The organism is Pseudomonas sp. SJZ079 (genome assembly GCF_007993865.1).
In the GTDB taxonomy this organism is placed as follows: domain Bacteria; phylum Pseudomonadota; class Gammaproteobacteria; order Pseudomonadales; family Pseudomonadaceae; genus Aquipseudomonas.
In genome coordinates this window covers 1-100,163 of sequence record NZ_VIUH01000020.1, presented here as the reverse complement: position 1 = coordinate 100,163, position 100,163 = coordinate 1, and the positions used below count along the sequence as shown (strand labels likewise).

The following is a 100,163-nucleotide window of genomic DNA, read 5'->3' as shown; positions in this document are numbered from 1 at the left end:
AAAACTGCAAACCTTTCCGGTGGACCGCCACCGCCGATTCAATCCTCGAAAAGTTGCATCGACTTTGTTCGCGTATTAGCGGGACAGAACACTAGCTGATTACAATTTTTCCCGACCCGGGCAACTGCTCCACACAGCGCTCGCCGAGCAGTTGCGAGGGGGCGAAGTAGCCGCCCCGGCCGCTGTAATCGAGTAGATGACGCACCGCCATCAGCGTGCCGTGTACGGTCACGTCGTAGCCGTTGGCGGTCTGCAAACGCGCGGTCTTGAGTTCGCCGGCGGCATTGCGCGCCTCGCCCCACAGCCAGGTGCGCTGCCGTTCGCGACTGGCCTGATCGGGACCCTGCACGCGCCTGCCGAGCAGGCGCTTGAGGCCCTGCTGCACGCGGGTCCCGCTCAGCAACGGACGTAGCGGGTCGAGCAGGCGCATGCCGATGGCCAGCGCAGCGGGCGCAGGAATATAGACCTCGATGTTGCCGATACCGGTGGAGTAGTAAGCCGTCGCGACGTCGCCCCAGGGAATGCTCACCGCGGACTTCTCGCCGCGGCCGAAATTGATCGAGCGGCGCAGGTAGCCCAGCGGCACGTCGGTGATGATCCCGGCGCGGCGTACCTTGCCGCCGAACTTGAGACCTTCCAGCGTGGTTTTCGCGGTGCCCGGCGACAAGCCGCTGGCGCTGTCGAAACCCAGTGCCAGGTGGCTGGCATCCGGCAGCGCTTGGTGCAGGCAGGCGGCCAGGCAATCGCTGGGGATCACGTCGAAGCCGACGCCGGGGCAGACCACCAGGCCCTGTAGGCGGGCCTGCGCGTCACGGGCATGCGCGGCCTCGAACACGGCGATCTCGCCGGTAATGTCGAGGTAGTGGCAGGCACTGGCCAGGCAGGCGTCGAGCATCGGCGCGCTGGTGCTGGAGAAGGGCCCCGCGCAGTGGGCGACCACCGCGACATCGGCCAGCGCCTCGCACGCGCGCTCGTGCTGCTGAATGTCGAAGACCCGGCACTCCAGGCCCAGCAGGCTACCCAACGCATGCACCGCCGCCGGATTGCGCCCGGCCAGTATCGGTGTCAGGCCCTGGCGCTGCGCCTCGGCGGCCAGCAGGTGGCCGGTGTAACCGTTGGCGCCGTAGATCATCCAGTTGTGCGTGGCCATGGTGGACTCCTGTCAGGGCGAGATCGCGCTGGCTAACAGCGTAGTCGCTATCAGCATGGGGAATTTGGTCCATCGGGGGGCTGGCCAAGTGGATTGCCCGGTCGCTGTTCTGGCGTGCAACGACACAGCGACCCATTGCCGGCACTGCTAGAGTGCGCTAACGGCTGAAGCCAACTGGGGGTGGCAATGAAGATTCTGGTAACCGGTGCAAGTGGTTTCATCGGCGGACGGTTCGCCCGCTTTGCCCTGGAACAGGGCCTGGACGTGCGGGTCAACGGCCGGCGTGCCGAGGGGGTGGAGCACCTGGTCAAGCGCGGCGCCGAGTTCGTCCAGGGCGACCTGTCCGACCCGGAACTGGCGCAACGACTCTGTCAGGGCGTCGAGACGGTGGTGCATTGCGCCGGCGCGGTGGGCGTCTGGGGGCGCTACGCGGATTTCCACCAGGCCAACGTGCAGGTCACCGAGAACGTCATCGAGGCTTGTCTCAAGCAGCATGTGCGGCGCTTGCTGCACCTGTCGTCGCCGTCGATCTATTTCGACGGGCACGCACATGTGGCGATCCGCGAAGAGCAGGTACCCAAGCGCTTTTCCGACCATTACGGCAAGACCAAGTACCTGGCCGAGCAGCAGGTGTTCGGCGCCCAGGAGTTCGGTCTGGAGGTCATGGCCTTTCGTCCGCGCTTCGTCACCGGCGCCGGCGATACCAGTATCTTTCCCCGCTTGATCAACATGCAGCGCAAGGGCCGCCTGTCGATCATCGGCAACGGTCTGAACAAGGTCGACTTCACCAGCGTGCAGAATCTCAACGACGCGCTGTTCAGTGGCCTGATGGCGGCCGGACCGGCGCTGGGCAAGGTCTACAACATCAGCAACGGCGCGCCGGTGCCGTTGTGGGATGCGGTCAACTACGTGCTGCGGCAGTTGGACCTGCCGCCGGTGACCCGGCATCTGCCCTATGCCGTGGCTTACAGCGCCGCAGCGCTCAACGAGGGGTTGTGCAAACTGCTGCCGGGCCGTCCCGAACCGACCCTGTTCCGCCTGGGCGTGGCGGTGATGGCCAAGGACTTCTCACTGGATATCAGCCGGGCCCGGCAACTGCTGGATTATGATCCGGCGGTCAGCCTGTGGACGGCACTGGATGAGTTCTGCCAATGGTGGAAAGCTCATCACCCGAGCTGATCGTAGTCAAATGTAGACCCGTTGCCCGCGGTAGATGCGCACCGAACCAGACACCGGTGCGGTTTTTGCCGGATCTGCCAGCAGCGCGACCGATTGCACCACAGGCGCAGGTGCATCGACTGCGAGGCTGAACGGGCTGTCACTGAGTTGGGCGAGGCGCTGTCCCAGCTGCCGGGTTTCCTCGTCGGACGAAGTGAGGCAGGCGCTGAGCATCGCGTTGATCGCGTCGTGCTGGCTCAGGCGGATGTCCACTGCCAACTCGGCGCGCAGGCGGCGGCGCAGGGCCTGCATGCAATCCAAGAGTGCTTTGTTCAGTTCCATGGGCCTTCCCTCGTGGTTGACGTGAGGCCCCGGGAGGGCACCTGGGTGAGGGTTTGCAAAGCCTGTACCAGCTTGCCGAGGCTGGAACTGTGCGGTTCGGCGCGGGTCGATGAGTCCAGGTCGCGCCCTTCATCGGTGCGTATCGCACTGGCTTGGCGCGGCGCTGAAGCACGGCGCGCGAACCGTTATACTGCGCGACATTTAGCTCCCTCGACGTTTTCTTGAAGGTTTATCCATGCGTAACGATGCCCACGACGAACTCGATCATGTGCCCAGCCTGACCACAGACGCGCGTGATCGCGACGATCTCGATGCGGATCACCGCGAGCCGGCGGTGCGTACCCCAGCCTATGGTCGCGGCGCTGCGGTGGCACCGGTCAAAACCGCCAGCAGCGGACCCCTCTGGGCGTTGGTCGGCGCGCTGACCTTTGCCTTAGGCGGTCTGGGCTGGTGGAGCTTTCAGCAAATCAACCTGATGCAGCTGCAGCTGGTCGCGACCCAGGAAAGTTTCGGGCGTATCAGCGAGGAGGCTGCCGGGCGTATCCAGGATATATCCGGCAAGGTGGTCGCCACCGAATCCACCGTCACCAGCGGCAGCGAAGCGCTCAAGCTGCAGGTCAAGCAGTTGGAGAACAAGCTGGCCGAGCTGAGCAAGCAGCAGCAGAACGTCGCCAGCCAGCAGACTGCTCAGGGTAAGTCGATCGAACAAGTGGCGGCCGAACTGAAGACCCAGCAAGGCGCGACCAGCCAGTTCGACGGCCAGCTGAAAAGTCTGAGCAGCGCGCAGGCGGCGTTGAAAAGCGAGCAGGCCTCGCTGAAATCCGCGCAAGCCGACGTGAGCAAGCTCGAAGGGCAACTCAAGAGCCTGAGTGGCGAGGTGGAGGCATTGAAGAAAATCGGCAACCCGAACCAGGCCATCGGGCGCTTGGAACAGGACCTGCTGGTACTCAAGAGCGACCTGGAAAACCGCCCGGCGGCGAAGAGCAATACCGCCGAGTTCGATGCCTTCCGCGCCCAGATGACGCGCAACATCAGCACCCTGCAAGGCCAGGTGCAGAACCTGCAGCAGCAGATCGACGCCCGCTGAGGCTGGCACGTATGAAGAAGCCCGCTCTCAGTGAGCGGGCTTTTTTCTGCGCGTTAGAACAGTGGCGTCTGCGCTTACAGTCGTGGGTAGTCGATATAACCCACGGGGCCGGCGCCATAGAAGGTCTCCGGCTGCGGCTCGTTCAGTGGCGCATCCTCGGCCAGTCGCGCCGGCAGGTCGGGGTTGGCGATGAAGGGGATGCCGAAGGCCACGGCATCGGCTTTGCCGTCTGCCAGCCAGGCGTTGGCCTGGTCCTTGGTGAAGCGCTCGTTGGCGATGAACACGCCGCCGAAGGCTTGCTTGAGGCTGGGCGACAGGCTGTCGTCGGCTTCCTTCTCGCGGGCGCAGATGAAGGCGATGCCGCGCTTGCCCAGTTCACTGGCGACATAGGTGAAGGTTTCGGCGCGGTTGGAGTCGCCCATGTCGTGGGAGTCGGCGCGCGGTGCCAGGTGCACACCGACCCGGCCGGCGCCCCATACGGAGATTGCCGCATCGGTGACTTCCAGCAGCAGGCGCGCACGGTTTTCCAGGGAGCCGCCGTAGCGGTCGGTGCGCTGGTTGGTGCTGTCCTGGAGGAACTGGTCGAGCAGGTAGCCATTGGCACCGTGGATTTCCACGCCGTCGAAACCGGCGGCTTTGGCATTCTCCGCGCCGAGGCGATAGGCCTCGACGATATCGGCGATTTCCTCGGTCTCCAGGGCGCGCGGCACAGAGTGCTCGCGCAGCGGCCGCAATAGGCTGACGTGGCCCTTGGCGGCGATGGCGCTGGGCGCCACCGGCGCTTCGCCGTTCAGGTAGACGGGGTCGGAGATACGCCCGACGTGCCACAGTTGCAGGACGATCTTGCCGCCGTGGCCGTGCACCGCCTTGGTGATATTGCTCCAGCCGCGTACCTGATCGGCGGACCAGATGCCGGGGGTGTCCGGGTAGCCGACGCCCATCGGCGTGACCGCGGTGGCTTCGCTGATGATCAGCCCGGCGGAGGCGCGCTGCACGTAGTACTCGGCCATCAAGGCGTTGGGTACGCGGCCTGCGTCGGCGCGGGTGCGGGTCAGCGGCGCCATGATGATGCGGTTGGCGAGTTGCAGTTCGCCGATGGTGATGGGGTCGAAGAGCGTAGGCATCGGATGATCCTCAGTCGGGGTATGGGGTGCGTGCGAGTTCGGGGTTGGGTTGGCGGTTGCTAGATCCGCTTCGCGTTACAGTTCCTGGCTGATGTGACGCAGGAAGTCCTGGATGCAGTCTTCGTTGCGTTTGAAGAAGTGCCACTGGCCGACTTTCTTGCTGCTCACAAGCCCGGCGCGTTGCAGGGTGGCCAGGTGGGCGGACACCGTCGATTGCGACAGGCCGGTGCGCTGGTCGATCTTGCCGGCACACACGCCAATCTCCAGCGGGTGCTCCTGGTCGGCGAAATAGGCCTGCGGATCTTTCAGCCAGTGCAGGATGTCGCGACGCACCGGGTGGGCCAGGGCTTTGATTACTTCATCGATATCGATGGGCATCTTCAGGGGTTCCAAGGATTGCTGTAGCGCTATATCGCGATGCGGCGAACTCTATATCGGGCCTTGGCGATATACAGTTCGTTTGCGCCGATAGTGCTCATCGACGGCGCTGATAAAAGCCGCTGCCCAATCCGTGCCGACGGGGTAAGCTCCTGCAGATGAACTACCTCGCGCACTTACACCTCGGCGGCAACGCGCCGGCGCAACTGCTCGGCAGCCTGTACGGCGACTTCGTCAAAGGGCCGCTGGCCGGGCTGTGGCCGGCGGATATCGAGGCGGCGATTCGCCTGCACCGACGCATCGATGTCTTTACCGACAGCCATCCGCTGCAGGCCCAGGCCCGGGCGCGCTTTCCCGCCGAGCGGCGGCGCTGCTCGGGGATTCTCCTGGACCTGTTTTTCGACCATTGCCTGGCGCTGCACTGGGCGGACTACGCGGCCGAGCCATTGCCGCAGTTCACCGGGCGGGTCTATCGCGTGCTGGCCGCCGAGCCGAGTCTGCCTGAACGCCTGGCGCTGATCGCGCCACGCATGGCCGCCCAGGACTGGCTGGGCAGCTACCACGATTTCGCCGTGCTGGAACAGGTGATCAATGGCATGGGCCGGCGCCTGTCGCGCCCCGGCCTGCTGGAGGGCAGCCTGATCGAGCTGGAACGCCTGTATGAGCCACTGAGCGCAGACTTTCGCGCCTTCTATCCCGAGCTGCAGCGCTTCGTCGCCCTGCAGCTGGATCAGCAGCGCGGCCTGTCGGGGACAGGCGCCTAGGGTCTGTTGCCGTTTCATTGCGAACCGCGTTGCCGCGAGAAATGGCCCCCGATTAGGCGCGGGACGCAGGTAATGGTCATTCCCTTGCCAAGTCCTGCAACAACAGCGGGGGCCATTTCCCGCGCAACCCGAAGGGCCGGGCCTGTTTTTGCGCGATGCGGAGTTTCTCGTCGCTCATTTGGAACAACCAAACCGCGCTCCTCGTGCCTTGCCTCGCGCAAAAACAAGCTACGGCGCGGCCGCGAATGAAACGGCAACAGACCCTAGGCCGCCTCGACTGCGCTAGCGTCCGCCGCTGTGGTTTCACGGGTGCCAAACAGGGCGGCAGACACGGCTTGCTGCGCCTGTCGCGCCAGCGCGTTGCGATTCAGTGCGGCGCTGGCGATCGGCGGCAGCAGCTGGATCTGCACCTCGGCCACCTCGCTGGCGAGCAGGCGCAGCAGGTGCGAGAGCATGTCGTCATCGCCGATGAAGGGCGCGACCTTGCACGGCTCACCGTCACGCAGGTAACGAATCGCCACCGGCTGCACGGCCACCCCGCTGTCGATTGCGCAGCTTAGCAAGCGGCCGTGGAAGGTACGCAGGACCAGACCATCGGTAGTGGTGCCTTCGGGGAAGATCAACAGGTGCCGGCCTTGCTGCAAGTGACGGCCCAGTTGCTGGTTGAGCAGACCGCTGTCGCCCGCGCCGCGCTGGATGAACAGGGTGCCGGCCTGTTGCGCCAGCCAGCCGGCCACGGGCCAACGGCGCACCTCGGCTTTCGACAGAAACGACAGCGGGGTGAGCATGCCGAGCAGCGGAATATCGGTCCAGGACACATGGTTGCTGAGCCACAGCATCGGCGCCTGTGGCAGCTCGCCGCGTACCCTGAGGCGAAACGGCAGGACGGCGGCGAGGCGGGCGAGAAACCAGCGGCTGATGCGTTGGCGCTGGGCCGGCAACTCATGCCGCAAGAGTTTTTCCAGCAGGCTCACCGTGCCGGCCAGCAGGGTGCCCAGGCCGATCACGGCCAACAAGCGCAGCAGGCGCAGGTACAGGCGTAGGGTTTTCATCGAGCACTCCTCGGCACAAATGCCGGCACTGTCTACACAGTGCCGGCGCTGCATGCAACCAGGATCAGACTGCCGCCTTGAAGTGGCGGGCGTAGCGCGGGCAGAGTTCATCGCGCTTGAGCAGAATGAACACGTCGGCGACCTGGAAGTCCGGGTCCCAGCACGGCTCGCCGCAGATCTTCGCGCCCAGGCGCATGTAAGCCTTGAGCAGGGGCGGCATCTCGGCGATCACGTTACCCGGCACGTCCAGCGCCGGGAGTGGCAGCTTTGGTTCGGCGCGCAGGTGTTCGGTGCACAGGTAGCGCTCCCGCAGGCGCTGCATGATCGCCTGGGCCTGGATGCCGCCATCCTGCATGGGGATGCTGGCGCAGCCCATCAGGTAGCGGTAGCTACCCTGGTTGAGCACTTCGGCCAGCTCGGCCCAGAGCACGGCGATGGTGGCGCCGTTGCGGTAGGCGGGATCGACGCAGGTACGGCCAATCTCCAGCACCGGGCCTTCGAGGTGCGCCAGGCCATGCAGGCTGAACTCTTCTTCGCTGTAGAAGCGACCCAGGCCGGCCGCGGCCTGATGGTCGAGCAAACGGGTGGTGGCGACCAGTTCACCGCTGTTCAGGTCGCGTACGCCGATGTGTTCGCAATGAATGTCGTAGTCATCCACATCCAGGCCCTGCTCGGCACCCTTGAGCTTGGCGTCGAATTCGGCGCTGAACACGCGGTAACGCAGCGCCTGGGCTTCACGCAAGGCCTCGGGGCCGAGCAACCGCTCGGCTTGCAGGCGACGTGGAGCGACGTTGCTGGCGCGGGTGAGGGTGATCTGGGTCATACCTTAATCTCCGTTTGCCGGCGTTTTGCCTTGCGGCCGGTCGATCTTGTTGGGCAAGCTCAGGCTAGGTAGACCCGGTGTCACGACTGTGAACCTTTGGTGATACTTGTATGACAGCGGCTCACTATAAAAACAGCAGAGGAACCTGACATGCCCTGGCAACGCCTGATGCAAACCCGCGACCGCCTGCCCGTCGCCGCCAGCCTGGATGAGTGGTACGCGACCTTGCTCGAGCGTCTGGGCAACCCGCCACCGTTCGAACTGGCCTTGCTCGGCGGGCGCCTGGCGGCGACCCCGGGGCTGGCTTTTCTCGCCGGGTATCAGGGCGCCTTGCGCGTACTCTGGCCATCGGCGCCCTGGTCGCTGGGCGCGCTGTGCGTGACCGAAAACAAGAGCGTGCGCCCGGCGGACATGGGCACCCGCCTGAGTGGCCTGACGCTGAGCGGGCGCAAGGACTACGTCACCGCCGCCGAGGCCGCCGACTGGTTGCTGGTGGCGGCCCGCGAAGAGGCCGCCGAGCAGGCGCCGCGTTTGGCCCTGGGCGTGGTGCGCGCCGGCGCGCCGGGCGTGCGTATCGAGGCGTTGCCGACCTTACCCATGATGCCGGACATCGGTCATGCCCGTCTGCACCTGGCCGATGCCCACTGCCAGCGTCTGGCCGGCGATGGCTGGGATGACTACGTGAAACCGTTTCGCAGCATCGAAGACCTGCACGTGCTGACGGCGCTCAGCGCCTGGTTATCGGCGCTGGGCCAGGAGTCGGCCTGGCCCCAGACCCTGCAGTTGCGCCTGCTGGGCCTGCTGGCGGGCTGCGCGGAGGTCAGCCGGCTGAGCGCTAACAGCCCGGCGACCCATGTGCTGCTGGCCGGACTGTTCGCCCAGTTCGCGGCGCTGAGCGGCGAGCTGGATGCGGCGCTCGACAGCGGACCAGAGGCGTGGGCGGCGCTCTGGCGGCGGGATAAGGGATTGCTCTCGATTGCCGGGCTGGCGCGCAACAAACGCCTGGCCAAGGCCGCGGCGACGCTGGGACTGATGTCCTAGCGGGTCTGCGTCTAGCTGTAGCCTCTGTGCGGGGTTGATCCAGATCAGTAGGCGCCCTGCCCACGTGATGCCAACCCGAGGCTATCCGCACACGCTGACCCAGCTGACGCGTGCGCCGCTGTTTAACGTCATGGGCGGCGTGCTAGGGTGCGGCACTTTTCACGGCTAGAGGCGTTTTTATGTCCATTCCCGTTATGCGTCGGCTGAGTCTGGCGCTTGGTTTGGCGCTGGGTTGCGCCATGGCCCAGGCGGAAAACTGGCCCGCGCAGCAGTGGTCGCAGGCACCTGCCGCGCCCAGCGAGGCGCTCGCCACGCTGGAAGCCTATGCCTTCCCCGCGCGTGACGATGCCAGCCGCACGGGCGTGCGCACCGATGCCTTGCTGGTTATCCGCGACGGTCAGGTGATCTACGAACGCTATGCCGGGCCGACTACGGCCGAGACGGCCCACCTGACCTGGTCGGTGAGCAAGAGCCTGCTCGCCACCATCCTCGGCGTGGCCTATGGCCAAGGGCGCTTCCGGCTCGATGCGCCGGCGGCCCAGTATTACCCGGCATTCGCCGCGCACCCGGGGGTCAAGGTCGGCCACCTGCTCAACTGGGCCTCGGGCCTGGACTGGCAGGAAGATTACGAATACGCACCGCTGCAGTCGTCGGTGGTGGCCATGCTCTACACCCGCGGCCGTAGCGATATGGCCGCCTTCACCGCGCAACACGCGGCCGATGCCGAGCCGGGCGCGCGGTTTCGCTATTCCAGCGGCGACAGCAATGTGCTGTCCGCCGCGTTGAAGGGCATGGTCGGCGCCGAGGCCTACCCGAATTATCCCTGGAGTGCGCTGTTCGAGCCGCTCGGCATCACCTCGGCCGTATGGGAAACCGATGCCAGCGGCACCTTCGTCGGCTCCTCCTATGCCTATATGACTGCCCGCGATCTGGCGCGTGTCGGCTTGCTGATGCAGCGCGATGGCCGGTGGGGCGAGCGGCAATTGCTGCCCCAGGCCTGGGTCGAATTCAACCGCACGGCGTTCGCCAATTACCTGCCGCAGGCGGACAAACCGGGCGATGCGGTACCGGGCGGGCACTGGTGGCTGAACGTCGCCGTGCCAGGCCAGGCCAAGCCCTGGGCGGATGCGCCGGCCGACACCTTCGCCGCCCTCGGTCATTGGGGCCAAGCCCTGTATGTGCTGCCCAGCGAGAAGCTGGTGGTGGTGCGCTACGCCGATGATCGCGACGGCAGCTACCAACACAACCAGTTGCTCAAGCTGGTCCAAGCCGCCTTTGCCCCGCAGGTGCAGCCATGATCCGTCGTCGTCCGTTCACCTCTCTCGTGCTGCTGGGCATGCTCGTGCTGGCCGCTCTGGCCTGGCAGAACCGCAGCCACCTACAAGCGTTTCCGGGGATCATCGGTGCCTACTCGGCCAAGGAGTACTGCTCCTGCCGCTATGTGACGAACAACCCGGCCGAGTACTGCGCGACTTACGTCGAGCAGTACCTGCCGCTCAGTGGCTTTTTCGATGACCCGGCGCATAAGCGGGTCACCGCGCGCGGCCTGGGCAGCAGCCAGACCGCGCAATGGCTGAGCCCGCGTCAGGGCTGTCGGTTGCTGCCGCAGGCCGAGCCGTTGCCGGCGTCTTGATCAGGCTGACAGGCGTCTGAGCGGTGTCGGGCAAGCGCATGATCGCGCCGTGCGCCGATTAGCGCGGGGCAGGGTGGGCAAGGGCCGTCCAGGCGGCTATCGTGGCGGCTGAATGGATATCGACCCCCGAGGACTTATGCATCGGCCCTATACCCTGTTTCCGGCTACTCGCGCGGCGTTGCCGGTCGGCGCCTCTCCTGCGTTCGTCGCGCGTTGATGTCGAAGGCGATCTTTCCTTGGCGTAGCGGCAATCACTTTGCCTTGTTGCGCAGCGGCTCGAGGTTCTTCCCGCGCATGATCGCGGCGATCGCTGCCGCGCAGCAGCAGGTCGAGCTGGAACTCTATCTGGTCGAAAGCGGCGTCTGTGCCGACGCCTTGTTGCAGGCGCTCTGCGCCGCGGCGCAACGCGGTGTCGTGGTGCGCTGCCTGTTCGACGACTACGGCTGTCAGGCGCTGCACGCGCGTGATCGGCAGCGCCTGATCGCCGCCGGTGTACAGCTGCGCTGGTACAACCCGCTGCGCTGGCGCCGTGGCCTGCGCAACCTGTACCGCGACCATCGCAAGCTGTTGATGGTCGACGGCCGAGTGGCGTTCGTCGGCGGCACCGGTGCCACCGATGGCTTCTGGGTCCCGGGTCAGGCCGACAGCGCCTGGCATGAGGTCATGGTGGAAATCAGCGGCCCCCTGGTGACCGACTGGCAGCAGTTGTTCGAGCGCCAATGGCAGGCCTGTCAGGCGCGCTTTGCCTGGCGTCCGGAGCCTGCGCCGGGGCTCCAGCACCTGCCGGTGCCGCCACCCGTGGGGCAGGGGCTGGGCCGGGTGGCCTATGCCAATGCCCAGCAGCACCGCGACATTCTGCAATCCCTGATCCGCGCCCTGCGCGGGGCCAAGCTGCGCATCTGGTTGGCGACGCCGTATTTCCTGCCGACCTGGAAGGTGCGCCGGGCCCTGCGCAAAGCCGCGGCACGCGGGGTCGAAGTGCGTCTGCTGTTGAGCGGCCGGCACACCGACAATTTACCGGTGCGCTTCGCCGGCGAGCGCTATTACCCGAAGCTGCTCAAGGCCGGGGTGCAGATCTTCGAATACCGACCACGTTTGCTGCATTTGAAGATGGTGCTGGTAGACGACTGGGTCAGCGTCGGCTCCTGCAATTTCGATCACTGGAACCTGCGCTTCAACCTCGACGCCAACCTGGAGGCGCTCGACCCGGCACTGACCGCGGCGGTGGTGGCCAGTTTTCAGGAGGACTTCGCCGACAGCGATGAAATCAGCCTGGCGCAATGGCGCGCGCGGCCCTGGTGGCGGCGTGCCCAGCAGCGCGTGTGGGGCTGGTTGGATCGCGTGGTGGTGAACCTGCTCGACCGTCGCCGTTGAGCGACAACGCCACGCGCCTGTGCGCATCTGCTGCTCAGCCCGGTCGCCTGCCGCGCTCGCAAGCTTTTCGGCGTCCGTCTGGTGCTAGTTTTTTCCTGACGTAGTTCTAGGCTATTACCTGTCGACTCACTAGGCGGCGGAAACTCATTGCGTCCTTAACCTGTCAGGAGAACGTCATGGCTGCGAAGAATATTTTGATGCTGGTCGGCGACTACGTCGAAGATTACGAAGTGATGGTGCCGTTCCAGGCCCTGCAGATGGTCGGTCACATCGTGCACGCGGTCTGCCCGGACAAAGTCGCCGGGCAAAGCGTGCGCACCGCCATCCATGATTTCGAGGGCGACCAGACCTACAGCGAAAAGCCCGGGCACAACTTCGTGCTCAACTACGACTTTGCCAAGGTCAAGGCCGATCATTACCACGGGCTGCTGATTCCCGGCGGTCGTGCCCCGGAATACCTGCGCTTGAATGAGCAGGTGCTGGAGCTGGTCAGGGCCTTCGCCAAGGCCGACAAGCCGATTGCCGCGGTCTGCCATGGCGCCCAGCTGTTGGCAGCGGCCGGTGTGCTCGAAGGCCGTGCCTGCAGCGCGTACCCGGCCTGCGCCCCGGAAGTGCGGCTGGCCGGCGGCGAGTACATGGACATCGCCGTGGATCACGCGCATATCCAGGGCAATCTGGTTACCGCCCCGGCCTGGCCGGCGCACCCGATCTGGTTGGCCGGATTCCTCACGTTGCTGGGCACCAAGATCAGCCTGTAAGGCTGATGTTTAACTGTGGCAGCGGGTGTGAGGCGCTCCAATCAGCGACAATTCAGCACTTTTTAGCGGCCGAGGTCGCTGCCACAGAGTCCCATTCGAGAGGCCATGGTTCATGTGCGAACTCTACGTCAAAGCCGACCCGATCCTCTACGAGTCGCGCTCGCGCTCGTTGCGGATTCGCGGCGTGGTCACCACCCTGCGTCTGGAAAACCAGTTCTGGGACATCCTGCGCGAGATCGCCGAAGTCGATGGCATGACCACCAATCAGCTGATCACCAAGCTGTACGAAGAGGTCATCGATTACCGCGGCGAGGTGGTCAACTTCGCCTCCTTCCTGCGCGTCAGCTGCACGCGTTTTCTCGCCCAGCGCCGCGACAAGGTCAGCGAGTTGAGCCTGGTGCCGGGGCGCGCCATGCCCTGAGGGGCAGCCGCTCAAAGGCTATTCAGCACCTTATGCCGCAGTCGGCGTGAGCGGCTGGGCGTAACCAGCAACCCTCGATCTACCACCGCCGATGTCCAGGCAGGCGATGGCCTTTATGGCTGGCCGTTCGCGCGGCTCGCTTTAGCCAGCGTCATCGCTCCGTCCCCATCTGTACCCAGCAAAAAAACACAGGGGAAAACGCCACATGCTTCGCCTGGACTGGCTAAGCAACCATATGCAATGCAGCGACACCCTGGTGGAGTGGCTGCATCGACAGTTCGGCTACGAGTTCGCCGAGCAGCCCCGCCGACTGGCAGCGTGAGTGCGCCGAAGGGCAGGGCAACGGCGACTGGCAGTGCCTGATCGCCCTGGAGAATGGTCAGCTACTCGGCAGCGCCGCACTCGCCAGAAACGACTTGCCCGAGCGCCCGGAGCTGGGCCCCTGGGTTGCCTGCGTCTTCACTACACTGCATGCCAGAGGCCTGGCGGAGCGCCTGATCGAAGGCATCTGCGCCCAGGCAAAGGCCAGCGGCACCGCGCGGTTGTACCTGCACACGCATGATCGCAGCGACTACTACGCGAAGCGCGGATGGCAGGTGCTAGAGAAATTCCAGGCCTGGGGCAAGGAACAGTGGTGATGGTGCGGGAGCTTTGATCCCGCCCGGACTCGCGGGGGAGGGTGCTGCTCGATTACTGAAGCCGATCTGTTGGTCCTGTAATGGCTGATTTTTTGAGGTTTTACCGCCAGCTTTTTAGATGGTTTTCTGCCGTTCGTGAGCGGTAGAAAACGGCTGTGGATTCAACCGGTCGATGCAACATGACAGTCATTATCTCTGAGAGACTGAAAACCTTGCAGCAAGAAAGAGATGGCGGACCAGTGGATTGATCGAACCCAAGACTGAGCTTCACGGCCTCAAAGGGTAGTCCAACAAAGCCTAGAAAGTGTCTAGGCATGTCGGGACGACTCAGGTTGCTGCAAGGCGGTACACGGTCAACCTCCGCCAGCACATGGAGTTTAGGCGAGAGCGAAGTGAACGGTCTGGATCAGCCGTAATACGCCGTTTCGTGACAGCACCGCCTGATCAGGCCTGTCCTTCGTCGATCCTCTCGAAGACCGCCAGGTGCAGGGTGTGCAGCAGCGGCAGGCGGGCGTAATCCTTGACCAGACGATAGCCTGCCAGTTGGAAGTAAATTACAACCTCGGCCAATGACGTCGAATGTTTTTCAGATTTTCGGCCCCCACGCAGCTCACGGATGCGGCGTTTCAGCGAGGTGATGGACAGCGGGCTGAAGTAGGACAGAACGACGTAGCGGTCGGCTACGCGACACAGTTCGCCGATGATCCGTTGGCGGATGCGTGGCTCGGGGAAATGGTGAAACAGGCGGAAGCTGATAAGCGTATCAACGCTGCGGTCGGGCAACGTCAGCTGCTCAAGGTCCTGTTTCTCGACCGAGCAGGGGAATCCCTGAGCAGCCAGGTTGGCCCGGGCAAGCTCCAGCATCGCATCGGACAGGTCGGCGCCGCTGATGGTGTAGCCCTTACCTGCCAAGTGAGCGGTGATGCGCCCGCCGCCGCAGGGGACGTCGAGCACGCGATGGGAGCGCGGGATGTGGGAGAGCGCACGATCAACCAGGCGCATTTCCGCGGCATGTTTGGCTTCCGAACGCTGCTCTTCATAGTTGCGTGCCGTCTGCTGGTTGTACTTGCTGCGTCCGCGGTACAGCTGTTTAACGTGGGTATTCATCGGTTACTGAGTTTCCCTAAGCGAAAAGGTCTCCTTTGCTAGACCGTCCGGCCCCCAACGCTTTGCGCTGGAGGACATGTAGATTTGCGACGGTGGACTCCCTTCCGGCATCCGGCCGGGAGCGCAGGCAATAGTGCGCGACACCTTGGGATAGCTGCAGTATCGGCGGTCATCGATCAAGAACCCGTGAAGAAAGGCGGCGGTGTTTGTTGACGGACCGACTTGGCATCGGGCGTTAAGGTCTAGCCCCTGAAACATAGCCACCGCCCCTTACTACGAGAGATAGAAACACGGCGGTGTTTAGGGCTATGGCTAAGGCAAACCCATCATTGCCGCTGGAATTCCGAGGCAGAGCTACCACGCGCGTGAGCGCCTGGAGTCGCCCCCCAGTACTAGGTGGGGAACTGCAGTGTGAAGCGGCTACCCCCACTGGGGACCGGATCATGACGAACCGTCCAGCCAAGATGCTCGGTCACTCGTTTGACGATAGACAGACCCAGCCCAGACCCATTGCTGCAAGCCTCACTGCCGCGAACGAACCGATCGAACAGAAGGGCGCGAACGGCTTCAGGTAAGCCAGTGCCACTGTCCTCCACCACAATTTGAGCTGCATTCAGATGGACGGTGATGACACCTTGCTCGGTGTGCTGGCAGGCATTGCGTATCAAATTGCTCAGCGCAATGGCGACCAACTCCGGAACGGCCTGGACTGAAACGTCCTCGGCAGCAGCGAATTTGAGCGTCAGGTTTTTTCCGCGAAGCAATGGCTGGCAGCGCTCCAGCTCATGCTCAATCAAGGGACGCAGGGCGACCAGAGTGCGATCCGTGTTCTCCGGCGCCCTGGCCAACTGCAATAGGGCTCCGACCTGTTGTGCGGTATCCGCGGCGTTACGTCTGATGCGCTCGGTCATGACCAGCAGATCAGGGCGATCCCGTAAGCGGCTGGTCAGGACTTCGGCCGCGCCGAGCATGATGGTCAGCGGGGTTCTAAGCTCATGACTGACGTCCGCGGTGAACCAGCGCTCGCGCTGCAGCGCCAGGCTCAACTGATTGGTGCGATCATCGATAGCCCGTGCTAGCACACCAATTTCGTCGGTGGCATCGAGGCCAGGCAGGATTTCTGTCTGGCGTTCGTCTTGAACCGCACTGGCCAAATTAGTGAGAGGCAGGATTACTCGGCTTGCACTGGCTCGCCCAATCAGGACGGCCAAGGCAATGCCCCCTAAAAAAGCGATGCCCAAGGCAATGTAGGACGATGACTCGATGGACTCGAAGTCGCTTTGGTCATCCACAATGGCATAACGTTGGCCACTATCCGCTCCGATCAGTACATGCAAACCACGGCCTTGCAGACGCAGTTCATGCGTGCCTAACGTCAGCTGTTGCATGGCTTGAGGGATGCGCTTGTCCACGAAGAAACTGAGATCGCTAATTGGTGGCTGAACCGAGCGATATGGACTCGCAGCCCATAGTTCAGCTGCGCGAGCAAGGCGTTCGTCGATGAGTTCGTTTTCGATTTGCGCAACAACGAAGAACGCTGAGCCGGCGAACACACCTCCGATAACTACCGCAAGCAACACATAGGCGGCGATCATGCGCCCGCGTAAGGAGTTATTGGGATGCATCGCCGTCGACCAGACGATAGCCAATGCCAGGCACGGTGAGTAGCATCGGAGGGGACGCGGGGAAAGACTTGTCGAGAGCCTGTCTGAGCGTGTGAATGTGGCTGCGAAGAGCATCACTGAGCGGCAGCGCATCCTTCCAGACTTCTTGCTCCAACTCCTCGCGTGTCACCAGCCGTGGCGCCGCCCGCAGCAGGGCGGCCAGTAGTTTATAACCAATCGGGGTGATTTCGAGCCGTTGCCCCGCACGCTTGACTTCGAATATTCCGGTGTCGAATTCTAACTCGCCAAAACGCAACACCTGATCAGCCATGGATGGCGTGGCTCGTCTGACCAGTGCATCCAGCCGGGCTTCCAGTTCGATCAGCGAGTAAGGTTTGACCAAGTAATCATCTGCCCCAGCCCGCAGCCCTGTCACCTTGTCGTTGACGGTATCGCGCGCAGTGAGCATCAGTACCGGAGTTTTGCAGTGCAGCTCTTCGCGCAGGCGCCGGCACACCTCCAAACCATCGAGGCCTGGTAGCATGCCATCCAGCACGATGACATCAAACCGCTGCTCAGCCACCCTGGTCAGCCCCGCATGCCCGGTGCGCGCATTATCGAGTTGATGCCCGAGCGGCTCAAAGTATTCGTAGAGGTTGGCTACGATGTCCGGATTGTCTTCGATGATTAGGATGCGCAAGGTCGTGTTCAACTTAGCTGTTTCCTGACTGTCTCTGCCGAACAGGGTCGTCGGCGAGCGTTTGCGGTATCGATTGGCGGCTGCCGGCGAGAATGATCCCGGTAGCCTTGGATGTCGTTTTTAGGGCAATTTGTGGCATGCCGCATGGGTGGCGCATTCGAGCCTGCGAGGCTAGCTCGACGTCTCATCCAATGATTGCTCTCCGCACAGGTAGGCCGATCATCGGCCCAGGCATTCCAGCAAACCGGCCACTCTCGCCTACAGCTGGCCACCTGTCGTGGGCGATGAAGTCCGAAGCGATCGAGCGCGTTACGGACGAAACGCCAAGGCAGCCCATACTCCCGCCAGTACAGCCAGCCAGACCATTACTATCAGCACTGCCACAATCCTATTAACCGGCCGCGGCGTCTGGCTTTTCTCCCATTCACTTGCGCGTAGTCGAGCCTCTTCAAGGATCTCAATCGGCATCATCCGCATGGCCAGCAGAATGCCGAGCGGCAGAATGATTACGTCATCCAGATAACCCAATATCGGGATGAAGTCTGGAATCAGGTCGATCGGACTCAGGGCATAAGCCACCACGCAGATCGCAATCCACTTGGGCAACCGGGGTGTCTCGGGGTGTCGGTAACTAAACCACAGCACCATGATCTGGCGTTTCAGCTCTCTGGCCCAGACACGCAATTGATTGAGCAGATTTTTCATTCAGTAACCGTCCGAGCCTGAGTCAAGGTGCCTACGAATATCCGCGAGGCTATTACGCCAAAAGCCGAACAGGGGAGAAACCGCTTTTCACTGAACGCCCCCTGCGACACTGGAAATGTGCTTGGACGCAGGGTGCCGGTGCTCATGGCCAGCGTCGCAGTTATGCAAATTTGTGGCTCACTCGCTTTATTCATCGCCATGCACTATTGAGCGGAAGCACTCTTGCCGCACTTGGGCTCCATGGTGAAAGTACGGGAAACATCCACCGCCCCCAGGTTCTCCAGGGTGCGCCGCCCGATGAGTACCGGGTAGAGCATCTTTCCGCGATTTTTCAACGAAAACTGCTCGTTATAGACCTTATCACCAATGCACATCTTCATCAGCACGACCGGTCGGCGCTCGGCGCCGCCGGCACCCCGTACCTTAATGTTGCGCTCTACCCGACGCTCGAATGGGACGCTTTCAAGTTTGCCGGTATCACTGTCCTTTAGTTCGACATTGAAGCGCACCCACTTTTCATTGTTCTTCTCGAACCGCTCCAGGTCTTTAGCGTCCATTGAGGAGGTCAGCGCTCCTGTATCGAGCTTGATTTTCACTGAAATGTTTTCAGGCAGGAGCAAGCCTTCCTCGACCCAGCCAAACACCTTGGGCTGGCTATTGCTCGCGGAAAAAGCAGGTGATGTCACCATGAGAGCGCAAACAGCCGCAGTGAGCCACTGAAGAGTTGAACGTGCCATATCGGGTTCCTCGGAGATGTGATGGCGAGACTGTGCCCGAGCGCTCGTCAAGAACCCGTTAAGGCGATGAACCGGTGATTCACCTGCAGTACCGCACTTGCTTTGCTGAAGGGCGCCAGAGCAGCAGGTATTAGGGTTCATCCTGGGGCTGCTTCCGCAGCGGTGAGCTGTCACTTTGGTTGGCGCTCTGCTCATTTTCTTACCCACCTTGCGCCCGACACGAACCACGTCCTTTATCCAGCTCAGTCGACACGCTGGTGGCTTCAGGTTGAACACGCTAAAGCGTTGGGTACTCCGACACACGCGACAACGCTTTCTTCACGACGCATCAGGCATGGTTTGCGCGAGTGTCACTCGCCATGGAAAAACACCCCCCGATGATTATTTTTAAGTTGCGATGGCGTCCGCTCCTGACTTTGCTCGGAGTTCTAGTGGCCAGTGCTTTGGCTTACCCAGCCTGGCACCATCTGTACCCGGTCACTGCTGCGAAAGGCTGGGACTATAAAGTCTTCCTTCTAGGTATACCCAAGGTCAGTGCCCTAGCGCTTGATGCGCAGGGTGCTCTGTTCGTCAGTCAGGAGTTTCCGGAGCCCTTGGGCAAAATTTTGCTCATGCAGGCTGACGGCAGCAGTACCGAGGTGCTGGAGGGATTGTCCAAGCCGGACGGTCATGTGGTATTCCGGGGCGGGTTGGTGACGGGCCAGGAAGACGGGCTTCAGCCGGTACTCTGGCTGCGCGACGGCCAACGTGAAGTGTTGTTCGAGGCTGACAGCATCGAAGGGATCGCCACCGATGGCCACTCGTTGTTCGCCATCGAAGACAAACCACAAGGGCGGTTGCTGCGTTACGATCCTGAGACCCGGCAACTCAGCGTCCTACGCGATGGTTTGGACGAGGGTGAAGGTGTCAGCGTTTGCCCCGACGGGCGGCTTTTCTATACCGAAAAAGCCAAGGGTTGGGTCAAGCAATGGCAACCCGTAGGCGCAGACAAGCTTGTCGTCGAGGGTCTTAACGCGCCGGGCTACGTGCAATGCACGAGAGATGGCCTATGGATTACGGAAGATGCCACCCATATGGCGCGCTTGCTGTTGCTCGACTCAACAGGTCATCTCCAGGTGATTCTCCAGCACCTGCGTGCGGCGCAAACCATCATCCCCCTCGGCTCTGGTAGCTATTTGCTCGCTGAGCAGGGACGCAGCCGCATTCTTGAAATCAGCCGCCAACCAAATGGATCGTGAACTGCATAACCACCGTGTATGCCCAGGGCCGTAAGCCGTCATCTTGCTGAAACCATCGGTGCCCAGGCTCCGGTGTGCCAGACAGGTACCTTGCAAGCCCACGCCCGCAGGCTGCCAAAAGGGATAGCGAAGCCCTCTGACATTTCTCTTGATAGCTCCAGAACTCATAGCAAATACAGGAAAACTCACAGGTGCAACGCGTTGTTGAAACTCAGGCTATTACCGCCCCAAAGCCTTCCATGAGCCGCAGGACCAAGCTGTGGATTCTGGGTTTGTCTCTCATCGGCAGCATCAGCTTCGCGGTGTCTGAATTCCATCATTGGGACGAAAGACTCTTTTTTGACCTGAAGAGCCAGCTGAATGCCGCCGCGTGGAAAGATAAAAGCATCTGACTGCCGGACTACAAGGTTTATATCGATGCCAAACCAGTCAAGGGCATTGAGCAAAATCTCTCCGCAATCGTCTATGACTATGACCAAGATCGTCTGTTGGGTGTTATCAACGGGGGCCCCACGGAACTCGTTGCCCTGAACAAAACTGGTGATGTCACCGAAAGATATCCTCTGGATGGTTTTGGTGATATCGAAGGGCTCGCCTACATGGGGGGCAGCCGAGTAGTGGTTGTCGACGAGCGCACGCAAGAGCTGAGTTTCTTCAATCTCCCGGAAGCATCACAGACCATCCACCATGCGGATGCGCAGTACCTGTCTCTGGGTATCAACCTGAATGGCAATAAGGGCTTCGAAGGTATCACCTACGATGCTGCTAATGATCGATTGTTCATGGTCAAGGAACGGAATCCAAGGCAGCTTTATGAGATTTCCGGGGTAGGGGCCAGTCTTGGGCAGAGGATGCAAATCAAGATTCTTGATTTGACCTCTTGGATCGACGACAAGGTGTTCGCCACCGATCTTTCGGACATCTACTTTGACCCAAAAACCAAACATCTGGTGATTCTGAGCGATGAGTCGAAATTGCTCGTGGAGATGACTGATGAAGGGGAACTGGTCAGCTTCCGTAATTTCGTCGGCTTGCTGAGTGACCTGAAAGAGTCAGCCCCACAGCCAGAAGGGGTAACCCTGGACAATGAGGGAAATCTCTATGTTGTCAGCGAGCCAAATTTGTTCTACGCCTTCCGCAAGGTGAGTCGGCCCTAGTTTTGTAGGCGCTTCTGAGTGCCCGCAATGGGTCGATTCTGTAGAAAAAGTCGGTGCTGTTCGCTTCGCTTGTCTGGAGCCGCCCCAACGTCCAATCTGGGCGTCGATACGTGAAATTCAGGGCGATCAATGTCCAAAAATTACTCAGCTTTCAATGTCAGGCATGCACTATTGTGGGCTGAAATCGCAGAGGGACTTTTTCAACAGAATCGGTCGACTGCGGCCTGTCGTGGCAGGTCCTTCAGCAATATTGCTTGGCCGCTCTGTTTACCGCGTAACAAGCCAGGGGTTACAGCCCGCAGACGTTATCGTTGTGCGGGTCGATGGCCCCGTTTCTCGACCCCACCCTATCAGGTCAATGTTGTTTGATCGTCCCCGCAACCCCAGTTCTGGCCGGTACCCTGCCAGGCTGGTTGATCAATGGGGCCGAAGGTCCCGCATGCCGTTCTCCAGGCGGCGCGGCAGGCGTACGCATGCCTCCAGTCCGCCCAGCGGCGACTCAGTCAGGTGGATGCTGCCGCGGTGCAGTTCGACCACCCGGCGCACGATCGACAGGCCCAGGCCGGCGCCCTGGCCTTCGCCCTGACGATAGAAGCGTTCGAAGAGTTTCTCGCGCTGACTGGCCGCGACGCCGGGGCCGCTGTCTTGCACGCGCAACAGCAGGGCATCGGCCTGAACCTCCACGATCACTCGAATCTGCCCGCCTGTTGGGGTGTAGTGCACGGCGTTGCCGATCAGGTTTTGCAGCAGGGTGCCCAGGCTGGGAGCATCGCCGAGCAGCCGAAAATCGCCTGGCTCTATCGCCTCGAGGATCAGCTCCTGGTCATGCTCAAGGGCGAGCGGGGTGAGTTCGGCCAGTTCGTTACGGACAAACCCGAGCAGGTCCAGTTCGACCATGGCCAGTTGCACCACGCTGGGGTCGAGGCGGGCCAATGTCAGCAGCTGGGCAATCACCCGGGTCGCGCGTTCGACGCCGATTCCCAGCTGGCGCAGCGCTTCCTCGCGGTCACTCGGTTCGGCGGCATCCAGAGCGTTTTGCGCATGGATGCGCAGCACCGCCAGCGGGGTGCGCAACTCATGGGCGGCATCGGCGATAAAGCGCTTCTCCTGGTCGAGCAGCTGGTTGACTTGCAGCAGCAGGCGGTTGAGCGACGCGCTGATCGGTTCCAGTTCGCTCGGCAGCGGTGCCAGCAGCAGCGGTGCCAGATTGTCAGGCGTGCGCGCCCTGATCAGCGCCGCCATGCGCTGCAGCGGCTGCAGGCCCCAACCTATTGCCAGCCATACCAGCAGGGCGAGCAAGGGCAGGCCAAACAGGTCGGGTAACAGGCTGCGCAGGGTTATCTTCGTCACCAGTTCACCGCGCACGTCTTCCCGCTCGCCGACCAGGATCCAGTGGCCATCGCGCACGTCGCGCAGAATGAACAGCCGCCAGTGGTACTGATCCAGCGTCACCCTGTGATAGCCGGCCAGGTGTCCGGCGATATTGCTCAGGGGTTCGCCCGGCAGCAGCACCGGGCTGCCTCTATCCGCCTGCACCAGGTCGCTGACCATCTGCTCGAGTACGCCGCTGGGGGCGCTGACCGATTGCAGAACGACTTGACCCTGTTCATCGAGTACTTGGAAGGCCAGCTTGCTTTCGTAGGGGTGGCCGCTGGAAAACGCATTGTCGGCCTTGTTGTGCTGTGCCTGGGCCGCCTGATCGAGTGCTTCCTGGAGCCTCTGGCGAGCCGCGAGGGGCATGTCGCGAGCGACTACGCCGGCGAGCAGGCGCGCGGTTTGCGCCAGTTGAGCGTCGAACAATTCCTCGATTTCGTGCTGGGCATCGCGGTAGCTCTTGTAGGCGATCAGGCTCGTCGACAGGATCAGCAAGCCGAGTACCAGCAGCAGGGTGCGTGCGCGGATCGAGCGGATCAAACCTTGTCCACCAGATAACCGACGCCGCGTACGGTGCGGATCAATTCCGGGAAGAACTTCTTGCGCAGGTGATGCACGTGCACTTCCAGTGCGTTGCTCTCCACCTCCTCGTCCCAGCCGTAGAGCGCCTGTTGCAGCTTGTCGCGGGTCAGCACCCGGCCCGGCTGGGCGAGCAGTTCATGCAGCAGGAGAAACTCCTTGCGCTGCAGGTTGACGGTCTGACCGCGAAAACTCACTGCCTGGCTGACCAGGTCGAGGCTGATGCCCCGGTATTCCAGCAGCGGTTGTGGGCGGTTGAAGCTGCGCCGCAGCAAGGCGCGCAGGCGAGCCTTGAGTTCGGCCACAGCGAAGGGTTTGACCAGGTAATCGTCGGCGCCGGCATCCAGACCTGCGATGCGATCGGCGGTGGAGTCACGGGCGGTCAGGACCAATACCGGCACCGGATTGGCGGCGGCGCGCAAGCGCTTGAGCACCTGCAGGCCGTCCATGCGGGGCAGGCCGAGGTCGAGTACCGCCAGCTCGAAGCTCTCCTCGCTCAGGGCGTGCAACGCGCTGCTGCCATCCTGCACCCAGTCAACGGTATAACCCTCGGGCTTGAGGGCAGTGCGGATGCCTTCACCGAGGGCCTTGTCGTCTTCGACCAGCAGAATGCGCATGGAGAAACTCCCTGTTTTACCTATTCAAGACCCTAGGTGCGCAGTTAGTCCAGCTTGCCGTCGAGCTTTTCCAGCAGCGCCTTGATCTCCAGGCGGCGGCCCTGGTCGGCGAGCGCCCGGCCTGGGCGATCGGGGGCCTGCTGGGCTTTCTCCAGGGCCACCTTGGCCTCGGCATAGCGCTTCTCGCGCAGCAGGAAGTCGCCATAGAAGTAGTTCGGATCGATACCGTTGGGGTTGAGGGCCAGGGCTTGCTTGAGCAGCGCTTCGGCTTTGTCGTCGTCGCCGAAACCGATCGGCCAGCCGGGCACCTGGTAGTAGAGGCTACCGAGGCTGGTGTAGGCCGAGCCGTCGAGGGCCTTGGCGTCCAGTTGCAGGGCCTGCTCCAGGCTGGCCTTGGCCTGCTTGACCAGGTCCAGGGCGCCGAGTCCGCCCTTGGCGCCGGCATAGGTGCTGAGAATGATGCCGCGCCAGATCAGCAGTTCGGCGGCCTTGGGCTCAGTGTCGAGCAGCTGTTGCGCCTGCGCGCTGAGGCTGGCGAACGCAGTCTCACGCTGCTTGGCCGGCAGTTGATAGTTGATCTCGGCCCAGCGGCTTTGCAGCTGCTGCAACTGTTGCTGGCTCTGTTCGCTGAGGGCGAAGGCCGGCAGGCTGGCGAGGCAGAGCAGGGCGCACAGGGCGGAGCGGACAGCTTGCATGAGCGATCTCCTAGGGGTGTTTGTTGCGGGCGAAGCGCTGGATCACCGGCAATTGCTTGCGCAACGCCTGGTCGACCACGCGCGGCAGCAGCGTGTTGAGGCGCACGAAGAGTTTTTCCGGCCAGCCCAGGTAGGCCTCCTCGCGTTCCCGGCGGATCGCCGCCAGCAGCTGCGCGGCGACGCTGTGCGGCTCGTCCATGCTTACCTTGAGTTCGTCGTTCAGTGCCACCACATTGGCCGCGTTCATCGCCGTGCGCGTGGCGCGCGGGGCGAAGTACAAGACCTTGATCGGGGTGTCGGCCAGCTCCCGGCGCAGGGCTTCGGAGAAACCGCGCAGGGCGAATTTGCTGGCACAGTAAGCGGCAAACCCCGGGTAGCCGATGGAGCCGAAGGTCGAGCCGAGGTTGACCACCAGCGCCCGCTCTTGCTGGCGCAACAATGGCAACAGGCGGTGGGTCAGCTGCAGGGTGGCTGTGACGTTGAGTCCGATCAGTTCGGCGATGTCCTCTTCGTCGTGCTGTTCGAGCAGGCTGAAGCGATTGACTCCGGCCGCATTGATCAGGGTATTCAGGCCGCCGAAGCGCTGCGCGGCGGCGACCACTGCCGCGCGTCCGCTGCGTTCGCAGAGGTCGGCCTGGAACACTTCGACCTGCTCGGGGAAGCGCAGCGCCAGGCTTTCCAGCGCGCCTTGCTGGCGCCCGACTAGCAGCAGGTGCGCGCCGCCGGCGACCAGTTGCTCGACCAGCGCCTGGCCGATGCCGCCGCTGGCGCCGGTGAGCAGTGCCCGGCAGTCTGCCAGCTTCATGAAAAGCGCTCCGAGGCGGCCAGCGGCAGGCTGCGGAACATCTCGCCATACAGGCGGTAGACCACCTTGGCGGTGTGCACCACGGCGGCCTGGTCGTCGGCGTTGTCCAGGCGGTCCATCAGTCGCTTCAGCAACTCGATGTGCTCCAGATCGAGGTTGCCGTGGGAATTCAGGTAGCTGAAGGCGGTGGCGGGCAGTTGCAATTTGTCCTGAATGATCCCGGCGACCTGGGTGGCCAGGGCGATGCTGGTGCCCTCCAGCACGGTGACCATACCGAAGAAACTCACCGGATTATGCCGGGCAACGCGGTCGTAGACGTAGCTGACCATCAGCTCGGTGGCCAGCTTGGGCACGCTGCCGCGCACCACATCGGGGTTACCGCCGCAGGCGCGGATATCGTTGAGTACCCACTCCTGGTGACCGTATTCCTCCTCGATGTACTCGGTGATCGCCTCGCGCAGCCACTCCAGGCGTTCCGGCAGGCGCGCGCCACAGGCCATCAGCAGCGGCACCGTGTGTTTGACGTGGTGGTAGGCCTCGCGGAGGAAGGCCACATAGCTGTCGAGGCTGACCGCGCCGGCCAAGGCCTGCTGAATGATCGGCGCGCCGATCAGGAATTCGCGTTCGCTGCGGGTTTGTTCGAGCAGGGACTCATAGAAGTTCATCAGGCGTCTCCGTAGCTGGATTCGTCGACCATCAGCGCATCGATGGCGGCTTGGTAGCGTTCATAGAGCGCCGCGCGGCGCAGCCGGCCGTTGGCGGTAGCAAGTTGGTTGGCGGCACTGAACGGCTGCTCGGCGCGCAGCCAGTGGTGTACCTGGGCGTAGTCCGGCAAGGTCTGGTTGACTTGGTCGACGGCCTCGGCCAACTGTCGATCGCTGATCCTGGCGAACCGCGGCACCAGCACCGCGACGTTGGCCGGCAGCGCCTCGCCGTGCAGCCAGGCCTGGGCGATGGGCAATTGCTGAACCAGTTCGGCCTCGACCCACTCCGGATTGACGTTGCGGCCGAAGGCGGTGACGAACTGGTGCTTCTTGCGCCCGTGCAGGATCAGGAAGCCGTCGACGAAGTGCCCCAGATCGCCGGTGCCCAGCCATTCACCTTCGGGGGCTGGTTCGCCCAGGTAGCCGAGCATGCGCGGGCCTCTGACCTGCACCTCCTGATCGGCGCCCAGGCGCAGCTCGAGGTGCGCGAGCGGGAGGCCGACCGTGCCGATACGCCGCTGCTGCGGGGTGTTCAGGCAGACCACCGAGGCGCACTCGGACAGGCCGTAGCCCTCGAACACCGGCAGCCCCAGGGCCTCGGACCGCCGCAGCAACTGTGGCGCCACGCGGCCGCCACCGACCGCGATGAAACGCAGCGAGGCCGGCAGTGGCAGGCCTTGTTCGGCGGCACTGACCAGCGCCAGCAGCAGTTGCGGCAGGAGGATCAGGCTGTGCGGCTGAACGCTGTTCAGCGTGTCGAGAAAGCGCGGCAGGTCGAACTGGCTGGCGCCCTGCAGGCCGATCTGCGCCATGGGCCGCAACTCGATGCGCGCGCCGGCCAGCAGCGGCGCATAGACCCCGGCGATGTTCTCCAGCAGGGTGGCCAGCGGCAACACGCACAGATGGTGTTCTATTCGGCAGGAGGCGCTGGCTCGATACAGGCTGTCGGCGACCCGCAGCTGGGTCTGCGCGTCCAGGCACACGCCTTTCGGCTGCCCGGTGGTGCCCGAGGTGTAGGTGATCTTGCAGGTGCCGACGGGCAGCACCGCGGGTCGATCGAGCGGGCGTTGCAGCAGGCCGCCGGCCATTTCGGCGAAACCCAGGTCGCGGTACTCGGCGAGATTCGCGCCGATCAGGCAGTCGACACCGGCGCTGTCCAGCACATGCTGCTGTTGCGCGGCGGAGAAGAAGCCGGGCAGGGGAACGCAGACCAGGCCGGCCTTGAGCGCGGCCAGGTCCCAGAGGACCCAGTCGATGCCGTTATCCAGGGCCAGGGCGACGCGCTGGACGCCGCTGCGCCGCAGCTGCTCGCTGCGTTGTTGCAGGTCGTCGAGCAGTTGCCGGTAGCTCAACTGGCGGCTGCCGTCGCTCAGGGCGATCCGCTCGCCCTGCTGACTCAGGTGGTGGAACAGGGCTTCAGCGGCAGGCCACATCGGGCAGGTTCTCCAGGCTGTACAAGGGGCGGTGGCCGAGTCGCGGGTAAGCGCCGACGTGCAGCAGGCGCTGGTGTCCGGCATAGATGTCGCCGGCCATCACCTGTGGCTGCTGGTCGTAATAGCGGCCCCAGTCGGCCAACTCGTCGCCCATGCTCTGCGGGGTGGCCGGGGCCAGGGGCAAGGGCGTCAGGCCCAAACGCCGGAAGCTGTTGAGCAGGCCGGGGGTGCCGGTGAAGGTCACCCAGCGAAAGCCCAAGGCCACCAGCAGGTCGGTCAGGGCGACGATCAGCAGGCGCGCCGTGCCGGGGTTGCCGGCCGCCAGGTTGCCGACTTCGATGATTTGCCCACGGCGTGGTGCGTGGCGCGGGTGCTGCGCCGCGATCAGGGTTTCAATCGACTGGTTCAGGTAACGTTCGAGAAACAGCGAGTCGCTGGCGCCGCTGCGTAAACCGACTACGCCGAGCAACTGGCCGTTGGCGTCTTCCAGGCCCAGCAGACAGGGCATGAAGTGCCGTACGCGGGCACCGTGGTGCGCGGCGAAGCGCTGCTGAATAAAGGCTTCGTAACCCCGGCGGCGCGGGCTGTGCGTTTGTGCGAGGTACAGGCTAAATGGCTGTTCGCGGCCAATTTGGGCCACGGCGTGGTCATGCAACACCCAGGGCAGGTCCATTGGCGGAACCTCGTTGGTGAACCTGGGTTCGAGTGTCGCTTGCGAGTCTTAACCCAGGCTTAAGCGTGCCAGTGGGTCGGCGAATTTACGCTGAGGGAGTGGCTGGTGGCTGGCGTCTTGCAGACCTAGGCTGCGAAAACCAGGTGGCAGCGGCCTTGGCCGCGTTGCCTGTAGTCACGGCGCGAGAGCGGGTTGGTTGCAGTCGCTCCCAGGCTGTGGCGGCGCGGTTTAGCCGACCTGGGCGATCCAGTCGTTGAGGTTGTAGTAGTTGCTGATCCGCGCCACCTTGCCGGCGCGGATCTCGAAGAAGGCGCCAGCCGGCAGCACGTAGGTCTGGCCCTGGGCCGGGGGCAGGCCTTCGTCGTCGGCCAGGTATTCGCCGTGCACCACGAACTCGGCGGCGGCGCGGCTGCCGTCGGCGTTCTGCATCACCTGGATGTCGCTGAGGCGTTCGCGGTAGCAGCGGTTCATCTTGTCCATGAACGCCGCGAAGGTCGCCTTGCCCACCTGGCGCTCACCCTGGTTGATGTCGTGCACTACGTCATCGCTCAGCAGTGCAAGGAAGGCCGGCATGTCGCCGGCATTGAACGCGGCGTAGTAGGCTTCGACCAGTTCGGTTGCGGTCATGCGAAAACTCCTGTCGTACCCGGGTTAATCGGGGAAGAGCGCTATGTTAAGTTTTCCCTTTAGTGCCGGCTTAGCCGCCAGCGTCATCGCCCTACGACCGAACGACCCGCCCTATGGATATCCGCCTGCTGCATGGCTCGGCCATCGCCCCCTATCTCGACGATCTGGCGCGCCTGCGCATCGCCGTGTTCCGCGAGTTTCCCTACCTCTATGCGGGCTCGCTCGCCTATGAAACCGAGTACCTGAGCACCTACGCGCAATCGCGCGACAGCCTGTTCGTTCTGGCGCTGGAGCAGGGCCGGGTGGTCGGCGCCTCCACCGGCCTGCCGTTGGCCGATGAAACCGAGGCGTTGCAGCGACCCTTCGTCGAAGATGGCTGGAACCCTCAGCGGGTCTTCTATTTCGGCGAGTCGGTGCTGCTGCCGGAGTACCGTGGCCAGGGCCTCGGCGTGCGCTTCTTTAGCGAGCGTGAAACGTACGCGCGGCGCCTCGAGCGCTTCGACTGGTGCGCCTTCTGCACGGTCGAGCGCCCGCTGGAGCATCCGCGTCGTCCGGCCGACTACCAACCGCTGAATGCCTTCTGGGGCAACCGCGGCTATCGGCAGCATCCCGAACTGCGCACCGAGATGGTCTGGCAGGACCTCGACGAACGTACTGAGTCGGCCAAACCCATGTCGTTCTGGATCAAGGCGCTGTGCCGATGATCAGGCTCGCCGCGTGTCAGTACCACATCGACCTGCTGGAGACTTGGGAGGCCTACGCGCGTCACCTGACGGTGCTGTGCGAAGAGGCCGCGCAGCAAGGCGCGCAACTGCTGCTGTTGCCGGAGTACGCCGGGCTGGTGCTCAGCGGGCAACTGCCGGCCGAGCAACGCGGCGATCTGCAGGGCGCCATCGCCGGTATCCAGCCGTTGCTGCCAGCCTGGTTGGCGCTGTGTGAAGGTCTGGCTCAGCGCCTGGGCGTCTACCTGCAGCCCGGTTCGCTGCCGGTGCTGGACGCCGACGGCTGCTACCGCAACCGCGCCTGGCTGTTCGGCCCCGAGGGTAACCTGGGCAGCCAGGACAAACTGATCATGACCCGCTTCGAGCGAGAGCACTGGCACATCGAGCCCGGCAGCGGCCTGCGGCTGTTCGACACGGCGCTGGGCAGGCTGGGCATCCTGATCTGCTACGACAACGAATTCCCCATGCTGGCGCACGGCCTGGCCGAAGCCGGTGTCGACCTGATCCTGGCACCCAGTTGCACCGACACCGAGGCGGGCTTCCAGCGCGTGCGCATCGGCGCCCAGGCGCGTGCCCTGGAAAACCAGATTGCGGTGCTGCAGGCGCCTACCGTCGGCCTGGCGCCCTGGTCGCCAGCGCTGGATGAGAACATCGGCCGCGCCGCGCTCTACGTGCCCTCGGACTACGGCATGCCGGCCAACGGAATACTCGGCGAAAGCGCCGAACTCTGCCCCGCTAGCAGCCAGTGGCTGATCTGCGAGCTGGACCTGCAGCAAGTGCGTGACCTGCGCGCACAGGGGCAGGTGTTCACTCGCCGCGACTGGCCGGAGCAGTTTGCCGCGGGGCGCCTGGCGATTCGTCGGACGGAGTGACCGCTCGCAAGCAGACCGTACCTGGGTGCCCCTCGTCGGCCACTGCCGCACGACGATTGGCATGTGCTATATCGTAAAAAAATCAGCGTAAGCAGGATGCTCCGGTGCAGCCATTGAGTGGCAACACCGGTGCCGAAGCATCAGGCCAGTGTTGATCGAGTCATCGGTAAACAGGCCTGAACAAGCTAGTTCAACAGCGAGGTCGATCCCATGAGCATGCAACAATGTGTTCACCGCGATTACACCATCACTGCGGACGTAGTGGAGCATCCGGGCATCCCCACTCCCTGGGCGGGGGGCTGCCATATCACCACGCCCGACGGCCGCACCACCAAGCGCATACCACTGCCCATCCAGCATGCATTTCTGGCCGAGCTGGAGAGTGCGCAGCGCTCTTCCATCGCCCACGGCAAATGGCTGGTGGACCAGAGCCTCGATCAGGGCAACACGCTGTTCTAGCGTGCGCGGTGCATGGCTGGGAACCGCCCGCCACTGCGGGTGGCGGGTTGCCGTGGGGCCGAGAGGGTGGCTGCGGTGACGGTCTCGCGCTGAGCCCACGAACGGGCTCGCGTCCTGTACGGGCAGGTGCAGCGCCAGGCGATTCTGCGATTGGCTGAAGCGCTGCCAGCGCAAGGGGCACTGCGGGAAGGCGCTGTGTCCACGCAACTCAATTCGGTTGTTCGGTGGACTCCAGTGCCCGCTGGCGCAGGATTTCCTTGTGCTTCATGGCGAGGTACTCGCCGCGTTCGAGTTCGTGCAGCTGGCGCGGGTAGCGTTCGATGCCGGTAAACCAGTCATTCAGGCGTTTTTCGAGGCGCTCCTGGGGCGCCGTCGCCAGGGCGCCCAGGTAAGCCTCGATCGCCAGGAAGTAACGCATGGTGTTGCGCTCGACCACCCCGCGCATGCCGGCTATATACACGGGCTGACCGTCGTCTGCGCGGTCGACGACGCTGAATCCCACCTTGTTGCGCCCGATCGTCGCCAGGTAGCCCTGCATGGCCACGTTGGCGGCCATGCCGTAAGCGTATGAATACGACAGGTGCAGGAAGCTGCGCTGAGCATCCAGCGCCACCACTTCGAGCGCGATGCGGTAGTGGTTGGTGCCTAGCGGTCCTTCGGCGGCCTTGAGCATCAGTTGCAGGTAGTCGGGGCTGGCGGTCACCCGCTCATAGCGGAACTCGACCGGGTAGGCTTCGTCCAGCGGCTGGTCGGACTTGCGGCCGATGTTCAGGCTCAGTCTGTCGTCGCCCTTGGCCGTGGAGGTGCTACAGCTCTTCACGTTTAGGTGCAGGATCAGAATGTCGCACCAGTGGTCGATGCCCTGTAGCGCCGGACCGACCTCGGCATAGGGTTGCTCGAGCAGCGCATAGATATCGCCGCTCAAGTCGCCAGAGGCCTCCTTCGATTCGAGGTAGAGCGGGCGGTGGAACTGGTTGTGGGTCAGCTGTTCGCGCAAATTCGCGTAGTGCGCCTTCAGGCTGGCGGCGTCCTGGGCATGGGCCAGAGACACGGCGCCCAGCGTGCAGAGCAGGGCCGCCCGCAGCAGCCTGGCCAGGCGAACGTGTTTCGCGGCGACAACCGTCATCCTGCTCTCGCCGCCTGGCCGGCGCAGTTCGACGCAAGGCGTCCTGGCGGTATGTCCCGCTCACCCTGGGTGCGGGTCACAGCCAGTACTCCCAGATGCGCGCGGCCAGTTCCTTGGCTCTCACCAGGAGTGAGCGGCGTCGCCATTGTTGCAGGGTGATCTCATTCGAGTTGGCCTGGTCCTCCTGGAATGCGGTGCGCATCTTCTCGCCGAATTCGTTGCCGAGCACCACGGCGTTGACTTCGTAGTTGTGCAGAAAACTGCGCCAGTCGAGGTTGGTCGAGCCGACCGTGGACCACACGCCGTCGATCACCGCAGTTTTCACATGCAGCAATGCCCCGCGGCGCTCGTACAGTTTGACGCCCGCCTCCAGCAGTTCGCTGAAGTTGGCCCGGCTGGCGTGGAACACCAGCCACGAATCGGTGCTGCTGGGCAGCACCAGGCGCACGTCGACACCCCGTGCCACGGCTTGCTTAAGGGCGGTCAGCAGTTGCGGGTCGGGGACGAAGTAGGCGTTGGTCAGCCAGATTTCGCTCTGCGCGCTGCGCAGGGCGGAGATCAAGGTGGCGTAGATCAGGCTGTAGGGTTCTTCCGGCGAGCTGCCGATGGCGCGCACCACCTCGTTGCCTTTGGGCTCCAGCAGGGGCAGGTAATTACGCGGGACGAGGGGCTCGCCCTTCTGTTTGATCCAGGTCTTGATAAACAGTTTTTGCAACTCGGCCACCACTGGGCCTTCGATCTGCAGGTCGGTATCGCGCCAGGGCAGCTCACCGCCGGGGCGAATCTTGCTGTTCTGACTGAGCGAGCCACCGGAATAGACGCTGCTGATGTTGATGCCGCCGAGAAAGGCAATGCGCCCGTCGACTATCAGCAACTTGCGATGGTCGCGTTGGTTTACCTCCCAGCCGGCATTGGCGGTCATCGGATTGACCGGGTTGAACTCCAGCAGATCGACCCCGCCCTCGGCGAGCTCCTTGAAGAACGCCTTGGGTGTGCCGAGGGTGCCCACGCTGTCGTACATCAGGTTGACCTGCACGCCTTCCTGCTGCTTGACGATCAGCTCCGCCGCGAAGCGTTGCCCCACCTCGTCGTCGTCGAGGATGAAGGTCTCCATGTTGATATGGTCCTTCGCTGCGGTTATGGCGGCGAGCATCGCCTGGTAGGTGCTGGGGCCGTCCTGCAGCAGCTCGACCTTGTTGCCTGCGCTCAGGGGGCTGCCGACCACCGCCTCTTCGACCGCCAAGTGCAGGTCAAATATGTTGGTCTCGGCACCACCGGCCGAGAGTCGCTCGAGGATGGCCTTGCTGCGCTCAGGTGAGAGTGGCCCATGCGTGCCGTCGAGCTGCACCGGTTCACCAGGGCTGTGCACCATGTCGGGCACGATGGTTGGTAACGAGCTGCAGGCGCCGAGTAATGCCAGGCACAGCAGCGCCGGGACAGGCGTCAGCTTCGACAGGGTTGGCCAGCTCATTCGGCAGCCTCCGGGTTTGGAGGGGGGTGAGCCGCGGTTGGACTGGCCGCGAGCGCTCGGTCGATGACAGCCCCTCGCTGCGCTCAGCGTTGAGCGTCATGCCGTGCAGCAGCCGCAGGCGGGGTGCTGGTGGCGTTTCAACGCAGAGCTCTCGCAGTATAGCGAACGGTCCCTGGCGTGCAGACGCTGCGCGGGGCCAGGGTCAACTTGCACGGCTTCCGGCATGCAGCTTGCTGCCCGGCGCTGGCGTTGCGCAGGGTCATTGCACACCGTTAAAAACGCAGAAGCCCGGCACAGGGCCGGGCTTCTGGTTTGCAGCGATGCAGCGCTTACTTCACTTCTACGGCCAGGCTTTCGGCGATCTTCTTGTTCCAGATCGCCGGACCGGTGGTATGCACCGACTCGCCGTTGGTGTCGACTGCCACGGTCACCGGCATGTCCTTGACCTCGAACTCGTAGATGGCCTCCATGCCCATTTCCTCGAAGGCCAGCACCCTGGATTTCTTGATGGCCTGGGCCACCAGGTAGGCGGCGCCACCGACGGCCATCAGGTACACGGCCTTGTGATCCTTGATCGCCTCGATGGCGATCGGGCCACGTTCGGACTTGCCGATCATGCCGAGCAGGCCGGTGCTTTCGAGGATCTGCCGGGTGAACTTGTCCATCCGCGTGGCGGTAGTCGGGCCGGCGGGGCCGACCACTTCGTCACCGACCGGATCGACCGGGCCGACGTAATAGATGAAGCGGCCCTTGAGGTCCACCGGCAACGGCTCACCCTTGTTGAGCATCTCGACCATGCGCTTGTGCGCGGCGTCGCGGCCGGTGAGCATCTTGCCGTTGAGCAGCACGGTTTCGCCCGGCTTCCAGCTCTGCACGTCTTCCGGGGTCAGGGTGTCGAGGTTGACGCGGCGCGCACTCGGGCCGGCTTCCCAGACGATTTCCGGGTAGGCGTCCAGGGGCGGCGCTTCCAGCTCGGCCGGGCCGGAGCCGTCCAGCACGAAGTGGGCGTGGCGGGTGGCGGCGCAGTTGGGAATCATGCACACCGGCAGGGAGGCGGCGTGGGTCGGGTAGTCCATGATCTTCACGTCGAGCACCGTGGTCAGACCGCCGAGGCCCTGGGCGCCGATGCCCAGCTGGTTGACCTTGTCGAACAGCTCCAGGCGCAGTTCTTCGATGCGGTTCTGTGGGCCACGGGCCTTCAGCTCGTGGATGTCGATGGAGTCCATCAACACTTCCTTGGCCATCACCGCGGCTTTCTCGGCGGTGCCGCCGATGCCGATGCCGAGCATACCCGGCGGACACCAGCCGGCGCCCATGGTCGGCACGGTTTTCAGCACCCAGTCGACGATCGAGTCGGAGGGGTTGAGCATGGCCATCTTCGACTTGTTCTCGGAGCCGCCACCCTTGGCCGCGACGTCTACTTCGAGCTTGTCACCGGGGACGATGGAGTAGTGGATCACCGCCGGGGTGTTGTCCTTGGTGTTCTTGCGGCTGCCTGCCGGGTCGGCCAGGATCGAGGCGCGCAGGACGTTTTCCGGCAGGTTGTAGGCGCGGCGCACGCCCTCGTTGATCATGTCGTCGACGCTCATGGTCGCGCCGTCCCAGCGCACGTCCATGCCGACGCGAACGAAGACGGTGACGATGCCGGTGTCCTGGCAGATCGGCCGGTGACCGGTGGCGCACATGCGCGAGTTGATCAGGATCTGCGCCATGGCGTCGCGCGCGGCCGGCGATTCTTCGCGCAGGTAGGCCTCATGCATGGCCTGGATGAAATCCACGGGGTGGTAGTAGGAGATGAACTGCAGGGCGTCGGCGACGCTCTGGATCAGGTCGTCTTGCTTGATCACGGTCATGCTTGGCGCTCCTTTATCGGGCAGGAACTGCGAGGGGCACCGGAGCACAATCCGGCGCGCTGTTACAGTAAAAAAGGCGCCGCAGTATAGCGCGCACCAGGCACAGCGGACAGCCGCCAGCGGTCGACCTTGGTCGTTGATCGCCCAGCTTGACCCGTGCGTGCACCATCACTGCAGGCTTCAGCCAAGCTGCCGTGCCGGCCGCAGCGTTACCCGGCATGCAATCTTGGGTGCACATGAATACGCCGAGAGGGGCTGGTTGCGCGAATAAAAGAGTCATATCGAGTAGGTAAACTCTGCGCGCGCAGCCGACTGCGCGCCGACTTTGGCGCCCGTAGTCGTGTGCCGGCGCGGCGAGGAAATTCGCGGTGTCGAGCCTTGTTCGGCTGCCGCTCATCAGGTGCTCAACTGCCTGCTAACCCGCTAGGCATTTTGTGATCACGGGGGTAGAGTGGCGGCTAGATGCCAGTATGGGAAGGAGCCCATGAGCCTACGTCGCCAGCGGGCCGCTAAGCGAACACTACAAAGCCTGTTGCTGAAGCGTTTCGGCATGGCAGTGGCGACTTATGCCCTGACCGTGCTGCTGTGCGGGGTGGCGATGCTGGTGGGGGTGCTTCACGTCAGCTTAGCGACGGGGCTGTTGCTCATCGGTCTGGCGACACTCAGCCAGTTGCTGTTCTGGGGCTTGTTTCTCAGCGGGCGAAATCTGCGCTTTAGCGACCCGAGTCTGACCGAGCCACAGGTGCTGGTGGCCCTGGCCTGGTTGACGGCGCTGTTGGCCATGTTCGCCGAAGGGCGCGGCAGCCTGCTGGTGGTCTACATGTTGACCCTGTTGTTTGGCGTGTTCCAGCTTCCACCCAAAGTCTTCGTGCGCTGCGCGGTATTTGCCTTCTTCGGTTTCGCCGGACTGAACCTCTACGAAGCCTATGTATTCCCGTCAACTGATCCGGGCCTGGCGATCTTGCAGGTGAGTGCCCTGGCCGCCGTGCTGCTCTGGTTGAGTCTGTTCGGCAGTTATGTGCAAAACATGCGTCAACGCATGCGCCAGCGACGCTTTGCCTTGCAGGCGCATCAGGACACCCTGCGCGGGATGATGCGTCAGCTCGAAGACCTGGCGGCCACCGACGAATTGACCGGGTTGTTCAATCGTCGGCACTTTCTGCGCCTGGCCAGCCATGAGCTAACCAGTCTCCGCGCGGGACGCCGACATGGCCTGGCGCTGATCGACCTGGATCATTTCAAGCGGGTCAACGATGTCCATGGCCATGCTGCAGGCGATCGCGTGCTGCAGACATTCGCCGGCGTGGCGCGGGCCTGCATGCGTGATGGCGACATCATCGCCCGCTACGGCGGCGAGGAATTCGTGCTGTTGTTGCCCAATACCGACGAGGATCAGTTCACCGCCTGTTGCGAACGTTTGCGTGAAGCGTTTAACCGGGCTGAACCGCTGGGCGTTAAAGTGGATAATCTGAGTTTGTCGGTCGGAATGACGTTATTGAATATGCACGATGATCTGGATGAGGCGCTGCACCGCGCCGATCAGGCACTCTACCAAGCCAAGCGCAGCGGGCGTAACCGTTGTGCCGCGACCTGGGCGAATGCCGATGCCTGAACTCTCGGTGGGTGAGCTAAGGCTAGCCGTCGAGCCCATGAGTAACTTACTGGATGCCCTGCACCGGGGTGGCATTGGCGTGCCCTACAGCTGCCGCGCGGGCAGTTGCCATGCCTGCCTGGTCCGTTGCGTGCGCGGTGAGCCGGTGGACGCCAAGCCCGAGGCGCTCAGTGGACAGCTCCGGGATCAGGGCTGGCGCCTGGCTTGCCAGTGCCGGATTGTCGACGACCTGCAGGTCGAGGTCTTCGACCCCGTGCGTGATGGTCGGCCTGCTCGGGTCGAGGCGACGGACTGGCTCAGTGCCAACGTGCTACGGCTGCGCCTGATTGCGGAACAGCCGTTGCGCTATAGCGCCGGTCAACATCTGGTGTTGTGGTCGCCGAATGGCGTGGCGCGGCCTTATTCCCTGGCCAGTCTGCCCGGAGAGGACCCCTGGCTGGAGTTTCACCTGGACTGTCGCGAACAGGGCGCGTTTAGTGACGAGGCGCGGGCGTTCAGCCCTGGTGAGCGTTTGCGCCTCGGCGAGTTGCGCGGTGGTGCGCTGCACTATGATCCGGATTGGCAGGCTCGACCGCTTTGGCTGTTGGCCGCCGGCACTGGCTTGGCGCCGCTGTATGGGGTGCTGCGTGAGGCCTTGCGCCAGGATCACCAAGGCGCCATTCGGGTTATTCACCTGGCTCATGATCGGGCCGAACATTACCTGGCCGACTCCCTGATGGCGTTGGCGGCCGTTCATCCCCAGGTGCAGGTTGAGCTGCTCTGCGCGGCCGAGTTGCCAGCGGCTTTGGCCGAACTGCGCCTTGCTTCCCGGCAAACCCTCGCTTTACTCTGCGGCCACCCCAGCAGTGTCGAAACCTTCGCGCGGCGCCTGTATTTGGCCGGCTTGCCGCGTAACCAAGTGTTCGCCGACCTGTTTCTGCCGCACGCCTAATCGAGGTGTCAGCGGGCGGCGTACCTTGAGGACGAGTGATGAGCGAGCATGTACTGGTTGAGCGCGAAGCGGGGCTGTTGACCCTGCGCCTGAACCGTTTGGACAAGAAGAATGCCCTGACCCGTGCGATGTACAGCCGCATGGCCGAAGTGCTGCAGCAGGCCGACGCCGACCCGAGCGTGCGCGCGCTGCTGATAACCGGAGGGGACACGTGTTTTACCAGCGGTAACGATGTCGCGGATTTCCTCCAGGCCCCACCTACGAGTCTGGACAGTCCGGTGTTTCAGTTCATGCGCACGCTGTTCGAATTCAGCAAGCCGGTGGTCGCTGCCGTCAGCGGTCCGGCGGTGGGCATCGGCACCACTCTGTTGCTGCATTGCGATCTGGTCTATGTCAGCCGCGACGCCGTGTTGAAAATGCCCTTCGTCAGCCTGGGGCTGTGTCCGGAGTTCGGCTCCAGCCTGATCTTGCCGCGCTTGCTGGGCCAGGCCAAGGCAGCCGAGCTGTTGTTGCTCGGCGAGTCGTTCAGTGGCGAGCAGGCGGTGGCCTGGGGCATCGCCAACCAGGCGCTGGCCAACGGCGCCGAGACCTTGGACAAGGCGCGTGAGATGGCCCTGCGTTTCCAGCAACTGGCGCCGTCGGCGGTGGCCGATAGCAAGCGTTTGATGCGCGCGCCGGGGCGTGAGGAGCTGCGCCGGGTAATCGAGGAGGAGGGCGCGCTGTTTGGTCAGCGCCTGCGCTCGCCGGAAGCCATCGAGGCCTTGAGCGCCTTCATGCAGCGTCGTCCGGCGGATTTCTCCAAGTTCGCCTAAGCGCTAATGCGCAGCACATGGATAACGAAAGGCCGCTCGAGTGAGCGGCCTTTTTCCTGTAGCCCGGATGCAATCCGGGAACATCGGTAAGCCCCTAACAGCTTCCGGATTGCATCCGGGCTACGTCTCGATTGAGGCCAGGTTGCAGGTGCCAGCTCGCTGGCGCCTACAGCTTTGCAGTAGACGCCGGCGCTGTGCTTGGCTTACCGCGGCCGCTCTGGTGTTTACACCAGCGCTTCACCGACATGCAGGATCTTCATGCCGTTGGTGCCACCGATGGTGTGGTAGCTGTCGCCCTTGGTCAGGATCACCCAGTCGCCTGGCTGAACCACGCCACGCTTGAGCAGTTCGTCCACCGCGGCCTGGCTGACTTGTTCCGCTGGCAGGGCCGCCGGGTCGAACGGCACGGTGTAGACGCCGCGGAACATGGCCGCGCGGGCCTGGGTGGCACGGTGCGGAGAGAACGCGTAGATCGGCACGGAAGAGCGAATCCGCGACATGATCAAGGGCGTGTAGCCACTCTCGGTCAGGGCGATGATCGCTTTGACGCCCGGGAAGTGGTTGGCGGTGTACATGGCCGCCAGGGCGATGCTTTCGTCGCAACGCTCGAAGGTCGTGCCCATGCGGTGGCTGGAGGCTTTGCTGGTCGGGTGCTTCTCCGCGCCGATGCAGATACGCGCCATCGCCTGCACCGCCTCGAGTGGGTAGGCACCGGCCGCGCTTTCCGCCGAGAGCATCACCGCATCGGTGTAGTCGAGCACGGCGTTGGCCACGTCGGAGACTTCGGCGCGGGTCGGCATCGGGTTGTGGATCATCGACTCCATCATCTGCGTCGCCGTGATCACCGCCTTGTTATGGCGGCGCGCGTGCAGAATGATCTTCTTCTGAATACCGCACAGCTCGGCGTCGCCGATTTCCACGCCGAGGTCGCCGCGCGCCACCATCACCGCATCGCTGGCGCGGATCAGGCCATCGAGGGTTTCGTCGTCGGCCACGGCTTCGGCCCGTTCGATCTTGGCGACCAGCCAGGCGGTACCGCCGGCCTCGTCACGCAGGCGGCGGGCGTAGTGCATATCCTCGGCGTCGCGCGGGAAGGACACGGCCAGGTAATCCAGATCCATCTCGGCGGCCAGCTTGATATCGGCCTTGTCTTTTTCGGTCAGCGCCGGCGCGGTCAGGCCGCCGCCCCGACGGTTGATGCCCTTGTGGTCGGACAGCGGGCCGCCGATCAGTACCGAGCAGTGCAAGGCGTCGGCGCTGGCGCGGTCCACGCGCATCACCACGCGGCCATCGTCGAGCAACAGTTCGTCGCCGACGCCGCAGTCCTTGACCAGGTCCGGGTAGTCGATGCCGACGATGTCCTGGGTGCCTGCGGTCAGCGGGTGACTGGTGGAGAAGGTGAACTGGTCGCCGACTTTCAGCTCGATGCGCTTGTTGGCGAATTTGGCGATGCGGATCTTCGGCCCTTGCAGGTCGCCGAGCAGGGCGACATGCCGACCATGCTTGGCGGCCAGCTCGCGAACCAACTGGGCGCGGGCCTTGTGTTCAGCCGGCGAACCGTGGGAGAAGTTCAGACGGGCCACATCCAGGCCCGCGATAATCAGTTGCTCGAGGACTTCGGGTGAGTTGCTGGATGGGCCGAGGGTGGCGACGATCTTGGTGCGGCGGAAGGTCATGCGCAGGCTCCTGAGTTGGACTGACGGCGAGGCTACTATGCTGTCAGCCTGTAGTCATTGTTCCTCTGCACTACCTATTGCGCGGCTTTTCTACAGGCCGTGGCGCCTGAGGCGTGGGGGCGGCAAGGGGCTCGAAAGGTCTTGCTAACTCAGCGTCGAGCCGACTGTGCTGCCCTGCCAGGCCGTTAGTGGTTTGCTCGTCCACCTGTAGATTTTCAGGCGCCAGTCGATACAGTGCTCATTGGAGGAGAGGCCTATGCGAACCCTGTTGATCTTAACCCTGGCGCTGAGCGCCGTCGGCTGTACCCGCTGGTCGCTCGACCACCATTTGAACAGTGCTTACCGAGCCTACGATGAGGGGCAGTGCGAGCAGGTGATGCTCGAGTTGTCGCAGGCCGAGCGCAAGAGTCGTTCGCGCAGCTACTTGCAGCCGGAGATCTCCTTGCTACGTGGCCTGTGCCTGGAGCGTCAGAATCTGTTCGTCGACGCGGCGCAGACCTACCAGTTCATCATCAACCGCTATCCGGCCAGCGAGTACGGATTCCGCGCCCGTGCCCGCCTGGAGACCTTGCGCCAGCTCGGGCACTATCATCCGACCGAGGCGGCCAAGACCTCGGCTACGACACTTTGACCGCTGATCGCAGGACTGCTGGCGGACAGTCGCCTCAGGGGTAAGCTTGGGGCTTTATTCAGGGAGGAAAAGCATGCGCAGGTGGTTAGGTTGTCTGTTGCTGCTGCCGGGACTGGTGGCGGCGGATATTTATCGCTGGGTCGATGCCAGTGGCCAGGTGCATTTCGACCAGCGTCCAGCGGGCGCCGGGGCCGAGCCGGTCGAGGTCAAACCGCAAGTGGTCGAGCGCGACGCCGCGACTCGCGAGCGCCAGGTTCGCAGCGCACGCTTCTATGAGGCGCGCCGACAGGAGCAGGCGCAGGCTGCGGCCGAGTCTGCCGAGCGGCAAACTGCACGGGCTCAGAAATGTAATGAGCTGCGCAATGCGCTGGCGCGGATGCCGGAAGGGCGCCGTTATTTTCGTTCCGAAGCGAATGGCGAGCGCAGCTACTACAGTGATGAAGAGTTGGACGCGGCGCGTCGACGCCTGCGTGCGCAACTCGCCGAAGGCTGCTCCTGAAGCGGATTGAAGTGCGGTAGTGCGGCCATACTCGATGGTCATCTATAGCGATTTGCCATTATGCATACTCAGCGCCGGATCGAACGCCACCAACTGCCCTACTACTTGAAGGTGTTCAATCTCATTACCGACAAACCTATGGGCTATATCGGCAACATGTCGCTGGACGGCTTGATGCTGATCAGCCAGCTGCCGATGCTGGTCGGGGCCCGCTTCGAGATGCGCCTGAAGGTGCCGGGGCAGAATGCGCCACGGCTGATCGACTTTTCCGCCACCTGCCAATGGTCTCGCGAGGATGTCACGCCTGGTAGCTTCGACTCCGGCTTCGCCCTGGTGGCGCCGTCGGCCGAGTATGTCGAGATGGTCGATTCACTGCGTCACTACTTCAGCTTCCACCCGTTGAACGCCTCCGCCTGACGGTGCCGGGCATATAAAAAACCGCCCGAGAGGGCGGTTTTTTGGCTGCGGCAAATGACTCAGGCCATTGCCGGTTCGTCCACCCGCAATTGCAACAGGGTATCCGAACGAGTCTGCACCTCACGGTAGCGTTCGGCATCCTTGGCGAGGACCTGGCCCATGGCTGGGAATATCTCATCCAGCTTGCGAGTCCACTGCGCGGACTTGCTTTGCTCAGGGAAGCAGCGGCGCAGCAGGTCGAGCATGATCGAGACCGTCACCGAGGCGCCAGGCGAGGCGCCGAGCAGGGCGGCAATCGAGCCGTCCTGTGCGGCAACCAGTTCGGTACCGAACTGCAGGATGCCGCCGTGCTTGGGGTCTTTCTTGATGATCTGCACGCGTTGGCCGGCCATTTCCAGGCGCCAGTCTTCCGCTTTCAGTTCCGGATAGAAGTTGCGCAGGGTGCTCAGGCGCTTTTCATCGGACTGCACCACTTCCTTGATCAGGTAGCGAGTCAGGTCGAAGTTGTCACGCGCGACGGCGAGCATCGGGCCGATGTTATTGGGACGGATCGACAGCGGTAGATCAAGCAGCGAACCGTGGCGCAGAAACTTGGTCGAGAAGCCGGCGTAAGGTCCGAACAGCAGGGATTTCTTGCCGTCGACCACGCGGGTATCCAGGTGCGGGACCGACATGGGCGGTGAGCCTACTTCGGCCTGGCTGTAGACCTTGGCCTGATGGCGCTTGACCACTTCCGGGTTGTCGCAGCGCAACCACTGACCACTGACCGGGAAGCCGCCGTAGCCTTTGCCTTCGGGAATTCCAGACATTTGCAGCAGTGGCAGCGCGCCGCCACCGGCTCCGAGAAACACGAACTTTGCCTGGATTTCGCGATTACCGCCGCTTTGCTGGTCCTTGAGGCTGACGCGCCAGCCCTGGTCGTTGCGCTTGAGGCCGACGACCTTCTGGCTGCACTTGACCTTGGCATCCGGCTGATTGCGCAAGTAGTCCAGCAATTGTGTGGTCAGGGCGCCAAAGTTGACGTCGGTGCCGTCCAGCACACGGGTGGCGGCGACCGGCTCGTTCGGGTCGCGGCCCGGCATCATCAGCGGCATCCACTCAGCCATGGTGGCGCGGTCTTCGGTGTATTCCATCGCCGCGAAGGCATGGTGCTGGGTGAGCGCTTCGAAGCGCTTCTTGAGGAAGGCAATGCCTTCATGACCGCGAACGAAGCTCAGGTGCGGTACCGGGCTGATAAAGGATTTGGGTGAAGCGAAGGCGCCTTTTCCCAGCAAGTAAGCCCAGAACTGCTTCGATTCTTCGAACTGGGTGTTGATGCTGACCGATTTTTTGATATCGATAGAGCCATCTTCTGCTTCTGGCGTGTAGTTCAGCTCACACAGGCCGGCGTGCCCGGTGCCCGCATTATTCCAGGGGTAGGAGCTTTCGATTGCCCCGGATGCCATCAGTTCGACGACTTCCAGTTTCAGCTTTGGGTCTAGTTCTTTCATCAGCACGGCCAAGGTCGCGCTCATGATGCCGGCGCCAACCAGCACCACATCTACCGTTTCGTAATCATTCTGCGCCATTACCACTTCTCCAAAAAATGCAGTAGCCAGTCGACGGCCGAGGTTCTAAGCGTGGAGTCACGTCTATCAGCGCTCGCCGAGATGTCCTGGACAAAGGGAGGAAGGGATAAGGCAGCGTGTGCCAGCCGCAAGATCGTTCATTTTCGCCACACTCTTGTGAAGTTGTTAAAACCGTTTTTTTCACGCTCTTTTGGAGCCGTGAACCTCAAAAAGTTCGACTGCGCAGGCTTGCCTTCCCATTCGCGCGATATCGCCAATGCATTGCTGCAAGCGGGTCTGCTAATGGGCGAAGGCGGCTGGCCGCGTGGGCAGCACGAAGTGGGCGACTCTCTGGGGCGTGACCGAGGGCTAGTGCATCAGCGAAACAGCGGGGCCCGATCAGGAGGCGTCCTTATAATCGGGGCGCGATTATAAGGCGAAAGCGGAGAAATTGATTGCCTGGCGTGACTTTTCTTCTTCCGTCGGTCAGGCCGCCAACGCTTTGCCGACGGCTGAGTGCGTGACGACTGGGGCGATTCGTGCGCTGCTGGGCAAGGGGCGGTGCAACCAGGCAAGCCGCTGTTCGCTCACCTCGATCCAGCCCACGCCTAGTGGCGCCTGGGCCGACAGCTGGAAGGCTCGGCATATGCCTTGGGTATCCAGCAAGACGAAATTGCGTAGAGGTCGACGAGAGGTGAGCAGGGAACGGAGTGAGAACATGGCCAAGGACTCCAGGTCGATGAAGACTAAAGTCTTATGCCTGATCGACATGACAGACCGATGACGGGCAGCTGTAACGAGTGGTCAGTTCGCCTAGGTCGGTTGTGAATGGCTGTTCGGATAATTCGGCAAATGCGCGAAGGCGCGACGCCGACTCGAGGCGGCAGCGGGCAGCGGGCAGCCGTCAGCGATCGGAGGGCAGGTGTTGAGATTGACTGCTTGAACCGGTCACGCAGATAGCCGGGCCGGTTGCCATCAATGCGCTGCTGTTAGCGCATGGCGTCGCTGGTTATACTGCTGGCCACCGTCGCGTTCCCCATGGAGAGATGAGCATGCTGCATCGCCTGTTGTTTGGTCTGCTTGCTGTCGCCAGCCTGACCCTGGTCGGTTGTGCCCACAGCCCGCAACAACTCAGCCCGCAACCCAAGATCAACAGTCCGCTGATTGCGGTTGGCCAGGGCCAGCCCGTGGTGGTGCGCGTGGTCGACGGTCGGCCGTCGCCCGTACTCGGTACGCGCGGTGGCTTGTACCCGGAAACCAGCGCGATCAGCGTCAGTGGCCAGAACATCCTGCCTAAGCTGCAGGCTCAGGCCGAAGCGGCGGTACGCCTGCTCGGTTTCACCCCGACGGCGAATGCCTACAATGCCCCGCAGCTGACCCTGACGCTGGCCGAGCTGAAGTACCAGTCGCCGAAAGAAGGGCTGTACGTCACCGAGTCCGATATCACGGCAACCATTCGTGCCGACGTGCAAAACAGCACGCGTCGCTACAGCGGTCGCTACGGCGCTTCGTTGAACCAGCGGTTCGGCATGGCGCCGAACCAGGAAACCAACACCAAGCTGGTCAGCGATGTATTGAGTGATGCGCTGACTCGTGCGTTCAAGGATCCGACCATCGGTCAGATGCTCAGCCAGTAAGCGTTTCGCCCACAAAAAAGCCCGGTCGTAGATGCCGGGCTTTTTTGTGGGCGTCGCTCAGGCCGCTTCTGCGTAGAACTCCGGCAGGCTGAGGCCAGTACGTAGATCGAGATCCGGCAGATCATAGTGTTCGTGGCCGCCGAGGGCGCAATACACCAGCCAGTGGTGGTCATGCACGTTGAAGGCCAGGCCGTCGATCAGGTGTTCAACATCTGGCAGTGAGTCGTTCAAGTATTCGGGTGCAACCGACAAATTGAGCAGCATGGCAGCCTCCATTGACAGGGGGTCGAGGTGTTGGGGGCTCTACTGTGGCGCTTGGGTTTGACGGTTTGGTGACGGGCTTAGACCTATTCGCTGTAACCCTGGCGTTCGTCGGAAACCAACCGCATAAGTAGGATGGCTTCGGTAAAATCCGCGACCGTATTTGCAGTGCCAGGTCTGGCCTGGCACATGTTTGGATTCGGGCGCAGCGCCTCAGGCGCGTTGTCCACTGAAGCGGAGGTTATCGATGTCGCTGCAGGCTCTGTGGTCGTTGTACTTGGCGCACCCGGCTGTGTGGGTGAACGGTTTGGCCCTGTTTTTCAGCGTGGCGGGAAGCTGGCTGCTGCTGGCTACCCGGCGCCGTCAACAACGCGCAGTGGCGCGGCTGATCGCCGACGGTGAGTTGGATGAACTGGCCATCGATGCGTCGCTACTCGACGAGTCGAGGCAGCGTCTCGACCGTTTCTTCTATCGCTTCGGTTACGCTTGCTTGGGCTTGGCGCTGGGGCTGTCCTGGGTCAGCGCTCGGCTCTGAGTCGGCCTGGCGGCGCAATAAAAAACGGCAGCTCATGGGCTGCCGTTTTTAGTCTGCGAATAGGGCTTAGAGCGGCAAGCCCGCCTTGACCCGGTATTGGTTACGAACTGGGGTGGCATATTGCAGCACCAGGTAAGGCTGCTGTTCGGCCGGACAGCCGTGCAAGCGCTTCTGCCATTCAGTCTCGGCAGCGGCCAGCTCCTCGGCGGGGAACAGCTGTGCCGCGCTGGGCACGTTCAGTGCGGGGTCACGCTCGGCCCACATGGCATAGGCCAGGTAGTGCGCCGGAAATAGCCGATAACCGCTGAGAATATGCTTGTCCATCTCCAGGGCCAGCTGCTTGCTGTCCTCCAGGCCGGTGCTCACCGGCTCACCGAAATGCACATGCACGCGGCCCTTGTAACCGGTGATGCCGAGGGCAATGCTCTGGTCATCTTCGCCTGGGGCTTTGGCGTAGCTGCCGGTGCTGGCGCGGGTAAACAGTTCGCGCGCCTTGGCGTGATCGCAGGGATCGTACTCATAGCTGATCGACACCGGGGTCAGGTTCAACTCGCGGATGACCTCGGCGAAGGCCTCGCTTTTACGGCTCATGTGGAACATCTTGAGGATCGCCGAATCGGTGCGGTCGTCACCGTCCTTGGCCCGCCCTTCGGCCTGGGCGATCCAGATCGACTCGCGGTCGTTACGAATCGAGTGGTTGATGTAGGCCGAGAGCAGCTGGTAGGCGGCGAGCTTCTCGCGCCGGCCGCTGAGCGAGCGATGCACGATAAAGCTCTTGTTCAGACGCATCAGGTCGCTGACGAAGGGCTTTTGCAGCAGGTTGTCGCCAATGGCGATGCGCGGCGTCGGCAGACCGGCGTGGTACACCGCGTAGTTGACGAAGGCCGGGTCCATGACGATGTCGCGGTGGTTGGCGAGAAACAGGTAGGCGCTGCCGGCCTTGAGGTGTTCGACGCCCGAGTAGGTGACCCCGTCGGTAGCGCGCTCGATAGTCCGGTCGACGTACTGCTCGACTTTGTCCTGCAGCGCCGCCACCGAAGCGATGCCGCGGAACTCAAGGCGCAGCCGATAGGCTATAAGTGGTTTAAGCAGCCAGCCCAGTGACCCCGCCAAGCGTGGGAAGCGAAAGTGGGTGAGAATGTCGAGAAACGCGTCGTCTGTCAGCAGGCGATTCAGAACGGCAGGGACTTCGGCGTCGGCGTAAGGTCGGATGGCATCGAATTCGCCCATCATGTTCTCTTGTTGGTGGTTGGCTGCAGGTGAAAGTGCGCGCCCCGCGTGCGGGGCCAGCAATAGACCGGTGATTATACGCGTAAGTCACATGGAGGCCGCGATGCTGGAAACTCAGGCATATCAATGTCCCTACTGCGGCGAGCCGGTCGAGGCAGTGCTCGATCTGTCCGCAGGCGATCAGCAGTACATCGAGGATTGCCCGGTGTGTTGCCGGCCGATCGTCTTCGATTTGCGCACCGACGGTGTCGAATGGACCCTGGATGTGCGCGGGGAGAACGACTGATGCAGCGTATCTATGAGCCACTGGACCTGATGGAAGGCGAGTTGCTGCTGACGATGCTGGCCAGTGAAGGCATCGAGGCCCATTTGAGCGGTCGGCATCTGGTTGGTGGCATCGGTGAGTTGCCGGTCTGCGGTTTGCTCGGGGTGATGGTCGAGGATCGGCAGGCCGATCGCGCGCAGCAGTTGATCGCCACGTACAATGTCGCGCAACCGCTACCCAGTGACGAGCCCGAGGATACTCAGGGCGTACTCATCTGTTGAGCCGCGGTATGTCGCCAACCTGCTATCGAGTTTGTCATGTGTGGACGTTATGCCCTGTTCCGTTGGACGCCCGCGTTCGCGGCGTTGCCTGGATTTCCCGCGGACCAGCAACCGCACTGGAGCATCGCACCGCATGCCCAGGTGCTGCTGCAGCGTAATCTCGACGGCGAGCGCCAGCTAGCGCGCGTGCGCTGGGGCTTGACCCCGCCATGGCTGACCGACCTGTCGAAAACCCCGGCCCAGGCCCGCGCGGAAACCCTGGCCGAGCAACCGATGTTCCGCGAGGCCTTCCGCCTGCGCCGCGGTCTATTGCCGGCCAACGGCTTCTACGAATGGCGCGGCACGACGCGCAAACGTCCCTATTGGCTGACCAGCGACGCTTCTCCTTTGTATTTTGCCGCACTGTGGGAAGCCTATCCCGTGGGCGGGCAGGTGTACCTCAGCGCCGCGGTGGTGACTCAGGCCGCGGCTAACCAGCGGCGTCCCCTGATTCTTGATGGCGCCGGGCAGGACGCCTGGTTGGCAGCGGATACGCCGTTGGACGAGTTGCGGGCTCTGTTGGCCAGACCGCAACCGGTCTTGCGCGAGCGGGTGCTGGCCAACCTGGTCAACGACCCCGCGCTGGATGGCCCGGAGTGCCTGACGCCTGCCTAGGTCTCTGGGGGTTGATCAGTCGCCGCTGATTTGCCTCGCTTAGCCGGCGCGGCAAGCTTGCCTGTGGCGTGGTGGTTGCCCGAGCGCGATGCGCCGCCGTAGCATACGAGGCTTATTCAGATGGAGACTCCGCATGAACCAGTCGTTGTCGTTAACCGCGCTGGCCGTGGCCTTGCTGCTGGCCGGATGCCAGGCCGTGAACACCACCAGCGGCGGTACTGTGGGCGTGGAACGCAAGCAATACATGTTCAGCATGCTGTCGACCGAAGAGGTCAATCAGATGTACGCGCAGTCCTACCAGCAGACGCTGGGGGAGGCGTCGAGCAAAGGCAAGCTGGATAAGAGCAGTACCAACGCCAAGCGTCTGCGTAACATCGCCGATCGCTTGATCAAGCAAGCGCCACTGTTTCGCCCCGACTCGGCGCAGTGGCGATGGGAAGTCAACCTGATCGACAGCCCCGAGTTGAACGCCAACTGCGGCCCCGGCGGCAAGATCATCTTCTACAGTGGGCTGATCGAGAAACTGCAGCTGAGCGATGATGAGATCGCCGCGGTGATGGGCCATGAGATCGCCCACGCGCTGCGCGAGCATAGCCGCGAAGCGATGTCCAAGGCCTACGGCATCGGTCTGGCCAAACAGGGGGCTGGCGCCTTGCTCGGCCTGGGTGAGGGTACTCTGGCAATAGCCGATGCCGCGGTAGAATACGGCATGACCCTGCCGAACAGCCGTGGTAACGAGAACGAAGCCGATGTGATTGGCCTGGAATTGGCCGCTCGCGCCGGTTACAACCCGAATGCGGCAGTCAGCCTGTGGCAGAAGATGGCCCAGGCCAGTGAAGGTGCGCCGCCGGAATTCATGAGCACGCACCCCTCGTCGAGTAGCCGGATTGCCTCCTTGCAGGCGACTATTCCGAAAGTCATGCCGCTGTATGAACAGGCTAAAGCTTCGCGCTGATAGCGCCGCCTCACTGAACCGCCCAGTGCTCGAGTGTGCAGTCGAGTGCTGGGCGTTCTGCTTTTTTCGCGCAAGGAGTCGCTGTGAAGATTGCCGTGCTCGGTGCTACCGGTCTGCTTGGCCACCATACGGCCCGCGCCATCAAGGCGGCGGGTCACCAGTTGCTGTTGATCCATCGACCCTCCTCGCGTATCGAGCGCCTCGGTTATCTCGACGCCGAGAGTCACGCCGCGGGTTTGTTCGACCAGACCGGGCTCAGCCGAGCGTTGCGGGGCGTCGACGGGGTGATCTTCTGCGCCGGCCATTATCCGACCCGGCCACGACGTTGGCAGGAAGAGGTGGCCAGCGCGCTGGATCAGACCAACCACTTCTATGCCGCCTGCCTGGCCGCCGAGGTGCCGCGCATTCTCTATGTTGGGGCGGCGATCGCTTTGCCGCGTCATCCGCAGGGTTTGCCGGGGCACGAAGGCTTGTTCTACGAAGGCATGCCGCGCTGGCGCAACCCTTATCTGCTGTGCAAGTGGGCGCTGGATGAGCAGGCCCGGGAGCAGGCGCGCAATGGCCTGCCGGTGGTGATCGGAATTCCCGGGATGACCCTGGGCGAGTTCGATGTCGGCCCCAGTACAGGGCGGTTGGTGACCGCCATCGCCAGCGGTGCCATGCGCCGTTATGTGCCGGGACCACGCAACTGGATAGACGCCGCAGAAGCGGGGCGCGGGTTGCTGCTGGCGCTGGAGAAGGGCCGTGCCGGCGAGCGTTATCTGCTCACCGGCGAAAATATCCAGTTGGCCGAGTTGACTGCGCGAATCGCCGAGCAGTTGGGTGTTGGTGCACCTAAGCCAATACTCTTGAGTCTGGCCAAGGGCGCGGCGCTAGTCGGGCGCTTGCGCTATCGCTTGAGCGGACGCTTGCCGCTGCTGGACGACACGGCGATTGCGGTGATGGCTGGCGGGCAGTTCCTCGACGGCAGCAAAGCGCGCCAGGAGTTGGGGTTTGTGGCCGAGCAATCACTGGATGTCACGTTGGCGCGGACGATCCAGTGGTTTCGCGAGAATGGCTATATCGCCGGGTAGAAGTTCGTTGCCCGCCTACGGCAGGGCTATTTCCGCGAACCGACGGGGCTCCAGGCCAAGCTGGGCGCGAAAGCTTTCCATGTCGAACATGGTGCAGAGCTCCTGAATCTCGTTGCGCGGGGTCAGCGTCCAGAAGGCCATCGCCGAAATGCTCATCACCTTGTCGCTTGGCGGATAACCCAGGGCGGGCTTCTCGATGGTGCCGATCAGGGTGCTCCAGGTGACCACCTTGTTGCCTTCGGCGATGCAATCCTCGATCACCACCTCGAGGTCCGGCATGGCGTCGCGGATGTCCTGCACCATCAGGGCGAATGCGGCACTGTTCAGCGGTCGACCGATAAATGAGCTCTTGTAGAGAAAGTCCTTGCTGTGCAGTTGTTCCACCAACGCCAGGCGGCCCTTGTTCCACGACAGGTCGATATGCTGGCGCACCAGCTTTTTGCGATCATCCAATGACATGAGGGTGTCTCCATGACTGCTGAGAAAATGAGCAAAAGCTTGCGCACTTTATCAGCAGTTTCGCTCTTATCACATGGGTCTAAGCGTCGATCTATGTGGTCGCTTTGGTCGTCAAGCAAGCCCGCTCAATTTCAAGGCCTGGTAGCCCGCATACAGCGCCAAGGCGGCAAAGGCGCTGGCCGCCAGGCGCCGGATCAGGGTCAGCGGCAGGCGCGCGGCGGCGAAATTGCCCGCCAACACCACCGGCACGTTGGCGATCAGCATGCCCAGCGTGGTGCCGATCACCACCCAGACCAACTGTGGGTACTGCGCGGCCAGCATCACCGTGGCGATTTGCGTCTTGTCGCCCATCTCGGCAATGAAAAAGGCGACCAGGGTGGTGAGAAATGGGCCGTAGCGCTTGAGTCGGGTGTTTTCGTCGTCGTCCAACTGGTCGGGAACCAGGGTCCATAGCGCCACCGCGACGAAACTGGCGGTGAGCATCCAGTTGAGGGTGGCGGGCGAAAACAAACCGGCCACCCAGTTACCGGCAGCCGCGGCGGCGAAGTGGTTGGCCAGGGTGGCCACCACAATGCCGCCGATGATCGGCCAGGGCCTACGAAAGCGCGCGGCCAGCAGCAGGGCAAGCAGTTGGGTCTTGTCGCCGATTTCGGCCAGCGCAACGATCAGGGTGGGGACGAACAGGGATTCCAGCATCAGGCTTCCTAACGGGGCGGGTCGAGATGGCCATGACAGATGACACGTACGACCTTCCCGCCCCGGGTGAGGTGTGCGTGTCATAGGTCTGGTCAAACCCTGTGCAGATTGTTGCTAACCAACGACTGGCGTTGGCAGCACATCTGCAGCCCGGTTAAGCGGGCCTTGGGTCGCACGCGCCATGGTCGGTTGACCAAGTATGTTGACGCGTGCCGGGCGAGCGACGGGCGCTCGCGGGAGACTACTCCCCTAGGACGGGCGCATTCTGCCTAAGCGCTCGGGCTTGAGCAAGCCTGCGCTCAGCCTTTGTGCGCCTGGTAGATGCGGAAACCCTTGGCTTCGGCCAGCGTCTGGCAGGGACCGAGGTGCTGTTCGATCAGCGGCGGGTATTTGAGGAAGCTGTTGGCCACCAGGCGTAATTGACCGTGGCGCTGCAGGTGCTCGGTGGCCTGGCGCAACAGGTTTTCCGTGGCCTGATAGTGGGTGTGCACGCCCTGGTGGAACGGCGGGTTACTCAGAATCGCGCTCAGCTCCGTGGGGGCGGCGGCAATTCCGTCGCCACTGATCACCTCGGCTTGCAGATGATTGGCGGCCAGGGTCAGGCGACTGCTGGCCGCGGCAAAGGCATCGACATCCAGCAGGGTTACCTGGCTATCCGGGTAGCGGCGTTTGAGTACCGCACCGAGCACCCCGGCACCGCAGCCGAAGTCCAGCAGGTGGCCAGTCGGCAGGTTATCCAGGTGCTCCAGGAGCAGGGCACTGCCGCTATCCAGACGACCATGGCTGAAGACCCCCGGCAGACTGACGATGGTCAGTGGGCCGTCGCTCAATTCCAGCGAATAACGTTGGGCCAGAGCCTCCAGGTCCGGTGTCGGCGGCGCCTGTTCCAGCCGTGCCCGCCAGAGCTGGCAGTGCCGCGCGCTGTCGAGTTTGCCTGTGCTGCCGAACGCCGCCAGTTGTTTGGCCGCGCGCTCGATACCGGCACGTTTTTCGCCGACCAGAAACAGCTCGCGGCCGTCCAGTTGTGCGGCCAGGGCGCTCAGCAGGTAATCGGTCAGCTCTCGGGATTTCGGCAGGAACAATACCGCCGCGTCGAACTGCACGGTGGGCGGGGTGACGCCAAAGTGACTGCGTCCGGCAAAGCGGCTGCTCAGTGCGGCCTGATCGCCAGCGTGCCAGCTCCAGCCATGGGCGTTGGGCAGGTGCCCGAGCAGATCGTCGGCGGGTAGGCCAGCCAGCAACAACGGGCCGGCGAACAGGTCGGCCTGGCGCAGCAACACTTCGCTTCGCGGGTCCATGAGTGCTCCTCGAAAAAAGGCGCGCAGCTTAGCCGACTACACGGCGCGGCGCACCGCCGAAGAACGCCTGGGCGTTCTCCATCAGTTGGCCGACGATCCGTTGCCGCGCCTCGCGGCTGCCCCAGGCGCTGTGCGGGGTGACAATCAGTCGTGGGATATCGCCGGCCAGCAAGGGGTTGCCGTTTATCGGCGGTTCCTGGGTCAGCACGTCGGTGGCGGCGCCGCCCAAATGGCCACGGCGCAGCGCGGCGGCCAGGGCCTGCTCGTTGACCAGACCGCCGCGCGCGGTGTTGATCAGGAAGGCGCCGGGTTTCATCAGGTTCAGCTCATCCTCGCCAATCAGATCCCGGGTGGCGTCGTTCAACGGGCAATGCAGGGTCAGGGCGTCGACCTGCGGTAGCAGTTCTTCCAGTGGCACGCGATCCGGGCGCGGTTGGCGTCCCGGCAACTGACCGAGCAGCACGCGCATGCCGAACGCCTCGGCCAGGCTGGCCACCGCGCCCCCCAGCTCGCCATGGCCCAGCAGGCCGAGGGTCTTGCCTTCCAGTTCGACGATGGGAAAGTCCAGCAGGCAAAATTGCTGCGCCTGCTGCCAGCGCCCGGCACGTACGGCAGCATGGTAGTCGGGCAGGCGGGTGGCCAGGGCGAGCAGCAGCATCAGAGTGTGTTGCGCCACCGACGGGGTGCCATAGCCTTGGCAATTGCAGACGGTCACGCCCTGTTCGCGAGCGGCGACGAGGTCGATATTGTTGGTGCCGGTGGCGGCAACCAGAACCAGTTTCAGCTCCGGGCAGGCGGCGAAGGTCTCGGCATCCAGCGGCACCTTGTTGCTGATCGCGACCTGCGCGCCTTGCAGGCGTTCGATGACCTGCTCGGACGTGCTCTGTCCATGCAGCCGCAGTTCGGCAAAACACTGCTTGAGCGGCATCAGATCGAGGTCGCCAAGGTCGAGCGAGCTGTGGTCGAGAAATACCGCAAGGCTACTATTACTCATCAGCTGTACCTTTCTTTACTGGGCTGGGTGGGCGTATGGTTGCGAGCCTAGCAGACCCACTTTATGCCACGGAGGTCCCGTGTACTGGACAGAGTTTTTTACTGTTGCGTTGATCCATTTGCTCGCTGTGGCCAGTCCCGGTCCGGACTTTGCCATCGTGGTGCGCGAAAGCGTGGGCTTCGGTCGGCGCGCCGGCATGTTTACCGCGTTGGGCGTCGGTGCCGGCATCTTCGTGCACGTGGCGTATTCGTTGCTCGGTATCGGCTTGATCGTGTCGCAGTCGATCGTGCTGTTCAATGCGCTGAAGTGGCTGGCGGCCGCTTACTTGCTGTATATCGGTATCCGCGCGTTGCGCGCCAAACCGGCTGATCCGGCGAGCGCCGAACTGAACCTGGCGGAGGGTGCACGCTCGTCACGCGCCGCGTTTGTCACGGGGTTCGTCACCAATGGCCTGAATCCCAAGGCAACCCTGTTTTTCCTGTCGCTGTTCACCGTGGTAATCAATCCACACACCCCTTTGATGATCCAGGCCGGTTACGGAGTCTATCTGGCGCTGGCAACGGCGCTGTGGTTTTGTCTGGTGGCGCTGCTGTTCAGTCAGCAACGGGTGCGCACCGGCTTTGCCCGACTCGGCCACTGGTTCGATCGGCTGATGGGCGGTGTACTGATCGCACTCGGTATCAAGCTGGCATTCAGCGAATTGCGTTGAGCCTGCGCTGTAAATGAAAAAGCCCCGCACACCTGGCGGGGCTTTTCGTATCGGCTGGGTTTACAGCAACTCGATCGCCACTGCGGTGGCCTCTCCGCCGCCGATGCACAGCGCGGCGATGCCGCGTTTGCCGCCGGTATTCTGCAGGGCGTTGATCAGGGTGAGGATGATTCGTGAACCGGTCGACCCGACTGGATGGCCCTGGGCGCAGGCGCCACCATAGATATTGACCTTGGCGTGATCGAGGTTGTGTTCGCGCATGGCCAACATGGTGACCATGGCAAAGGCCTCGTTGATCTCGAACAGATCCACCTGGTTCTTGTCCCAGCCGGTTTTCTGCAGCAGGTTGCTGATGGCGCCAACTGGGGCGAGGGTGAACTCGCTCGGGTCCTGGCTCTGGGTGGCATGGCCGACGATCTTGGCCAGTGGTGTGAGGCCGCGCTTGCTAGCCTCTTCGGCAGTCATCAAGACCAGCGCGGAGGCGCCATCGGAGATCGAACTGGCGTTGGCGGCGGTGATGCTGCCGTCTTTGCGGAACGCCGGTTTCAGGCTGGGAATTTTCTCCAGGTTGGCGTTCAGTGGCTGTTCATCGTCCTTTACCAGTACCTCGCCCTTGCGGGTGGTGACACTGATCGGGACGATCTCGGCGGCCAGCGACCCTGCGGCGATCGCTGCCTGGGCACGCTTCAGCGACTCGATGGCGTAGGCGTCCATGGCTTCGCGGCTGATGCCGTATTGATCCGCAGTTTCCTGGGCGAACGAGCCCATCAGGCGGCCGCTGCGGGCATCTTCCAGGCCGTCGAGGAACATGTGGTCCTTGATTTCGCCGTGCCCCATGCGCAGGCCCGTACGGGCTTTTTCGATGAGGTAGGGTGCGTTGGACATGCTTTCCATGCCGCCGGCGACCATTACCGAGTTAGTCCCGGCCTTGAGCAGGTCGTGAGCCAGCATCACCGCTTTCATCCCCGAACCGCAGAGCTTGTTGATCGTGGTGCAACCGGTCGCACTGGGCAGGCCGGCGTTCAATGCAGCCTGGCGCGCCGGACCTTGCTTGAGGCCGGCAGGCAATACGCAACCCATGATCACTTCCTGCACATCGGCAGCTTGAATGCCGGCGCGGCGGACGGCTTCGCGGATCGCGGCGGCGCCCAGCTCGACGGCCGGTACGCTGGCCAGGCTGCCTTGAAAGCCACCCATCGGGGTGCGGGCGCCGTTAACGATGACGATATCGGGCATTGCAGTTACCTCTATAAATGTTATGGCTCAACATGTAGCCAGTCATGACCAGCTGCTTGCCTGATTCTATCGCGTGACTCTAAGCGGCCAAAGAGTCACTCCGCAAATCATTCTTTTGACTGATTTTTAGGTCAGGCAAGCGCTCTAGAGTGCCAGTTAACAATGAACCTCAAGACTGCAGACAGGTGCCCAATGTTGCCAACTCGAATCATTCCGCCAACGACCAATGCCCACCCATATCCCTTGCTGATCAAGAGCCTGCTGCTGTCTGGTGGGCGTTATGAAAAAACCCGCGAGATCGTCTACCGCGATCGCGTTCGCTACAGCTATGCGACCTTCAATGAGCGGGTGGCGCGATTGGCCAACGTATTGTCGAACGCGGGCGTCAAGGCGGGAGACACCGTGGCGGTGATGGATTGGGATAGTCATCGTTACCTCGAATGCATGTTCGCCATTCCCATGCTCGGCGCGGTGCTGCACACCATCAATATCCGCCTGTCGCCAGAGCAGATCCTCTACACCATGAACCATGCCGAAGATAAGTTCGTGCTGGTCAACAGCGAGTTCGTGCCGCTGTATAACGGCATCGCCAGCCAACTGACCACGGTCGAGAAAACCCTGCTGCTGACCGATGGCGAGGAGAAGGGCGCGGATCTGCCAGCGCTGATCGGCGAGTATGAGCAACTGCTGGCAGCCGCCGGTCCGTCTTATGAGTTCGCCGACTTCGATGAGAATTCGGTGGCCACCACCTTCTACACCACCGGCACCACGGGTAACCCCAAGGGCGTCTATTTCACCCATCGGCAACTGGTGCTGCACACCCTGTCCATGGCCACCACCATGGGTAGCCTGGACAGCATCCGCTTGCTCGGCAGTGACGACGTGTATATGCCGATCACCCCCATGTTCCACGTGCACGCCTGGGGCGTGCCTTATGTCGCGACCATGCTGGGGGTCAAGCAGGTGTATCCGGGGCGTTACGAGCCCGAGATGTTGTGCCAGCTGATCGAGCAGGAGAAGGTCAGCTTCTCCCACTGCGTGCCGACCATTTTGCAAATGTTGATGAACACCCCCAGTGCCCAAGGTCATGATTTCGGCGGCATGAAGATGATCATCGGCGGCAGTGCGCTGAATCGCACGCTGTACGACGCCGCCAAGGCGCGTGGTATTCAGCTGACCGCGGCTTACGGCATGTCGGAAACCTGCCCGCTGATTTCCTGCGCTTACCTCAACGAGGAACTGCTTGCGGGGAGCGAGGACGAGCGCATCACCTACCGCATCAAGGCCGGTGTACCGGTGCCGCTGGTCGAGGCGGCGATCATGGGTGCCGATGGCAAGATCCTGCCGGCAGATGGCGAGGCACAGGGCGAACTGGTCTTGCGCGCGCCCTGGTTGACGCAGGGCTACTTCCGCGAGCCGGAAAAAGGCCAAGAGCTCTGGGAGCATGGCTGGATGCATACCGGCGACGTGGCCACCATCGATGGTATGGGCTTTATCGACATTCGCGACCGCATCAAGGACGTGATCAAGACCGGCGGCGAGTGGATTTCGTCATTGGAACTGGAGGACTTGATCAGTCGGCATCCGGCTGTACGTGAGGTAGCAGTGGTCGGCGTGGTGGATCCGCAGTGGGGTGAGCGGCCATTTGCCTTGTTGGTCTTGCACGAAAATCAAGGGTTGGATGCGAAGGGACTCAAGGAGCATCTCAAGCCCTACGTCGAACAGGGTCACATCAATAAGTGGGCAATCCCCACGCAGATCGCCCTTGTTACTGAAATTCCCAAGACCAGTGTCGGCAAGCTGGATAAGAAACGTATTCGCGTGGATATCGCCCAGTGGCAAGCAGCTGGCAGTGCGTTTCTGTCCACGCTGTAGGCCCCGGCCGTAGCACCTCGCAAAAGTGACTACTCAGTCAAACAAGCGTTTGGCTTGCTAATTGCTGTTTTCCAGCCATTCTTGGCTTGTCATGGATCGGACTAGTCCGCCGAAACCGGCGAGCCAGAGTGCCTGGGGGCTGCAAATCACACTTTCGAGGGATCAAGCAGTACTACTCCCTGGCTATAGTCCGCACCATTCATAACAAAAAGCACATGGAGTAGCGTCGATGACTACAAGCAACCAATCGTTCTGGCGCCTGGCGAAACTGCCACTGGCCGTTAGCCTCGCATCCACTCTCGCTGCACCGGCATTCGGCGTGACCTTCAATATCGGTGAGATCGAAGGTCAGTTCGACTCCGCGCTGTCCGTGGGGGCCAGCTGGTCGGTGCGCGGGGCGGATCCAGACCTGATCGGCAGAGTGAATGGCGGCACAGCCGCTTCTTCCACCAGTGACGACAACCGTCTGAATTTCAAGAAAGGCGAGACCTTCTCGAAGATTTTCAAGGGTATTCATGACCTCGAATTGAAGTACGGCGATACCGGTGTGTTCGTGCGTGGTAAGTACTGGTACGACTTCGAGCTGAAGGACGAAGAGCGCCTGTTCAAGGACATCGACGACCACAATCGTAAGGAAGCGGCCCAGTCTTCCGGCGCGCAAATTCTCGATGCTTTCGTCTACCACAACTATGCCATCGGTGACATGCCTGGCTCGGTGCGCTTGGGTAAGCAGGTCGTCAGCTGGGGTGAGAGCACCTTCATCCAGAATTCGATCAACTCGATCAACCCTATTGATGCCGCTGCCTTCCGCCGTCCCGGTGCGGAGATCAAGGAAGGTCTGATCCCGGTCAATATGTTCTACGTATCGCAGAGCCTGACCGACAGCCTATCCATGGAGGCGTTCTACCAGCTTGAGTGGGACCAGACGGTTGCCGACAACTGCGGCACCTTCTTCGCGACCTCCGATGTAGTTGCAGATGGCTGCGATAGGAATTTGACTGCTATTGCTACTAGTCCGGCTCAGGTCGCGGCCATTCGGGCACTGCAGCCGATTGTTGCTGCCACCGGGGCTAGTTTTGGTGTTGAAGACGAGGGCGTGGTCATCCCTCGCGGCGGCGACCGCGATGCCCGCGACAGCGGCCAATATGGTCTCGCTCTGCGTTGGCTCGGCGAGAATACCGAGTACGGCGCCTACTTTATGAACTACCACAGCCGTACCCCGTTCTTTAATACCCAAACCGCAGACGCCGCGACCCTCGGAGGCTTGGCGCCTTCGGTACCCAATTTGACGAATCCTGCCACTTCGGCAGGTGCGTTGTGTTCCGCACTTGGAGGCTTCCCTGCTTGTGCTGGCAATCCTGCTTTCGCTCCAACGTTAACCGGCTTGGCTCCCGTCGTCGCTCTGGGTAACGGCGAATACTTCCTAAGTTATCCGGAAGATATCCAGCTGTACGGTTTGAGTTTTTCCACCGTATTACCGACTGGTACCTCATGGGCTGGTGAAGTCAGCTATCGTCCGAATGCTCCTATCCAGATCAACAGCACCGCGCTTAACACTGCTCTGCTCAATCCACTCACTGGCGGTGCAGCTGCCCCAACAATTCAAACTACCCCGGGCGCCGAAAACCAAGGTTATCGTCGCAAAGAGCTGACTCAGGTACAAACCACCCTGACTCATTTCTTCGACCGGGTGTTGGGTGCTAGTCGCCTGACCGTAGTCGGAGAAGTCGGCGCCGCCCACGTAGGTGGCCTGGAACATACCGCAGACCTGCAATACGGTCGTGACGCCATCTATGGGGCCTACAGCCCAACCAATAACGATGGTTTTGTCACTACTACCTCTTGGGGCTACCGTGCCAGGGCGATCCTGGAGTACCCGTCGGTCATTGCCGGTATCAACCTGAAGCCCAGCGTGTCCTGGTCACATGATGTGGATGGCTACGGCCCCAATGGGCTGTTTAACGAAGGCTCCAAGGCTGTCAGCCTCGGTTTGAATGCCGAGTACCAGAACACTTACACGGCGGATCTGTCCTACACCGATTTCTTCGGTGGCGACTTCAATACTGCAATCGACCGTGACTTCGTTGCGCTCAGCTTCGGCGTGAACTTCTAAGCGGCCAGGAATCTTGAGGAAGACTATGTACATGAAAACAACAAAGAGTCTGTTGCAAACCGGCGCCCTGACCCTGTCGCTGCTGGCTTGCAGTGTCATGGCGGCAGTCTCGCCAGATGAAGCTGCCAAGCTGGGAACCACTTTGACGCCGGTCGGTGCCGAGATGGCGGGTAATGCCGACGGCTCTATCCCGGCCTGGACCGGCGGTCTGCCGACCAACGCAGGCGCTGTCGATGGCGCAGGCTTCCTGGCGGACCCGTTCGCCAGTGAGCAGCCACTGTTCACCATCACCGCGCAGAACATGGATCAGTACAAGGACAAGCTGACCCCCGGCCAGCAGGCGATGCTCAAGCGTTATCCGGACAGCTACAAGATCCCGGTGTACCCGACCCATCGTTCGGCCACTCTGCCGGATGATGTATTGGCGGCGACCAAGAACAACGCGGTCAACACCAAGCTGGTAGAGGGTGGCAACGGTCTGCAGAACTTCGACCAAGCCAACCCCTTCCCAATTCCGAAGGATGGCCTGGAAGCGATCTGGAACCACATCACCCGCTACCGTGGCGGCAGCGTACGGCGCCTGGTGACCCAGGCCACTCCGCAGGCCAATGGTTCCTACAGCATGGTGTACTTCCAGGACGAGTTCACCTTCCGCGCCAACTTGACCGACTACCAGCCGGGCAAGGAAAGCAACGTGCTGTTCTACTTCAAGCAACGTGTCACCGCGCCGTCGCGTCTGGCCGGTAACGTACTGCTGGTGCATGAGACCCTGAACCAGGTGAAGGAACCACGCCTGGCCTGGCTGTACAACGCCGGTCAACGCCGTGTACGCCGTGCGCCGCAGGTGTCCTATGACGGTCCGGGTACTGCAGCCGATGGTCTGCGTACCTCGGACAACTTCGACCTGTACAACGGCTCGCCGGACCGCTACGAGTGGAAGCTCAATGGCAAGAAGGAGATCTACATCCCCTACAACGCCTACAAGCTGGATTCGCCGAAGCTGAAGTATGACGAGGTGATCAAGGCCGGCCATATCAACCAGGACTTGACCCGTTACGAGCTGCACCGGGTATGGCACGTGACCGGAACCCTGAAGTCCGGCGAGCGCCACATCTATGCCAAGCGTGACTTCTACCTCGATGAAGATACTTGGCAAGCTGCCGAGGTCGATCACTACGATGGTCGCGGTACGCTGTGGCGCGTGGCTGAAGCACACGCTCAGTACTACTACGACAAGAAAGTACCTTGGTACACCTTGGAAACGCTGTATGACCTGTTGTCCGGTCGTTATCTGGCACTGGGCATGAAGAACGAAGAGAAACAGGCCTACGATTTCACCTACAAGGCCTCTGCCTCGGACTACACTCCGGCGGCTCTGCGTCAAGCTGGCGTGCGCTAACCTCGCACTCGGTGGCATACGAGCCGGCCTTAGGGCCGGCTTTTTTTGTTCTGGATTCGAGTCGCGGGCTTGGTCAGCGAAGACCTGCAGGGGTCGCCGCTGGGGAGTGAGTTGTCCCTTAGAGAGTGCAACGAATTGTTAAGACCCAGCCTCGGGGCTTCAAATGCCGAGCCTAAGGGGCTAGGCTGCGGTTCATTCGTACACCCTGCTGGCTAACTCTTCCAAGAAACCGGGTGATGACTGAACTGTCCCTTCTACATGGTTTTTCTGCTCCTGCCGCGCCGCTGACCGATGTGCGCTTTTTCCGTCCGCCATTACCGAGCGGTTACGTACGGCGGCCGCGTTTATGCGAGCGGCTGGCAGCCGGCTTGTCTGGGCGATTGCTGCTGCTGAGTGCCCCCGCGGGTTTTGGCAAGAGCTCTTTGGCGATCGAGTTCTGCGAGAGCTTGCCTGAAGAATGGCAAAGCCTGTGGCTTGGTTTGAGCGGCCGCGACAATGATCCAGGGCGTTTTCTGGAGCGCTTGTTGAAAGGGTTGCGGCGATGTTTTCCAGGGCTGGGCGCCGAAGCCTTGGGCCTGCTGAAATTGCGTCAGCGACATCAGCCTTTTGCGTTCGAAGAGTGGCTGGATAGTCTGCTCGATGAGCTGGCACTACGACTTGACCCTGCTAAGCCGGTGTTGCTGGTGTTGGACGATTACCACCTGGCTCAGGGTGCGGTACTGGATCGCTGCTTACAATTTTTTCTCAATCATTTGCCAGACGGACTGCTGTTACTGGTGACCAGTCGCCAGCGCCCGGACTGGCACCTGGCACGCCTGCGGCTGTCACGCCAGCTATTGGAACTGCATGAACAAGACCTGCGGCTGACCACAGAGGAAACCAGCGAGCTGTTGCTGAGCCAGGGCACGCAGTTACCCCCGGACGTACTGAGCAGTTTGCTGCAGCGTAGCGAGGGCTGGGTAGCGGGGTTGCGTTTGTGGTTGCTGACGGCCGCCGAGACGGGCGGGGCGGAAGGCTTTGCACATGCACCGCATGGCGCCGAAGGCCTGATCCGCGACTACCTGCTGGAGGAAGTGATCGAGTGTCAGCCGGCAGAGGTGCAGGCGTTCCTCTACGAGACCGCCTGCCAGGAGCGCTTCTGTGCTGAACTGTGCGATGCCCTACGTGAGGCCCACGATAGTGCGGCCATTCTCGCTCACCTGCAGGCGCACCAGGTGTTTTTGGTCCCGCTTGATGAGCAGGGGCTATGGTTCCGCTACCATCATTTGTTTTCCGATCTGCTGCGCGCCCGACCTGCGACGGGCCTGACGTTGCCGCCCGCCAGTTCGCATCTCAGGGCGTGCCGTTGGTTCAGCGCCCATGGCCTGCTGGACGAGGCCATCGAGCAAGCGCTGCTGGCCGGCCAGCCGGATGTGGCTGCCAACCTGGTGCAGAACTTGTCCGAGGAGCAGCTGTTGGCCGAACAGAATGTCGCCATGCTGCTGCGCTGGAAGATGGATTTGCCGGACAGTTTGCTGGCCAGCACGCCGCGGCTGGTGGTGTTGTATAGCTGGGCGTTGGCGTTGGCTTGCCAGTTGGATGCGGCGCAGGAGTTGGCCGCTCAGCTGAGCCGCTTCTTGCCTGCTCCCTCGGCGAGCCAGCAGCAATCCTTATTGGCGCAGTGGTTGGCGGTGAGCGGGGTGATCGCCCGTGGACGGGGGGAGAGTCAGCGTGCGCAGCAATACTGTGCTGAAGCATTGGCCGGCCTGCCGCAGGAACGTTATGGCCAGCGCTTGATGTGCTTGTCGACGCTGGCGAACCTGGCAATCGTGCAGGGTGACCTATGGCGCGCCCGTAGCCTCAATCGAGAGGCATTGGAGTTGGCGCAACGGATGGGCAATCCGTTGTTTGAGGCTTTGGCCCATTATGATCGCGCCCGAGTGCTGCAGGCTCGAGGTGAAGTCCTGCGCGCCCTCGAAGAGGTCCGTCAGGGCTTGGATCGACTGCGCGGCTTGCCGCCGCAACGGCACTACGCGATGCGTGCGCGCCTGACCCTGTATGAGGGTGTTTTGCTGACGCTGCGCCTGCAGCCGGAGAAGGCCCGCGTGTGTTTGAGTGCCGGGATCGCCGAGGCGCGCGCCTGTCGCGATATCAGTCTGCTGATCGGTTATGGGGTATTGGCCAGTCTGGAAGGGCGCTGTGGGCACATCGCCGAGGCCTTCGCGCAGCTTGCCGAGGCTGAGCGGCTGATGCATATCTGGGATGTGCCGCCGGTCTACTATTTGGCGATCATCACCTTGGTCAAATGCGACCTGTGGCTGATGCAGGGGCAAGTCGAACTGGCAGAAGCCTGGCTGACCCGCCTGGCCGAGACTTATAACGGTGAGTCGGCGGCTGCGGCGCCGGAGTTTCATCCGCAGTTACCGCTGCATATCGAGCTGCAGCGCGCAGCCCTGGAACGTATCCAGGGGCAGCTGCCGGAAGCCGAGCGACGTTTGCGTGCGCTCAGCCTACGAGCGCAAGCTTCCGGCGGGCAGTTGCTGGGGGTGGTTGCTCAGGTGCAATTGAGCTTATTGCTACGGGTGAATGGGCGCGAACGTGAGGCGCAGCAGCAACTGAGCAGCAGCCTGCAAGCTGCCTCCGGCGGCGGTTTGTTGCCATTCGAGGAGTTGCTCGAGCATCAGCCAGACTGGCTCCGCGAACAATTATTGATGCGTGCCGAGTGCCCGTTGCGCGAGGCGTTGCTGGCAGCGCTGCCTGGGCCTGTGAACGAGTCGCCGAGCATGAGCGGTGGTGCCCTGATCGAAGCGTTGAGTTCGCGGGAGGTGGCGGTGTTGCAGTTGATTGCTCAGGGCTGCTCGAATCAGGAAATCAGCGAGCGCCTGTTTATCTCGCTGCATACGGTGAAAACCCACGCCCGGCACATCAACAGTAAATTGGGTGTCGAGCGCCGCACCCAGGCGGTAGCCCGGGCTCAGGACCTGGGGTTACTGAGTTGAGTCGGCTGCGGTTGGCAGGGCAGTTCTCGGTTGCCCTCGGGTATTTGGCCCGCCCCGGTGGACTTGCGCATCGTCATGAGTCTCGCTGAGCGGGCTATGCCTCTGCGGTGTGCCGGCCAATGCGATGCGTACAACCGCTTCTTGCAGCAGCCCACCACATGCAGGCACGAACACTCCGGCTGTTGCTGGCTTAGTTTGCTGTCGCATTCCCCCGCGTCGATACAGCTCTCCTTGAAGGAGATCGCGCATTCACCAACTGGGCGGGTAAGCTACCCGGCGACTACTGCATCGAGGAGTAACCGATGAGCACCGCTGCGTCACCTGCGTTGATCCGCGAAACCTTCCCCGTCGGGCCTTTGCAGTGCAACTGCACGATAATTGGCGATCCGCTCACCAAGAAGGCCATAGTGGTCGACCCCGGTGGCAATCCCGAGCTGATCATGGCGCGCCTCGATGCGCATGGCTTGCGCGTCGTCAGCATCATTCATACGCATGCTCACCTCGACCACTTCCTCGCTTCCGGGCAGATGAAGGAGTTGACCGGCGCGACACTGCATCTGCACAAGGAGGATCAATTCCTCTGGGACAACCTGGAAATGCAGTGCCGCATGTTTGGCGTGCCCTATACTCCGGTACCGGCTCCCGATCAGTGGCTGAGCGACGATCAGGCGTTGGACTGTGGCTGCGGCGTGGCGCTGCATACGCCAGGGCACACACCTGGTTCGATGAGTTTCTGGTTTCCCCAGGCTAAGCTGCTGATCGCCGGTGACACCCTGTTTCGCCGCGGTATCGGGCGGACCGATTTGTGGGGCGGCGATCACGCCGCTATCGAGCGCTCGATCAAGCAACGCTTGTACAGCCTGGATGAGGAGGCCACGGTGGTCACCGGGCATGGGGCGGATACCAATCTGGGTGAAGAAATGCGCGAAAACCCCTTTGTGCGAGCCTGAACAGGTCTATTTCGCGGTTTTTGCTGCAGACTGCAGGGAACTTAAATGCTGACCGAACGCTCGAAAACCCTGGCGGAAATCTGTCCCAATACGAAAAAAAGCAAAGGAACCATTCATGAATAAATTGCGTAATTTTGCATTAGCAGCGGCCGGTCTCACTCTTCTAGCGGGTTGCACTACCAACCCCTATACCGGTGAGCGTGAAGCCGGCAAGGCGGGGATTTACGGCGGAGTCGGTGCGGTGACCGGCGCCGTTATCGGCGCGGCCACCTCGAGCAAGAAAGACCGCGCCAAAGGTGCGCTGATTGGTGCCGCAGTGGGCGGCGCTGCGGGCGGCGGCTATGGCTACTACGTTGATACTCAGGAAGCCAAGCTACGCCAGACCCTGCAAGGCACTGGCGTGCAGGTGCAACGCAATGGCGATGATCTGAAGCTGATCATGCCGGGCAACATCACCTTCGCCAGCAACTCGTCTGACATCTCCAGTGGTTTCTATCCGACGCTGAATTCCCTGGTCACGGTGTTCAAGGAGTTCGACAAGAACGGCATCGACATCGTTGGCCACACCGACAGCACGGGTTCACTCGAGCTCAACCAGAATCTGTCGAACCGTCGTGCGCAAAGCGTCGCGTCGTACCTGACCAGTAACGGCGTGCCGGCTCAGCGGATTTCGTCCTACGGTGCCGGTCCGAACCAGCCGGTCGCCAGCAACGCCAGCGAGGCCGGTCGCGCGCAAAATCGCCGCGTCGAGATCAATTTGCGTCCGCTGTAAGCCACTCTCGCTCCCCAACAAGCCTGTTGCGCCGGTGGTTTGTTGGGGGCGTTATCTAGTAAATCCCTGCTGGCACAAGGCCGGCTCTCCAATTCCTGACTATTATGCTTTCGAGGGCTGTGAAAGCCTCCGAGAGGAGCAGCTGTGTGGCTGCCGGTTATGGATTACTTGGAACGCTCATGGACGACAGATCTAGTGCTATTTGCCAAAAGTACGGACTGCCGCTCGGGGCCACCCTGGCGGTATTGTTGGGGTTCGGCGCACTGAGCGTCTGGCTGTGGCAGAGTTTCGAGGCCCGCAACCGAGAGGGCGTTCAGCAACGCTTTCAGCTTGAGGCGCAAGATGTCGGGCAGCGGGTGGTTACTCGCATGCGTGCCTATGAAATGGTCTTGCGTGGCATGTCCGGTCTACTGCTTGGCAGTGACAGCGTTTCGTATCAGGAGTGGGAGCGGGCAGTCGATCAGTTGCAGTTGCAGGATCGCTATCCCGGCATGCAGGCGCTGGGGTGGGCGCGCTATCTAAAACAGGAGCAGCTCGACGATTTCCTGGCTGACGTCCGCTCTGCCGGGCGTAGCGACTACCGTGTGTTTCCTCCAGAACCGCGTGATGAGTACGTGCTGATCGATTACATCAGTCCGCTCGACTGGCGCAATCGTCGTGCTCTGGGTTATGACATGTTCAGCGAGTCCGTGCGCCGGGCCGCGATTGAACAAGCCTACAGTAGCGGTGTCGCAGCCTTGACTGCACCGCTCACGCTCAAGCAGGAAACCGAGGCGGATGTGCAGGGCGGGGTGATGCTGTACCTGCCGGTATTTCAGGCGGGCATGCCGTTGAGTAGCGTGGAGGAGCGCCACGCGGCGTTACTTGGCTTCGTCTACGGGGCGTTTCGAAGTCATGACCTGATGGCGGGGATTCTCGGGTCGCAGAGCCGCCTGTTCGAGATTGCGATCAAGGATTTGTCCGCGCCGGATACCGTTCTACTGAGTGCCAATCAGCCGGCCGCCACCTTGCCGTCGCGTCTTCGGCAGACCCTGGAACTGCCCCTGTTCGGGCGAACCTGGGTGCTTGAGGTTGGCAGCACCGCCGATTACGAAGCGGCCCTGGGGAGTCGAAGCAGGACCTTCAGTCTGTGGATGGGGCTGATTGCCAGCGGCTTGTTGGCGCTTTTGATCGGTGGTTACCTGTACCTGCGCGAGCGCGAACTGAGTGCTAGCCGGCTGGCCACCCGACAATTGCGTGAGCGCGAAGAGCGTTTCCGCCTGCTGATCGAGCGACTGCCGGTCGCGACCTTGCTCTGCAATGCCGACGGGCGCATCGAAATGGTCAATCGCAGCGCTACGGAGCTGCTTGAATGCCCAGCCGAAGCCCTGGTGGGCGAGCGCGTACGGCGCTTCCTGCCAGAGCTGGATGACTTTGGCGAGCTGACCAAGGAAGGCGATACCCCGCTGTTGGACAACGATTATGAAGTGCGTTGCGACAGTGGCGTCCGTGTGCCCGTGACCCTGAGCTTGAGCGTGTTGGCCGAGTCGAGGGGGGCCAACTACGTACTCAACTTGATCGACTTGAGGGCGCGGAAAAGTGCCGAAGAGCGCTTTCGCCTGGTGGTTGAGGCGTCGCCCAACTCGATTATCCTGGTCGACAGTGCTGGGCAGATTGCCATGGTCAACCAGCAGACCGAGCAGATGTTCGGTTACACGCGCCAGGAACTGCTTGGCCAGCCGGTGGAAAAACTGTTACCTCAGGAGCAGCATGAGGCGCATGTGGGGTTCCGCCGCAACTACCAGAACAACCCCGAGCCGCGGCGCATGGGCAGCAACCGCGACCTGTTCGGCCAGCACCGCGACGGTCGTCTGATTCCTCTGGAGGTGGGGCTTTCGCCGATCCGCAGTGGCGAGGACGCGTTGGTACAGGTGGTGATTATCGACATCAGCGAGCGCAAGGCCGCGGAGCAGCGCCTACGCGATCAGGCCGAGCAGTTGACCCTGGCCAGCCGCTATAAGTCCGAGTTTCTGGCCAACATGTCCCATGAGTTGCGCACCCCGCTCAATAGCATCCTGATCCTCAGCGACCAACTGCGTCTGAACAGCGGCGCCACCCTCACAGAGAAGCAGGTCAAGCACGCCGACATTGTCCACCGCGCTGGCAGCGATCTGCTGCAGTTGATCAACAGCATCCTCGATTTGGCCAAAGTTGAGTCCGGGCGCATCGAACTCAAGCTGGAGCCGCTGAATCTGCAGGAGCTTCTGGCCGAGTTGGATGCCAGCATGCGACCTATGGCCGAGCTCAAGGGCTTGCGCCTGCACTCCGAGCTGCAGGCCGAGGTGCCACGGGTGGTGCACACAGACCGTGCGCGGCTGCAGCAGATCCTGCGCAATTTGCTGTCCAATGCATGCAAGTTCACCGAGCAGGGCGAAGTGAACCTGACGGTTGAGTGCGAGCCAAGTGGCGACGATGGGCCGAGCATGCAGTTGCTCTTCAGCGTGCGCGATACTGGTATCGGCATCGCAGCCGACCAGCATGAGCAGATTTTTCAGGCGTTTCAGCAAATCGATGGCTCCACCAGTCGCCGTTTTGGCGGTACCGGGCTGGGGCTGGCGATCACCCGGCAGTTGGTGCAGGCCATGGGCGGCGAGATCAGCCTGCAAAGTGCGCCCGCGCAAGGCGCCTGCTTCACCCTGCGTTTGCCGATGCGCGTGGAGGCGCCGCTCGAGGGTGCTGGCGCTGCTGAACCCGTGCCGCGAAGCGGTGTGGGGCCGGCGGTTCTAATCATCGAAGATGATCCCAACTTTGCGGCGATTATCATCGAGGCGGCGCATACCCATGGTTTCACCAGCGTGCATTGCCGTACCGGTTTGCAAGCGCTCAAGTTGCTGGAAGAGGAATCTTTCAGCGCGGTGATCCTGGATATCCTGCTCCCGGATATCAGTGGCTGGCAGCTGTTTCGCCGTCTGCGCGGCCAGGTCAGCAATCGCAGTACGCCGGTGCACATCATTTCCTGCGTGCCGCAACCGGTCGGCTGGAACGATGACGGTACCCACTACCTGGTTAAACCCATTGATCGCGAGGACCTTGAGCAAGTCTTCATCGGACTGCAGGGCAGTGACCATCCACCGGCCCAGACGCTGTTGTTGGTGGAGGACGTCGAGGTCGAGCGCGAGCATTACCGTGAACACCTGCAACAGCTGGGGTTTACCGTGACCACCTGCAGCACTGGCGAGGAAGCCTGCGAGGCCTATGCCGCAGGGCATTTCACGGCCTTGGTGATCGATCTCGACCTACCCGATCAGGATGGTTTCGAGCTGCTGGAGAGCCTGGACTGTCAGCGTCCGCTGAATGGTACGCGGGTGGTGATCAATACCGGTGTGGACGTGGCGCAACAGGCGCTGCAGCGGCTCAGACGTTACTCAGCAGTGGTGGTGCGCAAGCACGGTGAGGACACGCAGGAGCTGGGCCAGGCCGTGCAGGGCTTCCTTGGTAGTGTGCGCGATCCCGTGCAGAGCCTGCTCGCGCCGCCGCTCAGTCAGCCGCTGGCCGGGCGGCGGGTGTTGCTGGTGGATGACGATGTGCGCAATGTCTATGCCATGACCGCATTGCTCGATGAGGTGGGGATCAAGAGCAGCGCGGCCAAGGATGGGCTGGAGGCCATCGAGCGTTACCCGCTAGAGCCTTTCGACCTGATCCTGATGGATATGGCCATGCCGAATATGGACGGTTACACCGCGACTCGCCTGCTCAAGCAGGAGCATCGCTGCAGTATTCCGATCATCGCCCTGACTGCCCATGCGATGAAGGGCGACCGGGACAAATGTATCGCCGCCGGCGCCGATGATTATCTGACCAAGCCGGTCAGCCGCGATGAGTTGCTTGTCACTCTGCTGCGCTGGCTGAATAGCAGCGAGATGTCGTTTAGAGCGTCCGATAGAGCGTCTGACGCTACTGCGTTGCTTGATGATCGGCCATGAACGGCCGGGCACCTGCAGGCACAGGTTGTTTACCCGCAAAGGAGTGGTACATGGCTCAGGCGCAGATGAAAGCAGTGCGAAGTTCTCAGGTGCTTCTGGTGGTGGACGACCGTCCGGAGAATCTCGTGGCAATGGAGGCGCTGCTGGACGAGGGGGATTGGCAATTACGTTGCGTCGGCTCCGGTGAAGCGGCCTTGAGATGCCTGCTGGAAGAGCACGTCGGCTTGGTGCTCCTGGACGTGCAGATGCCGCACATGGATGGCTTCGAAGTGGCGCGGTTGATGCGTGGTAACCCGCGCACACGCTTCACGCCGATTATCTTTGTCTCGGCCATCTCGCAGACCCAGGACGCCGTGCTCCAGGGCTATGCCACCGGCGCGGTGGATTTCATGCTGAAACCCTTCGAGCCGCAGGTGCTGCGTCAGAAGATTCACTCCCTGCTCGATCTTGAGCGCAATCGCAGCGATCTTTTGCAGCTGACCCAGCAACTGGATAGTGCGCGGGCGTTCAATGCCTCGGTGCTGGATAATGCCGCAGAGGGCATCGTGGTGGTTGGCGAAACGGGCCTGATCAGCTTTGCCAACCCCGCAATGGCGCAGATGCTGCACTGCTCGGTGAGCGATCTGGAGGGCACCGCGATGCTGTCCTGGCTGCTGACCCCCGAGGTCGATTGTGCCTGGGGCGAGTCGGAGTTCTACCAGGCCTGGCGACGCCAGGAAACCTATCGTCTGCACGACGCCAGCCTCCGCCCGCGCGCTGGCGAAAGCGTGCCGGTGGCCTTGTCCTGTTCACCCTTACCCCGACTGCAGAAGGCCATGGTGATCATTGCCCTGGACATGTCGGTGGTGCGCGGCCTGCATAACCAGCTGGAGTCATTGGCGGTCACCGATGCCTTGACCGGGTTGATCAACCGGCGCGGCTTCTACCTGGCCATGGAATCAGCACTCTCACGCAGCAAACGCAGTGGTCGCTCCATGGCGGTACTGTATCTCGACCTGGACGGTTTCAAGCGCATCAATGACTCGCTCGGCCATGATGCGGGCGATCAGGTGCTGTGTCGGGTCGGCGAACAGTTGAAAGTCAACCTGCGGCCCTATGACACGCTGGCGCGCATGGGCGGTGATGAGTTTACCGTTCTAATCGACGGCCTGGGGCACCCCGAAGACGCGGCACGGATAGCCGAGAAGTTGATCGAACAGGTTTCGGTGCGCCATAGCCTGGACGGGGTTGAGTTCACCCTCGGTGCCAGCGTGGGGATCGCCTGTTTCCCCGAGTGCGGGCAGACCGTCGACGGATTATTGCGGGCTGCGGACATGGCCATGTACGAGGCCAAGCGCGCTGGGCGCCAGCAATACCGGTTTTTCCTGCCGGAAATGAATGGACGGGCGCGTTCCCGGTTGATGCTCGAGGAGGGTTTGCGCACGGCGATTGAGCACGATGATTTTCGCTTGGTCTATCAACCACAGGTGTATCTCGACAGCGGACGGTTGCGCGGCTTCGAGGGATTGCTGCGCTGGGAGCATCCGGTCGCCGGTACCGTAGGGCCCAGCGTGTTTATTCCGCTGCTGGAGGAAACCCGACTGATCAACCGTTTGGGTGGCTGGATCTTTCGCCAGGGAGCCCAGCAGCGCAGCAGTATGAGCCAGTGGTTTGCCAATGACCTGGTGCTTAGCCTGAATGTCAGCCCCGTGCAGTTCGGCATGCCGCAGTTGGTCGATGAGCTGCGCCGGGTGTTGCAGGAATATCAGCTGGAGCCGGCGCAACTGGAAGTGGAGGTCACCGAAAGCGCGCTGATGCAGGATATGGGAGCTACCCAGAAGCAGCTGCGGCAGTTGCGCACGCTGGGCGTGAAGGTCGCCATCGACGACTTCGGTACCGGCTATTCATCTTTGGCCTACCTGCGTCATTTCGAGCTGGACACGCTAAAGATCGATCAGCTGTTCATCGCCAATATGCTCGACTCGCCGCGCGATGCCGCCGTGGTCAGCACCATCATCGACCTGGGCCGGCATCTGGGCCTGGAGGTGGTCGCCGAGGGGGTGGAGACCATGGCCCAGCGCGATTGGCTGGTGGCTCACCAGTGCGCCATCATGCAGGGCTTCTTGGTCGCGCCAGGGTTGCCTGCCGCGCAAGCGCAGGAGTTCCCGGCGCAACTGGACTGGTCAGCACTGCCGTTGCCCGGTAATCAACCGCTCGTTACTTGAGCGGTCGCTCCTAGAGTCGAACTATTGTGGCGTGGCGTACTGCCGATGCAGGTCTGCCAGCGTGGCGTCCTTCTCCTGCCACAGTTGATTGATCCATTGCTGGAACGCCAGGCGGTACGCTTCATCGCTGTGGTAATCCTTGCCGAGGAATTCCTTGGGGATGTCCTGGCGCTGATAACGAATCACCACCTTGGGCACTTCACCGCAGAGAAAGGCCCAAAAACTCGGGTTGCCGGCAGGGTAGTGGATGGTGATGTTCACCATGGATTTGAGCTGGCTGCCCATGGCGTCCAGGACGTAGGCGATACCGCCGGCTTTGGGCTTGAGCAGGTAACGGAAAGGCGAGTCTTGCTGATCATGCTTGGCCTGGGTGAATCGGGTGCCTTCGAGGAAGTTGAACACGGCCACCGGTACGTCGCGAAATTTTTCGCAGGCCTTGCGCGTGGTCAGGGTGTCCTGGCCTTTCTTCTCCGGGTATTTGGCCAGGTAGGCTTTCGAGTAGCGCTTCATGAAAGGGAAATCCAGCGCCCACCAGCACAGGCCAATCACCGGTACCCAGATCAATTCCTGCTTGAGGAAGAATTTGAAAAACGGCATGCGCCGGTTCAGCGTGTGCTGCAGCGCGAGGATATCGACCCAGCTCTGGTGATTGCTGGTGACCAGGTACCAACCGTCATACTTCAGTTGCTCGCGGCCCTGTAGATCCCACCGGGTTTTTTGCGTCAGCCACATCCAGCCGCTGTTGCAGGTAATCCAGGCTTCCGCCACCCAGTTGAGCACCTGGTTACAGACTTTGCGTACCGGCTTGAACGGTAAGCACAGCTTGACCAGAGCGGCGATAAATAAAAACCAGCACCAGATCAGGGTATTGACGAAGAGCAGCAGGGCCGCAAGAGTGCCGCGTACGGGGCTAGGCAGAAAGGACAGCATGGGGCGGGCGCCTTCGGCAGAGAGGCGACAGGATCGCCTCGAATCGGGGGAGTACCCGCTTTTTTGATCGGGGCGGGCTTGCTTGGTGGCCGATGTTAACGATTGCCAGCTGAACTGCAAAGCCCGCTACAGCCGCACCGAACGCAGCGCTGCGGCGCATGGGCTGTAGCGAAACGCCAGAGGCCATTCCAGGCCTGGCGTTTTTTGCTTTGCCGATCTCGCCTGCTGCGACGACTAATTGGCGTGTTAGTTGGCCAAATTCGCCGCCTGAATCGCAGTCAGGGCGATGGTGTAGACGATGTCGTCGACCAAGGCGCCACGCGACAAGTCGTTCACCGGTTTGCGCAGTCCCTGCAGCATGGGACCGACGCTGACGCAGTCGGCACTGCGTTGCACCGCTTTGTAGGTGGTGTTGCCGGTATTCAGGTCGGGAAACACGAAAACCGTGGCCTGGCCGGCCACTGGGCTGTTCGGGGCTTTTTGCCGGCCGACGCTGGCGATCGCGGCTGCGTCGTATTGCAGCGGGCCGTCGAGGAGTAAATCCGGGCTACTTTGCTTGGCCAGGCGCGTGGCCTCGCGGACTTTGTCCACGTCGTCGCCGTTGCCCGAGTCGCCGGTGGCATAGCTGAGCATCGCCACGCGCGGCGGAATGCCGAAGGCGCTGGCCGAGGCGGCGCTTTGCAACGCAATTTCCGCCAGTTCCTCGGCATTCGGGTCCGGGTTGACCGCGCAGTCGCCGTAGACCACCACCTGGTCCGGCAGCAGCATGAAGAACACCGATGACACCAGCTTGTAGCCAGGCGCGGTCTTGATCAGCTGCAGGGCCGGACGAATCGTATTGGCGGTGGTGTGGATGGCGCCGGAAACCAGGCCATCGACCTCGTCCAGAGCCAGCATCATGGTGCCGAGGACCACGGTATCGTCCAATTGCGCGGCGGCCATCGGCGCATTCAGCCCCTTGCCTTTGCGCAGCTGCACCATCGGTTCGACATAGCGCTCGCGGATCAGGTCGGGGTCGAGAATCTCCAGACCTGGCGGTAGCGCGATGCCGTGCGCCTGGGCCACCGCCTGTACTTCTTCTGGCTTGGCCAGCAGCACGCAGCGTGCGATGCCGCGCGCCTGGCAGAGGGCGGCGGCCTGCACAGTACGCGGTTCGCTGCCTTCCGGCAGGACGATACGCTTGTTCGCGGCCTTGGCCCGCTGCACCAGTTGGTAACGGAACGCCGCCGGTGACAGATGGTGTTCGTTCGGGGTACCGCAGCGCACGCGCAACCAGTCGTGATCGATATGACTGGCGACGAAGTCGGCGACCTTTTCCGCACGCTCCTTGTCATCCAGCGGAATTTCCTTGTTCAGCTGGTTGAGGTTGGTCGCGGTGTCGTAGGAACCGGTGCTCACGGTCAGCACCGGCAGGCCGCTGTGCAGCGCGCCGCGGCACAGTTCCATGATCCGCGGGTCAGGCGTGAAATCGCTGCATAGCAGCAGGCCGGCCAGCGACATGCCGTTCATCGCGGCCAGGCTCGCGGCGAGGATGATGTCGTCACGGTCGCCCGGTGTCACCACCAGCGTGCCGGGCTGGAGCAGTTGCACGGTATTGGCCACGGCGCGCGCGCAGAGCACGATTTTCAGCACCCGACGTTGCTCGTAGTCACCGGCGTTGAGGACCCGCGCATCGAGCAGGTCGGCGATGTCACGGGTGCGCGGGGCGTTCAACTCCTCCTGCCAGGGGATGCAGCCGAGCAGGCGGAAATCGTCGGTCTTGAGCAAGGGTGACAACTCGTGCAGGCGCTTGGCGAAGGCCTCCAGACCCTCCTCGCTACGCACCTTGTTGAGGATCACCCCAAGCAGTTTCGGGTCCTTCGGTCCGCCAAACAGCTGGGCGAGGATTTCCACCCGGTCGGACAGTTCGCTCAGGCTCTCCTGTTCGGGGGCCGAGACCAGAATCACTTCGGCGTCCAGGCTCTTGGCCAGGTGCAAGTTGACCCGCGCCGCATAACTGCTATGCCGGGTCGGCACCATGCCCTCGACTATGACCACATCCTTATCGACGGCGGCCTGTTGATACAGGCTGACGATTTCTTCGAGCAGGTCGTCCAGCTGACCATCGCCGAGCATCTGTTCGACATGCGCCAGGCTCAGCGGTTTCGGTGAGTCCAGGCCATGGGTGCGGGCGATCAGCTCGCTGGAACGCTCCGGGCCCTCGTCGCCCGGGTGCGGTTGGGCGATCGGCTTGAAAAAGCCGACCTTGAGCCCGGCCCGTTCCAAGGCACCGACCAGGCCCAGGCTGGTAGAGGTCAGGCCGACGCCGAATCCGGTGGGGGCGATAAAGAACGTATGCATGCAACTTCCTAGCTGAGGGCGACGGTATTGAGTGTGGGCAAACAGCCGATCTGCCAGCCTGAATCGGTAGGACTTTGGCGTCGGGATCAGTTAAGCAGCGCCAGGGTATCCAGGGCGATTTGCCGCTCTTCGTTGGTCGGCACCACCAGCACCCGAGGGTGCCCATGGGCCTGAATGGGGCCGCTGGCTCCGCGAATTGTGCGCGCGTTGGCCGGTTTGTCCAGCGCCAGGTTGAGCAGCTTGAGGTGGGCCACGGTCTTGCTGCGGATCAGCGGCGAATTCTCGCCGATTCCGCCGGTGAAGATCAGCCCGTCCAGTTGCGGCAGTGCGCAGCTCATGGCCGCCAACGACTTAGCCAGGCGGTAGCAGAACACCTCGATGGCCAGGGAGGCGCCGGCATGACCCTGGTCGCGAGCCTGCTCCAGGCTGCGCATGTCGTTGGACAGCCCGGACAAACCGAGCAGGCCGCTGTCCTGATTGAGCATCTGCTCGATCTGCTCCAGGCTCCAACCCAGGGTGCGGGCCAGGTGGCTGTGCAGGTTGGGGTCGACATCGCCACTGCGGCTGCCCATCACCAGCCCCTCCAGCGGCGTCAGGCCCATGCTGGTGTCGAGGCTCTGGCCGTTGACGATGGCACAGGTCGAGCAACCATTGCCGAGGTGGGCCGCCAGCCAACTGCTGTCACCGAGCGACAGGCCGGACAGTTCGGCGGCGCGATGGCTGACGAAGCGATAGCTGGTGCCGTGAAAGCCATAGCGGCGCACGCCATGCTCGCGGTAGAGGTGTTCCGGTAGCGCATAGCGGAACGCATGCTCGGGCAGGGTCTGGTGGAAGGCGGTGTCGAACACGGCAACCTGGGGCAGGGTGGGAAACAGCTCGATGGCCGCCTCGATGCCCAGCAGGTTGACCGGGATATGTAGCGGTGCCAGTGGCGCCAGGGCGCGGATGGCCGCTAATGCATCGGCATCCAGTCGGCGGGCGCTGGCGAACTGCTCACCGCCATGCACCACGCGGTGAGCAATGCCGCGCAGCGTCCCGCCCGCGGCGCGCTCCACTATCGGCAGAAGCTGGGTGAGGGCGGTGCGGTGATCGCCGTTGGCAATTTTCAGGCTGGCCTTCTCACCCGCAAGTTGCCAGTTCAGCACCGCCTCAGGGCTGCCGAGACGTTCGGCTTCGCCGCTCAAGGCGAACGGTGCATGGGTCTGGTTGACCACGGCAAACTTGATCGACGAGCTGCCGCAGTTGATCACCAGAATGTTGTGTGCAGGCATCTACCCTCCTGGTTGGCTTCGCCCGGCGCCGCTGCCGCCGCTGCGCTGCACCAGCCACAGTCGAAGGGCCGCCCCAGCTGTTCGCGGCGTTGCTGCGGGTCGAGCACCCAGGCACGGTTCTGCCAGGGCGGTTGATGGCGAAGGTGTTGGGTATGGCCGCAGGACAAGACTGCCAGCCAATGGCCGTCTTCATCCTGACGCAGATCAAGCAGGCGCACGCAGCCGCTGCTCAGCCGTCCGTCTGTGCTCGGTTCGCTTTCGGGCGCACCCTTGGTTAAACTTGTCCGTTCTTTATTTCTACGCAAAAGGTCTCGCCCCATGCTGATCGCCGCCAATAAGGCCGTCTCCATCGACTATACCCTGACCAACGATGCCGGTGAGGTGATCGACAGTTCTGCTGGCGGCGCTCCGCTGGTCTACCTGCACGGTGCCGGCAACATCATCGGTGGCCTGGAAAGCGCCCTGGTCGGCAAGCAGGCTGGCGATGAGCTGGACGTCTCCGTCGAGCCTGCCGATGCCTATGGCGAGTACAGCGCCGAGCTGGTCGCGACCCTCAATCGTTCGATGTTCGAAGGCGTCGACGAGCTGGAAGTGGGCATGCAGTTCCACGCCTCCGGCCCGGACGGCAGCATGCAGATCGTCACCATCCGCGAGCTGGAAGGCGACGATGTGATCGTCGACGGCAACCACCCGTTGGCTGGCCAGCGCCTGAACTTCAAGGTCAAGGTCGTCGAAGTACGTGATGCCAGCGACGAAGAAGTCGCCCATGGTCACGTGCATGGCGAAGGTGGCCATCAGCACTGATCACCAGTCTGTCGCTCGGCGTCGAAAACGACTTATGGTCGTCTCAACTGTTCCGCCGGCTGCTAAGCTGAGTTAAGAGAAAGGCGCCTTGATAGGCGCCTTTTTTGTCCGCTGTGTGAAATCTGCTGCGTTCTCAAGGAGTTAGTCATGAGTGCCTTTCACGACCTGAATCTGCGTGGGTTGGATGGCCAAGAGCTGCCGCTGGCGCCTTTCAAGGGGCAGGTGCTGTTGGTGGTCAACGTCGCCTCCCAGTGTGGTTTGACGCCGCAATATGCCGGGCTGGAAAAACTCTATCAGCAATACCGCGCGCAGGGCTTCAGCGTACTCGGGCTGCCGTGCAACCAGTTTGCCGGGCAGGAGCCGGACAGCGAGGAGGCCATTCGTGAGTTTTGCAGCCTGAACTACGGCGTGAGCTTTCCCTTGGGCAGCAAGCTGGAAGTCAACGGTGCCGGTCGTCACCCGCTGTATCGCCTGCTGGCCGGCGAGGGGGCGGAGTTTCCGGGCGACATCACCTGGAACTTCGAGAAGTTTCTGGTCGGCCAGGACGGTCGGGTGCTGGCGCGCTTTTCGCCACGCACCGCACCGGATGATCCGGCCCTGATTCAGGCCATCGAAAAAGCCTTGAGTTGACCCTAGCCACTTGAAGCTGGGGGCATGCAGCGCCCCCGGCTGCGCTTGTTTTCAGGCTTAGCCGCATAGCGCCAGCCTTCTTATCCTTAATCACCTCGATCAATAGTGCTGGGCTGGACTAGACGACCGGTCATATTCTTGCCGGCATGAATAGCCGCCTACGATTCGACAAGCGTGAACTGATCCTCGCCAAAGGTGCCGAGGTGATGACCCGTCGCGGTTATCACGGCGCCGGCGTGCAGGAAATCGTCCAGGCCGCCGGCGTGCCCAAGGGCTCCTTCTACCACTACTTCGCCAGCAAGGAAGACTTCGCCCTGCAGGCCTTGCAGCAGGTCTACGCCCCACGCTTGCAGCGCTATGCCGAGGCCCTGAGTAACCCGGCGTTGGCGCCGCGCGCGCGGATTCTCGGCTATTACGCGGAGCTGGTGGGGCACTTCGCCCGCCAGGAAAAGCGCGAATATCACTGCTTTATCGGCAGCCTGAGTTTCGAGATGGCCGAGCTGTCGCCGGTCCTCGGTGCCCAGGTCGATGCCATCCTGCAGCACTCGGCGGACACCCTGCAACACTGCCTGCAACAGGCGCAGGCCGCCGGCGAGCTGGCGGCGGACGAGGATTGCGCAAACCTGGCGAGCTTTATCGCCAGTGCCTGGCAAGGTGCGCTGACCCGCCTGAAAGTATCGAGCAATACCCACGTGCTGGACGATTTTCTGCAGCGTTTGCAGCTGTTGTTGCGCGCCTGATTTTTATACCCGATCAACCAAAGGGTCGGTCCCGGACCGGCTAGAGGAGAGAAGATGAACGCCCCGGTAAAAGCCTTGTTTCAACCGTTCAACCTTGGTGCGCTGGAGCTGCCAAGCCGTGTCGTGATGGCGCCAATGACCCGTTCGTTTTCGCCGGGCGGCGTGCCCAACAGCAAGGTCATCGAGTACTACCGTCGCCGTGCGGCGGCTGGCGTCGGCCTGATCGTCAGCGAAGGCACCACGGTCGGCCACAAGGCTTCCAACGGCTACCCCAACGTGCCGCGTTTCTACGGTGAGGACGCCCTGGCCGGTTGGCAGAAAGTGGTCGAGGCGGTGCACGCCGAAGGCGGCAAGATCGTTCCGCAACTGTGGCACGTGGGCAACGTACGCAAGCTCGGCACCGAGCCGGATGCAGCGGTGCCGGGCTATGGCCCGAGCGAGAAGCTCAAGGACGGCAAGGTCGTGGTGCATGGCATGACCCAGGACGACATCCAGGAAGTCATCGGCGCCTTCGCCCAGGCTGCCAAGGATGCCCAGCGCATCGGCATGGATGGCGTGGAGATCCACGGCGCCCACGGCTACCTGGTCGACCAGTTCTTCTGGGCCGGTAGCAACCAGCGCACCGACGAGTACGGCGGCGACCTGGCCCAGCGTTCGCGCTTTGCCATCGAGCTGATCCAGGCGGTGCGCGCCGCGGTCGGCCCGGACTTCCCGATCATCTTCCGTTTCTCGCAATGGAAGCAGCAGGACTACAGCGCGCGCCTGGTGGAAACCCCGGAAGCCCTCGAGGCCTTCCTCAAGCCGCTGAGCGACGCCGGCGTGGACATCTTCCATTGCTCGACCCGACGCTTCTGGGAGCCGGAATTCGACGGCTCCGAGCTGAACCTGGCCGGCTGGACGCGCAAACTCACCGGTAAGCCGACCATCACCGTCGGCAGCGTCGGCCTGGACGGCGAGTTCCTGCAGTTCATGGTCAACACCGACAAGGTCGCCGAGCCGGCCAGCCTGGAGAATCTGCTGGAACGCCTGAACAAGCAGGAGTTCGACCTGGTAGCCGTGGGTCGCGCCTTGCTGGTCGACCCGGATTGGGCGATCAAGGTGCGCGATGGCCGCGAAGGCGACATCCTGCCGTTTAGCCGTCAGGCACTGATGAGCCTGGTCTAATAGCGTTTCCCCGTTGCGCGGGACAACCGCGCAACTTTTTTCGAGCCCTGGCACATCGGGGCTTTTTTTCGCCTGGAGAAAAGCGTCGGCGGCCGTGCTATTCAGGTGGGAGGAACAGCATCTGTGGCGGTTCATGCATGAGAAAGTCCCGGTGCGAGATGTTCCAGGCGTAGGCGCCGGCCAGGAGGAATACCAGCAGGTCGCCGACCGCCAAGGCGGCCACCGGCTGCTGGCGGGCCAGCACGTCCTTGGGCGTGCAGAGCTGGCCGACCAGGGTGACGGGCTGACCCTTCACCTCGGCCGGTTGCCCTGTGCGCACTATCACGAACGGATGGTCATGGCCCTGGGCCGCGGGCGTGCGGAAGTGATGGGTGCCGCCACGGCCGATGGCGAAGTACTCACCGTGGTTGCGTTTGATGTCCAGCACCTCCATCAGGTAGTAGCCGCAGGCGGCGCTGATAAAACGGCCGATTTCGAAGCGGATGCGCACAGCGCCCATCTCTTCTTCGTCGATCAGCCGGTGCAGGCCCTGGCAGAAGCGCGCCCAGTCGAACGAGTGCTGCGGGTTGCGGTAGTCGATGCCCATGCCGCCGCCGACATTCAGCAGCGGTAGCTCGAGCTGGTGTTCGGCGCACAGTCGACGGAAGGTGCGGAAGTAGCAACGCATCAGCTTCAGGTGTGCGGCCACGTCCAGCTGATGGGACAGCAGGTGGAAGTGCAGGCCCTGCAACTGCAGCCAGGGCTCGTCGCGCAGCAAGAGCAAGGCCTGCTCCAGGGCATCTTCGTCGAGGCCGAACGGCGTTGGCTTGCCGCCCATTACCAGGCGGCTGTCGGGTGCCTCGGCCAACTTCAGGTTCAAGCGCAACAGCACCGGGGCCGGCCGCCCGCTGGCCTCGGCGATGCGTGCCAGACGGCGCAGCTCGTTGAGGCTTTCGACATGGAAGGCCGCGACCCGGCAGTCCATGGCCGCCGCCAGTTCGCTGTCGAGCTTGCCGGGGCCGCCGAAGATCAGCGGCTGCTGCGGGCACCGCTGGTACAGCCAGCGCAGTTCGCCACCGGAGGCCGCCTCGAAGCCGTCCACCAACGGCGCCAGGGTCTGCAGAATCGCTGCTTCCGGGTTGGCCTTGGCGGCGTAGAACAGCTCGCAGTTGTCCGGCAGCAGCGCGCGCATCTGCCGCACATGCCGGGCCAGGGCGTCGAGGTCATAGAGGTAGGCGCACAGCGGTTCCTGGCGCCGGGCGCGCAAGTCATCGATGGCCTGGTTAACGCGCTGCGGCAGGCTCATGGGCGCACCTCCGCGCGCTGATAGGTGAGCGGGTTGGGCAGGGCGGTGTAGCCGGCCTCGCGGTCGGCGCGCATCAGCAGGCGGGTCATGAAGTTCTCCTTGCTCGGCAGCGGCGCGCCGGCGCACAGCTCGCGCAGGGCGGGTGGGTCGTCGAGGCGCTGGCATTGCGTTTCCAGCCGTTCACCGACCTGCCGCCACAGGCGCTGTTCCAGCCCCTCGTCGCCGGCGGCGAGGTGAAAGATCGCCTCGCCCAGGTTGTTCACCAGGGTGCAGTAGGCCACCCGTTTCCAGGCTTGCTCAGGGCTGTAATAGAGCGACGCGCGAGTGCGTTCGCCTAGGTGTTCGAGTTGCGCCGCAGGCCAGTGCTGGGGCACCAGCTTGGTGCCTTCGAGGTCGCGGATCCACACCCGGCAAGGCAGGCCTTGCTCGTCGAAACCGAGCAGGGTGTTTTGCAGGTGCGGTTCCAGCACCACGCCCTGGCGGAACAGGCAGTACAGCACGCCGCCGAGCAGTTGTTCGGCATAACCGTCGAGCCAGCGCAGCGCTGCGCTGGCGTAGTCGAGCCCGAGCCGCGCCGCGCACTGCTCGACCAGGGCCTGGCAGACGCTCTGGCCGTGCAGGTCCCAGGTGAACAGGGCCATCGCCACCCGTGGCTGATAGCGTTGGCGGCAGCTCGCATCGAGGTTCTGCCGATAGACAATACCGAAGCACTCGGTGACTTCGCGGGCTTGCTCCAGGCTGCCCAATGCACTCAGGTCGAGGGTGCTGGCGGCCGGCTCCGGCATCAGTTGAAAGCCTGGCTGCACTTGGGCCAGCTCGGCCATCAGCGGGGTCAGCAGGCGCGTCAGGGCCACCGCGCTGTCCAGTTCGTACCAGGCGTTCTTGCGTACGCAGTTGGTCAGGCGCACGTGCACCGAGAACTTGAGGAAGTGCGCCAGTTCGGGGTGATAGAGGGTGCGCACCGAGGACGTCGGATACAGCGCCATGCCCTGTGGGCCCAGGGGTTCCAGCAAGCCCTGTCGCTGGGCGCGGCGCACCAAGGGGTCGGCCAGTACCCGTTGCACTTCCCAGGGGTGACAGGGGTAGAGGTCGTCGCGGCCGCAGAGCTGGCGCAGTGTCGCGCGCGGGTCCTCGCCCTGGTGGCGGATCAGCGCCGGATCGACACGAAACCAGTGCAGCGGGAACAGCGCGCCGACTTCCGGCGAACAGGCCAGCAGGTCTTGCGGCGAGACGCCGTCGCGGCTCTTTGGCGTCGGATGCAGGGCATGCCCCCAGATCTGGTGCTGCTCGGAGGCCAGCAGGCTATCCGTTCGCGCATGACTGTCTGTTGGCTCAAGGCTGTCTGTTCGCTCATGGCTGTCGGTTTGCGCCCGGCTTTCGCCCGGTTGCTGGTTGGCGGCGTGGGCGTGGCGCAGGAAGGTGCGGGTGATCTGCAGGCTGTTGTCGATCTGCTGCAGCAGTTCGCCATGGCGCTCCGGGTCGTTCAGCGGGGCGAGCAGCAGGCGCGCCAGTTCGGCCAGGTGCAAGGGGTGCCAGCCCTGGCCAGGACGTTTCAGGTAGGGCGCGCTGATGAAGCGGCAGCGACCGAGCACACTGGTGCGGTCGGCCAGCAGCAGCAAGCGCGCGCCCTGGGCCAGACGGATGCCGATGCGTCGGGCGCCTTGTTGGCGCAGGCTCATGGGCAGGTCGAGACCCTGGCAATCGAGGTCGGCTTCGCCGCGCGGCAGGGCGTATTCGCGCAGGTAGCAGTTGAGCAGGTTCTCGATGGCGTGACGCTGGGCGTCGCCGTCCAGCGCCAGGTCACGTAGCGACAAGGGGGTTAGGGCGAGGGTCATGCTGGAAGCTCCTGTGGACAAGCGACTAAGGAACGCGCCAACAGCAGCGCCGCGAATGCGGCCACACAGGCGACGAGGAAGGGGGAAGCACTGCCACACCACTGGCTGACCAGACCGGCCGTGAGGCCGGCGGCGCTGCCGGCCCATTTGCCGCTGGCGTCGTACCAGCCGAACAGGCGCCCGGCGCCGCCCTGACGGCTGCGCTGGCTAAGGCAGCGGTGCAGGCCGACGAAACCGAGCAGCATGCCGGCGCCACTGAGCAGGCGCAGGACGAACAGCGGTTCGGGCTGGCCGATGAAAAACTGCAGGGCGTTGCTCAGGGCCAGCAGCAACAGGCCGAGCAGCAACGGGTTGTTGGCCTGGCGCTGGGCCCAGGGCAGGGCGAACAGGTAGACCAGGTGCGGCAGGCTGTAGAGCAGACCGATCAACGCGTCATTGCCGATCCCCAGCGCCTCGCCGTAGGGCACGAAGTAGGGGAAGGTCACCACCATGGCGAAGCTGAACAGGAACTGCACCGCGAGCAGGCGCAACAGGTCCGCCGGCAGTTGGCCGAGGCGTGCGGCTGGGCTGGCAGTGCGGGACGCGCTCGGCTTGGTCCGAGGTGGGTCGGCCGGCAACGGCAGGATCAGGGCGAAGGCCAGCAAGGGCAGCCAGGCCAGGTAGTGGTACAGCTCCAGGCCCAAGCCTTGGGCGGTGAGCAGACCCAGCAGGATCGGCCCGCTGATCATCGCCAGGCGCGCTGAGTACTGGGTCCAGTTCAGCGCGCGCGACAGGCTGGCATCCTGCAGTTGGGTCGCCAGATAGGCGTTGGACGCCGCCATGGCGCCGCCGAAGGTGCCCTGGATGATCAGCGCCAGCGCGAACAGCGTCAGGTCGCTGCTGAACCCGGCCAGCAGAAAACCGCCGAACAGCCCGGCATGGGCGCGCAGCAAGGACAGGCGACAGCCGTGGCGGTCCGCCAGGTAACCCCAGACGGGCGCCGCCAGGGCGGTGCACAGGGTCGGCAGGATGAACAGCACGCCGATGCTCCAGCCCGGCGCATCCGGCGCCAGGTCGGCGAGGATGCGCGGCAAGTACAGCGGAATGCCCAGGGCAGTGAAGGCCGACAGGTAGTGGCCAAGCAGCACGCTGGCGATCAGTCGACGCTGCATGGCGCGCCCTCCAGGAGGAAGTTCGCCGCGCTGTAGCCGTAGAACTTGTTGATGTCCTGGACGGCGGACTGCTCCCGGCTCAAGTGCGCTTTGCTGAACAGGCTGCCGGCACTCAGCAGGTATTTCACCGGCAGCTTGGCGCTGTCCAGCAGAAAGTGCCGGGCTTCGTCTACGGGCAGGCCTTCGCGCTGCAACTGCTCGAGGCAATCGTGCAGGCTCTCGCGCAGGCTGGCATACAGCCGCGCGCGTTGGCCCAGGCCGGCGTGGGCGATGGCTTCCAGGGGCGCGACGATATTCAGTTGCAGGGTGATGGTGCAGAACATCTCCGCCAGCGCGCGGAAGCCGTTGACGCGGATGCGCGGGTCACGCAGCGCGGCGGGACTCTGGGCCAGGTCCGGGCAAGCCGCGGCGAAGCGCTCGGGCCACAGCCGCGCGGCGTCGTTGTCCTTCATCAGCAGGCGTAGCGGCTGACCCGCCTCGAAGATCAGTACGGCGTTCTGCTGGTTGGCTTCCAGGGCGATGCCGTAGCCCAGCCACAGGCGCAGGTGCACCTGCAGCAGCAGCTCCAGATAATCCTCCAGCCAGCGCTGCAGGTCGCCGCCGTAGAAGCGCTCGACCAACTGCTGAATAAACAGCCGGCCGTCCGCCTGCGGGCTGGCCAGGGCGGCCACCGGCACCAGCGTGGTCTGCTCCAGTTCGCCTGGATAACGCCGCACGATATACGCCAGATGGCGCTGCTCGGCGGCATGCCCGCCATGCTGTTCATCCACATGCACGTAGCGCAGGCCGAGTTGCGGGTCGCGCGCGGCGAGGGCCTGCAGGCAGGTCTGGAACCAGTGGCCGTCGTACAGGGTGCTGGGCTTGATCAGGCGCAGGTTGCGCGCGCCCAGGGTGCAGACCATCAGCGGCAGCTTGATATGCAGCTGCGGCTGCTCGACGCAGACCAGGGTACGCACCGAGAGGGTCGGCTGCACTTCCAGGGCGCTTAGCGGTGCCTTGAACGCGTCGTCCGGCACACCGTGCTGGTCCAGCTCGGCCCAGGTCAGTGGGTGCACGGGCAACAGCGCGTGGCTGGCCGCCAGCGCGTCGTCCAGGCCGACCTCGACGAAGCTCGGCCACAGCGCTGGCGGCGGGCTGCTCAGGCTCAGCGCCGACTGCGGTACGGCCAACCAGTTGAGGCGCAAGCGTGGGGCGAACTCCGGCGCGTAAGCCTGCAATGCGGCGGCATCGAAGCCGCTCTTGGCTCGGGCGGTCGGGTAGAAGGGGTGATCGAGGTAGCTGGCCAGGCGTTCGATGCCGAGCAGGCGCCGGCCCCAGTCGGCCTCGTCGAGCACACCAGCGAGTGCGCCGGCGTGTTGCCGGTGGGCCGCACGGCAGAGCGTGCGCTGCTCTACCGCACAGTCGGCTTCGGCGCGGTAAGCGGTGAACAGCGCCAGGCTTTCCGGGTCGAGGTCGTGGCTCAGGTGTGCCAGCCAGGCGGGGTAGCCCTGCTCCAGCATGATCTGGCCCTGATCCACCCGCAGCCAGGCATCGCCGAGCGCGCTCCAGCGTTGCAAGGGGGCGCCGTGGCGCACCGGCAACCACAGTTCGCTGCCACCCAGGTGCGTGATGCACAGCCAGTTCGCGCTCGCGGGCCCTGGCCACTGCGCCGCCAACTCGGCCGGCAACGCGAGCACCTGGCCGCGGCTGACCAGGCCGCGAATGTCCTCGCGCAGGCAGCAGTCGATGATCCGCTGGCCGATCACGGCCGTGGCGTTGTGCGGGCTCATGCCAGCTCCCCGTTCAGTTCGCCGAGCACTTCCTGCAGCCGTGCATCCAGGCTGGCAACGTCCGGGGCGATCAGGCGCAGGATGCCCAGGTAGTCCTTGTTCGAGTGGCTCAGGCGGATCTCCTCGCCGGCCTGGCGCAGCGCGCGGTAGTCGCACCAGTAGCCGGGTTGCTCGTGCTGGAAACTGACCGGCGCGCGTTGCAGGCGGCCCGACTCGCGGGCGATCAGGTAGTGCACCAGGGCCGTGGCGCTGCCGGCGCTGAGAGCGGGCAACGGCTCGCCCAGGTGCACGGCGAGGATGCGCTCGAACCAGCCCTGGGGCAGCAGGCGCTCGAGGAGAAACTCGCGGCCATCGCCGATGCTGCGGTAGTTGATCTCGACCAGTACCGGGCCTTCGGCGGTGAGGATGAACTCGCTGTGGCAGCTGCCGAAGTTGATGCCGAAGGCGGCGACCTGGGCCAGGGCAGCGGCGCGGTTGGCCTGGCTCAGTGGGCCATTCCAGCGTGCGGCCAGTTCGATGAAGTGCGGTGGTGGCGACAGGCTGACGTCGAAACCGCCGATGGCCTGCAGGCTGTGACCGTCGCCGAGGGTTTCCAGGGTGAACAGTGGCCCTTCGAGGTAGCCCTCCAGCAGCAGGGCGCGATTGGGCTGTTGTTGCCAGAACTGTGCGCAGAACGCGGCCAGCTCGCTGGCGTTGTGGCACAGGCGCACATCCAGGCTGGCGACCCCTTCGCGTGGCTTGGCCACCAGCGGGAAGGGCGCATCTGCCGGCAGCGCGGCGCCGGGCGTCAGCACCTGGAACCAGGGGCCGGGCAGGCCGAGGCGCTGCAGGCGCTCGCGCATGGCCGCCTTGTTCTTCGCCGCGTAGCACAGCTGCCAGTCCTTGCCGGGGCAGCCGAAGGCCTCCGCCACCAGGGCGGTGGCGGTCTGCAAATGATCGCTGTTGCAGAACACCGCGGCCGGGCGCAGGCCCTGGGCGTTGATCAGTTCGATCACCGCCAGCGGGTTGAACACGTCGCACTCGAGGATTTCCAGGCCGGCGGCCGGGAAGTCGTTCGTGGCGAGCTGGTGGCGGTGTTCCTGGGCGTGGTCGGTGATCAGCAGCAGGGGCTGCCCGCGCCTACGCGCGGCGGGCAGGAAACCCTCGGTGATGGCCGGGTGCACGATATGGCTGAGGATCACGATGGGCCGTTGTTGAGCGCTGGTGTGCTGCATGGCGAGTCTCCAGGAGGCAGCCGCCTCCCGCCCGAGTCGTGAGTCACGACCGGGAACGGGAGAGGGCAGTGGGTTAGGTGCGGATGGTGCGGATCAGAAGCTGTAGTTGACCCCTAGGGTCAGGGTGCGACCGGGCGCGGCCTGACGACCCCAGGGGCTGGTGTCGATGCCGCGGAAGTAGTACTGGCGGTCGAACAGGTTGCTGACCCCGGCGGAGGCGGTCAGCAGGCTGCCGTCGTCGAGCTTGAACTCGCGCTCCAGGGCGGTGTTCCACACCCAATAGGCAGGCAGGCGGCCGACTGTGGCGTTGGCGTTCTCCGCGTGGGTGTTGGCGGCGTCGGTGTAGGCGCTGCTGACGTAGAGGCCGTCCAGGGTGTAGGTCCAGGCATCGGCGAAGCGGTAGCGACCATCGACACCGACTTGGTGACTGGAGGCGAAGGGCACTTCATTGCCCTTGAAGGCGCCGGTGCGTTGCTCGCTGTCGAGGTAGGCGTAGCTGGCGTGCAGGTCGAGCTCGGGCAGCGCCGCCGGGGTCCAGAAGATTTCGCTCTCGATGCCCTGATGACGGGTGCTGCCAAGGTTCTCGAAGCGGTCGTTGCTGCGGTTGTATTCGATCTGGTCCTCGAAATCGATGCGGTACAGGCCGAGGTCGACGCGCAGGCCCTGCCAGGGGGTGTAGCGCACGCCCGTCTCGTAGTTCCAGGCCAGCTCGGCGGCGACATCGCCGTCTTTGACGATCGAGGTGATCTGCGGCGCACGCAGGGATTTCTGTGCGTTGGCATAGGCGAACCAGGCATCCGTGAGCTGGTAACCTAGGCTCAGGCCGGGCAGCCATTCCTCGGCGACGGTTTCGCGTTCGATGCCGCTGACGCCGTCGGCGTACTCCATGCGTGCGTGCTCGTAGCGCACCCCGGGGGTGATGGTCAGGCGGCCGTCGAGCAGTTTGAGTTCGTTGCTCAGGTAGGCGGCCTTGGCTTCGTCGTCGAAGGTCCAGTCGCGGATCACGCTGTGCGCGCCTGTGGCCAGGTTCTGCCGGTTGACCTTGAAGTCGACGTCTTCCTTGACCAGGCGGGCGCCGAGCAGCCAGGTCTGGCTGACGCTGTCGCCATCGATGCTCATGCTCAGGCGCGGCTCGCTGCCCCAGACGCGGAAATCACGCGGCGCGTCCTGCAGGGTGTTCGGGGTGGCGTCCGGGGTGAAGGGCAGGCCGATGATGAAGTTGCGATAGCTGTGGTGGGCGAAGTTGGTCCAGCTGAACTCCACTGCGTCGAACGGGCCGATGGCGCCGAGGTACTGGTTGTAGGTGCCCCAGACCCGGTCGGTGTCACCCTCGAAACGGTCGAGCTCGCGGGTCGACTGACGCGGGTCGTCCTTGTAGTCGGCCACGCTGAGGGCGCCGGCCAGATCCAGGTCGGCCTTGTAGCGTTGTACGCCGAAGCTCAGGCTGCGTTCGTCGTCGATGTCCCATTGACCGCGCAGGCGATAGTTCTGCACTTCGCTGTCGGAGTGTTCGCGGCCGTATTCGCCGGTCACGGTGTTGAGGTCCAGTTGCAGGCCGAAGTTGTCGGTCAGGTAGCCGCCGGTGCCGATATAGCTGTCCCACAGGCTGCGGCCACCCGGGGCGAAAGTCGCGCGTTCCTGCAGGGTGGTTTGCCACTGCTGCGGAATCGGCTTGCTGATGAAGTTGATCACCCCGCCGACGTTGTTCGGCCCGTATTGCACGGCGGCGCCACCACGCACGATGTCGATGCGCTCGACCGTGGCCAGGGTCTGCGGAAACAGCGACAGGCTGGTCTGGCCATAAGGTGCGAGGGACAAGGGAATGCCATCGGAGAGCGCCTGGACCCGGCCGCTGCGGCTCTCGTAGAGGCCGCGCACGGAAATCTGCGGCAAGGCGCCGGTGCCGGTTTCATCGAACACCTTGACCCCCGGTACCCGCTGCAGGGCATCGTCGAGGCCGCGTACGCTGGCTTTGCGCAGGTCCTCGGCGCTGACCACGCTGCGACTGCCGGGGTAGCTGCGCACTTCGGCGTCGCTGGCCGTGCCCAGTACGTCGCCCTTGATCACCATGGGCGCGAGGGTGGCTTGCTGCGCGCGTTCTTCGGCAATGGCGGAGTGGGCGATGGCCAGCGTCAACAGGCTGAGGGGGATAGTAAGCGAACGGTTAGGGGTCATAGGGGGCTTCTTCAGGTCTCAGGTATGGGTTTGTAGGGTCTGCAGGCGCGTTTTCAGGGCGTTGTGCAGCAGACCGCGGTCTTCACCGGCGAGAAAGCTGCGGATGCCTTGGCTGCGCCAGTGGCTGTGCTGCTCCGGAGTACGTGGGTTGGCACAGAAGGGCACCTGACTGCGCGCGCAGCTGGCGGCCATGCGTTGCAGGGCTTGCCAGACGTGCGGGTGCAGCGGATCGGGGCCGAGCTGCAGGTCGAGGGCGAGGTCCAGGGCGCCTTCGAGGAGCATGGCGACCCCCGGCAGGGCGAGAATCGCCGGCAGCGCCTCGAGTCCGACGGCACTTTCGATCATCGGCACGATGCGCGGCTGGCGATTGCTCAGTTCGATGTACTGGGGCAGGGAAAGCGTGCCGAAGCCGGTGCCGCGACCGCCACTGATGCCGCGCCGGCCCAGCGGTGGGAACTGCGCCGCGGCGACCGCGCGGGCGACCTCGGCGGCGCTTTCCACGCGCGGCAAGACTATGGCTTCGGCGCCGGCATCGAGCAGCCGGCCGATCAGCTTCTCGTCGACTTCCGGCACCCGTACCCAGGGCGAGACGCCGGCAGTTTCGCAGGCGCGCAGGCAGTGCATCAGCTCGTCACCGCCACGCAGCTGGTGCTCCATATCCAGAATCACGAAGTGATAGCCGGCAAAGCCGATCATCTCGCAGAGCAGCGGCGAGGGCAGGGAGTTGAGCAAGCCGTAGGCTTCTTCACCACGTTCCAGGCGAGCGAAGACGGGGGAGGGCCGCAGCATAAGTTCTTCCGTAATCTTAATTGTTATCAAATGATAATGCTTATCGTTTAGCTTTGTAAATAAGCGATTGCGAACCTCCAGCGCATCGGCGGACACGACCAGGCGCTAGGGGCAAATGCAGGGGAGGGCAATGGCGCAGAACCCCGCAGTGGCATCGGCTGGGGACCCGCGCGGCGAGTCGGCGCAGCGCGACGGCGACCGGCCGCGCTCGCGCCTGCAAGCGTGGTGTTATCTGTTAGGGCAGGGGCTGTGCGTGGCGGGCGGTTCGCCGATGGGGCGCATGGCGCTGCGCAGATGCTCTTCGAACAGCTCGACTATCGCCGACCAGCCTTGCCGGGATGCGTGCAGGCGGGCGTTCAGACGGACCCGGCGCAGGCTGTCCGGATCCTTCAGCAGCCAGCTGGCTGCGGCGATAAACCCCGATTCGTCCTCGACACCGGCGAGGACGCCGTTGTGCCCATGACGTATGTGCTGGGCCGCGGCGGCTTGGTTGAAAGCCGCCACGCCCAGGCCCGAGGCCAGGGCTTCGAGCAGCACATTGCCGAAGGTTTCCGAGAGGCTGGGGAACAGGAACAGGTCGCCCGAGGCGTAGTGCGTGGCCAACGCCTCACCGCGTTGCAGGCCGCAGAAGACGGCATCCGGCAGTAGCTGTTGCAGGCTGGCGCGTTGTGGGCCGTCGCCGACCAGAACCAATTTCAGCCGGTGCTGCGGATGGGCCGCCTGCAGGGCGAGAAAGCTCCTGGCCAGCAGGCCGAGGTTCTTCTCCGCAGCCAGGCGGCCGACATGCAGCACGGCGATATCGCCCTCGCCCAGCCCCCAGCGGCGACGCAACGCGCGCGAGCGTTTGCCCGGGTGGAACAGCTGGCTGTCGACGCCGCGGGCCAGTAACCGCAAGCGCTCGAAGCCGCGTCGCTGCAGCTCGGTTTGCTGGCTGGCGCTGGGCACCAGGGTCATGTGCGAGCGGTTGTGGAACCAGCGTAAATAGAGGGTCAGCGCGCGGGTCAGCAGGCCGACCCCATAATGCCCGGTGTATTGCTGGAAGTTGGTGTGAAAACCGCTGACCACCGGAATCTGCAAGCGCCGCGCGGCGCGCAGGGCAGACAGACCAAGCGGGCCTTCGGTGGCGATGTAGAGCACATCCGGGCGCTGTTTTTTCCAGTGGAGCAGCAACCTGGGTAATGACGACTGGCCCCACTGCAGGCCTGGATAACCGGGCAACGGCCAGCCGCGGGTCAGCAGCAAGCGCTCGTCGCTTTTGCGGCCGTTATCACTAGCCTGCCGCGGGCGCACCAGCTGCAGGCGATGACCGCGTGCATGCAGTCCATCGACCAGGCGGCCAAGGGTGTTGGCCACGCCGTTGATTTCCGGCGGGAAGGTTTCGCTGATCAGTGCGACAAGCAGGGGGGATGTGCTCATGACAGCAGTGTCGGCTGCTGTCATGTAGTGATTGTGACGCTAGCGTGGCAGTCCCGTGACGGCCCGTTCGCCGCGCTCGCGCACCCAGAACAGGGTGGCGCCGGCCACGGCCGCCGGCATCATCAGGATGTTCACGCCGGGAATCAGCAGCGCGGCGTAGGTGATGCCGCCGAAGCCCAGGCTCTGCCAGCGCTTCTCGCGCAGCCAGGCGAGCATGTCCTGCCAGCTCATCTTGTTGTTGTCCGCCGGGTAGTCGATGTACTGGATGGCCATCATCCACACGCCGAACAGCAGCCACAAGGGCGCGGCGATCAGGTTGACCACGGGGATAAAGGTGAGGATCAGCAGACCGATGGCGCGCGGCAGGAAATAGCTCAGCTTGCGCGCCTCGCGGCCCAGGGTGCGCGGCACCATGGCCAGCAGCTCGGCCCAGCTGAACGCCGGGAAGTTGTCTTCGCCGCGCACCACCACCTCGACCTTCTCGGCGAGAAAACCGTTGAAGGGGGCGGCGATGATGTTGGCCAGCATGGTGAAGGTGAAGAACACCATCAGCAGCACCAGCACCACGAACAGCGGCCAGAGGATGTACTCGAGAAAACTCAACCAGCTCGGCAGGCTCGGCATGAAGCTGTCGACCCAGCCGCCGAACTGCTGCACGGCGAAACCGACCAGGGCGACGAAGAGGATCAGGTTGATCGCCAGGGGCAGCAGCACGAACAGCCGCAGACCGGGGCTCAGCACCAGTTTCAGGCCTTCGCTGAGGTATTGCGGGCCGGACAGTACGGGGGCAGGCATAGGGTTCTCCGCCAGATATAAAGTCGCGCCGACCTTACCGGCTTTGTCGGGTAGGGGAAAGTCTGCGGTGTTTGCGCGTTGCTGTGCAGCTATAGGCGTTACCTATCCATCGAATTAGCAATTGATATTTCCTTAATCGAAACGGCCTGGGTAGCCTACGCAGCACTTTCCTCACCTTGTCACTGACATCCCTATCAGGAGTTTTTATGAGCGTATTGGTCAACAAGCAGGCCCCGGACTTCACTTCGGCCGCGGTATTGGCTGACGGTTCCATCGTCGACGACTTCAACCTCGCCGAGTTGCGTGGCAAGTACGTGGTGTTGTTTTTCTGGCCGCTGGACTTCACCTTCGTCTGCCCCTCGGAAATCATCGCGCACAGCAACCGCATGGATAAGTTCCGCGAGCTGGGTGTGGAAGTGGTTGGCGTTTCCATCGACTCGCAGTTCACCCATTACGCCTGGCGCAACACCCCGGTAGAGAAGGGCGGCATCGGCGAAGTGGCGTTCACCATGGTCGCCGACGTCAAGCATGAGATCACCCGTGCCTACGGCATCGAGCACGAAGATGGCGTGGCGCTGCGTGCGACCTTCCTGATCGACAAGAGCGGCGTGGTGCAGCATCAGGTGGTCAACAACCTGCCGTTGGGCCGTGAAGTGGATGAGGTCATTCGTCTGGTCGAAGCCCTGCAATTCACCGAAGAACACGGCGAAGTCTGCCCGGCTGGCTGGCGCAAGGGGCAGAAAGGCATGCAGGCAACTGCCGATGGCGTGGCCGCGTACCTGGCCGAGAACGCCAAAACCCTGTAAAAACAGCCACCGTTCGAGTTCGTTCAACCGTTTTCGGGGCCTCCGTTTCTACAGCCTTCCCCAAGTGCTTGGATTGCCCCTTTTTATTCGCGCCGGTTAGCCGGCCGGTAGGAGTCAGTTATGTCTGCAACACGTCATGCCCGCGTGATCATCCTCGGTTCCGGCCCGGCCGGTTACAGCGCGGCGGTCTACGCGGCGCGCGCCAACTTGAAGCCGCTATTGATTACCGGCATGCAGGCCGGTGGCCAGCTGACCACCACCACCGAGGTCGACAACTGGCCGGGCGACGTACACGGCCTGACCGGCCCGGCACTGATGCAGCGTATGCAGGAGCACGCCGAGCGCTTCGAGACCGAGATCGTCTTCGACCACATCAATGCCGTGGACCTGGCCGGCAAGCCCTTCACCCTGGTGGGTGACAGCGCGACCTACAGTTGCGACGCGTTGATCATCGCCACGGGCGCCAGCGCCCGTTACCTCGGCCTGCCAAGCGAAGAGGCATTCATGGGCAAAGGCGTATCGGCCTGCGCTACCTGCGACGGTTTCTTCTACCGCAATCGCGAAGTGGCGGTGGTCGGTGGCGGCAACACGGCTGTGGAAGAGGCGCTGTACCTGGCCAATATCGCCAGCAAGGTGACTCTGGTGCATCGCCGCGAGACCTTCCGCGCCGAGAAGATCCTGCAGGACAAGCTGCAGGCGCGCGTCGCCGAGGGCAAGATCGTGCTCAAGCTGAACGCCGAGGTCGATGAGGTGCTGGGCGACAACATGGGCGTGACCGGGGTGCGGGTAAAGAATAACGACGGCAGCAGCGATGAGCTTAAAGTCGATGGCCTGTTCGTGGCGATCGGCCATACGCCGAACACCTCGCTGTTCGAGGGCCAGCTGGCCTTGAAAGATGGCTATATGCAGGTTAGCGGCAGCCGTGACGGCAATGCCACCGCCACCAGCGTAGCGGGCGTGTTCGCCGCGGGCGATGTGGCCGACCATGTGTACCGCCAGGCGATCACGTCGGCCGGCGCCGGTTGCATGGCAGCGTTGGATGTCGAGCGCTACCTCGACGGTCAGTAAGTCTTAGGCCGCAACAAAAAATAGCCCCGCTCAGTGCGGGGCTTTTTGTGGCCAGCTCAAACCGCTACGTCAGGCTTTGCGCTTCAGTGCGGGTTGCTCGAAGCGTACGCCCGCCAGACCGGTGGCCATCAGGGCGCGGATATTGCCGTGGTCACTGCCGTCCGGGGTGGCCAGTACACTGCGGTAATGTTCGCCGAAGCACTGCAGGGTTTCTTCCAGACTCAGGCCTTCGAGCAGCGCCAGGCCGAGGGTCTTGCAAGAGCCCTCGTTTTGCCCGGCGGCATTGTCCACCGCGCCATTGCTGAAGGCGCTGGGTTGGTAGTCATAGTGCTCGGCAATAAACGCCAGGGTCTCGGCAAAGGCGAACTGCTCGCTGTGCAAGCGCGCGCGGAAGTCGCTGAGTGCACTCATGTGTTCTTGCCGTCGGTGCTTTGCTTATTGAATGCAGCTTGCTGCTTGGCGCTGGCTTCTTGCTGGTATTTGTTCTTCCACTCGCTGTAGGGCATGCCGTAAATCTCTTCGCGGGCCTGGTCCGGCGTCACCTCGAGGCCGGCGTCGTCGGCAGCCGCCTTGTACCATTTGGATAGGCAGTTCCGGCAGAAGCCGGCGAGGTTCATCAGGTCGATGTTCTGCACGTCGGGGCGGCTACGCAGGTGTTGGACCAGGCTGCGAAAGGCGGCGGCTTCGAGTTCGAGACGTTCTTGCTCGGTCATGGCGGTGTGCTCTCTAGGGCGGCAGGGCAGGGATGCCGGCGATGATAAGAGCCTGCTGGCCGGAGGGCAATGGCCCGCTGTCGCGGCGCCGGGCCGCACGCCGGCTGTCGCCTAGCGGTGTCCCGCAAGGGTGATGGATACCGATTCGGCAAAGCGCAGGGCGTGCGGCTTGTCGACTTCCACTTCGGCGTAACGCACGGTCGCATGGGTCATCACCAGGTCGAGAATCTCCTGGGTCAGGCGTTCGAGCAGGGCGAAACGGTTGCCTTCGACATGCTGGATGATCGCCTTGGTGATGGTGCGGTAATTCAGGGCGTGGTCGATGTCGTTGTCGCGCACCGCCTCGACTGCCGGGTAGAGGATGGTCAGGTTGATCAGCACGTCCTGCTTGTTGTTGATCTCTTCTTCCTTGATGCCGATATAGGTGCGCAGGCGCAGGTCCTTGACGCGAATGCGCGCCATGCCAGGTTCCAGTCGTGGCATAACTACTTACTCCGTCCGATCAGTTGCAGAAATTCTTGGCGGGTGTTGCTCGACTCGCGAAACGCCCCGAGCATCACCGAGGTGCTCATCAGCGAGTTCTGCTTCTCCACCCCGCGCATCATCATGCACATGTGTTGGGCCTCGATCACCACGGCCACGCCGGCGGCGTTGGTCACCTGCTGAATGGCTTCGGCGATCTGCCGGGTCAGGTTTTCCTGAATCTGCAGGCGCCGGGCATACATGTCGACGATTCGTGCAATCTTCGACAAGCCCAGCACCTTGCCGGTGGGGATGTAGGCGACATGCGCCTTGCCGATGAAGGGCAGCAGGTGGTGCTCGCACAGCGAGTACAACTCGACGTCCTTGACCATCACCATCTCGTCGTTGTCGGAGGCAAACAGCGCGCCGTTGACCACCTGTTCTAGGCTGCTCTGGTAACCGTGACACAGGTATTGCATGGCCTTGGCCGCACGCTTGGGCGTGTCCAGCAGGCCTTCACGCTCGGGGTCTTCACCCACACCGATGAGGATCTCACGGTAGTGATTGGACAGATGGTGGTTCATCGATGGGTCCTCGCCGCACCCCTCACTTGAGGTGGCGGCCGCCGTTGACAGTAAGGGTGGTGCCGGTGACGTAAGGGTTATCCAGCAGATAGCGCAGGCTCTGGTAGATCACCTGCGGTCCCGGCTCTATCCCCAGTGCGGATTTTTTCAGGGCCTTGGCGCGGTAGGCGGCATCATCTTCGGGGTTGAACATGAGCAGCGCCGGGGCGATGCCGTTGACCTTGATCAGCGGCGCCAGCTTGGCGGCGAAGGACAGGGTCAGGCTGTCCAGGCCCGCCTTGCTGGCGCAGTAGGCCGGGCGATTGGCGCTGCCTTTGCGGACCACATCATCGCTGATATGAATGATGTCGGCGGGCGTCGACTGGCGCAGCATCTCGGCGCAGTGCAGGTTGATCAGGTACGGCGCGAGCATGTGCAGGTTGAACAGTTGGGTAAAGGCGGCGGCCTCCTGGCCGGGCATTTCACTCAGCCAGTCGGAGGCGTTGTGGATGATCGCGCGCAGGCTGTCGGTCTGGTTTTTCAGCTGTTCGATAAAAGCGAGGATGCTGGCCTCGTTGGAAAAGTCCGCCGGCAAGGTCAGCGCGCCGCGTTCGCGCAGGCGGGACAGGCCTGGGCGCTCGCTGCGGTAGGTCACGATCAGCGCATGACCGTCGTCGAGCAGGCGCTCGGCACAGTACAGGCCCACGCGTTGACTGGCGCCAGTGATCAATATTGGGGCTGCACTAGCGTTCATGCTCGACTCTGACCGATGAAAAGGGAGGCTCAGCGACGCAATGCCGGGATACCTGACCAGTAAGACATTGCGTCGACTGAGCCAGTTGCAAAGTTATATCAGCCGCTGCCGCTGTACAACCCTAGGCGCCGCAGGGTTATTGCGGCTGTAGCCGTTATTCTGTCTATTTCCTTGAGCTGTATGGGCTTTTTAGTGAAGCTAAAGCCATGGTTAATCTGATACTAAGTTGTGCATATTAAACAGTGTCGTATAGGTATTTGGGCGGTTCTTCGCCTGAGTCTGTTGCCTGTCTTGGCCTATTGGCGGTCTACGAACGGTGACGCTCTGTCGCTACGCCGCCACGGAGACAGCGCCTGTGCACAGATTGCGGCCAACGTCTGCCGCCAATGGCTGGGTTACAATGCCGGCAACCTGTTCATTGTGATACCTCTGCCCATGTCCGATCTGGTTGGTGCTGCGTCCCCGGTCTCGAGTGCCCTGAAACGGGAGGAGTTGTTTCCCATACGCGAGGTTTGCCGTGTGACGGGCGTTAACCCAGTGACGTTGCGGGCCTGGGAGCGGCGTTACGGTTTGATTCAGCCAACCCGGACCGAGAGCGGGCATCGGCTCTACTCGCAGGCCGACATCGAGTCGGTGCGCAGTATTCTGGGCTGGATCGAGCGCGGGGTGGCGGTGAGCAAGGTCGCCAAGATTCTCGCCACCAACAGCTCGGCCCAGCACGCCAGTGCCACGGTCTATCAAGACGCTGCCGGCGACGAATGGCTGGAGTGGCAGGCACAATTGCGCCGTGCCATCGCCGGCTTTGACGAATTGCGGCTGGAGCGGTTGTACGGTCAGGTGTTTTCCAGCTATCCGCTGCCTGTGGTGTTTCAAGGCATTCTGCTGCCGCTCTGGCAGGAGCTGTTGTTGCGCCAAGGCGAGTTTGGCCAGACCAGCGAATGGTTGTTTTTCGATAGCTTCCTGCGGGCACGCGCCTTACAGCGTCTGCAGATTCTGCGCACGCAGAGTGAGGAACGGGTGCTCCTGGTCGCCTTGCCTGGGCATTGCCATGAACTGGAGTTGCTGGTCGCCGGTTTGCTGCTGAGCAGTGCGGATATCGCCATCTGCGTATTGGGCCTGGGCCAGCCGCTGCAGGAGTTGTCGCTGATCTGCGAGAGGATGCAACCGCAGGCACTGGTGTTGTTTTCAAATCAGCCGCCGAGTGACGATCTGCCACGCGTTTTGGCGCGTCTGGCCTTGGCCCTGGATTGCCCGCTGGCCCTGGCGGGCAAGGGCGCCGAGTTGGCCGAAGACAGTTTGAGCGGTTCGCCGATAGCCAGCTTGGGTAATGAGGGACGGTTGATGCAGCGTCGCTTGCAGCAGTTTCTGGCGGGGCATCTGGATACCTGATCCCAGTCGCGCCGCGCCGAGTTCAGAGTCGACTCAACGACCGCTCAAGCGGGGTGCGCCTCGGGGTAGAGCCTGCGGTGCTGCTGATAAATGAACTGACGCAAACGCGCGCCGCCACGTTGATCGAGTGGGTCGAGTCGGTACACCAGCAAACCCCGAATGGTTTTGCGCACGAAACTGCCCTGAATGGCGATCGGCTTCTGTTCGGCCAACGGCAGAATCAAGCTGAAGTGCTCGGGTGGTGTACGTTTCGCGCGCAGTTCGATCAGCAGCCCGCTCATCGACAGCTCATGCACCCACAGGTCGCTCGGTTTGGTGTTGCGTTGGCGCAGGGCCACGGGCGGGGTCAGCGGCAAACGCCAGGGACGACTAACCGGGCCCTCATCGAAAATCTGCGGCGTACCGAGATCCAGGTGCTGTTGGTGATCTTCGTCTTCGATCAGCTGCGGGGTGAAGGTCATGCGCTGGTTGGCGAAGTGCGCCTCGATGGTCAACTGCTCATGGGATGCGCAGAGCGCAAGCAACGCCTTGATTTGGCCGGACGCATCGACTTGCAGGTTGGGTTTGCTCTTGCGCGTCTTGGCTAAAGGTTGATCCTGTAGGCGCTGGATAAACTCCAGTTCCGCCTGGGTGAGTAATGGCTGGTCTTGCATGGGCGAGTTCTACACGAAGGCGGCTTGAACTCTTAAGACTGCGAAATGTGGTTTTTGTTGCAGCGCTTACAGGCTTTTTAACGCGGTCAGTTCCGCCTGCAGGGTCGCCAGCTCGGTCTCCAGCTGTCGGACCCGCTCCTGAGCCTGCACCTGCTCGGTGACATCCTTCTGGATGCCGATGAAGTAGGTCAGTTGATCGCCCTGGTTGAACACCGGGGTGATCGACAGTTCATTCCAGAATGCGCTGCCATCCTTGCGGTAGTTACGGATGATCTGGCGGCACGGCTGATGGTGCTTCACCGCCTGGCGAATGACGGCCAGCCCGGGCTGGTCGTGATCATTGGCCTGCAGGAAGCGACAGTCCTGGTAGAGAATCTCGTCACGGGCGTAGCCGGTGAGCTTCTCGAAGGCAGCGTTGGCATAGATCAGGATGTTGTCATCGCCTTCCTGTTCGGCCACCACGATGCCGTCGTTGGAGGCGTCGATCACCAGTTGCAGCAGTTTGGCGTTGATCATGAGGCGATTTCCCAGTCCAGGTTGGCGCATTCTAAAACATCCGGAACGCCTGCGTACTTGCGGCATAATGCCCGGCGAATTTTGCATGTTTCGGAGTTGTTTATGAAAGTCGCGATCCTGTCCGGTTCTGTCTATGGCACTGCCGAGGAAGTCGCCCGGCATGCCGAAAAACTGTTGCAAGACGCCGGTTTCCAGGCCTGGCACAACCCGCGTGCCAGTCTGGCGGATGTGCAGGCCTTCGCCCCGCAAGCCTTTCTGGTGGTCACCGCGACCACCGGCATGGGCGAGCTGCCGGACAACCTGCAGCCGCTGTATTTCGCCATTCGCGACCACTTGCCGGCCTGGAGCGGTTTGCCGGGTGGGGTGATCGCCCTGGGCGATGCCAGTTATGGCGACACCTATTGCGGCGGCGGCGAGCTGGTGCGCGAGCTGTATGCCGAACTGGGGGTGCGCGAGGTGCTGGCGATGCTGCGCCTGGACGCCAGCGAGAGCGTCACTCCGGAAACCGACGCAGAGCCCTGGCTGGCCGAGTTCATGGCGGCGCTGAACGCCTGATGCATCCGCGCGCCACGCAACTGATCGAGCTGCTGCAGCTGCAGCCGCACCCCGAGGGCGGTTATTACCGCCGGGTGTTCGAGTCGGCGCAGCGCTTGCCCAGCGGGCGACTGTGCTCCACGGCCATCCTGTTTCTGTTGCCGGCCGGCGTGGTCAGTCGCTGGCACCGGGTGGATGCCGATGAGTTGTGGCATTTTCATGAAGGTGCGCCGCTCGAGCTGTTGATCGCCGAGTCGCCCACGACGTTGCGCGCGCAACGACTCGGTCCGGTCGCTGCCGAGCAGCTGCCGCAACGTGCGGTGCCGGCGCATGCCTGGCAGGCGGCCCATAGCCTGGGCGACTTCAGCCTGGTCGGCTGCACAGTGGCGCCAGGCTTCGATTTCGCCGGTTTCCGCCTGCTCAGCGAAGACCTCGAGGCGCAGCGCGACTGGCCACAGCTGCGTCAGCAGTATCCCGAGTTGTTTTGATTATCGCTGCGCTGGCCGGGACGTAGCCCGGCTACTCAGGGCTGAGCCGGCGCTTGACTCGCACAGTCACTGAGCTGGCCGCCAGGGCAACTCACCTTTGCCGCGTCCCTCGCTAGACTCCTAGGGTCTGTTGCCGTTTCATTGCGAGCCGTGTTGCCGCGAGAAATGGCCCCCGATTAGGCGCAGGACGCAGGTAATGGTCATTCCCTTGCCAAGTCCTGCAACAACAGCGGGGGCCATTTCCCGC

Annotated in this window: 97 protein-coding genes, 1 pseudogene and 1 riboswitch; of the genes and pseudogenes, 46 read left to right on the top strand and 52 right to left on the bottom strand. The window is 63.0% G+C overall.

Annotated features, from left to right (window positions below):
• Positions 1-91 precede the first annotated feature (91 nt).
• Complete coding sequence (locus tag FBY03_RS17335; RefSeq protein WP_147173608.1) at positions 92-1,150, bottom strand: trans-acting enoyl reductase family protein; 1,059 nt, start codon at positions 1,148-1,150, stop codon at positions 92-94.
• 186 nt (positions 1,151-1,336) lie between these two features.
• Between FBY03_RS17335 and FBY03_RS17330 the strand changes: the two genes are divergently transcribed.
• Positions 1,337-2,329 (top strand): NAD(P)-dependent oxidoreductase, encoded by a 993-nt coding sequence (locus FBY03_RS17330; RefSeq protein ID WP_147173607.1) that lies wholly within the window; start codon positions 1,337-1,339, stop codon positions 2,327-2,329.
• Between the two features lie 6 nt (positions 2,330-2,335).
• Here FBY03_RS17330 and FBY03_RS17325 read toward each other — a convergent pair whose 3' ends face one another.
• Positions 2,336-2,650, bottom strand: coding sequence for a hypothetical protein (locus FBY03_RS17325; protein WP_147173606.1), 315 nt, complete (start codon positions 2,648-2,650; stop codon positions 2,336-2,338).
• 235 nt (positions 2,651-2,885) lie between these two features.
• Here FBY03_RS17325 and FBY03_RS17320 point away from each other — a divergent pair, with 235 nt between their 5' ends.
• The gene (locus FBY03_RS17320; RefSeq protein ID WP_147173605.1) at positions 2,886-3,737 is read left to right on the top strand and encodes an ATPase; all 852 of its coding nucleotides are present in this window, start codon (positions 2,886-2,888) and stop codon (positions 3,735-3,737) included.
• A 74-nt stretch (positions 3,738-3,811) separates the two neighbouring features.
• Here FBY03_RS17320 and FBY03_RS17315 read toward each other — a convergent pair whose 3' ends face one another.
• Together FBY03_RS17315 and FBY03_RS17310 are read right to left on the bottom strand one after the other, a co-directional pair.
• The gene (locus FBY03_RS17315; protein ID WP_147173604.1) at positions 3,812-4,861 is read right to left on the bottom strand and encodes an alkene reductase; all 1,050 of its coding nucleotides are present in this window, start codon (positions 4,859-4,861) and stop codon (positions 3,812-3,814) included.
• 75 nt (positions 4,862-4,936) lie between these two features.
• Complete coding sequence (locus FBY03_RS17310; protein ID WP_147173603.1) at positions 4,937-5,239, bottom strand: helix-turn-helix transcriptional regulator; 303 nt, start codon at positions 5,237-5,239, stop codon at positions 4,937-4,939.
• A 158-nt stretch (positions 5,240-5,397) separates the two neighbouring features.
• On the opposite strand from FBY03_RS17310, the gene FBY03_RS17305 reads away from it, so the two are divergent.
• Complete coding sequence (locus tag FBY03_RS17305) at positions 5,398-6,003, top strand: ACP phosphodiesterase (RefSeq protein ID WP_147173602.1); 606 nt, start codon at positions 5,398-5,400, stop codon at positions 6,001-6,003.
• Positions 6,004-6,266: 263 nt separating this feature from the next.
• Here the strand turns inward: FBY03_RS17305 and FBY03_RS17300 are convergent, their stop codons facing one another.
• A complete protein-coding gene (locus FBY03_RS17300; RefSeq protein ID WP_147173601.1) occupies positions 6,267-7,055 on the bottom strand; it encodes a 1-acyl-sn-glycerol-3-phosphate acyltransferase in 789 nt (262 codons plus the stop codon).
• A gap of 64 nt (positions 7,056-7,119) precedes the next feature.
• Positions 7,120-7,878: an L-ornithine N(alpha)-acyltransferase gene (gene olsB, locus FBY03_RS17295; protein WP_147173600.1), complete on the bottom strand. Its 759-nt coding sequence runs from the start codon at positions 7,876-7,878 to the stop codon at positions 7,120-7,122.
• A gap of 150 nt (positions 7,879-8,028) precedes the next feature.
• Here olsB and FBY03_RS17290 point away from each other — a divergent pair, with 150 nt between their 5' ends.
• The 7 genes and pseudogenes from FBY03_RS17290 (at position 8,029) to FBY03_RS17260 (ending at position 13,743) form a co-directional block, all read left to right on the top strand.
• Positions 8,029-8,919: an acyl-CoA dehydrogenase family protein gene (locus FBY03_RS17290; protein ID WP_147173599.1), complete on the top strand. Its 891-nt coding sequence runs from the start codon at positions 8,029-8,031 to the stop codon at positions 8,917-8,919.
• A gap of 179 nt (positions 8,920-9,098) precedes the next feature.
• Positions 9,099-10,217 carry a serine hydrolase gene (locus tag FBY03_RS17285; RefSeq protein WP_147173598.1) on the top strand — a complete coding sequence of 373 codons (1,119 nt, stop codon included), beginning with the start codon at positions 9,099-9,101 and terminating at the stop codon, positions 10,215-10,217.
• Positions 10,214-10,552, top strand: a complete 339-nt coding sequence (locus FBY03_RS17280) for an amidase (protein WP_147173597.1) — start codon at positions 10,214-10,216, stop codon at positions 10,550-10,552. Before FBY03_RS17285 ends, FBY03_RS17280 begins: the two co-directional genes overlap by 4 nt.
• A gap of 216 nt (positions 10,553-10,768) precedes the next feature.
• Positions 10,769-11,926 carry a phosphatidylserine/phosphatidylglycerophosphate/cardiolipin synthase family protein gene (locus FBY03_RS17275; RefSeq protein WP_147173596.1) on the top strand — a complete coding sequence of 386 codons (1,158 nt, stop codon included), beginning with the start codon at positions 10,769-10,771 and terminating at the stop codon, positions 11,924-11,926.
• A gap of 176 nt (positions 11,927-12,102) precedes the next feature.
• A complete protein-coding gene (locus tag FBY03_RS17270; protein ID WP_147173595.1) occupies positions 12,103-12,684 on the top strand; it encodes a DJ-1/PfpI family protein in 582 nt (193 codons plus the stop codon).
• Between the two features lie 112 nt (positions 12,685-12,796).
• Positions 12,797-13,105 carry a ribbon-helix-helix domain-containing protein gene (locus FBY03_RS17265; RefSeq protein ID WP_147173594.1) on the top strand — a complete coding sequence of 103 codons (309 nt, stop codon included), beginning with the start codon at positions 12,797-12,799 and terminating at the stop codon, positions 13,103-13,105.
• Between the two features lie 205 nt (positions 13,106-13,310).
• A pseudogene (locus FBY03_RS17260) lies at positions 13,311-13,743 on the top strand (GNAT family N-acetyltransferase).
• A gap of 444 nt (positions 13,744-14,187) precedes the next feature.
• Here FBY03_RS17260 and FBY03_RS17255 read toward each other — a convergent pair.
• The 5 genes from FBY03_RS17255 to FBY03_RS17235 all read right to left on the bottom strand — a co-directional run bounded on the left by FBY03_RS17255 (position 14,188) and on the right by FBY03_RS17235 (position 18,596).
• On the bottom strand, positions 14,188-14,850 hold the full coding sequence (locus FBY03_RS17255) for a class I SAM-dependent methyltransferase (protein ID WP_147173593.1): 663 nt from the start codon (positions 14,848-14,850) through the stop codon (positions 14,188-14,190).
• A 392-nt stretch (positions 14,851-15,242) separates the two neighbouring features.
• Positions 15,243-16,445: a HAMP domain-containing sensor histidine kinase gene (locus tag FBY03_RS17250; RefSeq protein ID WP_178090685.1), complete on the bottom strand. Its 1,203-nt coding sequence runs from the start codon at positions 16,443-16,445 to the stop codon at positions 15,243-15,245.
• 16 nt (positions 16,446-16,461) lie between these two features.
• Positions 16,462-17,154 carry a response regulator transcription factor gene (locus tag FBY03_RS17245; protein WP_147173612.1) on the bottom strand — a complete coding sequence of 231 codons (693 nt, stop codon included), beginning with the start codon at positions 17,152-17,154 and terminating at the stop codon, positions 16,462-16,464.
• 309 nt (positions 17,155-17,463) lie between these two features.
• Positions 17,464-17,859 (bottom strand): YkvA family protein, encoded by a 396-nt coding sequence (locus tag FBY03_RS17240; RefSeq protein ID WP_147173591.1) that lies wholly within the window; start codon positions 17,857-17,859, stop codon positions 17,464-17,466.
• Positions 17,860-18,062: 203 nt separating this feature from the next.
• Positions 18,063-18,596, bottom strand: coding sequence for an ATP-dependent zinc protease (locus FBY03_RS17235; protein ID WP_147173590.1), 534 nt, complete (start codon positions 18,594-18,596; stop codon positions 18,063-18,065).
• Between the two features lie 359 nt (positions 18,597-18,955).
• Here FBY03_RS17235 and FBY03_RS17230 point away from each other — a divergent pair, with 359 nt between their 5' ends.
• Positions 18,956-19,834, top strand: a complete 879-nt coding sequence (locus FBY03_RS17230; RefSeq protein ID WP_256677961.1) for a hypothetical protein — start codon at positions 18,956-18,958, stop codon at positions 19,832-19,834.
• Positions 19,835-20,019: 185 nt separating this feature from the next.
• Here the strand turns inward: FBY03_RS17230 and FBY03_RS23320 are convergent, their stop codons facing one another.
• A complete protein-coding gene (locus FBY03_RS23320; RefSeq protein ID WP_256677960.1) occupies positions 20,020-20,280 on the bottom strand; it encodes a hypothetical protein in 261 nt (86 codons plus the stop codon).
• Here FBY03_RS23320 and FBY03_RS17225 point away from each other — a divergent pair.
• Positions 20,227-20,991, top strand: coding sequence for an SdiA-regulated domain-containing protein (locus tag FBY03_RS17225; protein WP_306102484.1), 765 nt, complete (start codon positions 20,227-20,229; stop codon positions 20,989-20,991). The two genes, FBY03_RS23320 and FBY03_RS17225, sit on opposite strands and share 54 nt — an antisense overlap.
• A gap of 417 nt (positions 20,992-21,408) precedes the next feature.
• Here FBY03_RS17225 and FBY03_RS17220 read toward each other — a convergent pair whose 3' ends face one another.
• The 8 genes from FBY03_RS17220 to FBY03_RS17185 all read right to left on the bottom strand — a co-directional run bounded on the left by FBY03_RS17220 (position 21,409) and on the right by FBY03_RS17185 (position 28,498).
• Positions 21,409-22,905: a HAMP domain-containing sensor histidine kinase gene (locus FBY03_RS17220; protein WP_256677959.1), complete on the bottom strand. Its 1,497-nt coding sequence runs from the start codon at positions 22,903-22,905 to the stop codon at positions 21,409-21,411.
• Positions 22,902-23,561, bottom strand: coding sequence for a response regulator transcription factor (locus FBY03_RS17215; RefSeq protein ID WP_147173589.1), 660 nt, complete (start codon positions 23,559-23,561; stop codon positions 22,902-22,904). The genes FBY03_RS17220 and FBY03_RS17215 overlap by 4 nt, the downstream gene beginning before the upstream one ends.
• A gap of 44 nt (positions 23,562-23,605) precedes the next feature.
• A complete protein-coding gene (locus tag FBY03_RS17210) occupies positions 23,606-24,256 on the bottom strand; it encodes a tetratricopeptide repeat protein (RefSeq protein WP_147173588.1) in 651 nt (216 codons plus the stop codon).
• Between the two features lie 10 nt (positions 24,257-24,266).
• Positions 24,267-25,061, bottom strand: coding sequence for an SDR family oxidoreductase (locus FBY03_RS17205; RefSeq protein ID WP_147173587.1), 795 nt, complete (start codon positions 25,059-25,061; stop codon positions 24,267-24,269).
• Entirely contained in the window at positions 25,058-25,726 is a 669-nt protein-coding gene (locus tag FBY03_RS17200; protein WP_147173586.1) for a TenA family transcriptional regulator, read from the bottom strand. The genes FBY03_RS17205 and FBY03_RS17200 overlap by 4 nt, the downstream gene beginning before the upstream one ends.
• The gene (locus FBY03_RS17195) at positions 25,726-27,198 is read right to left on the bottom strand and encodes an AMP-binding protein (RefSeq protein WP_147173585.1); all 1,473 of its coding nucleotides are present in this window, start codon (positions 27,196-27,198) and stop codon (positions 25,726-25,728) included. Before FBY03_RS17195 ends, FBY03_RS17200 begins: the two co-directional genes overlap by 1 nt.
• The gene (locus tag FBY03_RS17190) at positions 27,182-27,871 is read right to left on the bottom strand and encodes a thermostable hemolysin (protein WP_147173584.1); all 690 of its coding nucleotides are present in this window, start codon (positions 27,869-27,871) and stop codon (positions 27,182-27,184) included. The genes FBY03_RS17195 and FBY03_RS17190 overlap by 17 nt, the downstream gene beginning before the upstream one ends.
• 228 nt (positions 27,872-28,099) lie before the next feature.
• Positions 28,100-28,498 (bottom strand): nuclear transport factor 2 family protein, encoded by a 399-nt coding sequence (locus tag FBY03_RS17185; protein WP_147173583.1) that lies wholly within the window; start codon positions 28,496-28,498, stop codon positions 28,100-28,102.
• A 113-nt stretch (positions 28,499-28,611) separates the two neighbouring features.
• Here FBY03_RS17185 and FBY03_RS17180 point away from each other — a divergent pair, with 113 nt between their 5' ends.
• The 3 genes from FBY03_RS17180 (at position 28,612) to FBY03_RS17170 (ending at position 30,551) form a co-directional block, all read left to right on the top strand.
• Positions 28,612-29,202, top strand: a complete 591-nt coding sequence (locus FBY03_RS17180; protein WP_147173582.1) for a GNAT family N-acetyltransferase — start codon at positions 28,612-28,614, stop codon at positions 29,200-29,202.
• Complete coding sequence (locus FBY03_RS17175) at positions 29,199-30,092, top strand: carbon-nitrogen hydrolase family protein (RefSeq protein WP_147173581.1); 894 nt, start codon at positions 29,199-29,201, stop codon at positions 30,090-30,092. Before FBY03_RS17180 ends, FBY03_RS17175 begins: the two co-directional genes overlap by 4 nt.
• A 210-nt stretch (positions 30,093-30,302) precedes the next feature.
• On the top strand, positions 30,303-30,551 hold the full coding sequence (locus FBY03_RS17170; protein WP_147173580.1) for a hypothetical protein: 249 nt from the start codon (positions 30,303-30,305) through the stop codon (positions 30,549-30,551).
• Positions 30,552-30,759: 208 nt separating this feature from the next.
• On the opposite strand, the gene FBY03_RS17165 is transcribed toward FBY03_RS17170, so the two are convergent.
• From FBY03_RS17165 to FBY03_RS17155, 3 genes are all read right to left on the bottom strand, one after another.
• A complete protein-coding gene (locus FBY03_RS17165) occupies positions 30,760-31,677 on the bottom strand; it encodes a hypothetical protein (RefSeq protein ID WP_147173579.1) in 918 nt (305 codons plus the stop codon).
• A 76-nt stretch (positions 31,678-31,753) separates the two neighbouring features.
• Complete coding sequence (gene cls, locus FBY03_RS17160; RefSeq protein WP_256677958.1) at positions 31,754-33,148, bottom strand: cardiolipin synthase; 1,395 nt, start codon at positions 33,146-33,148, stop codon at positions 31,754-31,756.
• A gap of 329 nt (positions 33,149-33,477) precedes the next feature.
• Complete coding sequence (locus FBY03_RS17155; protein WP_147173578.1) at positions 33,478-35,001, bottom strand: fumarate hydratase; 1,524 nt, start codon at positions 34,999-35,001, stop codon at positions 33,478-33,480.
• A 484-nt stretch (positions 35,002-35,485) separates the two neighbouring features.
• On the opposite strand from FBY03_RS17155, the gene FBY03_RS17150 reads away from it, so the two are divergent.
• From FBY03_RS17150 to FBY03_RS17140, 3 genes are read left to right on the top strand one after another with little or no spacing between them, the layout of a single operon-like run.
• Positions 35,486-36,613, top strand: a complete 1,128-nt coding sequence (locus tag FBY03_RS17150; protein WP_147173577.1) for a diguanylate cyclase — start codon at positions 35,486-35,488, stop codon at positions 36,611-36,613.
• Positions 36,606-37,544 (top strand): iron-sulfur-binding ferredoxin reductase, encoded by a 939-nt coding sequence (locus FBY03_RS17145; RefSeq protein ID WP_147173576.1) that lies wholly within the window; start codon positions 36,606-36,608, stop codon positions 37,542-37,544. Before FBY03_RS17150 ends, FBY03_RS17145 begins: the two co-directional genes overlap by 8 nt.
• Positions 37,545-37,582: 38 nt before the next feature.
• Positions 37,583-38,356 carry an enoyl-CoA hydratase gene (locus tag FBY03_RS17140; protein WP_147173575.1) on the top strand — a complete coding sequence of 258 codons (774 nt, stop codon included), beginning with the start codon at positions 37,583-37,585 and terminating at the stop codon, positions 38,354-38,356.
• A gap of 224 nt (positions 38,357-38,580) precedes the next feature.
• Here FBY03_RS17140 and pyk read toward each other — a convergent pair whose 3' ends face one another.
• Positions 38,581-40,032 carry a pyruvate kinase gene (gene pyk / locus FBY03_RS17135; RefSeq protein WP_147173574.1) on the bottom strand — a complete coding sequence of 484 codons (1,452 nt, stop codon included), beginning with the start codon at positions 40,030-40,032 and terminating at the stop codon, positions 38,581-38,583.
• Between the two features lie 256 nt (positions 40,033-40,288).
• Here pyk and FBY03_RS17130 point away from each other — a divergent pair, with 256 nt between their 5' ends.
• The 3 genes from FBY03_RS17130 (at position 40,289) to FBY03_RS17120 (ending at position 41,579) form a co-directional block, all read left to right on the top strand.
• Positions 40,289-40,663, top strand: coding sequence for a tol-pal system YbgF family protein (locus FBY03_RS17130; RefSeq protein ID WP_147173573.1), 375 nt, complete (start codon positions 40,289-40,291; stop codon positions 40,661-40,663).
• A gap of 73 nt (positions 40,664-40,736) precedes the next feature.
• Entirely contained in the window at positions 40,737-41,162 is a 426-nt protein-coding gene (locus FBY03_RS17125) for a DUF4124 domain-containing protein (RefSeq protein ID WP_147173572.1), read from the top strand.
• Between the two features lie 60 nt (positions 41,163-41,222).
• Entirely contained in the window at positions 41,223-41,579 is a 357-nt protein-coding gene (locus FBY03_RS17120) for a PilZ domain-containing protein (protein WP_147173571.1), read from the top strand.
• 59 nt (positions 41,580-41,638) lie between these two features.
• On the opposite strand, the gene mqo is transcribed toward FBY03_RS17120, so the two are convergent.
• The gene (gene mqo / locus FBY03_RS17115; RefSeq protein WP_147173570.1) at positions 41,639-43,147 is read right to left on the bottom strand and encodes a malate dehydrogenase (quinone); all 1,509 of its coding nucleotides are present in this window, start codon (positions 43,145-43,147) and stop codon (positions 41,639-41,641) included.
• Between the two features lie 1,031 nt (positions 43,148-44,178).
• On the opposite strand from mqo, the gene FBY03_RS17105 reads away from it, so the two are divergent.
• Positions 44,179-44,763 carry a YajG family lipoprotein gene (locus tag FBY03_RS17105; protein ID WP_147173568.1) on the top strand — a complete coding sequence of 195 codons (585 nt, stop codon included), beginning with the start codon at positions 44,179-44,181 and terminating at the stop codon, positions 44,761-44,763.
• A 57-nt stretch (positions 44,764-44,820) separates the two neighbouring features.
• Here the strand turns inward: FBY03_RS17105 and FBY03_RS17100 are convergent, their stop codons facing one another.
• A complete protein-coding gene (locus FBY03_RS17100; RefSeq protein ID WP_147173567.1) occupies positions 44,821-45,027 on the bottom strand; it encodes a hypothetical protein in 207 nt (68 codons plus the stop codon).
• A gap of 244 nt (positions 45,028-45,271) precedes the next feature.
• Here FBY03_RS17100 and FBY03_RS17095 point away from each other — a divergent pair, with 244 nt between their 5' ends.
• Complete coding sequence (locus FBY03_RS17095; protein ID WP_147173566.1) at positions 45,272-45,559, top strand: hypothetical protein; 288 nt, start codon at positions 45,272-45,274, stop codon at positions 45,557-45,559.
• Between the two features lie 66 nt (positions 45,560-45,625).
• Here the strand turns inward: FBY03_RS17095 and FBY03_RS17090 are convergent, their stop codons facing one another.
• The gene (locus FBY03_RS17090) at positions 45,626-46,792 is read right to left on the bottom strand and encodes a 1-acyl-sn-glycerol-3-phosphate acyltransferase (RefSeq protein WP_147173565.1); all 1,167 of its coding nucleotides are present in this window, start codon (positions 46,790-46,792) and stop codon (positions 45,626-45,628) included.
• Between the two features lie 100 nt (positions 46,793-46,892).
• Between FBY03_RS17090 and FBY03_RS17085 the strand changes: the two genes are divergently transcribed.
• From FBY03_RS17085 to FBY03_RS17065, 5 genes are all read left to right on the top strand, one after another.
• Positions 46,893-47,075 carry a CPXCG motif-containing cysteine-rich protein gene (locus tag FBY03_RS17085; RefSeq protein ID WP_147173564.1) on the top strand — a complete coding sequence of 61 codons (183 nt, stop codon included), beginning with the start codon at positions 46,893-46,895 and terminating at the stop codon, positions 47,073-47,075.
• Entirely contained in the window at positions 47,075-47,335 is a 261-nt protein-coding gene (locus FBY03_RS17080) for a putative signal transducing protein (protein WP_147173563.1), read from the top strand. Before FBY03_RS17085 ends, FBY03_RS17080 begins: the two co-directional genes overlap by 1 nt.
• A gap of 36 nt (positions 47,336-47,371) precedes the next feature.
• Positions 47,372-47,989: an SOS response-associated peptidase gene (locus FBY03_RS17075; RefSeq protein WP_147173562.1), complete on the top strand. Its 618-nt coding sequence runs from the start codon at positions 47,372-47,374 to the stop codon at positions 47,987-47,989.
• A 133-nt stretch (positions 47,990-48,122) separates the two neighbouring features.
• Positions 48,123-48,944 (top strand): M48 family metallopeptidase, encoded by an 822-nt coding sequence (locus FBY03_RS17070; RefSeq protein WP_147173561.1) that lies wholly within the window; start codon positions 48,123-48,125, stop codon positions 48,942-48,944.
• Between the two features lie 83 nt (positions 48,945-49,027).
• Positions 49,028-50,017, top strand: a complete 990-nt coding sequence (locus tag FBY03_RS17065; protein ID WP_147173560.1) for an NAD-dependent epimerase/dehydratase family protein — start codon at positions 49,028-49,030, stop codon at positions 50,015-50,017.
• Positions 50,018-50,032: 15 nt separating this feature from the next.
• On the opposite strand, the gene FBY03_RS17060 is transcribed toward FBY03_RS17065, so the two are convergent.
• From FBY03_RS17060 to FBY03_RS17045, 4 genes are all read right to left on the bottom strand, one after another.
• On the bottom strand, positions 50,033-50,476 hold the full coding sequence (locus FBY03_RS17060; RefSeq protein WP_147173559.1) for a ketosteroid isomerase-related protein: 444 nt from the start codon (positions 50,474-50,476) through the stop codon (positions 50,033-50,035).
• 111 nt (positions 50,477-50,587) lie between these two features.
• The gene (locus FBY03_RS17055; RefSeq protein WP_178090687.1) at positions 50,588-51,169 is read right to left on the bottom strand and encodes a TMEM165/GDT1 family protein; all 582 of its coding nucleotides are present in this window, start codon (positions 51,167-51,169) and stop codon (positions 50,588-50,590) included.
• 119 nt (positions 51,170-51,288) lie between these two features.
• A riboswitch (yybP-ykoY riboswitch) is annotated at positions 51,289-51,434 on the bottom strand.
• Positions 51,435-51,471: 37 nt separating this feature from the next.
• On the bottom strand, positions 51,472-52,470 hold the full coding sequence (locus FBY03_RS17050; RefSeq protein ID WP_147173557.1) for a class I SAM-dependent methyltransferase: 999 nt from the start codon (positions 52,468-52,470) through the stop codon (positions 51,472-51,474).
• A gap of 28 nt (positions 52,471-52,498) precedes the next feature.
• Complete coding sequence (locus tag FBY03_RS17045; protein ID WP_147173556.1) at positions 52,499-53,464, bottom strand: 2-hydroxyacid dehydrogenase; 966 nt, start codon at positions 53,462-53,464, stop codon at positions 52,499-52,501.
• Positions 53,465-53,543: 79 nt separating this feature from the next.
• On the opposite strand from FBY03_RS17045, the gene FBY03_RS17040 reads away from it, so the two are divergent.
• Positions 53,544-54,173 carry a LysE family translocator gene (locus FBY03_RS17040; RefSeq protein WP_147173555.1) on the top strand — a complete coding sequence of 210 codons (630 nt, stop codon included), beginning with the start codon at positions 53,544-53,546 and terminating at the stop codon, positions 54,171-54,173.
• Between the two features lie 60 nt (positions 54,174-54,233).
• Here FBY03_RS17040 and FBY03_RS17035 read toward each other — a convergent pair whose 3' ends face one another.
• On the bottom strand, positions 54,234-55,409 hold the full coding sequence (locus FBY03_RS17035) for an acetyl-CoA C-acyltransferase (protein WP_147173554.1): 1,176 nt from the start codon (positions 55,407-55,409) through the stop codon (positions 54,234-54,236).
• A gap of 192 nt (positions 55,410-55,601) precedes the next feature.
• On the opposite strand from FBY03_RS17035, the gene FBY03_RS17030 reads away from it, so the two are divergent.
• From FBY03_RS17030 to FBY03_RS16995, 8 genes are all read left to right on the top strand, one after another.
• Entirely contained in the window at positions 55,602-57,284 is a 1,683-nt protein-coding gene (locus tag FBY03_RS17030; RefSeq protein WP_147173553.1) for a fatty acid--CoA ligase, read from the top strand.
• Between the two features lie 229 nt (positions 57,285-57,513).
• Complete coding sequence (locus FBY03_RS17025) at positions 57,514-59,397, top strand: DUF1302 domain-containing protein (protein ID WP_147173552.1); 1,884 nt, start codon at positions 57,514-57,516, stop codon at positions 59,395-59,397.
• Between the two features lie 31 nt (positions 59,398-59,428).
• Positions 59,429-60,796 (top strand): DUF1329 domain-containing protein, encoded by a 1,368-nt coding sequence (locus FBY03_RS17020; RefSeq protein WP_147173551.1) that lies wholly within the window; start codon positions 59,429-59,431, stop codon positions 60,794-60,796.
• A gap of 236 nt (positions 60,797-61,032) precedes the next feature.
• Positions 61,033-63,774, top strand: coding sequence for a LuxR C-terminal-related transcriptional regulator (locus tag FBY03_RS17015; protein WP_147173550.1), 2,742 nt, complete (start codon positions 61,033-61,035; stop codon positions 63,772-63,774).
• Positions 63,775-64,076: 302 nt separating this feature from the next.
• The gene (locus FBY03_RS17010; RefSeq protein ID WP_147173549.1) at positions 64,077-64,724 is read left to right on the top strand and encodes an MBL fold metallo-hydrolase; all 648 of its coding nucleotides are present in this window, start codon (positions 64,077-64,079) and stop codon (positions 64,722-64,724) included.
• 115 nt (positions 64,725-64,839) lie between these two features.
• Complete coding sequence (locus FBY03_RS17005) at positions 64,840-65,496, top strand: OmpA family protein (RefSeq protein ID WP_147173548.1); 657 nt, start codon at positions 64,840-64,842, stop codon at positions 65,494-65,496.
• Positions 65,497-65,675: 179 nt separating this feature from the next.
• Complete coding sequence (locus tag FBY03_RS17000; RefSeq protein WP_147173547.1) at positions 65,676-69,458, top strand: CHASE domain-containing protein; 3,783 nt, start codon at positions 65,676-65,678, stop codon at positions 69,456-69,458.
• A 50-nt stretch (positions 69,459-69,508) separates the two neighbouring features.
• A complete protein-coding gene (locus FBY03_RS16995) occupies positions 69,509-71,662 on the top strand; it encodes a bifunctional diguanylate cyclase/phosphodiesterase (RefSeq protein ID WP_147173546.1) in 2,154 nt (717 codons plus the stop codon).
• Between the two features lie 21 nt (positions 71,663-71,683).
• Here FBY03_RS16995 and FBY03_RS16990 read toward each other — a convergent pair whose 3' ends face one another.
• The 4 genes from FBY03_RS16990 to FBY03_RS16975 form a co-directional block, all read right to left on the bottom strand.
• A complete protein-coding gene (locus tag FBY03_RS16990) occupies positions 71,684-72,592 on the bottom strand; it encodes an acyltransferase (RefSeq protein ID WP_147173545.1) in 909 nt (302 codons plus the stop codon).
• A 246-nt stretch (positions 72,593-72,838) separates the two neighbouring features.
• Positions 72,839-74,932, bottom strand: coding sequence for a phosphate acetyltransferase (pta, locus tag FBY03_RS16985; RefSeq protein WP_147173544.1), 2,094 nt, complete (start codon positions 74,930-74,932; stop codon positions 72,839-72,841).
• Positions 74,933-75,018: 86 nt separating this feature from the next.
• Positions 75,019-76,203 carry an acetate kinase gene (locus FBY03_RS16980; RefSeq protein ID WP_147173543.1) on the bottom strand — a complete coding sequence of 395 codons (1,185 nt, stop codon included), beginning with the start codon at positions 76,201-76,203 and terminating at the stop codon, positions 75,019-75,021.
• Positions 76,179-76,553 (bottom strand): DUF3565 domain-containing protein, encoded by a 375-nt coding sequence (locus FBY03_RS16975; RefSeq protein ID WP_147173542.1) that lies wholly within the window; start codon positions 76,551-76,553, stop codon positions 76,179-76,181. The genes FBY03_RS16980 and FBY03_RS16975 overlap by 25 nt, the downstream gene beginning before the upstream one ends.
• Between FBY03_RS16975 and FBY03_RS16970 the strand changes: the two genes are divergently transcribed.
• The 4 genes from FBY03_RS16970 to FBY03_RS16955 all read left to right on the top strand — a co-directional run bounded on the left by FBY03_RS16970 (position 76,522) and on the right by FBY03_RS16955 (position 79,541).
• Positions 76,522-77,007: a peptidylprolyl isomerase gene (locus FBY03_RS16970; protein WP_025166703.1), complete on the top strand. Its 486-nt coding sequence runs from the start codon at positions 76,522-76,524 to the stop codon at positions 77,005-77,007. The two genes, FBY03_RS16975 and FBY03_RS16970, sit on opposite strands and share 32 nt — an antisense overlap.
• 147 nt (positions 77,008-77,154) lie before the next feature.
• Positions 77,155-77,637, top strand: a complete 483-nt coding sequence (locus tag FBY03_RS16965) for a glutathione peroxidase (RefSeq protein WP_147173541.1) — start codon at positions 77,155-77,157, stop codon at positions 77,635-77,637.
• A 146-nt stretch (positions 77,638-77,783) separates the two neighbouring features.
• A complete protein-coding gene (locus FBY03_RS16960; RefSeq protein ID WP_147173540.1) occupies positions 77,784-78,377 on the top strand; it encodes a TetR/AcrR family transcriptional regulator in 594 nt (197 codons plus the stop codon).
• A gap of 54 nt (positions 78,378-78,431) precedes the next feature.
• Positions 78,432-79,541 carry an NADH:flavin oxidoreductase gene (locus FBY03_RS16955; RefSeq protein WP_147173539.1) on the top strand — a complete coding sequence of 370 codons (1,110 nt, stop codon included), beginning with the start codon at positions 78,432-78,434 and terminating at the stop codon, positions 79,539-79,541.
• 97 nt (positions 79,542-79,638) lie between these two features.
• On the opposite strand, the gene FBY03_RS16950 is transcribed toward FBY03_RS16955, so the two are convergent.
• From FBY03_RS16950 to cysZ, 9 genes are all read right to left on the bottom strand, one after another.
• Positions 79,639-80,826 (bottom strand): type III PLP-dependent enzyme, encoded by a 1,188-nt coding sequence (locus tag FBY03_RS16950; protein WP_147173538.1) that lies wholly within the window; start codon positions 80,824-80,826, stop codon positions 79,639-79,641.
• Positions 80,823-82,661: an IucA/IucC family siderophore biosynthesis protein gene (locus tag FBY03_RS16945; protein WP_147173537.1), complete on the bottom strand. Its 1,839-nt coding sequence runs from the start codon at positions 82,659-82,661 to the stop codon at positions 80,823-80,825. The genes FBY03_RS16950 and FBY03_RS16945 overlap by 4 nt, the downstream gene beginning before the upstream one ends.
• Positions 82,658-83,812 (bottom strand): MFS transporter, encoded by a 1,155-nt coding sequence (locus tag FBY03_RS16940; protein WP_147173536.1) that lies wholly within the window; start codon positions 83,810-83,812, stop codon positions 82,658-82,660. The genes FBY03_RS16945 and FBY03_RS16940 overlap by 4 nt, the downstream gene beginning before the upstream one ends.
• Positions 83,797-85,581: an IucA/IucC family protein gene (locus tag FBY03_RS16935; protein ID WP_147173535.1), complete on the bottom strand. Its 1,785-nt coding sequence runs from the start codon at positions 85,579-85,581 to the stop codon at positions 83,797-83,799. Before FBY03_RS16935 ends, FBY03_RS16940 begins: the two co-directional genes overlap by 16 nt.
• Entirely contained in the window at positions 85,578-86,795 is a 1,218-nt protein-coding gene (locus FBY03_RS16930; RefSeq protein ID WP_147173534.1) for an acetyl-CoA carboxylase biotin carboxylase subunit family protein, read from the bottom strand. Before FBY03_RS16930 ends, FBY03_RS16935 begins: the two co-directional genes overlap by 4 nt.
• A 93-nt stretch (positions 86,796-86,888) precedes the next feature.
• Entirely contained in the window at positions 86,889-88,970 is a 2,082-nt protein-coding gene (locus tag FBY03_RS16925; RefSeq protein ID WP_147173533.1) for a TonB-dependent receptor domain-containing protein, read from the bottom strand.
• An 18-nt stretch (positions 88,971-88,988) separates the two neighbouring features.
• On the bottom strand, positions 88,989-89,759 hold the full coding sequence (locus FBY03_RS16920) for an HpcH/HpaI aldolase/citrate lyase family protein (RefSeq protein ID WP_147173532.1): 771 nt from the start codon (positions 89,757-89,759) through the stop codon (positions 88,989-88,991).
• A 228-nt stretch (positions 89,760-89,987) separates the two neighbouring features.
• On the bottom strand, positions 89,988-91,199 hold the full coding sequence (locus tag FBY03_RS16915; RefSeq protein WP_147173531.1) for a glycosyltransferase family 1 protein: 1,212 nt from the start codon (positions 91,197-91,199) through the stop codon (positions 89,988-89,990).
• 15 nt (positions 91,200-91,214) lie between these two features.
• On the bottom strand, positions 91,215-91,970 hold the full coding sequence (cysZ, locus tag FBY03_RS16910; protein ID WP_147173530.1) for a sulfate transporter CysZ: 756 nt from the start codon (positions 91,968-91,970) through the stop codon (positions 91,215-91,217).
• 206 nt (positions 91,971-92,176) lie between these two features.
• Here cysZ and FBY03_RS16905 point away from each other — a divergent pair, with 206 nt between their 5' ends.
• On the top strand, positions 92,177-92,776 hold the full coding sequence (locus FBY03_RS16905; protein ID WP_147173529.1) for a peroxiredoxin: 600 nt from the start codon (positions 92,177-92,179) through the stop codon (positions 92,774-92,776).
• Positions 92,777-92,896: 120 nt separating this feature from the next.
• Positions 92,897-93,844, top strand: a complete 948-nt coding sequence (trxB, locus tag FBY03_RS16900) for a thioredoxin-disulfide reductase (RefSeq protein ID WP_025166690.1) — start codon at positions 92,897-92,899, stop codon at positions 93,842-93,844.
• A 69-nt stretch (positions 93,845-93,913) separates the two neighbouring features.
• Here trxB and FBY03_RS16895 read toward each other — a convergent pair whose 3' ends face one another.
• The 5 genes from FBY03_RS16895 to folM form a co-directional block, all read right to left on the bottom strand.
• Entirely contained in the window at positions 93,914-94,255 is a 342-nt protein-coding gene (locus FBY03_RS16895; RefSeq protein ID WP_147173528.1) for a HopJ type III effector protein, read from the bottom strand.
• A complete protein-coding gene (locus tag FBY03_RS16890; protein WP_147173527.1) occupies positions 94,252-94,557 on the bottom strand; it encodes a DUF1244 domain-containing protein in 306 nt (101 codons plus the stop codon). Before FBY03_RS16890 ends, FBY03_RS16895 begins: the two co-directional genes overlap by 4 nt.
• 111 nt (positions 94,558-94,668) lie before the next feature.
• On the bottom strand, positions 94,669-95,040 hold the full coding sequence (gene folX / locus FBY03_RS16885) for a dihydroneopterin triphosphate 2'-epimerase (RefSeq protein WP_025166687.1): 372 nt from the start codon (positions 95,038-95,040) through the stop codon (positions 94,669-94,671).
• A 2-nt stretch (positions 95,041-95,042) separates the two neighbouring features.
• On the bottom strand, positions 95,043-95,603 hold the full coding sequence (gene folE / locus FBY03_RS16880; protein ID WP_147173526.1) for a GTP cyclohydrolase I FolE: 561 nt from the start codon (positions 95,601-95,603) through the stop codon (positions 95,043-95,045).
• 22 nt (positions 95,604-95,625) lie between these two features.
• Positions 95,626-96,336: a dihydromonapterin reductase gene (folM, locus tag FBY03_RS16875; protein ID WP_147173525.1), complete on the bottom strand. Its 711-nt coding sequence runs from the start codon at positions 96,334-96,336 to the stop codon at positions 95,626-95,628.
• Between the two features lie 435 nt (positions 96,337-96,771).
• Between folM and FBY03_RS16870 the strand changes: the two genes are divergently transcribed.
• Positions 96,772-97,725, top strand: coding sequence for a MerR family transcriptional regulator (locus FBY03_RS16870; protein ID WP_147173524.1), 954 nt, complete (start codon positions 96,772-96,774; stop codon positions 97,723-97,725).
• 44 nt (positions 97,726-97,769) lie between these two features.
• On the opposite strand, the gene FBY03_RS16865 is transcribed toward FBY03_RS16870, so the two are convergent.
• Together FBY03_RS16865 and FBY03_RS16860 are read right to left on the bottom strand one after the other, a co-directional pair.
• A complete protein-coding gene (locus FBY03_RS16865; RefSeq protein WP_147173523.1) occupies positions 97,770-98,378 on the bottom strand; it encodes a hypothetical protein in 609 nt (202 codons plus the stop codon).
• Positions 98,379-98,444: 66 nt separating this feature from the next.
• Complete coding sequence (locus tag FBY03_RS16860) at positions 98,445-98,894, bottom strand: PAS domain-containing protein (RefSeq protein WP_147173522.1); 450 nt, start codon at positions 98,892-98,894, stop codon at positions 98,445-98,447.
• A 102-nt stretch (positions 98,895-98,996) separates the two neighbouring features.
• Here FBY03_RS16860 and FBY03_RS16855 point away from each other — a divergent pair, with 102 nt between their 5' ends.
• Positions 98,997-99,449: a flavodoxin gene (locus FBY03_RS16855; protein WP_147173521.1), complete on the top strand. Its 453-nt coding sequence runs from the start codon at positions 98,997-98,999 to the stop codon at positions 99,447-99,449.
• On the top strand, positions 99,449-99,916 hold the full coding sequence (locus FBY03_RS16850; RefSeq protein ID WP_147173520.1) for a cupin domain-containing protein: 468 nt from the start codon (positions 99,449-99,451) through the stop codon (positions 99,914-99,916). Before FBY03_RS16855 ends, FBY03_RS16850 begins: the two co-directional genes overlap by 1 nt.
• Positions 99,917-100,163: the final 247 nt, after the last annotated feature.

Bases quoted from the DNA above. Each gene is read 5' to 3' on its own strand.
- FBY03_RS17335 (WP_147173608.1), bottom strand. From the start codon at position 1,150: ATGGCCACGCACAACTGGATGATCTACGGCGCCAACGGTTACACCGGC.
- FBY03_RS17330 (WP_147173607.1), top strand. From the start codon at position 1,337: ATGAAGATTCTGGTAACCGGTGCAAGTGGTTTCATCGGCGGACGGTTC.
- FBY03_RS17325 (WP_147173606.1), bottom strand. From the start codon at position 2,650: ATGGAACTGAACAAAGCACTCTTGGATTGCATGCAGGCCCTGCGCCGC.
- FBY03_RS17320 (WP_147173605.1), top strand. From the start codon at position 2,886: ATGCGTAACGATGCCCACGACGAACTCGATCATGTGCCCAGCCTGACC.
- FBY03_RS17315 (WP_147173604.1), bottom strand. From the start codon at position 4,861: ATGCCTACGCTCTTCGACCCCATCACCATCGGCGAACTGCAACTCGCC.
- FBY03_RS17310 (WP_147173603.1), bottom strand. From the start codon at position 5,239: ATGCCCATCGATATCGATGAAGTAATCAAAGCCCTGGCCCACCCGGTG.
- FBY03_RS17305 (WP_147173602.1), top strand. From the start codon at position 5,398: ATGAACTACCTCGCGCACTTACACCTCGGCGGCAACGCGCCGGCGCAA.
- FBY03_RS17300 (WP_147173601.1), bottom strand. From the start codon at position 7,055: ATGAAAACCCTACGCCTGTACCTGCGCCTGCTGCGCTTGTTGGCCGTG.
- olsB (WP_147173600.1), bottom strand. From the start codon at position 7,878: ATGACCCAGATCACCCTCACCCGCGCCAGCAACGTCGCTCCACGTCGC.
- FBY03_RS17290 (WP_147173599.1), top strand. From the start codon at position 8,029: ATGCCCTGGCAACGCCTGATGCAAACCCGCGACCGCCTGCCCGTCGCC.
- FBY03_RS17285 (WP_147173598.1), top strand. From the start codon at position 9,099: ATGTCCATTCCCGTTATGCGTCGGCTGAGTCTGGCGCTTGGTTTGGCG.
- FBY03_RS17280 (WP_147173597.1), top strand. From the start codon at position 10,214: ATGATCCGTCGTCGTCCGTTCACCTCTCTCGTGCTGCTGGGCATGCTC.
- FBY03_RS17275 (WP_147173596.1), top strand. From the start codon at position 10,769: ATGTCGAAGGCGATCTTTCCTTGGCGTAGCGGCAATCACTTTGCCTTG.
- FBY03_RS17270 (WP_147173595.1), top strand. From the start codon at position 12,103: ATGGCTGCGAAGAATATTTTGATGCTGGTCGGCGACTACGTCGAAGAT.
- FBY03_RS17265 (WP_147173594.1), top strand. From the start codon at position 12,797: ATGTGCGAACTCTACGTCAAAGCCGACCCGATCCTCTACGAGTCGCGC.
- FBY03_RS17255 (WP_147173593.1), bottom strand. From the start codon at position 14,850: ATGAATACCCACGTTAAACAGCTGTACCGCGGACGCAGCAAGTACAAC.
- FBY03_RS17250 (WP_178090685.1), bottom strand. From the start codon at position 16,445: ATGATCGCCGCCTATGTGTTGCTTGCGGTAGTTATCGGAGGTGTGTTC.
- FBY03_RS17240 (WP_147173591.1), bottom strand. From the start codon at position 17,859: ATGAAAAATCTGCTCAATCAATTGCGTGTCTGGGCCAGAGAGCTGAAA.
- FBY03_RS17235 (WP_147173590.1), bottom strand. From the start codon at position 18,596: ATGGCACGTTCAACTCTTCAGTGGCTCACTGCGGCTGTTTGCGCTCTC.
- FBY03_RS17230 (WP_256677961.1), top strand. From the start codon at position 18,956: ATGGAAAAACACCCCCCGATGATTATTTTTAAGTTGCGATGGCGTCCG.
- FBY03_RS17215 (WP_147173589.1), bottom strand. From the start codon at position 23,561: ATGCGCATTCTGCTGGTCGAAGACGACAAGGCCCTCGGTGAAGGCATC.
- FBY03_RS17210 (WP_147173588.1), bottom strand. From the start codon at position 24,256: ATGCAAGCTGTCCGCTCCGCCCTGTGCGCCCTGCTCTGCCTCGCCAGC.
- FBY03_RS17205 (WP_147173587.1), bottom strand. From the start codon at position 25,061: ATGAAGCTGGCAGACTGCCGGGCACTGCTCACCGGCGCCAGCGGCGGC.
- FBY03_RS17200 (WP_147173586.1), bottom strand. From the start codon at position 25,726: ATGAACTTCTATGAGTCCCTGCTCGAACAAACCCGCAGCGAACGCGAA.
- FBY03_RS17195 (WP_147173585.1), bottom strand. From the start codon at position 27,198: ATGTGGCCTGCCGCTGAAGCCCTGTTCCACCACCTGAGTCAGCAGGGC.
- FBY03_RS17190 (WP_147173584.1), bottom strand. From the start codon at position 27,871: ATGGACCTGCCCTGGGTGTTGCATGACCACGCCGTGGCCCAAATTGGC.
- FBY03_RS17185 (WP_147173583.1), bottom strand. From the start codon at position 28,498: ATGACCGCAACCGAACTGGTCGAAGCCTACTACGCCGCGTTCAATGCC.
- FBY03_RS17180 (WP_147173582.1), top strand. From the start codon at position 28,612: ATGGATATCCGCCTGCTGCATGGCTCGGCCATCGCCCCCTATCTCGAC.
- FBY03_RS17175 (WP_147173581.1), top strand. From the start codon at position 29,199: ATGATCAGGCTCGCCGCGTGTCAGTACCACATCGACCTGCTGGAGACT.
- FBY03_RS17170 (WP_147173580.1), top strand. From the start codon at position 30,303: ATGAGCATGCAACAATGTGTTCACCGCGATTACACCATCACTGCGGAC.
- FBY03_RS17165 (WP_147173579.1), bottom strand. From the start codon at position 31,677: ATGACGGTTGTCGCCGCGAAACACGTTCGCCTGGCCAGGCTGCTGCGG.
- cls (WP_256677958.1), bottom strand. From the start codon at position 33,148: ATGAGCTGGCCAACCCTGTCGAAGCTGACGCCTGTCCCGGCGCTGCTG.
- FBY03_RS17155 (WP_147173578.1), bottom strand. From the start codon at position 35,001: ATGACCGTGATCAAGCAAGACGACCTGATCCAGAGCGTCGCCGACGCC.
- FBY03_RS17150 (WP_147173577.1), top strand. From the start codon at position 35,486: ATGAGCCTACGTCGCCAGCGGGCCGCTAAGCGAACACTACAAAGCCTG.
- FBY03_RS17145 (WP_147173576.1), top strand. From the start codon at position 36,606: ATGCCTGAACTCTCGGTGGGTGAGCTAAGGCTAGCCGTCGAGCCCATG.
- FBY03_RS17140 (WP_147173575.1), top strand. From the start codon at position 37,583: ATGAGCGAGCATGTACTGGTTGAGCGCGAAGCGGGGCTGTTGACCCTG.
- pyk (WP_147173574.1), bottom strand. From the start codon at position 40,032: ATGACCTTCCGCCGCACCAAGATCGTCGCCACCCTCGGCCCATCCAGC.
- FBY03_RS17130 (WP_147173573.1), top strand. From the start codon at position 40,289: ATGCGAACCCTGTTGATCTTAACCCTGGCGCTGAGCGCCGTCGGCTGT.
- FBY03_RS17125 (WP_147173572.1), top strand. From the start codon at position 40,737: ATGCGCAGGTGGTTAGGTTGTCTGTTGCTGCTGCCGGGACTGGTGGCG.
- FBY03_RS17120 (WP_147173571.1), top strand. From the start codon at position 41,223: ATGCATACTCAGCGCCGGATCGAACGCCACCAACTGCCCTACTACTTG.
- mqo (WP_147173570.1), bottom strand. From the start codon at position 43,147: ATGGCGCAGAATGATTACGAAACGGTAGATGTGGTGCTGGTTGGCGCC.
- FBY03_RS17105 (WP_147173568.1), top strand. From the start codon at position 44,179: ATGCTGCATCGCCTGTTGTTTGGTCTGCTTGCTGTCGCCAGCCTGACC.
- FBY03_RS17100 (WP_147173567.1), bottom strand. From the start codon at position 45,027: ATGCTGCTCAATTTGTCGGTTGCACCCGAATACTTGAACGACTCACTG.
- FBY03_RS17095 (WP_147173566.1), top strand. From the start codon at position 45,272: ATGTCGCTGCAGGCTCTGTGGTCGTTGTACTTGGCGCACCCGGCTGTG.
- FBY03_RS17090 (WP_147173565.1), bottom strand. From the start codon at position 46,792: ATGATGGGCGAATTCGATGCCATCCGACCTTACGCCGACGCCGAAGTC.
- FBY03_RS17085 (WP_147173564.1), top strand. From the start codon at position 46,893: ATGCTGGAAACTCAGGCATATCAATGTCCCTACTGCGGCGAGCCGGTC.
- FBY03_RS17080 (WP_147173563.1), top strand. From the start codon at position 47,075: ATGCAGCGTATCTATGAGCCACTGGACCTGATGGAAGGCGAGTTGCTG.
- FBY03_RS17075 (WP_147173562.1), top strand. From the start codon at position 47,372: ATGTGTGGACGTTATGCCCTGTTCCGTTGGACGCCCGCGTTCGCGGCG.
- FBY03_RS17070 (WP_147173561.1), top strand. From the start codon at position 48,123: ATGAACCAGTCGTTGTCGTTAACCGCGCTGGCCGTGGCCTTGCTGCTG.
- FBY03_RS17060 (WP_147173559.1), bottom strand. From the start codon at position 50,476: ATGTCATTGGATGATCGCAAAAAGCTGGTGCGCCAGCATATCGACCTG.
- FBY03_RS17050 (WP_147173557.1), bottom strand. From the start codon at position 52,470: ATGGACCCGCGAAGCGAAGTGTTGCTGCGCCAGGCCGACCTGTTCGCC.
- FBY03_RS17045 (WP_147173556.1), bottom strand. From the start codon at position 53,464: ATGAGTAATAGTAGCCTTGCGGTATTTCTCGACCACAGCTCGCTCGAC.
- FBY03_RS17035 (WP_147173554.1), bottom strand. From the start codon at position 55,409: ATGCCCGATATCGTCATCGTTAACGGCGCCCGCACCCCGATGGGTGGC.
- FBY03_RS17030 (WP_147173553.1), top strand. From the start codon at position 55,602: ATGTTGCCAACTCGAATCATTCCGCCAACGACCAATGCCCACCCATAT.
- FBY03_RS17025 (WP_147173552.1), top strand. From the start codon at position 57,514: ATGACTACAAGCAACCAATCGTTCTGGCGCCTGGCGAAACTGCCACTG.
- FBY03_RS17020 (WP_147173551.1), top strand. From the start codon at position 59,429: ATGAAAACAACAAAGAGTCTGTTGCAAACCGGCGCCCTGACCCTGTCG.
- FBY03_RS17015 (WP_147173550.1), top strand. From the start codon at position 61,033: ATGACTGAACTGTCCCTTCTACATGGTTTTTCTGCTCCTGCCGCGCCG.
- FBY03_RS17010 (WP_147173549.1), top strand. From the start codon at position 64,077: ATGAGCACCGCTGCGTCACCTGCGTTGATCCGCGAAACCTTCCCCGTC.
- FBY03_RS17005 (WP_147173548.1), top strand. From the start codon at position 64,840: ATGAATAAATTGCGTAATTTTGCATTAGCAGCGGCCGGTCTCACTCTT.
- FBY03_RS17000 (WP_147173547.1), top strand. From the start codon at position 65,676: ATGGACGACAGATCTAGTGCTATTTGCCAAAAGTACGGACTGCCGCTC.
- FBY03_RS16995 (WP_147173546.1), top strand. From the start codon at position 69,509: ATGGCTCAGGCGCAGATGAAAGCAGTGCGAAGTTCTCAGGTGCTTCTG.
- FBY03_RS16990 (WP_147173545.1), bottom strand. From the start codon at position 72,592: ATGCTGTCCTTTCTGCCTAGCCCCGTACGCGGCACTCTTGCGGCCCTG.
- pta (WP_147173544.1), bottom strand. From the start codon at position 74,932: ATGCATACGTTCTTTATCGCCCCCACCGGATTCGGCGTCGGCCTGACC.
- FBY03_RS16980 (WP_147173543.1), bottom strand. From the start codon at position 76,203: ATGCCTGCACACAACATTCTGGTGATCAACTGCGGCAGCTCGTCGATC.
- FBY03_RS16970 (WP_025166703.1), top strand. From the start codon at position 76,522: ATGCTGATCGCCGCCAATAAGGCCGTCTCCATCGACTATACCCTGACC.
- FBY03_RS16975 (WP_147173542.1), bottom strand. From the start codon at position 76,553: ATGGAGACGGCCTTATTGGCGGCGATCAGCATGGGGCGAGACCTTTTG.
- FBY03_RS16965 (WP_147173541.1), top strand. From the start codon at position 77,155: ATGAGTGCCTTTCACGACCTGAATCTGCGTGGGTTGGATGGCCAAGAG.
- FBY03_RS16960 (WP_147173540.1), top strand. From the start codon at position 77,784: ATGAATAGCCGCCTACGATTCGACAAGCGTGAACTGATCCTCGCCAAA.
- FBY03_RS16955 (WP_147173539.1), top strand. From the start codon at position 78,432: ATGAACGCCCCGGTAAAAGCCTTGTTTCAACCGTTCAACCTTGGTGCG.
- FBY03_RS16950 (WP_147173538.1), bottom strand. From the start codon at position 80,826: ATGAGCCTGCCGCAGCGCGTTAACCAGGCCATCGATGACTTGCGCGCC.
- FBY03_RS16945 (WP_147173537.1), bottom strand. From the start codon at position 82,661: ATGACCCTCGCCCTAACCCCCTTGTCGCTACGTGACCTGGCGCTGGAC.
- FBY03_RS16940 (WP_147173536.1), bottom strand. From the start codon at position 83,812: ATGCAGCGTCGACTGATCGCCAGCGTGCTGCTTGGCCACTACCTGTCG.
- FBY03_RS16935 (WP_147173535.1), bottom strand. From the start codon at position 85,581: ATGAGCCCGCACAACGCCACGGCCGTGATCGGCCAGCGGATCATCGAC.
- FBY03_RS16930 (WP_147173534.1), bottom strand. From the start codon at position 86,795: ATGCAGCACACCAGCGCTCAACAACGGCCCATCGTGATCCTCAGCCAT.
- FBY03_RS16925 (WP_147173533.1), bottom strand. From the start codon at position 88,970: ATGACCCCTAACCGTTCGCTTACTATCCCCCTCAGCCTGTTGACGCTG.
- FBY03_RS16920 (WP_147173532.1), bottom strand. From the start codon at position 89,759: ATGCTGCGGCCCTCCCCCGTCTTCGCTCGCCTGGAACGTGGTGAAGAA.
- FBY03_RS16915 (WP_147173531.1), bottom strand. From the start codon at position 91,199: ATGACAGCAGCCGACACTGCTGTCATGAGCACATCCCCCCTGCTTGTC.
- cysZ (WP_147173530.1), bottom strand. From the start codon at position 91,970: ATGCCTGCCCCCGTACTGTCCGGCCCGCAATACCTCAGCGAAGGCCTG.
- FBY03_RS16905 (WP_147173529.1), top strand. From the start codon at position 92,177: ATGAGCGTATTGGTCAACAAGCAGGCCCCGGACTTCACTTCGGCCGCG.
- trxB (WP_025166690.1), top strand. From the start codon at position 92,897: ATGTCTGCAACACGTCATGCCCGCGTGATCATCCTCGGTTCCGGCCCG.
- FBY03_RS16895 (WP_147173528.1), bottom strand. From the start codon at position 94,255: ATGAGTGCACTCAGCGACTTCCGCGCGCGCTTGCACAGCGAGCAGTTC.
- FBY03_RS16890 (WP_147173527.1), bottom strand. From the start codon at position 94,557: ATGACCGAGCAAGAACGTCTCGAACTCGAAGCCGCCGCCTTTCGCAGC.
- folX (WP_025166687.1), bottom strand. From the start codon at position 95,040: ATGCCACGACTGGAACCTGGCATGGCGCGCATTCGCGTCAAGGACCTG.
- folE (WP_147173526.1), bottom strand. From the start codon at position 95,603: ATGAACCACCATCTGTCCAATCACTACCGTGAGATCCTCATCGGTGTG.
- folM (WP_147173525.1), bottom strand. From the start codon at position 96,336: ATGAACGCTAGTGCAGCCCCAATATTGATCACTGGCGCCAGTCAACGC.
- FBY03_RS16870 (WP_147173524.1), top strand. From the start codon at position 96,772: ATGTCCGATCTGGTTGGTGCTGCGTCCCCGGTCTCGAGTGCCCTGAAA.
- FBY03_RS16865 (WP_147173523.1), bottom strand. From the start codon at position 98,378: ATGCAAGACCAGCCATTACTCACCCAGGCGGAACTGGAGTTTATCCAG.
- FBY03_RS16860 (WP_147173522.1), bottom strand. From the start codon at position 98,894: ATGATCAACGCCAAACTGCTGCAACTGGTGATCGACGCCTCCAACGAC.
- FBY03_RS16855 (WP_147173521.1), top strand. From the start codon at position 98,997: ATGAAAGTCGCGATCCTGTCCGGTTCTGTCTATGGCACTGCCGAGGAA.
- FBY03_RS16850 (WP_147173520.1), top strand. From the start codon at position 99,449: ATGCATCCGCGCGCCACGCAACTGATCGAGCTGCTGCAGCTGCAGCCG.